Source organism: Klebsiella sp. CN_Kp100 (assembly GCF_040065315.1).
Classification (GTDB): domain Bacteria; phylum Pseudomonadota; class Gammaproteobacteria; order Enterobacterales; family Enterobacteriaceae; genus Klebsiella; species Klebsiella oxytoca.
In genome coordinates this window covers 1-82,029 of record NZ_JBEAIJ010000048.1, presented here as the reverse complement: position 1 = coordinate 82,029, position 82,029 = coordinate 1, and the positions used below count along the sequence as shown (strand labels likewise).

Annotated in this window: 72 protein-coding genes, 1 tRNA gene and 2 pseudogenes; 41 read left to right on the top strand and 34 right to left on the bottom strand. The window is 55.9% G+C overall.

The window, feature by feature from the left end; all coding sequences use genetic code 11:
- Positions 1-443 precede the first annotated feature (443 nt).
- From ABLV12_RS22240 to ABLV12_RS22230, 3 genes are all read right to left on the bottom strand, one after another.
- Positions 444-520: transfer RNA gene (locus ABLV12_RS22240), tRNA-Pro, on the bottom strand.
- Positions 521-597: 77 nt separating this feature from the next.
- Positions 598-2,358 (bottom strand): LPS biosynthesis-modulating metalloenzyme YejM, encoded by a 1,761-nt coding sequence (gene yejM, locus ABLV12_RS22235; RefSeq protein WP_023321342.1) that lies wholly within the window; start codon positions 2,356-2,358, stop codon positions 598-600.
- A gap of 19 nt (positions 2,359-2,377) precedes the next feature.
- Complete coding sequence (locus ABLV12_RS22230) at positions 2,378-2,605, bottom strand: YejL family protein (RefSeq protein WP_004133900.1); 228 nt, start codon at positions 2,603-2,605, stop codon at positions 2,378-2,380.
- Positions 2,606-2,783: 178 nt separating this feature from the next.
- Here ABLV12_RS22230 and yejK point away from each other — a divergent pair, with 178 nt between their 5' ends.
- Positions 2,784-3,791 carry a nucleoid-associated protein YejK gene (yejK, locus tag ABLV12_RS22225; RefSeq protein ID WP_004114145.1) on the top strand — a complete coding sequence of 336 codons (1,008 nt, stop codon included), beginning with the start codon at positions 2,784-2,786 and terminating at the stop codon, positions 3,789-3,791.
- 50 nt (positions 3,792-3,841) lie between these two features.
- On the opposite strand, the gene ABLV12_RS22220 is transcribed toward yejK, so the two are convergent.
- Positions 3,842-4,600 carry a DeoR/GlpR family DNA-binding transcription regulator gene (locus ABLV12_RS22220; protein ID WP_004103958.1) on the bottom strand — a complete coding sequence of 253 codons (759 nt, stop codon included), beginning with the start codon at positions 4,598-4,600 and terminating at the stop codon, positions 3,842-3,844.
- A gap of 80 nt (positions 4,601-4,680) precedes the next feature.
- Here ABLV12_RS22220 and ABLV12_RS22215 point away from each other — a divergent pair, with 80 nt between their 5' ends.
- Positions 4,681-5,274, top strand: a complete 594-nt coding sequence (locus ABLV12_RS22215) for an NUDIX domain-containing protein (protein ID WP_016809562.1) — start codon at positions 4,681-4,683, stop codon at positions 5,272-5,274.
- Between the two features lie 61 nt (positions 5,275-5,335).
- On the opposite strand, the gene rplY is transcribed toward ABLV12_RS22215, so the two are convergent.
- Together rplY and ABLV12_RS22205 are read right to left on the bottom strand one after the other, a co-directional pair.
- The gene (gene rplY / locus ABLV12_RS22210; RefSeq protein ID WP_004114143.1) at positions 5,336-5,620 is read right to left on the bottom strand and encodes a 50S ribosomal protein L25; all 285 of its coding nucleotides are present in this window, start codon (positions 5,618-5,620) and stop codon (positions 5,336-5,338) included.
- Between the two features lie 137 nt (positions 5,621-5,757).
- Positions 5,758-7,515, bottom strand: a complete 1,758-nt coding sequence (locus ABLV12_RS22205; protein WP_004103954.1) for a DEAD/DEAH box helicase — start codon at positions 7,513-7,515, stop codon at positions 5,758-5,760.
- Positions 7,516-7,663: 148 nt separating this feature from the next.
- Between ABLV12_RS22205 and rsuA the strand changes: the two genes are divergently transcribed.
- From rsuA to ABLV12_RS22190, 3 genes are all read left to right on the top strand, one after another.
- On the top strand, positions 7,664-8,383 hold the full coding sequence (gene rsuA / locus ABLV12_RS22200) for a 16S rRNA pseudouridine(516) synthase RsuA (protein WP_004103953.1): 720 nt from the start codon (positions 7,664-7,666) through the stop codon (positions 8,381-8,383).
- Positions 8,380-9,576 (top strand): Bcr/CflA family multidrug efflux MFS transporter, encoded by a 1,197-nt coding sequence (locus ABLV12_RS22195; RefSeq protein ID WP_004103952.1) that lies wholly within the window; start codon positions 8,380-8,382, stop codon positions 9,574-9,576. The genes rsuA and ABLV12_RS22195 overlap by 4 nt, the downstream gene beginning before the upstream one ends.
- 330 nt (positions 9,577-9,906) lie before the next feature.
- Entirely contained in the window at positions 9,907-10,251 is a 345-nt protein-coding gene (locus ABLV12_RS22190; protein WP_004103951.1) for a YejG family protein, read from the top strand.
- Between the two features lie 3 nt (positions 10,252-10,254).
- On the opposite strand, the gene yejF is transcribed toward ABLV12_RS22190, so the two are convergent.
- From yejF to yeiP, 10 genes are all read right to left on the bottom strand, one after another.
- Complete coding sequence (gene yejF / locus ABLV12_RS22185; RefSeq protein ID WP_049591761.1) at positions 10,255-11,844, bottom strand: microcin C ABC transporter ATP-binding protein YejF; 1,590 nt, start codon at positions 11,842-11,844, stop codon at positions 10,255-10,257.
- A 1-nt stretch (position 11,845) separates the two neighbouring features.
- Positions 11,846-12,871 carry a microcin C ABC transporter permease gene (locus tag ABLV12_RS22180; RefSeq protein ID WP_004103948.1) on the bottom strand — a complete coding sequence of 342 codons (1,026 nt, stop codon included), beginning with the start codon at positions 12,869-12,871 and terminating at the stop codon, positions 11,846-11,848.
- Positions 12,871-13,965 carry a microcin C ABC transporter permease YejB gene (locus ABLV12_RS22175; protein ID WP_004103946.1) on the bottom strand — a complete coding sequence of 365 codons (1,095 nt, stop codon included), beginning with the start codon at positions 13,963-13,965 and terminating at the stop codon, positions 12,871-12,873. The genes ABLV12_RS22180 and ABLV12_RS22175 overlap by 1 nt, the downstream gene beginning before the upstream one ends.
- Positions 13,966-13,974: 9 nt before the next feature.
- A complete protein-coding gene (locus ABLV12_RS22170) occupies positions 13,975-15,780 on the bottom strand; it encodes an extracellular solute-binding protein (RefSeq protein WP_064370696.1) in 1,806 nt (601 codons plus the stop codon).
- A gap of 70 nt (positions 15,781-15,850) precedes the next feature.
- Positions 15,851-17,413, bottom strand: coding sequence for a cyclic di-GMP phosphodiesterase (locus ABLV12_RS22165; RefSeq protein WP_004103944.1), 1,563 nt, complete (start codon positions 17,411-17,413; stop codon positions 15,851-15,853).
- A gap of 182 nt (positions 17,414-17,595) precedes the next feature.
- Complete coding sequence (gene mepS, locus ABLV12_RS22160; protein ID WP_004103943.1) at positions 17,596-18,165, bottom strand: bifunctional murein DD-endopeptidase/murein LD-carboxypeptidase; 570 nt, start codon at positions 18,163-18,165, stop codon at positions 17,596-17,598.
- 426 nt (positions 18,166-18,591) lie between these two features.
- The gene (locus ABLV12_RS22155; protein ID WP_162680287.1) at positions 18,592-19,305 is read right to left on the bottom strand and encodes a phosphatase PAP2 family protein; all 714 of its coding nucleotides are present in this window, start codon (positions 19,303-19,305) and stop codon (positions 18,592-18,594) included.
- A 36-nt stretch (positions 19,306-19,341) separates the two neighbouring features.
- Positions 19,342-20,319 (bottom strand): GTP-binding protein, encoded by a 978-nt coding sequence (locus ABLV12_RS22150; RefSeq protein ID WP_154022256.1) that lies wholly within the window; start codon positions 20,317-20,319, stop codon positions 19,342-19,344.
- Between the two features lie 119 nt (positions 20,320-20,438).
- A complete protein-coding gene (locus tag ABLV12_RS22145; RefSeq protein ID WP_004103940.1) occupies positions 20,439-21,905 on the bottom strand; it encodes a fructuronate reductase in 1,467 nt (488 codons plus the stop codon).
- Positions 21,906-22,220: 315 nt separating this feature from the next.
- A complete protein-coding gene (gene yeiP, locus ABLV12_RS22140) occupies positions 22,221-22,793 on the bottom strand; it encodes an elongation factor P-like protein YeiP (RefSeq protein WP_004103935.1) in 573 nt (190 codons plus the stop codon).
- A 146-nt stretch (positions 22,794-22,939) separates the two neighbouring features.
- Between yeiP and ABLV12_RS22135 the strand changes: the two genes are divergently transcribed.
- Positions 22,940-23,191, top strand: a complete 252-nt coding sequence (locus tag ABLV12_RS22135) for a YkgJ family cysteine cluster protein (protein WP_004103933.1) — start codon at positions 22,940-22,942, stop codon at positions 23,189-23,191.
- A gap of 25 nt (positions 23,192-23,216) precedes the next feature.
- Here the strand turns inward: ABLV12_RS22135 and setB are convergent, their stop codons facing one another.
- On the bottom strand, positions 23,217-24,398 hold the full coding sequence (gene setB, locus ABLV12_RS22130; protein ID WP_026056017.1) for a sugar efflux transporter SetB: 1,182 nt from the start codon (positions 24,396-24,398) through the stop codon (positions 23,217-23,219).
- A 330-nt stretch (positions 24,399-24,728) separates the two neighbouring features.
- On the opposite strand from setB, the gene fruB reads away from it, so the two are divergent.
- The 6 genes from fruB (at position 24,729) to ABLV12_RS22100 (ending at position 32,039) form a co-directional block, all read left to right on the top strand.
- Positions 24,729-25,859 carry a fused PTS fructose transporter subunit IIA/HPr protein gene (fruB, locus tag ABLV12_RS22125; protein ID WP_032728557.1) on the top strand — a complete coding sequence of 377 codons (1,131 nt, stop codon included), beginning with the start codon at positions 24,729-24,731 and terminating at the stop codon, positions 25,857-25,859.
- Entirely contained in the window at positions 25,860-26,798 is a 939-nt protein-coding gene (gene fruK / locus ABLV12_RS22120; protein ID WP_004103928.1) for a 1-phosphofructokinase, read from the top strand.
- Between the two features lie 16 nt (positions 26,799-26,814).
- Positions 26,815-28,503 (top strand): PTS fructose transporter subunit IIBC, encoded by a 1,689-nt coding sequence (fruA, locus tag ABLV12_RS22115; protein WP_070555998.1) that lies wholly within the window; start codon positions 26,815-26,817, stop codon positions 28,501-28,503.
- Positions 28,504-28,828: 325 nt separating this feature from the next.
- Positions 28,829-29,764: a pseudouridine kinase gene (locus tag ABLV12_RS22110; protein ID WP_064396462.1), complete on the top strand. Its 936-nt coding sequence runs from the start codon at positions 28,829-28,831 to the stop codon at positions 29,762-29,764.
- Positions 29,757-30,692 (top strand): pseudouridine-5'-phosphate glycosidase, encoded by a 936-nt coding sequence (locus ABLV12_RS22105; protein ID WP_135800459.1) that lies wholly within the window; start codon positions 29,757-29,759, stop codon positions 30,690-30,692. The genes ABLV12_RS22110 and ABLV12_RS22105 overlap by 8 nt, the downstream gene beginning before the upstream one ends.
- 96 nt (positions 30,693-30,788) lie before the next feature.
- Complete coding sequence (locus ABLV12_RS22100) at positions 30,789-32,039, top strand: NupC/NupG family nucleoside CNT transporter (protein ID WP_004103919.1); 1,251 nt, start codon at positions 30,789-30,791, stop codon at positions 32,037-32,039.
- A gap of 34 nt (positions 32,040-32,073) precedes the next feature.
- Here the strand turns inward: ABLV12_RS22100 and ABLV12_RS22095 are convergent, their stop codons facing one another.
- From ABLV12_RS22095 to ABLV12_RS22085, 3 genes are all read right to left on the bottom strand, one after another.
- Complete coding sequence (locus tag ABLV12_RS22095; protein WP_004103916.1) at positions 32,074-33,162, bottom strand: sugar kinase; 1,089 nt, start codon at positions 33,160-33,162, stop codon at positions 32,074-32,076.
- Position 33,163: 1 nt separating this feature from the next.
- Entirely contained in the window at positions 33,164-34,021 is an 858-nt protein-coding gene (nfo, locus tag ABLV12_RS22090) for a deoxyribonuclease IV (protein ID WP_004103914.1), read from the bottom strand.
- 96 nt (positions 34,022-34,117) lie between these two features.
- The gene (locus ABLV12_RS22085) at positions 34,118-35,167 is read right to left on the bottom strand and encodes a YeiH family protein (protein WP_064396321.1); all 1,050 of its coding nucleotides are present in this window, start codon (positions 35,165-35,167) and stop codon (positions 34,118-34,120) included.
- Between the two features lie 172 nt (positions 35,168-35,339).
- Here ABLV12_RS22085 and yieE point away from each other — a divergent pair, with 172 nt between their 5' ends.
- A complete protein-coding gene (gene yieE / locus ABLV12_RS22080; RefSeq protein ID WP_204724293.1) occupies positions 35,340-36,212 on the top strand; it encodes a DNA-binding transcriptional regulator YeiE in 873 nt (290 codons plus the stop codon).
- On the opposite strand, the gene ABLV12_RS22075 is transcribed toward yieE, so the two are convergent.
- On the bottom strand, positions 36,191-36,679 hold the full coding sequence (locus ABLV12_RS22075; RefSeq protein ID WP_016809573.1) for a hypothetical protein: 489 nt from the start codon (positions 36,677-36,679) through the stop codon (positions 36,191-36,193). The genes yieE and ABLV12_RS22075 overlap by 22 nt on opposite strands.
- Positions 36,679-37,161, bottom strand: coding sequence for a hypothetical protein (locus ABLV12_RS22070; protein WP_023321335.1), 483 nt, complete (start codon positions 37,159-37,161; stop codon positions 36,679-36,681). Before ABLV12_RS22070 ends, ABLV12_RS22075 begins: the two co-directional genes overlap by 1 nt.
- A gap of 205 nt (positions 37,162-37,366) precedes the next feature.
- On the opposite strand from ABLV12_RS22070, the gene ABLV12_RS22065 reads away from it, so the two are divergent.
- The 5 genes from ABLV12_RS22065 (at position 37,367) to ABLV12_RS22045 (ending at position 43,102) form a co-directional block, all read left to right on the top strand.
- Positions 37,367-38,836, top strand: coding sequence for an amino acid permease (locus ABLV12_RS22065; RefSeq protein ID WP_004103903.1), 1,470 nt, complete (start codon positions 37,367-37,369; stop codon positions 38,834-38,836).
- Positions 38,837-39,140: 304 nt separating this feature from the next.
- Positions 39,141-41,114, top strand: a complete 1,974-nt coding sequence (gene cirA, locus ABLV12_RS22060) for a catecholate siderophore receptor CirA (protein WP_004114107.1) — start codon at positions 39,141-39,143, stop codon at positions 41,112-41,114.
- 721 nt (positions 41,115-41,835) lie between these two features.
- A complete protein-coding gene (vapB, locus tag ABLV12_RS22055; RefSeq protein WP_064396317.1) occupies positions 41,836-42,066 on the top strand; it encodes a type II toxin-antitoxin system VapB family antitoxin in 231 nt (76 codons plus the stop codon).
- On the top strand, positions 42,063-42,479 hold the full coding sequence (locus ABLV12_RS22050; RefSeq protein ID WP_064396313.1) for a PIN domain-containing protein: 417 nt from the start codon (positions 42,063-42,065) through the stop codon (positions 42,477-42,479). The genes vapB and ABLV12_RS22050 overlap by 4 nt, the downstream gene beginning before the upstream one ends.
- A 128-nt stretch (positions 42,480-42,607) precedes the next feature.
- A complete protein-coding gene (locus tag ABLV12_RS22045; protein WP_064396312.1) occupies positions 42,608-43,102 on the top strand; it encodes an N-acetyltransferase in 495 nt (164 codons plus the stop codon).
- Between the two features lie 179 nt (positions 43,103-43,281).
- Here the strand turns inward: ABLV12_RS22045 and ABLV12_RS22040 are convergent.
- Together ABLV12_RS22040 and fghA are read right to left on the bottom strand one after the other, a co-directional pair.
- Positions 43,282-44,652, bottom strand: a pseudogene (locus ABLV12_RS22040) (IS3 family transposase).
- A gap of 265 nt (positions 44,653-44,917) precedes the next feature.
- Complete coding sequence (fghA, locus tag ABLV12_RS22035; RefSeq protein WP_004103897.1) at positions 44,918-45,754, bottom strand: S-formylglutathione hydrolase; 837 nt, start codon at positions 45,752-45,754, stop codon at positions 44,918-44,920.
- 366 nt (positions 45,755-46,120) lie between these two features.
- Between fghA and folE the strand changes: the two genes are divergently transcribed.
- The 6 genes from folE to mglC all read left to right on the top strand — a co-directional run bounded on the left by folE (position 46,121) and on the right by mglC (position 53,093).
- Positions 46,121-46,789, top strand: a complete 669-nt coding sequence (gene folE, locus ABLV12_RS22030; RefSeq protein WP_004103895.1) for a GTP cyclohydrolase I FolE — start codon at positions 46,121-46,123, stop codon at positions 46,787-46,789.
- A gap of 15 nt (positions 46,790-46,804) precedes the next feature.
- Complete coding sequence (gene yeiB / locus ABLV12_RS22025) at positions 46,805-47,962, top strand: DUF418 domain-containing protein YeiB (protein WP_032728554.1); 1,158 nt, start codon at positions 46,805-46,807, stop codon at positions 47,960-47,962.
- Positions 47,963-48,117: 155 nt separating this feature from the next.
- Positions 48,118-49,140 carry an HTH-type transcriptional regulator GalS gene (galS, locus tag ABLV12_RS22020; protein ID WP_004103891.1) on the top strand — a complete coding sequence of 341 codons (1,023 nt, stop codon included), beginning with the start codon at positions 48,118-48,120 and terminating at the stop codon, positions 49,138-49,140.
- 289 nt (positions 49,141-49,429) lie between these two features.
- The gene (mglB, locus tag ABLV12_RS22015) at positions 49,430-50,428 is read left to right on the top strand and encodes a galactose/glucose ABC transporter substrate-binding protein MglB (protein ID WP_004103888.1); all 999 of its coding nucleotides are present in this window, start codon (positions 49,430-49,432) and stop codon (positions 50,426-50,428) included.
- A gap of 118 nt (positions 50,429-50,546) precedes the next feature.
- Positions 50,547-52,067 (top strand): galactose/methyl galactoside ABC transporter ATP-binding protein MglA, encoded by a 1,521-nt coding sequence (gene mglA, locus ABLV12_RS22010; RefSeq protein ID WP_004103886.1) that lies wholly within the window; start codon positions 50,547-50,549, stop codon positions 52,065-52,067.
- A gap of 15 nt (positions 52,068-52,082) precedes the next feature.
- Positions 52,083-53,093, top strand: a complete 1,011-nt coding sequence (gene mglC / locus ABLV12_RS22005) for a galactose/methyl galactoside ABC transporter permease MglC (protein ID WP_004114089.1) — start codon at positions 52,083-52,085, stop codon at positions 53,091-53,093.
- A 189-nt stretch (positions 53,094-53,282) separates the two neighbouring features.
- Here mglC and sanA read toward each other — a convergent pair whose 3' ends face one another.
- The 5 genes from sanA to ABLV12_RS21980 all read right to left on the bottom strand — a co-directional run bounded on the left by sanA (position 53,283) and on the right by ABLV12_RS21980 (position 57,265).
- The gene (gene sanA, locus ABLV12_RS22000; protein WP_004103884.1) at positions 53,283-53,999 is read right to left on the bottom strand and encodes an outer membrane permeability protein SanA; all 717 of its coding nucleotides are present in this window, start codon (positions 53,997-53,999) and stop codon (positions 53,283-53,285) included.
- A 124-nt stretch (positions 54,000-54,123) separates the two neighbouring features.
- On the bottom strand, positions 54,124-55,008 hold the full coding sequence (gene cdd / locus ABLV12_RS21995; RefSeq protein WP_004103882.1) for a cytidine deaminase: 885 nt from the start codon (positions 55,006-55,008) through the stop codon (positions 54,124-54,126).
- 127 nt (positions 55,009-55,135) lie between these two features.
- On the bottom strand, positions 55,136-55,831 hold the full coding sequence (locus ABLV12_RS21990) for a CidB/LrgB family autolysis modulator (RefSeq protein ID WP_004103877.1): 696 nt from the start codon (positions 55,829-55,831) through the stop codon (positions 55,136-55,138).
- The gene (locus tag ABLV12_RS21985) at positions 55,828-56,226 is read right to left on the bottom strand and encodes a CidA/LrgA family protein (protein ID WP_004103875.1); all 399 of its coding nucleotides are present in this window, start codon (positions 56,224-56,226) and stop codon (positions 55,828-55,830) included. Before ABLV12_RS21985 ends, ABLV12_RS21990 begins: the two co-directional genes overlap by 4 nt.
- 121 nt (positions 56,227-56,347) lie before the next feature.
- Positions 56,348-57,265 (bottom strand): LysR substrate-binding domain-containing protein, encoded by a 918-nt coding sequence (locus ABLV12_RS21980; protein ID WP_004103873.1) that lies wholly within the window; start codon positions 57,263-57,265, stop codon positions 56,348-56,350.
- Between the two features lie 126 nt (positions 57,266-57,391).
- Between ABLV12_RS21980 and ABLV12_RS21975 the strand changes: the two genes are divergently transcribed.
- From ABLV12_RS21975 to ascB, 9 genes and pseudogenes are all read left to right on the top strand, one after another.
- On the top strand, positions 57,392-58,750 hold the full coding sequence (locus tag ABLV12_RS21975) for an aromatic acid/H+ symport family MFS transporter (protein ID WP_023329875.1): 1,359 nt from the start codon (positions 57,392-57,394) through the stop codon (positions 58,748-58,750).
- 11 nt (positions 58,751-58,761) lie between these two features.
- The gene (gtdA, locus tag ABLV12_RS21970; protein WP_004103869.1) at positions 58,762-59,799 is read left to right on the top strand and encodes a gentisate 1,2-dioxygenase; all 1,038 of its coding nucleotides are present in this window, start codon (positions 58,762-58,764) and stop codon (positions 59,797-59,799) included.
- A gap of 23 nt (positions 59,800-59,822) precedes the next feature.
- Positions 59,823-60,521: a fumarylacetoacetate hydrolase family protein gene (locus tag ABLV12_RS21965; RefSeq protein ID WP_064344297.1), complete on the top strand. Its 699-nt coding sequence runs from the start codon at positions 59,823-59,825 to the stop codon at positions 60,519-60,521.
- An 8-nt stretch (positions 60,522-60,529) separates the two neighbouring features.
- On the top strand, positions 60,530-61,174 hold the full coding sequence (maiA, locus tag ABLV12_RS21960) for a maleylacetoacetate isomerase (RefSeq protein WP_016809257.1): 645 nt from the start codon (positions 60,530-60,532) through the stop codon (positions 61,172-61,174).
- Between the two features lie 8 nt (positions 61,175-61,182).
- Positions 61,183-62,376 carry a 3-hydroxybenzoate 6-monooxygenase gene (locus ABLV12_RS21955; protein WP_049591770.1) on the top strand — a complete coding sequence of 398 codons (1,194 nt, stop codon included), beginning with the start codon at positions 61,183-61,185 and terminating at the stop codon, positions 62,374-62,376.
- 169 nt (positions 62,377-62,545) lie between these two features.
- The gene (gene dusC, locus ABLV12_RS21950; protein WP_004114085.1) at positions 62,546-63,484 is read left to right on the top strand and encodes a tRNA dihydrouridine(16) synthase DusC; all 939 of its coding nucleotides are present in this window, start codon (positions 62,546-62,548) and stop codon (positions 63,482-63,484) included.
- 152 nt (positions 63,485-63,636) lie between these two features.
- Positions 63,637-64,470, top strand: coding sequence for a transcriptional antiterminator BglG (bglG, locus tag ABLV12_RS21945; protein WP_004103859.1), 834 nt, complete (start codon positions 63,637-63,639; stop codon positions 64,468-64,470).
- A 53-nt stretch (positions 64,471-64,523) separates the two neighbouring features.
- Positions 64,524-66,495, top strand: a pseudogene (bglF, locus tag ABLV12_RS21940) (PTS beta-glucoside transporter subunit IIABC).
- 17 nt (positions 66,496-66,512) lie between these two features.
- Positions 66,513-67,907: a 6-phospho-beta-glucosidase gene (ascB, locus tag ABLV12_RS21935; protein ID WP_004103857.1), complete on the top strand. Its 1,395-nt coding sequence runs from the start codon at positions 66,513-66,515 to the stop codon at positions 67,905-67,907.
- 63 nt (positions 67,908-67,970) lie between these two features.
- On the opposite strand, the gene ABLV12_RS21930 is transcribed toward ascB, so the two are convergent.
- Positions 67,971-68,705, bottom strand: a complete 735-nt coding sequence (locus tag ABLV12_RS21930; protein ID WP_064396305.1) for a class I SAM-dependent methyltransferase — start codon at positions 68,703-68,705, stop codon at positions 67,971-67,973.
- A gap of 119 nt (positions 68,706-68,824) precedes the next feature.
- Between ABLV12_RS21930 and mdtQ the strand changes: the two genes are divergently transcribed.
- Positions 68,825-70,264: a multidrug resistance outer membrane protein MdtQ gene (gene mdtQ / locus ABLV12_RS21925; protein ID WP_024274489.1), complete on the top strand. Its 1,440-nt coding sequence runs from the start codon at positions 68,825-68,827 to the stop codon at positions 70,262-70,264.
- Positions 70,265-70,368: 104 nt separating this feature from the next.
- On the opposite strand, the gene ABLV12_RS21920 is transcribed toward mdtQ, so the two are convergent.
- On the bottom strand, positions 70,369-70,938 hold the full coding sequence (locus ABLV12_RS21920; protein ID WP_004103851.1) for a DedA family protein: 570 nt from the start codon (positions 70,936-70,938) through the stop codon (positions 70,369-70,371).
- A 155-nt stretch (positions 70,939-71,093) separates the two neighbouring features.
- Here ABLV12_RS21920 and ABLV12_RS21915 point away from each other — a divergent pair, with 155 nt between their 5' ends.
- Positions 71,094-71,681: a Yip1 family protein gene (locus ABLV12_RS21915; RefSeq protein ID WP_004103850.1), complete on the top strand. Its 588-nt coding sequence runs from the start codon at positions 71,094-71,096 to the stop codon at positions 71,679-71,681.
- A 173-nt stretch (positions 71,682-71,854) separates the two neighbouring features.
- A complete protein-coding gene (gene pbpG / locus ABLV12_RS21910; protein WP_004103849.1) occupies positions 71,855-72,802 on the top strand; it encodes a D-alanyl-D-alanine endopeptidase in 948 nt (315 codons plus the stop codon).
- Positions 72,803-72,958: 156 nt separating this feature from the next.
- Here the strand turns inward: pbpG and ABLV12_RS21905 are convergent, their stop codons facing one another.
- On the bottom strand, positions 72,959-73,513 hold the full coding sequence (locus ABLV12_RS21905; protein WP_004103848.1) for a GNAT family N-acetyltransferase: 555 nt from the start codon (positions 73,511-73,513) through the stop codon (positions 72,959-72,961).
- 93 nt (positions 73,514-73,606) lie between these two features.
- On the bottom strand, positions 73,607-75,349 hold the full coding sequence (gene dld / locus ABLV12_RS21900; protein ID WP_032728550.1) for a D-lactate dehydrogenase: 1,743 nt from the start codon (positions 75,347-75,349) through the stop codon (positions 73,607-73,609).
- Between the two features lie 194 nt (positions 75,350-75,543).
- Here dld and bglX point away from each other — a divergent pair, with 194 nt between their 5' ends.
- The 5 genes from bglX (at position 75,544) to ABLV12_RS21875 (ending at position 81,751) form a co-directional block, all read left to right on the top strand.
- The gene (gene bglX, locus ABLV12_RS21895) at positions 75,544-77,841 is read left to right on the top strand and encodes a beta-glucosidase BglX (protein ID WP_064371114.1); all 2,298 of its coding nucleotides are present in this window, start codon (positions 75,544-75,546) and stop codon (positions 77,839-77,841) included.
- A 166-nt stretch (positions 77,842-78,007) separates the two neighbouring features.
- Entirely contained in the window at positions 78,008-78,925 is a 918-nt protein-coding gene (locus ABLV12_RS21890; protein ID WP_004114076.1) for an ABC transporter substrate-binding protein, read from the top strand.
- A 7-nt stretch (positions 78,926-78,932) separates the two neighbouring features.
- Positions 78,933-80,090, top strand: a complete 1,158-nt coding sequence (locus ABLV12_RS21885) for an ABC transporter permease (RefSeq protein ID WP_004103843.1) — start codon at positions 78,933-78,935, stop codon at positions 80,088-80,090.
- Positions 80,083-81,030 carry an ABC transporter ATP-binding protein gene (locus ABLV12_RS21880; protein ID WP_265785282.1) on the top strand — a complete coding sequence of 316 codons (948 nt, stop codon included), beginning with the start codon at positions 80,083-80,085 and terminating at the stop codon, positions 81,028-81,030. Before ABLV12_RS21885 ends, ABLV12_RS21880 begins: the two co-directional genes overlap by 8 nt.
- A complete protein-coding gene (locus ABLV12_RS21875; RefSeq protein ID WP_004103840.1) occupies positions 81,014-81,751 on the top strand; it encodes an ABC transporter permease in 738 nt (245 codons plus the stop codon). Before ABLV12_RS21880 ends, ABLV12_RS21875 begins: the two co-directional genes overlap by 17 nt.
- Here ABLV12_RS21875 and ABLV12_RS21870 read toward each other — a convergent pair.
- Positions 81,726-81,839, bottom strand: a complete 114-nt coding sequence (locus ABLV12_RS21870) for a protein YohO (protein ID WP_004103838.1) — start codon at positions 81,837-81,839, stop codon at positions 81,726-81,728. The genes ABLV12_RS21875 and ABLV12_RS21870 overlap by 26 nt on opposite strands.
- Between the last annotated feature and the right edge of the window lie 190 nt (positions 81,840-82,029).

The following is an 82,029-nucleotide window of genomic DNA, read 5'->3' as shown; positions in this document are numbered from 1 at the left end:
CCGGCGCAGATATTCAGCGCCGGTGTCCCGGCAGCCGGCCGCACGGATGAAGAGGGGTATGACGCGGGGGAGGTGAGTGAATAATGAACCCGGTGGCGGCCACGATCGTAGCGCCTGACGCTGGACAGAAATAAAAAAGAAAGAAGAAGTCATCAGCCAGGTCTGCCGATACTGGACAACGTGCAGCGCATTCTCTCAACTGGCGCGTCACTGCATTTACATCCTGACGGGAAACGGTCGGCTTGATATGTCGAAAATCTTTCAGCAGATGCCCGGAGCGCGATGCCACGAATGTATGTCCGGTAGTAGGAGGCTTGTTCGCTATCTGAAACGGCGGCAGTATCTGTAAGCCTCTGCGCTGAACGAAACACCCCAATTTCACCCCGCTCGAAAAACAGGCATAAAAAAACCAGCCTTAAGAGGCTGGTTTTACTGGGATTATTTGGTCGGCACGAGAGGATTTGAACCTCCGACCCCCGACACCCCATGACGGTGCGCTACCAGGCTGCGCTACGTGCCGATTTGTGGGGAACAATATTACCCGTTCCCCGGGCGAATGCAAGCCGGGAAATGACTGATTGATTTATAAATAATCAATCAGTTAGCGATAAAGCGTTTTTCATCGGTCAGCACCTGCAGCAGCAAGCTGAGCTGCGGTTTTTGATCTTTAATTTTCTCGCCGTCGCTGTTCCATGTTCTGTAGGTACCGTTGTGATTGAGCACGACGGTAACCTTCGGCGTGGTAATGGCCAGCGTATCGCTATTGGCTGCGGTAACCCAGGCGCGGCGGCGGGCGGCGCTAAACAGGTCTTCACCTTGCGAATACTCATTCGCCGGTGTGGAGACGTGAAGTAAGCGCTGCATCAGCGTCGTCATCACGTCTTTATTATCGGTCAGCGTAGCGATCTCCTGGGCCGGGGTGCCAGGCCAATGGATCACCAACGGAACCTGAAGCTCTTCGCGCGACCAGCCAAACGCGTCATGATGTGGGTTCAGCGGCATACCGTGGCCCGCCGTCACGATAACTACCGTGTTGTCCAGCTTGCCCGCTTCGCGCAGCGCATTCAGCACGCGACCAATTTGCGTATCGACCGCGCCAGCGGCGCTGGCGTAGCGCCGGACAAAGTTTTGCTGCTGCCCGTTATCAAGAGTGGTGCCGTTGAGCGCAACCCATGAGAACCAGCGGTTTTCGTCCTGGGCGTAGCGGTCCAGCCAGTTTATCCACTGGTTTGCGGTCTGCTCGTCGCTTTGCGCTTTCGCCGCCGGCAGCGAGAAATCGGACAGCAGCGCCTGGCGGTACAGCGGGCTGCTAAAACCGTCAGAAGAGAACAGGCCCAACTGGTAGCCCTGCTGATTCAGCGACGTAATCAGCGCTGCGGGGATACGCGCTGACAGGACGCCGTCCATATAGCTCGGCGAAATACCATAGAACAGGCCAAACATGCCGCTGTCGGCAGTGTTACCGGAGCTCATATGCTGGGTAAAGTTAACGTTTTCTTTCGCGAAGCCGGTCAGCGCTGGCATGTTTTGCTCAAAGCGCGAGTAGTTAAGATTATCGACGGTAATCAGCAGCACGTTATAACCGGTACCGAGATCGCGGTAACGCAGTTCGCTAAGCGGGTACTGCACCGAAACGGCTTCCGGCGCGCCTTGTTCTACCAGACGGCGCTGATAGTCCTGCGCGTCGAGCAGGCCGTGTTTTTCCAGAAAACGGCGCGCCGTCATTGGATAGGAAAGCGGCAGATTGGCCCGCTGCATGGTTATCGGGCGATAGAAATTGGCATCCGCCCAGATATAGACCAGGTGGCTACTGATAAAAGAAATAAAGAAGAACCACGCAACGGGCCGGGCATAGTGGCGGCGGCGCGTCAGGCTGCGCAGTTTCTGCCAGCTCCAGGTCGCAAAGAGCATTTCCAGAAGGAAGATGATCGGGACGCTGATAAACATCAGCTGCCAGTCGCGTGCCATCTCGTTCTGATCGGGGTTAATGACCAGTTCCCAGACAAAGGGATTAAGATGCAGGTGGAAACGGGTGAATACTTCGCTGTCGATCAACAGCAGCGTCATGCCGATGGTCGCGAGAACCACCGAGATAAAGCGCATTAAGCGCTGAGAGACAACGATAAACGTTAGCGGGAAAAGAATCAGCACATAGCTGGTAAAGACCAGGAAGCTGAAGTGACCAACGAGGCTGACGTACGAAAAAAGGCGCCCGGCAAGCGTCGTTGGCCAGTCGGCGACAAACAGATAGCGACTGCCGAGCGCCATAGCCAACAACATGTTGAAAAGGGCGAACCAGTGTCCCCAGCTGACCATCTGGGAGACTTTTTCTCGGTAGGGCTGACGAAGAGTCACCATATACTGTTGTTCGTTATCCTTAGTGCGCTGGATCGTCGTTGATAGATGACTGCAGCGCCTGGGCAAAAGAACGGGCGATGGCCTGACGCTGCGCCGGCGCGACGCTACTGTTAATCAGGTTAGTCACCATATTGCCCAATACCATCAGTGAAAGGTCAACGGGCGCTTTATGTGTTTCCAGAACGCTCGTCAGCTCGCTGAGCAGCTGTTCGACGTGTTCATCGCTATAGCGGGATAATTGCGGCATAAACTCAAAATCTGTTTGTTCGTGAAAGGGCAACATATTACCGTAGCAGAAGCTTTTTTTCCGCATTTTTTCGCCACGACGCAAAAGCGCGCGGCTTCGCTCGCAAAGAGTCACGCGGCGGTTGCGTCGTCGCCCCGGCGGTGGTTGAATACCGCCCGGTCTAAAAGGAGAGTTTAACATGAGTCTGGATATCGACCAGATTGCCCTGCATCAGTTAATCAAACGTGATGAACAAAATCTGGAACTGGTGCTGCGCGAATCGTTGCTGGAGCCGACGGCGACGGTTGTTGAGATGATGGCTGAGCTGCATCGTGTCTACAGCGCAAAAAATAAAGCCTATGGCCTGTTTACTGAAGAGAGCGAGCTGGCGCAGGCGCTGCGCGGGCAGCGTAAAGGCGAAGAAGAGTTCCTGCCGTTCAGCCGCGCCGCTACCGGGCGCCTGCGTGACGAACTGGCAAAATACCCTTTTGCTGAAGGCGGGATCGTGCTGTTTTGCCAGTATCGCTATCTGGCGGTGGAATACCTGATGGTGGCGGTGCTGAATAACTTAAGCAGCATGCGCGTCAACGAAGAGCTGGATATCAGTTCTACCCATTATCTGGATATCAATCACGCTGACATCGTGGCGCGTATTGATTTAACCGAATGGGAAACCAACCCGGAGTCAACGCGCTATTTGACCTTCCTGAAGGGGCGGGTAGGGCGCAAAGTGGCGGATTTCTTCATGGACTTCCTCGGCGCCAGCGAAGGGCTGAATGCGAAAGCGCAAAATCGCGGCCTGCTGCAGGCGCTGGATGATTTCGCCGCCGATGCGCAGCTGGACAAATCTGAACGTCAGAACGTACGTCAGCAGGTATACAGCTACTGCAACGAACAGCTGCAGGCCGGTGAGGAAATCGAACTGGAATCGCTGTCCAAAGAGCTGGCTGGCGTCAGCGAGAAGACCTTCCAGGAATTTACCGCCGAGCAAGGTTACGAGCTGGAAGAGAGCTTTCCGGCGGATCGCAGCACTTTGCGTCAGTTAACCAAGTTTGCCGGCAGCGGCGGCGGGTTAACCATCAACTTTGACGCTATGCTGCTGGGCGAGCGGGTGTTCTGGGATCCGGCTACGGATACCTTAACCATTAAAGGCACGCCGCCGAATCTGCGCGATCAGCTGCAGCGCCGCACTTCTGGCGGAAATTAAAATGCAAAATCCCGACGCCGAGTCGGGATTTTTTTAGCGTCAGACCCGCCCTACAGCGCGTAGAGGATTTCCACCCCATTCAGGGTTAGCTGTTGTCGCAGCGCCTCGTCGAGAGTCGTATCCACGATCAGCGTACTGACGCCCCCCAGCTCGCCGATAGCAAAGGCCGAAGCGGAGTTCAGCTTTTCTTGCGACGCCATCACCACCGTTTCGGCTGCCCGTGCCGCAAGCGCGCGCTTGATGCCCGCTTCTTCATAATCACCGGTGGTTAATCCCGCCCGCGGGTGCACGCCGGTAACGCCCATGAAAAACAGATCGGCATTGATGCGGGAAATGCTTTCAAGGGCCGCGGCCCCGACGCTGACCACCGAATGCTTAAACAACCGGCCGCCGATCAAAATCACCTCGATAAGCGGTTTCTCCACCAGCGCGACGGCAATTCCCGGGCTATGGGTGACCACGGTACACGCGAGGTTATCGGGCAGCAGGCGCACCATCTCTCCGGTAGTCGTGCCTCCGTCGATAATCACCACCTGACCGGGCTGAATAAGCTCAACCGCGCGCTGGGCAATAGTTAGCTTTGAGGCCATCTGCACGTTCTTTCTTGTTTCAATAGGCGCGATGGCTTCGGATACCGGCAGCGCCCCGCCGTGCACGCGCTGCAGTTTGCCTTCCGCTGCCAGCTCCCGCAGATCCCGGCGAATAGAGTCTTCTGAGACGCTGAAGCGCTGGCTAAGATCGCCTGACATCACCTGTTTTTCCTCAGCGAGGATCTGCAAAATCTGCTGTTTTCTCTGGCTGGCAAGCATCAAAATACCTTCATGAGTGATCTTGTTTGTGCACGATTATGCATGTTATGTTGCTCGCTGTCACCTAAAAGGGGAAAAACATGCACGCTGACGCACCGCGCGTTCGCCATATCCGCGAAACGCTATTATCGGACAACTGGTACACGCTCAAGAAATATACCTTTGAACTACTGCGCCGTGACGGGCGCTGGCAGGAGCAGAGTCGGGAAGCTTACGATCGCGGCAACGGCGCGGTGATCCTGCTCTACAATCGTGAAAAGCAAACGGTAGTGCTGGTCCGTCAGTTTCGCTTTCCGGTATGGATTAACGGTCATGATGGGTTTTTGATCGAAGCCGCCGCAGGACTGCTGGATGACGCTTCTCCGGAAGAACGCATCGTTGCCGAGGCCGAAGAAGAGACCGGTTTTCGCGTCACCCGGATCGAGCCGGTATTTACCGCTTACATGAGTCCCGGTTCGGTGACGGAGAAGCTTTACTTTTTCATCGCTGAATACTCTGCCGACGATCGGCGCAGCGACGGTGGCGGCCTGGCGACGGAGGGAGAAGATATCGAAGTGCTGGAGTGGCCGCTGGAAAAAGCGCTGCAGGCTATTCGCGAAGGAGAAATCGTCGATGCGAAAACGATTATGCTGTTGCAGCATCTCGCGCTGAATGCCTCAACGCTACTCGCCTAATAAACAAAACGCCCCGAACCTTGCGGAGCGGGGCGTTTGCCATACAACTTTCAGCGAGCGATTAAGCGCGAACGAAGTCGATGTGGGTCAGCTTCGGCTTGAACGGGTGACGCTGAACAGCCTGAGCTTTAACTTTCTCTTCTTTGCCATCAACAACGATGGTCAGAACTTCGTTGTAGAACTCTGCATTGGTCTGCATGTTCCACACTTTGTCGTGATCCAGTTCGATTGCTACTGGCGCAGCTTCGCCGCCATAGATGATGGCCGGGAATTTGTTAGCTGCACGCAGGCGGCGGCTCGCACCCTTACCCTGCTCTTTACGTACTTCTGCGTTGATAGTAAACATTGACGTCTCTCTATATATAAATCCTGCTACAGGCGACCCAGCAGCAGGCAGATTATCTGCTTCGCGAATGCAAAAGCGGGCGGCATTATAGCCGCCCTGCGTTTTTGCAGCAACCAAAACCTCAGTCCTGAGGACGATTAGCGCAGTTCGTTGGCCCGGCGGAATCGCCCCTGATAATCAAACACTTTCTCCCGGACCTGCCAGTATTGCCCCTTCATGCGGGCAACGACAAAGTCCGGGTGGCGCAGAAGCGCCTGCTGGGCGAGGATATCGGCAGGCGTTATCCAGCGCAGCGGCACGCCCGGCGTTCGGGTATGCGGTCGGATAAAGAGCTGCTCAAAGGCGGTACGCTGGGCGGGCGTATGCAGGCGGAAGCGCTCACTAACATCCGCGCCATCTTCATCGTAATAGGTGATTTTTAACCAGGCGCCTTTGTCATCCGCACCGTGCTGAAGAACCATACCGCTACAGCGCAGCACCAGCGCATCTTTGAGCTTCAGCGCGGCTTTCAGCATATCATCGGGGTCGACCAGAATGGTATCGCACTCGCGGCAGCGGCGGGCGGCGATATCGTTTTCCGCGTTACACTGCGGGCAGTTTTTAAAGCGAAAACGAAAATCGCACTGTTCACGATGGCCTTCGTCATCCTCAAACCAGCCCTGGCAGCGGCGGCCAAAGTGTTCAATCAGCGTGCCGTCAGCGGTAGTTTTTCCCCAGAAGGTATTGGCGAAACCGCATGCCGGACAAAAAACCTGGACCGGAACGTTGTCGCTTTTTCCTTTCGGCGTTCCCACTTCAGGGGCATAAAGGTCGTGCGGATTGCCGGCGTAATCGAGAATCAGGCAGTCAGTTTTACCCGGCGCCAGGCGCAGGCCACGGCCGACGATCTGTTGGTAAAGGCTCACCGACTCGGTCGGGCGCAGGATGGCGATCAGATCGACATGCGGCGCATCAAAGCCGGTCGTCAACACCGCGACGTTAACCAGATAGCGGTACTGCTGCGCTTTAAACGCTTCGATGATGCGATCGCGCTCCGGCCCCGGCGTTTCACCGGTGATAAGAGCCGCCTCGCCCTGCGGAAGCAACCCGGTCACTTCACGGGCGTGTTCAACGGTGGCGGCGAAAATCATTACCCCTTTGCGCGTTTCGGCGAATTCAACGATTTGGCTGACGATATGCGGCGTGACGCGCTGCTGCTTTTTCAGCTCGTGATTCAGATCGGCTTCGCTGAACAGGCCGTTACTTTGCGCCTGTAAACGGCTGAAGTCGTATTGAACCACCGGCATGTCCAGCCGCTCCGGCGGCGTCAGGTAGCCATTCTTAATCATATAGCGCAGCGGCAGTTCATAAATGCAGTCGCGAAACAGCGCTTTTTCATCACCGCGCACCATGCCGTGATAGTGAAACTGATAAATCCAACCTTTACCCAGGCGAAACGGCGTTGCGGTCAGCCCCAGCAGGCGCAGATGCGGATTGACCTGCTGAAGGTGGCTGATAATCTGCTGATACTGGCTGTCATTATCGTCGCCGATGCGGTGACACTCGTCGACGATCAGCAGCGAGAACTCCCCCTGAAACTGGTCAAGGTTACGGGCTACCGACTGCACGCTGCCAAAGACCACTTTACCGTGGCTCTCTTTCCGTTTAAGGCCCGCGGCGAAAATATCCGCTTCCAGGCCGAGCGCGCAATACTTGGCGTGGTTCTGCGCCACCAGCTCTTTTACGTGCGCCAGCACCAGCACGCGACCGCGCGCCAGGCGTGCGAGTTCAGCAATGACCAGGCTTTTACCTGCGCCTGTTGGCAGGACAATCGCGGCAGGTTCATGATGGCGGCGAAACCAGGCGAGCGTGGCGTCGACCGCCTCTTTTTGGTAGGGACGTAATGTAAATGTCATGAATTTATGGCGGTTAATTAACTCGCGAATAGTATGCCACGAATCTTTTCCCTTGAGTGGTGTTAATAGCCCGTTATACTACCCCATGAAATTCTTCTTTTTCGGGCGCGTTGCCCGCTCCAGCACTTGTACAGGCTAAAAAAATCTCATGCGACTTGATAAGTTTATCGCTCAGCAACTTGGCGTTAGTCGGGCTATTGCCGGGCGTGAAATCCGCGGCAGCCGCGTTACCGTGGACGGCGAAATTGTAAAAGACTCCTCCTTCAAGCTTCAGCCGGAGCATGACGTCGAGTATGACGGCAATACGCTGGTTCAGCAGAACGGCCCGCGCTACTTTATGCTCAACAAGCCGCAGGGTTACGTTTGTTCTACCGACGATCCGGATCATCCGACGGTACTCTATTTCCTCGATGAGCCGGTGGCGCACAAGCTGCATGCTGCCGGTCGTCTGGATATCGACACCACCGGTCTGGTGCTGATGACCGACGATGGTCAGTGGTCGCACCGCATTACGTCTCCGCGCCACCATTGCGAAAAAACCTATCTGGTGACGCTGGAAAATCCGGTTGATGACTCCACTGCCGGGCAGTTTGCTAAAGGCGTTCAGCTGCATAATGAGAAAGAGCTGACCAGGCCTGCGGTTCTGGAAGTGGTGACACCGACCGAAGTCCGCCTGACCATTAGCGAAGGGCGTTACCATCAAGTTAAGCGGATGTTTGCCGCCGTGGGGAATCATGTGGTTGGCCTGCATCGCGAACGCATTGGCGACATTGCGCTGGATGCTTCGCTGGCGCCGGGTGAATATCGTCCGCTGACGGCAGAAGAAGTCGCCAGCGTCGGCGGCCAACATGCGCGGAGTAAAACGTGACGGCAAAGCAGAATTCTTCATTAGGGATTGTGTTTATTCTTGGCCTGCTGGCCATGTTAATGCCGCTGTCGATTGATATGTATCTTCCGGCGCTGCCGGTGATTGCGGCCCAGTTTAATGTGCCGGACGGCAGCGCGCAGATGACGCTCAGTACCTATATTCTGGGCTTTGCGCTGGGCCAGCTTTTATATGGCCCGATGGCGGATAGTCTTGGCCGTAAACCGGTGATACTAGGCGGGACGCTCATTTTTGCCGCGGCGGCGGTGGCCTGCGCGCTGTCGCAGACTATCGATATGCTGATTACCATGCGCTTTTTCCACGGCCTGGCAGCCGCAGCGGCAAGCGTGGTGATTAACGCCCTGATGCGCGATATCTATCCCAAGGAAGAGTTCTCGCGGATGATGTCGTTCGTCATGCTGGTCACCACCGTTGCGCCGCTGGTGGCGCCGATGGTCGGCGGAGCGGTGCTGGTATGGTTTAGCTGGCATGCGATCTTCTGGATCCTCGCGCTGGCGGCCCTGTTAGCGTCGGCGATGATCGCATTTTTCATTAGCGAAACCCTGCCGCCGGAACGGCGACAGAAATTTCATATTCGCACTACGCTTGGCAACTTCGCCACCCTGTTTCGCCATAAGCGCGTGCTGAGTTATATGCTGGCAAGCGGATTTAGCTTTGCCGGGATGTTCTCGTTTCTGAGCGCTGGCCCGTTTGTCTATATCAATATCAACCACGTTTCACCGCAGCACTTTGGCTACTATTTTGCGCTGAACGTGGTTTTCCTGTTTGTCATGACCATGATCAACAGCCGGTTTGTGCGGCGGGTTGGGGCGCTGAATATGTTCCGCGCGGGGCTGTGGATCCAGTTTGCGATGGCGGTATGGATGGTGGTGTGTGCGCTGTTTGACGTCGGCTTCTGGGCGCTGGTGTTTGGCGTGGCGGCTTTCATCGGCTGCGTTTCGATGGTCTCCTCCAACGCGATGGCGGTTATTCTCGATGAGTTTCCGCATATGGCCGGGACGGCCTCCTCGCTGGCTGGGACGTTCCGCTTTGGGATTGGCGCTATTGTCGGCGCGCTGCTGTCGATGGCGACCTTCACCACGGCCTGGCCAATGCTGATTTCCATCGCCTTCTGCGCCAGCAGCTCTATTCTGTTCTACCTCTATGCCAGTCGGCGGCGAAAAGCCGCACGATAAGCGACTTCCAGGGGGCGATATCGCCCCCTTTTTTGATACATATCAACCGAAACCGGCTTCTCTGTTCAGCAATTTGTTTCTTTTATGTAAAATCAAATCGCTCAATTAGTCGCATTATTGCGATAAAAAAGTTGTTTTAGATCACAGAAACGGGTACATATAGCCCGAAGATGTTCACTCTGCACAATTATAAACTTTTATATTACAAACCACTAACACGGCTATGCCGCTGGTGTAAGCGTTTTCGGTGCAGGAACAGGACTAATTGTCAATAATGTGTTAGTATTGTTGTAAAATTATTGTGAAGTATTTTGCTTCCGGGGAAAACACGTGAATACACTGCAACTCTCTATCGTACACCGTCTGCCGCAGAGCTATCGCTGGCTGGCCGGTTTTGCAGGTTCAAGAGTTGAACCGATTCCGCAAAACGGCGCTCAGAGCGAAAATAGCCTTGTGGCGTTGAAATTACTTAGCCCCGATGGCGATAAGGCCTGGCCGGTTATGCATAAACTCAGCCAGGCGCTGAGCGACATCGAAGTCGACAGCTCCGTTGTTGAATGCGAGGGCGAACCGTGCCTGTTTGTTAATCGTCAGGACGAATTCGCGGCAACCTGCCGGCTGAAAAATTTCGGCGTGGCGATTGCAGAACCGTTCTCCGGCAACAACCCATTCTGACCGTCAGCTTAACGCCAGCAGCTGACGGGTATACTCCTGTTGCGGAGCGGTAAACACGCGTTCGCACTCACCCTGCTCGACGACCTCTCCCTGCCGCAGCACCATTACCTGATGACAAAGCGCACGCACGACGCGCAAATCATGGCTGATGAAAATATAGGCCAGCTGATGCTTTTGCTGTAGCGCCTTCAGCAGCGCCAGAATTTGCGCCTGCACGGTTTTATCCAGCGAAGAGGTGGGCTCATCCAGCACGATTAGCTGCGGTTTGACGACCAGCGCCCTGGCGATAGCGATGCGCTGGCGCTGTCCGCCGGAGAAAGCGGCAGGGTAGCGATGCCGGGATTGCGGATCGAGACCGACCTCCTGCATCGCCTGAATCACCGCCTGCTCTCGCTCGGCCGGCGTGAGCGTTGGCTGATGGACGCGCAATCCTTCTTCAATAATTTGCAGAACGTTAAGCCGTGGGTTTAGCGATGAGTTGGGATCCTGAAAGACTACCTGCATGCGTCGACGCAGCGGCAGCATCTGCCGACGGCTGCGCCCCTGAAGCGTCTCGCCGTCAAAGACGATTGCGCCTTCAGAATGAATCAGGCGCAGCAGCGCCAGCCCTGTAGTACTCTTGCCCGATCCGGATTCGCCGACCAGACCCAGCGTTTCTCCCGCGCGCAATTGAAAGCTGAGGGCGTTAACCACGCGATTATGATCGACCACCCGCCGCAGAAGCCCTTTGCGGATCGGAAAGGCGATACTTAAGTTTTCCGCCCGCAGTAATTCTGGCGCATCCGGCGCGAGGGGCACGGGATCGCCCGACGGCTCGCTGTCCAGCAGGCGGCGGGTGTAAGGGTGTTCGGCAGCGGAGAATAGTGCCCGGCAGCCGTTTTGCTCCACGCAGCGGCCGTTCTGCATCACCGCGACGCGATCGGCAAGCTGACGAACGATGCTCAGGTTATGGGTGATAAACAGCAGCCCCATATTTAACTCTTGCTTGAGTTCGCGCAGCAGCGCGAGGATTTGCGCCTGTACCGACACGTCCAGCGCGGTCGTGGGTTCGTCGGCGATGAGCAGCTCCGGACGAGTCAACAGCGCCATGGCGATCATTACCCGCTGGCGTTCGCCGCCGGAGAGCTGGTGCGGGTAGTCGGCCAGACGCCGCGGCGCATTGCGGATCCCAACGCGATCCAGACAGTCGAGGATCTCTCCGCGCGCCGCTTCTTTACGCATCCCGCGATGCAAAGAGAGCACTTCGTAGAGCTGTTTTTCGAGGGTATGCAGCGGATTGAGTGAAACCATCGGCTCCTGAAAAATCATCGCGATGCGGTTGCCGCGCACGCCGCGCAGCGTATGTTCATCGGCGTGTAGCAGCGACTGGCCGTGAAAGCGGATATCCCCTGTGGGGTAGCTGACCGGCGGCGAGGGCAGCAGCCGCAGTATCGACAGCGCGGAAACGCTCTTACCGGAGCCGGATTCGCCCACCAGCGCCAGGGTTTCACCGACCGCAATGCGTAGCGACAGCTCGCTGACCACGGTGGTGGTTTCCCCCTGCTGGCGAAAGGCGATGGAAAGGTTGTCGATATCTAACAGAGGTTGCGTCATGCTACACCGCCTTGCTTGGGTCAAAAGCGTCGCGAACCGCTTCACCGATAAAAATCAATAACGTCAGCAGGAGCGCTACCGACAGAAAGGCGGCGATGCCCAGCCACGGCGCCTGAAGATTATTTTTACCCTGCAACAGCAGCTCGCCCAGCGAAGGAGAGCCCAGCGGCAGGCCGAAGCCGAGGAAGTCCAGCGAGGTCAGAGTCGTAATCGAACTGCACAGAATAAACGGCAGGAAGGTCAGGGTGGCGACCATAGCGTTAGGCAGCATATGGCGCAGAATAATGGCGCGATCGCTAACGCCGAGCGCCTGCGCGGCGCGGATATAATCATAGTTGCGGGTGCGCAGAAACTCGGCGCGGACGACCCCGACCAGCGTCATCCAGCCGAACAGCACGGTGATGGCCAGCAGCCACCAGAAATTGGCCTGCACGACGCTCGAAAGCAGGATAATCAGAAACAGGGTCGGCATCCCCGACCAGACCTCGATAAAGCGCTGTCCCCAGAGATCAATCTTTCCGCCGTAATATCCCTGAACGGCGCCGGCCATCACCCCCAGCACGCTGGAGAAGAAGGTCAGCAGCAGGCCAAAGAGAATGGAAATGCGCGTGCCGTACAGAATACGCGCCAGCACGTCGCCGCCGTTGGCATCGGTGCCCAGCCAGTTCAGCCTTGACGGCGGCGAAGGGAAGGGGGTTTCGGTGGCGAAATTAATGGTCGTTGCGCCGAAGCGAACCGGCGCCCACAGGGCCCAGCCGTTATCGTCCAGCCGTTTTTGCAGCCACGGGTCCTGATAGTCGGCGGCAGTAGCAAAGCGGCCGCCGAAGGTGCTCTCGCTATAGTTTTTTAATAACGGTACGTAGAGACTGCCGCGGTACTGCACCAGCAGCGGTTTATCGTTAGCAATCAGCTCGGCGCACAGGCTGCAGGCGAAAATGACTAAGAATAACCAGAGCGACCAGTAGCCGCGGCGGTTGTGGCGAAAACGCGCCCAGCGGGCCTGATTGACGGGACTGAAAAATGACATTAGCGGCCCTCAAAATCGATACGCGGGTCGACCAGCGTATAGCTGATGTCGCTGATGATATTCAGCAGCAGGCCAATCAGGGTAAAAATATACAGCGTGCCGAACATGACCGGGTAATCACGAGATACCGTGGCTTCATAGCCCAGCAGCCCCAGTCCGTTCAGCGAGAACATCACTTCAATCAGCAGCGAGCCGGTAAAAAACATGCTGATAAAGGTGGCCGGGAAACCGGCGATCACCAGCAGCATCGCGTTGCGAAATACGTGGCCCCACAGGATCTGCTTTTCGCTAACGCCCTTTGCGCGGGCGGTGACGACGTATTGCTTGCGAATTTCGTCGAGAAAGCTGTTTTTGGTGAGCATGGTGAGGGCGGCAAAACCGCCGATCACCGTGGCCAGCACCGGTAGGGTGATATGCCAGAGATAGTCGAGGATTTTTTGATACCACGGCAGGCTGTCGAAGTTGGCTGACACCAGCCCGCGCAGCGGAAAGAGATCGAAATAGCTGCCGCCGGCAAAGATAACGATCAACAAAATGGCGAACAGAAAGGCCGGGATCGCATAACCGATAATAATCAGCGTACTGCTCCAGACGTCAAAATGACTACCGTTGCTGACCGCTTTGCGGATCCCCAGCGGGATCGACACCAGATAGATGATGAGCGTGCTCCACAAGCCCAGCGAGATAGAGACCGGCAGGCTGTCCCCGATCAGCTGCACGACCGATGAGCTGCGAAACAGGCTGTCGCCAAAATCAAAGCGCAGGTAGTCGCCGAGCATTTTAAAATAGCGCTCGTGGAGAGGCTTATCAAAGCCGTAGCGGTGGGTTATCTCGGCGATGACTTCCGGGTCCAGCCCGCGCCCACCTCGATAGTGGCCGTCGCTGATGTTGCTAACGCCGGTACGCGCATGGCTGGCAGCCATCCCGCCGTCTCCGGCTCCGGGCAGACCGCCGCGATCGCCGAACTCTATTGCCGCGATCGCTTGATCGACCGGGCCGCCGGGAGCGATCTGCACAATGAAAAAGTTAATGGTGATAATCGCCCACAGGGTGGGGACGATGAGCAGTAGTCGGCGGAGCAGATATGCACCCATCTTAATTCCTTAACGTCTGTCCGCGGGAAGTCTGGCCGCTTTGTTGGCGTCGTACCACCAGTTTTCGAAACCGGATGAGTAAATCGCGCGAGTCTTCGGGAAGGAGAATTTATCCCAGTAGGCGGTGCGATCCTGCGCCATATACCACATCGGCAGCATGTAATAGTTCCAGGTCAGCACGCGGTCGAGGGCCCGGCCCAGCGGCAGCAGTTTTTCCTTGTTGCCCTGCCAGCGAATGATCTGCGCAATAAGCTGGTCGACGGCCGGGCTTTGAACCCCTGAGGCGTTATAGCTGGAATTAATATATTCCGAATCCCAGGAGATTTGCAGGCCGGTGTCGGGCCAGGGCGACGCGCGCCAGACGTTTGGCATCATGTCGTAATCCCGGCTGCGCTTGCGGTTACTGTACTGGGAGTTATCGACCTGGCGAATGTCCATAACGATGCCGAGCCGCTGAAGATTGTGCTGAAAGGGCAGTACCCAGCGATCGCTGCTGCCGGAGGGGAGCAGCAGCTCAAAGCGTAACGGTTTGCCGCTCTGCGCGTTTACCCGCCGCTGGTTTTTCACTATCCATCCCGCCTGGTTGAGGATGGCATCCGCTTTGAGTAAATTCTCCCGCGCAAAACCATCGCCGCTGGAAACCGGCGGCCGGTAAATCTGCGTGAAGACTTCGGCCGGGATCTCTTTTTTCAGCGGCGTCAGCAGGGCGAGCTCGTCGGCATCAGGATAATCGCGCGCCGCGTATTCGGTATTCTGAAAGAAGCTGTTGGCGCGGCTGTAGGAGTGATAGAACAGCGCCTTATTCATCCATTCAAAATCAAAGGCGAGGGTGATGGCCTCGCGAATCCGGCGGTCGGCAAATATCGGGCGCTGAATATTAAAGGCCAGCCACTGGGTATTTTGCGCCGAGGTATTGGTGTATTCGTCTTTAACGATATAGCCGTGGCTAAAGTTGCGCCCGACGTAGCGGGTCGCCCAGTTTTTGGCGACGTTCTCTTCCCGACGATCGACGGCGCCGGCCTTAAAGGCTTCGAAGGCGACATTGTCATCAAGGTAATAATCGTAGCGTAGCGTATCGAAATTCCAGCGCCCGCGGTTGACCGGTAAATCGGCGGCCCAGTAGTCCTTCACGCGGGAATAGGTGATGTACTGGCCCATGCGCCAGGCGGTAATGCGGTAGGGGCCGCTGGCCAGCGGTGGAGCGGAGAGCGGGTCGCTGAGTTTATGGTTTTTCCAGAATTTTTCCGGCATCACCGGTAGCGTCATCAGGCTAAGCATGTTCTCTTTGCCTGGTTTGGCTAACTCAATGCGAACGGTTAGCGGGGCGATAGCTTTAACGGTAGTGCCTTTATAATAGAGACGAAACTGCGGCACCCCTTCGGTCATAAACTTCTGGAAGGTAAAAGCGACATCGCTGGCGGTGATGGGACTGCCGTCGTGATAGCGGGCGTGTGGATTGAGCGTAATCTCCATCCACGAAAAATCATCGGCATAGCGCGTATGCTCGGCAATCAGCGGGTAGTAACTGCCGGGCTCATCGTCAGAGGTGGTGAACAGCGTATCGTATAGCGCTTCGGTTCGAATACCCGGATTACCGCGCAGGGCGTAGCGGTTGAAATTATCAAAGGTACCGATAGCCGCAAGGGTAATCGCGCCGCCTTTAGGCGCGGCGGGATTCGCATAATCGTAGTGGTCAAAGCCCGCGGCGTACTTCGGTTGGCCGATAATCGCGAACGTATCGCTCGTCAGAATAGTTTGCGCCCGGCTGTGCAGGCTAAATAAGGTCAGCAGTATCAGGCTGATGCGGGCAAACATAACCAGGGTATCGTCCTCCAATGACAGGCCTGAAGTGGCCTGACCTCTGATAGCAAATAATAAAGGACACTTAGCGGGTTGGGAAATATTTCGCCGGCTGCGCGTGGGCGGCGATCAGCGCTTCCAGCGTCAGCGGGCGACTTAACCAGTAGCCCTGCAAAAAGTTTACGCCATGATCGCGCAGCCATTCCGCCTGTTCCTGCGTTTCCACGCCTTCGGCAACGGTAGCGAGCTTCAGGCGGCGGCTTAGAGTGATGACGGCATCGAGCACCGGCGAGGTCACGGTCTCCGTCCCGATAGCCTGTACGAAGCCGCGATCAATCTTCAGGTAATCAAAGCTAAAGCGCTCCAGATAGATGAGCGCGCTATGGCCGGTACCAAAATCATCAATCGCGATTTCAAAACCCTGCTCGTGTAGCCAGTCGAAGTTCTCTAATGAACGATTTTTATCGATCATCGCGCGCTCGGTGATCTCCAGTACCAGCTTAAAGTGGTCGGCTGGCATGGCGGCGGCGAAGTGCTTAAGGTCCTGCTGAAAGCTCTCTGCGTGCAGATGAAGGGGGGAAATATTGATCCCAAGCTTGATCCCTGCGGGCAGGAGCGTCTGCAAAACAGGCGCATCGTGCGCAATCAGTTTTAAGAGGTGGCGAGTAAGCGGAATGATGATCTGCTGGGTTTCCGCAAGATTAATAAAGACGTCAGGGGGGATCTCTCCGGCCACCGGATGTTTCCAGCGCATCAGTACCTCAACGCCGCTGATCTGCAGCGTCTCCGATTTCACCACCGGCTGATAGACCAGGTAAAACTGATCGTTTTTGATCGCCAGCAGCAGCTCCTTTCGCGGGTCTGATTTTATCGTGAGAATGTAATAGCTTAACAGTCCGGCCAGCAGCCCGCACACCACCCCCAGCAGCAGGGCAAACTGCGTATTCTCCGCCAGCCAGCTGTTAGCATAGAGATAGATTTTCAACGGTAAACCCTCAATCTGCGTCTGGCGAATAGGCGGCGAGAGCAGGGTCTGCGGGTCGATAAGCTTGTTGCTGAAGGTCGAGATCGCGGTGTGCTTAATGGACAGCGCCAGGCCGCTGAAATCATTCTGCCGTGAGGAGTAGAGTATATAGGGTGTCAGATTCGCGTTGATCGAGACAAAAACGCCGTCTTTACCGCCGTGCGGGCTACGAACCCACATCGCCAGCGCCGCGCTTTTCGGCATCATGGGCGTACCGGGAAGGATCGCCATATCCACCGCTTGAGTGATATCCAGCTGTGGAATGAGCTGGTTAAAAGGTGTGTTCATTGCACCGGTGGCGGAGGAGCAAAACGCAATACCATTTTTAACCAGCAGGAAAGCGCGTACGTTTGGGCTGAATGCCGCATGGGCGGTTAATCCGGAATCGATATTTTCGCAGGGCTGACTCACCAGCGGCTGTAGTCCCGCAATCGTCTGGTCTAAATCGTGAAAATAGCCCGTCAGATAAGCATGAACATTGTTGATGATAACGTCGAAACGCTCCGCGCGGTTGTGATAGATCACCATAAACTGGATGCTGCCGGCCAGCAGGGCGACGGCTATGCCAACGCATATGCTGGTTAGCCAGATTTTTCGCCGGGGAGAGAGGTGACGGGTAGGCATAGGCTCCAGGCAGTCCGTGTGGTTGATTCGCGCAATGCGCTAACAGAAACATGCTTTTTCTGTCGTCGCTTCAAGAGATAGCCTATTTTACGAAGTTTATTGGCTGGCGAGCAAAAAAAAACACTGCTTCAGCAGTGTTTTGTTTCTTCGTTGGCCAAGGGAATAACCAACGGCAGAAGAGATTACGAGCGGCTCAGAACGCGTCGCGCTTCGTTATAGCGCTTTTTCCAGTACGGCTCATCCATGCTGGAAATCGTCACACCGCTGCTGGTGGAAGCATGAACAAACTGGTTGTTGCCGATGTAGATGCCTACATGACGGCCCGTTGAACCCGCACGGAACAGTACTAAATCACCGGTACGCAGCTGTGAACGGCTAATGGATTTTCCGGAATCCTGCTGCTCAGAAGTCGAACGCGGCAGCTCCAGGCCAAACTGTTCACGAAAAGTACGCTGCACAAAGGCGGAACAATCAATGCCTTTGCGAGTGCTGCCGCCGAGGCGGTAACGCACGCCCTTCCAGCTGGCATATTGATCCATCAAACGGGACTTAACGTCCAGGTTGCGGACCATGGTTTCAAATTCATCCTGAGAGGCTTGCAGTGATGATAAATCGCCACTACCCACAGCAAGCGTCTCAGAATGCATATTTCTGGCGGTACTATTTGAACTACACGCGGAAAGCAGAACCGCAACTGCAATCGCGGGGGCGACCCGCAAGATATATCTCAAAATCGGCTGAGATTTGACCATGCTGTGTGTTATCCCTTGTTGTCCTTAACGACAATGTCGTTATAAAAAATGCCAAACGTGTTAGAGCCTAATTACCTGGTCGCAATGAGACAATTCCGTAAGCATAAAATTGTGGCCTGACGCACAAATTTATTCATTATCTGAATTGATGTTGCTGGAGAGGCAAAACGAGATTGAGGTTACCCGATCGAACGGGGGATGGCGAGCGGTTTTGCGCATTTTCTTATAAGTATTTTTGCGACAAAAAGTGAATCATCGGCAAAGGCCAAAATAGCGGCAGGGATGGGTAAAAAATATGCAATTTACTCATTTTTAACAGGATTAATGTGACAGCAAGATGATAGCGGGTGAGAAAGAGTGAGATGATAAAAAAAGGGACCCAGAACGATCCCTTATGAATGATATTAATTAATTGTAAAGATGACTTTAAATTTTCGTTCTTCCGCCGGGGAGGTAACGTTCAAATAAAGTAATCACTTTATCGCTCAGTGGGGTCATCAACACCCAGGGAGCGCCAATGAGCACGGCCGTTAATGATCCGACGGCAATATCGGTAAACCAGTGCGCGCCGATCATCACCCGCGGGAAAGCGAACACCACAAAGATAACCAGCGCAATAGCGAAGGCGCGACGGCCAAAATAGCGCCACATGAAAGAGGCAAAAATCAGCAGCATCATGCCGTGATCGCCCGGGAAGCTGTCTTTAGACGCATCTTTAGTCGGAAAGGAGATGACATCGCTGACTTTAGTGATATCGGTGAACGAGAGCGAAGGGCTGGCTCGCTTCACCGGCATCAGGTGCTGGGCCAGCTGATTGATAATGACGGCAGCCAGCAGCATCACCAGGCCGATGATAATCACCCGGCGGCGTCCGGCGCTCTGTTCTTTAAACCAGAAGCTCAGCATCAGGCTGCCCATCGCCAGCAGCGAACAGGCGTCAAACGCGCGGTTGTTGATAATCGCCAACAGCCAGGTGTAAGCGGTGTTGACGCCGACCAGGTGGTTAAAGAAATAGAAAATCGCCGCGTCCAGCGGAGCCCAGAAACCATGGTTAACCGGAAGATACCATGAACAGAAAAGCGCTATACCTGCCGCGTTTAACAGCAGGATGAGGGGAATTCGATTTTTAATCATAACTATCGCGTGTTGTGTAAAACGACGGCAACCATAGCCGCCCTAAGTTAAACGAATCTTCAACAAAGAGGCCTGAAGAGCATTCCAGTCCGTTTCTGTATCGGCTATCAGCTCAATACGGCTATCGGGCGGGGCAACGTTTTGCGTCTCAATATGCAGATCGAGCTGCTGGCGATTGATACGAACCAGCCCTTCGGCAATACGCATGACGCCTTTAACTCGTCCAACCGGCGCCAGGCGCGCCCATTCAAGCAGAGCGACGGTATCGAAGACGGTTTCAGCGTCAAAAATCCAGCCGCAGGCGTGATAGCCCTGAGCGCTATTGAGGCTACGACGCCAGCGCTGGTGCGCGGGAAGGCTAAGCGCGGCAAGGCCTTTTTTCTGCCCGTGGTCGTGCGCATGCCCGACCCCTGCGGGTAGCGGCGCCAGATTGCGGCGCGGCAAATCAAGCAGCTCCGGGTCGATATTACCTTGGCTAGCGCTGACGCAGCGACGCTCACCGGAGTACGCCTCACGCCAGGCGACAAAAGCGCGCTGGCTCTCCTCCGTCGAGCGGTCGGCTTTATTGCTGACAATAACGTCAGCGGCAGCCAGCTGGTCGCGAAAGTTTTCGTTGCTCACGACTTTTTCGTCCAGCAGCTGACGCGGATCCAATATGCACAGGGTGGCGCGCAGATCGATCCATGGCGCGTAGACCGGGGCGGTCAGCATATCGAGGATCTGTTTAGGATGGCCTAGTCCGGTGGGTTCTATCAGCAGACGGTCAGGTTTGCCCTGGCGCAGCAGGGTGTTGAGCCCAACCTGCATCGGCAGGCCGTTAACGCAGCACATGCAGCCGCCGGGGATCTCTTTCAGCAGCGCGCCGCTTTCCGCCAGCAGCGCGCCGTCAATGCCCACTTCGCCAAACTCGTTGACCAGTACGGCCCATTTTTCATTTGCGGGCTTATTGGCCAGCAGGTGCAGAATGGAAGTGGTCTTACCGCTGCCGAGAAACCCCGTGATCAAGTTGGTTTTGGTCACTTTTTCTCCAGGATAAATGTAATGTTGTAACAGTTGAGGCTATCCTGACGAAAAAAAGGGGAAAAGAGAAGCGTTAACGCGGACAGAAAGGCGCTCCGTCCGCTTAAAGGCAGAAATTGTTAATCATTCAGCGCGGCGGCGACGGCCTGGCGCGCGCCAAAAGCGGCGAGCTGATGCCACGCGGCGGTGACATCAGCGACGAACTGCGGATTCTGCGGCAGGTCGCGGCCGAAGATCTCCTCAAGCGTAAGCAGCGCCGCTACGCGCTGTCGCTCATCGCTGGTGGCAACGAGGTGGTGGATTTTATCGGCCAGCGGATCGCGAATATCAATGACGGCTCCGGCGTCATCCACGCCGCTAACATAGCGCATCCAGCCAGCGACGCCCAGCGCCAGTAGCGGCCAGCGGCTCTCTTGCGCAAGATGGACGCGAATTCCGTCAAGCATACGTTGCGGCAGCTTCTGGCTACCGTCCATGGCGATTTGCCAGGTGCGGTGCTTCAGCGCCGGGTTGCTGAAACGTTCGATCAGGCTGTCAGCGTATGCCGACAGGTCAACGCCCTGAATGGATAGCGTCGGCGCCTGTTCATCAACCATCAGCCGGTATGCGGCGCTGTGAAAAATCGGATCCTGCATGCAGTCGCTAATATGCGCATGGCCCGCCAGGTAGCCAAGCCAGGCGAGGAACGAGTGGCTACCGTTGAGCATCCGCAGCTTCATCTGCTCCCACGGTAAAACGTCGTCGGTCATCTGAACGCCCGCCGTTTCCCAGTCCGGGCGACCGGCCACGAAGTTATCTTCAATAACCCACTGAATAAAGGGTTCGCAGCTGATGGCGCAGGGATCTTCTACGCCCAACGCAGCGCGAATTTCCGCCAGCGACTCCTCGGTGGCGGCTGGTACGATGCGATCAACCATGGTGCCGGGGAAGCTGACGTGCTCAGCAATCCACTGTGCCAGCTGCGGATCGCGTTTTTCAGCCATGCCCAGCACGGCGTTTTTCACTACATGTCCATTATCAGGGATATTGTCGCAGGAGAGCACGGTAAAGGGTGACAGCCCTCGCTGACGGCGGCGCGCCAGCGCTTCAACCAGTATTCCAGGAACCGATTGCGGCAAAGTCGGGTTTTGCAGATCGTGAATAATACGCGGCTGCGTCATATCCAGCAGGCCGCTGGCGGGGTCGATGCAGTAGCCTTTTTCGGTAATGGTCAGAGAGACAATCGCCACCTGCGGTTCACAAAATTTCTCAATAATAGCGGCGAGCGAATCGAGTTTAGCGTTCAGACATTCATGCACGGCGCCGACAACAATTGGCTGGCTGCCCTCAGCACCTTTTTCCAGCACGGTAAACAGGTGGTTTTGCTGGCGAAGCTGGCTCATCAGCCGATCGCCGCTGAACAGACTAATCTCACAAATCCCCCAGTCTCCGCCGCTGGCGTTAAGCACCCGATCGGTGAGTAGCGCCTGATGCGCGCGATGAAAAGCGCCAAAGCCGAAATGCACAATACGCGAGCGCAGCTGGCTGCGGTCATAATGAGGGAGCTGTACGCCTTCCGGCAGCGTGGCCGTCGCAATGGTAGTCATTCTTAATACACCTGATTAACCGATAATTAACATCTCTAGTGTAAAGTTATATGACAGCAAATTAAATTGGTGAGCCTTGTTTATCCGCTTAGTGTGAGCTTGATCAAGCAATCGAGCACTGTTTAGCGAAGATCCTGCTAACAGGGGCGGGAAATTAGCGATAATTTCGCCGCTATTGGTATGACAACTTTGGGTGGCTTTGTAGGGGATAGCCTGGCGATGATGAAGGGCCAACAGCCGTATGGCGCGCATTAAGAAGCAAAAAGACAGCCATTGACTGTCTTTTGCATTTTGCACTGACTTTAAAGGCTGGATTTAGTCCGCGCGGCCCATGTAGCGGCTCTCTTCGATATGAATACGAATGCGCTCGCCCGCGCTGAGGTATTCCGGCACCTGAACGACCAGGCCGGTGCTGAGGGTAGCCGGTTTGTTGCGGGCGCTGGCGGATGCGCCTTTGATGCCCGGCGCCGTCTCAATAATTTCCAGATCCACGGTCTGCGGCAGTTCCAGCGCCAGCAGTTGGCCGTCCCAGGTCAGAACCTGCATGTCAGGCATGCCGCCTTCCGGCATAAACAGCAGCTCTTCTTCGATTTGCTCTTTGGTGAAGATATACGGGGTGTAATCTTCTTTATCCATAAAGACATATTCATTGCCATCGATATAGGAGAAGTCAACGAAGCGGCGGGTCAGGGTAACGGTATCGACAATGTCGTCGCCTTTGAAGCGCTCTTCCACTTTCAGGCCGGTGCGCACATCGGAGAAACGCATTTTGTACAGCGTCGCTGCGCCGCGGGCGCTCGGTGACTGAATATCAATATTTTTAACAATCAGCAGTTTGCCGTTGTAATTCAGCACCATACCTTTCTTAATTTCATTCGCTCTTGGCATTGCAGTAATCCTGTCACTTAAAGGGTCGAAAATATCGCGTAAAACTACTCGCGCCGGGCCTTTCAGGCAAGCGGAATTCGTGTGTTTTGCTATCTTCGGGTAAAACGTTTAGGCTGGGCCGCAAAAGCCTATCGGAAGAGTCGATTATGGAATGCCGCCCTGAATGCGGAGCTTGCTGTATCGCTCCTTCTATCTCCAGCCCTATCCCGGGTATGCCGCAGGGCAAACCGGCAAATACCCGCTGTATACAGCTTTCGGACAATAACCTGTGCGCGATTTTTGGCTCGCCGTTGAGGCCCAAAGTGTGCGCCAGCCTGAAGCCGGAAGCGGAGATGTGCGCCACAAATCGCGAAGAAGCCATGATCTGGCTTCTTCATCTTGAGCTGAGCACTTCGTGACGTCGGAAGCCCGCACGGACACCCTTTATACGTCTTTAATGCGCCACAGGCAGGCCTGAGTGGCGAGGCCCATCACCAGCGCAATCCAGAATACGGCGTGATAGCTCCAGACTTCCGCAACGACCCCCGCCAGCGAACCGGCAATAATCCAGCCAACGCGGATAGTATTGGTATAGAGGGTCGTGGCCGCACCAGCCTGGCCTGGCATCAGGTCCTGAAAATAGAGCATACCGATACCGGCCAGAATGCCGATAAAAATAGCATTCAGCACCTGCAGGGCCAGCAGCAGTCCCGGGGTGTGTACGGTTAGCATGCCAACATAGAACAGCACCCCGGCAACCGCAGAGATCTGCATCAGGAAACGCTTACCGAAACGTTTGGCGTAGTAACCCGCAATCAGCATGGTCGGGATTTCCAGCCCGGCGGCGGTGCCCATCATTAATCCCGCCAGTTTTTCAGGTAAATGCAGCTCATTAATAATGAACAGCGGCATGTTAATGATGTACAGGCTGTTAATTCCCCACATCAGCGTACAGATGATAAACAGCAGCAGCGCGTCGCGGCGGTTGGTGCGCGGCGCTTCAAGATGTCCCGTCACCACCTTCGGCTCTTTGCGCATGCTGGGGAGAAAAAACCAGACTATCGCGCCGCAGACCACGAAGGCAATCGCCGCGCTGAGGTACATCACCGTAAAGCCGAAACCCATCGCCAGCGCGTAGGCCAGCGGCGGGCCGATGACCCATGCCAGCGACACCTGAGCGCGCAGGATCGAGCTGAACATGACCGCCTCGCGGCCCGTTTTGTCCGCATGTTCGCGGGCGAGGGCAAACATCTGCGGGTTCGCGGTGGAACCAAAGCTGCTGAGGAAAACGCCGACGAAGAGCAAAATAAAGTAGTTACGATTCCACGCGAAGAGCACGCAGGCCAGCACGCCCATCAGGCAGCAGAAGACGATCAGCTGCTTGCGGTCGCCTTTGCGATCTGAGCGCCCGGCGAGAAACTGGCTCACCAGAATGCCGATCACCGCGCTGCCGGTAAAAAAGAAGCCGACCATCGCCGGTCGTACGTGAACTTCGTCAGTCAGGAACAGGCTCAGGGTAGGCGTTTGTAGCGCCCCGGCAATGCCCGTCAGGAAGGCGACGATCAGGAAGGCGGAAGAGGTTAAATCGAACCCGCGTCGTGGCAGGGCGGCGCTACTGTTTTGCATGTCGGCTTTCATCGGTTTCAGGAGTCGCGGAGTTTACGCCGTCAGTCAGATAATGAACAGTACCAGGGCACGAATAAATCAAAAAGACGTTTCAAAATTTTGCTTCAGCAAAATGCTGAAGTTCTGGCGGGTTTGTCATCACCTCGTCAGCAAAAGTGTGCTGTATCTCTAACTTCTGTTATCGGGAGAGTAACTTTTCTTGCGCGCTGACTAATAAAGGTACAGACTTCTTGAAACGTTTCAGCGTCATCGGGAGATTCTCCGGCAGTCAGGTGACGCATTTTTTCTCAAAGTAGCTGAAACGATTCAATTCAGCAGGAGAGGAGAACCATGTTCCAGTTATCTGTGCAGGATATTCATCCCGGTCAGCAGGCCGGTAATAAAGAAGAGGCTATTCGTCAGGTTGCCTCCGCGCTGGTTAGCGCGGGCAATGTGGCTGAAGGGTACATCAACGGGATGCTGGCTCGCGAGCAGCAAACCTCCACTTTCCTTGGCAACGGTATTGCGATTCCGCATGGCACCACCGACACGCGCGATCAGGTGCTGAAAACCGGCGTTCAGGTTTATCAGTTCCCGCAGGGCGTGACCTGGGGCGAAGGGCAGACCGCCTACGTCGCTATCGGTATCGCCGCCAGTTCGGATGAACACCTTGGGCTGCTGCGTCAGCTGACCCATGTGCTGAGCGACGACTCGGTTGCTGAACAGCTAAAGTCCGCCACCACCGCTGAAGAGCTGCGCGCCCTGCTGATGGGTGAAAAGCAGAGCGAAGCGCTGAAGCTGGATAACGAAACGCTGACCCTGGACGTGGTCGCCAGCGATCTGCTGACCCTGCAGGCGCTCAACGCCGCGCGGCTGAAAGAAGCGGGCGCCGTCGATGCTTCCTTTGTTAGCCATGCGATTAATGACAAACCGCTGAACCTCGGCCAGGGCATCTGGCTGAACGACAGTCCGGAAGGCAACCTGCGTAGCGCCATTGCCGTGAGCCGCGCGGCCAACGCCTTTATTCGCGATGAGCAGCCGGTTTCCCTGCTGATCACCGTGGCGATGGCCGATGACCAGCCGACGGCGGTCCTTAATCGCCTGAGCAATTTGCTGCTGGACAAAAAAGCTGACCGTTTGCTGAAGTCCGATGGCGCAACGCTGCTGGCGCTGCTGACCAGCGACGATGCGATTGCTGAAGATGTTCTCAGCGCTGAATACGTTATCCGCAACGAGCACGGGCTGCACGCGCGTCCCGGCACGATGCTGGTGAATACCATTAAACAATTTTCCAGCGACATTACGGTCACTAACCTCGATGGTTCGGGCAAGCCGGCAAACGGCCGCAGCCTGATGAAAGTCGTGGCCCTGGGCGTGAAAAAAGGTCACCGCTTGCGCTTCACCGCGCAGGGTGAAGATGCGCAGCAGGCGCTGGATGCGATTGGCGAAGCGATCGCCGCAGGCCTTGGGGAGGGCGCATAAATGAGCAGACGTGTCGCAACGATTACTTTAAACCCGGCCTATGACCTGGTGGGTTTTACCCCGGAAATTGAACGCGGTGAGGTTAACCTTGTTCGCACGACCGGCTTGCACGCCGCAGGGAAGGGGATCAACGTTGCAAAAGTGCTGAAAGATCTCGGTATCGACGTCACCGTGGGCGGTTTTCTCGGTAAAGATAATCAGGATGGCTTTCAGCAACTGTTCAGTGAGCTGGGCATCGCTAACCGTTTTCAGGTCGTTCAGGGCCGTACCCGTATTAACGTCAAGCTGACAGAAAAAGATGGCGAAGTGACCGACTTCAACTTCTCCGGCTTTGAAGTCACGCCGGGTGACTGGGAGCGTTTTGTTAACGACTCCCTGAGCTGGCTGGGCCAGTTCGATATGGTCTGCGTGAGCGGCAGCTTACCTTCCGGCGTAAGTCCGGAAGCGTTCACCGACTGGATGACCCGCTTGCGCAGCCAGTGCCCGTGCATCATTTTTGACAGCAGCCGCGAAGCGCTGGTTGCCGGTCTTAAAGCGGCGCCGTGGCTGGTTAAACCTAACCGTCGTGAGCTGGAAATCTGGGCGGGTCGCAAGTTACCTGAAATGAAGGATGTGATTGAGGCCGCTCATGCGCTGCGCGAGCAGGGGATTGCCCACGTGGTGATCTCCCTTGGCGAAGAAGGCGCCCTGTGGGTTAACGCCTCCGGCGAGTGGATTGCCAAGCCGCCTTCAGTGGAAGTGGTTAGCACCGTTGGCGCGGGCGATTCAATGGTTGGCGGCCTCATTTACGGACTGCTGATGCGTGAGTCCAGCGAGCATACGCTGCGCCTGGCAACGGCCGTCGCCGCGCTGGCGGTGAGTCAGAGCAATGTCGGTATTACCGATCGTACCCAGTTGGCCGCAATGATGGCGCGCGTCGACTTACAACCCTTTAATTAACAGCAGGAGAGGCATAATGAAAACGCTGCTGATTATTGATGCCGGGCTCGGACAGGCCCGCGCCTATATGGCGAAGACCCTGTTAAGCACCGCGGCGCAAAAAGCGCAACTTGAACTGATTGATAACCCAAACGACGCTGAGCTGGCGATTGTGCTGGGCGCGACGCTGCCAACTGACAGCGCGCTGAACGGCAAAAAGGTTTATCTCGGCGATATTAATCGCGCCGTTGCTCACCCGGAACTATTCCTCGGGGAAGCCAGGAGCCATGCCACGCCATATGCCGCTCCGGCTGCTACAGCTTTACCGGCGGCAACTCATGGTCCGAAACGCATTGTGGCGGTCACTGCCTGCCCGACCGGCGTCGCGCACACCTTTATGGCGGCGGAAGCGATTGAAACCGAAGCCAAAAAACGCGGCTGGTGGGTGAAAGTTGAAACTCGCGGCTCCGTGGGTGCGGGTAATGCCATCACTCCTGAAGAGGTTGAGCAGGCGGATCTGGTGGTTGTCGCGGCTGATATCGAAGTGGATCTGGCGAAATTTGCCGGCAAGCCGATGTATCGCACCACTACCGGTCTGGCGCTGAAGAAAACCGCTCAGGAGCTGGATAAAGCCGTTGTTGAAGCGAAACCATATCAGCCTGCGGGTAAATCCCAGGCCGCGGCAGAAGGCAAAAAAGAGTCCGCGGGCGCCTATCGTCACCTGCTGACTGGCGTATCGTATATGTTGCCGATGGTGGTAGCGGGCGGCCTGTGTATCGCGCTCTCCTTCGCTTTTGGTATCAAAGCCTTTGAAGTAAAAGACACTCTGGCCGCCGCGCTGATGCAAATCGGCGGGGGATCAGCCTTCGCGCTGATGGTACCGGTACTGGCGGGCTTTATTGCCTTCTCCATCGCTGACCGCCCTGGCCTGACGCCAGGTCTTATCGGCGGTATGCTGGCGGTTAGCACCGGATCTGGCTTTATCGGCGGTATTATCGCCGGCTTCCTTGCTGGTTATGTGGCGAAAGCGATCAGTACCAGGCTGAAACTGCCGCAAAGTATGGAAGCGCTGAAACCGATCCTCATCATTCCGCTGGTTTCCAGCCTGATCGTGGGTCTGGCAATGATTTACCTGATTGGTAAACCCGTTGCCGGAATTCTCGAAGGCCTGACCCACTGGCTACAAACTATGGGGACGGCGAACGCGGTTCTGCTCGGTGCAATTCTCGGCGGTATGATGTGTACCGATATGGGCGGCCCGGTGAACAAAGCAGCTTACGCCTTTGGTGTTGGTCTTCTGAGTACCCAAACCTATGCCCCGATGGCGGCCATTATGGCGGCAGGTATGGTTCCACCGCTGGCGCTGGGTCTGGCGACGCTGATTGCGCGTAAAAAGTTTGACAAAGCGCAGCAGGAAGGCGGTAAAGCCGCACTGGTTCTCGGCCTGTGCTTTATCACCGAAGGAGCAATTCCTTTTGCCGCTCGCGATCCGATGCGCGTCCTGCCTTGCTGTATCGTTGGCGGCGCGGTGACCGGTGCGATGTCCATGTGGGTTGGCGCGAAACTGATGGCGCCGCACGGCGGTCTGTTCGTCCTGCTGATCCCTGGCGCGATTACCCCGGTGCTGGGATATCTGATGGCGATTGTGGTCGGTACGCTGGTCGCAGGCCTTTCCTACGCGGTGCTGAAACGTCCTGAAGTTCAGGTGGAAGAAAAAGTCGCCTGATCGACGATGTTACACGCAAAAGGGCAGAGTCTTCTCTGCCCTTTTTTTATGCCGTATCCGCCCTCTGCTTAACCCGCCATATGTGCTCTCCTTCGCATTTTTAAGCTGTTTAAAAACCATACTAGCCAAATTTTGTGATTCTCTTCATGTTCATATGAAATCCCTCTGGCGGACCCCTTTACTTTAAAACCAATCCGCTTAACATAAACATATGTTCACATTCAAACATGTGTTTAATGAGAGGGTACTGAATGGGCGTATGATTATTTACTGATATTCAAACATTCCACTGCCAAAGCGTTTTTGTATGCTGGAGGGTATTTTTATGCCTGAAAATGATTACGTTGTAATTATTGGATCGGCAAATATGGATGTTGCTGGTTATTCCCATGTATCGTTGAACTATGCTGATTCTAACCCCGGAAAAATAAAATACACTCCCGGTGGAGTGGGGCGGAATATTGCGCAGAATATTGCTTTATTGAGTAAACCATCCTGGCTACTGTCGGTTGTCGGAGATGATTTCTATGGCCACTCCCTATTAAAACAAACGGCTCAGTCCGGCGTTCATGTCGATAAATGTCAGATCGTCCACGGCGAGGGGACATCGAGCTATTTATCGCTGCTCGATAATACCGGTGAAATGCTGGTGGCGATTAATGATATGAGTATCACCGAGCATATTACGCCAGCCTTTTTAAGCCAGCACCGGGATTTTATTCGCAGCGCTGCGGTCATCGTCGTTGACTGTAATATCAGCGAATCGGCGCTGGCCTGGTTGATGGAAAATAGCGGCCCGACACCCATTTTTGTTGACCCGGTCTCTGCCTGGAAGTGCGTGAAAATCAGCCAGCATCTGGGGCGTATCCACACTCTGAAACCGAACCGAATTGAAGCTGAAACGCTGAGCGGAATTGCGCTTTCCGGCACTGATGACGTCACGCGCGTTGCCGACTGGTTTCACCAGCGTGGCCTGCGGCGCCTGGTGCTGAGCATGGGGGGGGACGGGGTTTACTTCAGCGAGAAAGACGGCGAGCGCGGCTGGTCGGCGCCGTTAAAAACCCAGGTAGTCAACGTCACCGGCGCCGGTGACGCCATGATGGCCGGTTTGGCCTGCTGCTGGCTCGACGGCTGTTCATTTTCGCAAGCGGTGAAGTTTGCTCAGGGATGCTCTTCTCTGGCGCTCTCATCGGAATTCACCAATAACCCTGAATTATCTTACGCCAACGTAAAAAAGGTAGTGGAGAACGAACATGTCTGAATTAAATATTTCCTCTGAATTATTACAGGTTTCTGCGGAAGTTCAGCAGGCATTAAAGAATAACCAACCCATAGTCGCGCTGGAGTCGACTATTATTTCTCACGGAATGCCGTTTCCAGAAAATGCGCAGACCGCGCTGGAAGTCGAAGAAACGATTCGCCGTCAGGGAGCGATTCCGGCAACAATTGCGATTATTCATGGCGTTATGAAAGTTGGCCTGAGCCGCGAAGAAATTGAATTGCTCGGTCGTGAAGGACATAACGTTACCAAAGTCAGTCGCCGTGATTTACCTTTCGTTGTCGCCGCAGGATTAAATGGCGCGACCACCGTGGCTTCTACCATGATTATTGCCGCCATGGCCGGGATAAAAGTCTTCGCGACCGGCGGTATTGGCGGTGTGCACCGCGGAGCAGAGCATACTTTTGATATTTCCGCCGATTTACAGGAGCTGGCCAATACCAATGTTACCGTAGTTTGTGCCGGCGCAAAATCTATTCTCGACCTTGGATTAACCACAGAATATTTAGAAACGTTTGGCGTTCCGCTTATTGGCTATCAAACTTCGGCGCTCCCGGCATTTTTCTGTCGAACCAGTCCGTTTGACGTCAGTATTCGCCTGAATAGCGCTAAAGAAATCGCTAAAGCGATGGCGGTGAAATGGCAGTCGGGCCTGAACGGGGGGATGGTGGTGGCGAACCCGATACCGGAACAGTTTGCGATGCCGGAAGCGAAAATCAACGCCGCCATCGACCAGGCGGTGAAGGAAGCGGAAGAGCAGGGTGTGGTGGGTAAGGAGAGTACGCCGTTCCTGCTGGCTCGCGTTGCGGAGCTGACCGGCGGGGATAGCCTGAAATCCAATATTCAGCTGGTCTTCAATAATGCCGTGCTGGCCTGCGAGATTGCCAAAGAGTATCAGCAGATCGCCTGACGACAGTAGCGGGCTGTTTGCGGTTGCCCGCCCCGATATCAAATATACCGAAAGCCTGGCCTGACGCCGGGTTTTCCTCCAGGTAAGGATATCATTATGGACATCATGAGAAGTCTTTTGGGGATGGTGGTATTGCTGGCCATCGCCTTTGCGCTGTCAGTAAATAAAAAACGCATCAGTATCAGAACCGTAGGGGCCGCGCTGCTGCTGCAGATCGTGATTGGCGGAGTGATGCTCTATTTCCCGCCGGGCAAGTGGCTGGTGGAACAGGCGGCGCTCGGGGTACATAAAGTCATGTCCTACAGCGACGCCGGAAGCGCGTTTATTTTTGGATCGCTTGTCGGTCCGAAAATGGATGTGCTGTTTGACGGCGCGGGTTTTATCTTCGCCTTCCGCGTGCTGCCCGCCATCATTTTTGTCACCGCGCTGATAAGCCTGCTTTACTACCTCGGCGTGATGGGGCTGCTGATCCGGATTCTCGGCGGTATCTTCCAGAAAGCGCTGAATATCAGCAAGATTGAGTCCTTTGTCGCCGTGACCACCATCTTTCTTGGCCAAAATGAGATCCCGGCGATCGTCAAACCCTTTATCGACCGTCTCAACCGCAATGAGCTGTTTACCGCCATTTGTAGCGGGATGGCGTCGATCGCCGGGTCGATGATGATCGGCTATGCCGGCATGGGCGTACCGATCGATTATCTGCTGGCTGCTTCACTGATGGCTATTCCCGGCGGGATTCTGTTTGCTCGTATGCTGAGCCCGGCAACCGAAGCCTCCCGGGTCACTTTCGATAATCTCTCCTTCACCGAGACGCCGCCGAAAAGCATTATCGAGGCGGCAGCATCCGGGGCGATGACAGGGCTGAAAATTGCCGCCGGGGTGGCAACGGTGGTGATGGCGTTTGTGGCGATCATCGCGTTGCTGAACGGTATTATCGGCGGCATTGGCGGCTGGTTTGGCTACGGTCACGCCACGCTGGAGGGTATTTTCGGTTTCCTGCTCGCGCCTCTGGCGTGGATTATGGGCGTTGACTGGAGCGATGCGACGCTGGCGGGAAGCCTGATTGGCCAAAAGCTGGCGATAAACGAATTCGTCGCCTACCTCAACTTTTCGCCTTATCTGCAAACCGGCGGTACCCTGGACGTGAAAACCGTTGCGATTATCTCGTTTGCGCTGTGCGGTTTCGCCAACTTTGGCTCAATAGGTGTGGTTGTCGGGGCATTTTCGGCTATTTCACCGCAGCGCGCGCCGGAAATTGCTCAGCTTGGGCTGCGCGCTCTGGCGGCGGCCACGCTCTCTAACCTGATGAGCGCCACCATTGCCGGGTTCTTTATCGGTCTGGCATAAAACAGCGCGCGCACCGCGCCTGCGGTGCGCGATGCTATAGGCTGGGAAGTAAATTGAGCGCGTTATCAACGGATAAAGAAGGGTTGTTGATGCTGTCGCTGGCGCGGGTAATGGCGGTGCAGGCCATGGCGAAAGCGACGCTCTCTTTGAAATCGCTGCCGTCAAGATAGCTATAAAGCAGCCCGGCCATCAGCGCATCGTCGGCGCCAAAGCTGTCTATCGTGGTATGGCCCGGTAGCTTCATCTGAAAACGTTCACCGCCGGCTTCGCTACAGAAAACGGAATCGTCTTCCGAGCAAATTACCACGCGCCGCGTTCCCCTTTCGTGCAGCCAGGCTAACGCGCGATCGCGATCGGCCTCGTTTTCAATGGGTTCTCCCCAGAGGATCTGCAGTTCGCGCAGCGTCGGCTTGAGGGTATGGATCTTTCCCAGCCACGGGCGAATGCGGTGCGCTTTAAACTCCGACACGGTATCAACAAATACCGGAATAGCGTTGGCCAGCGTAAATACCCACTCCAGCAACGGCTCCGTTAAATTACAATCGACCAGGATGACGCCGGCATGGGTCAGCAGATCCCGATATTGATTCAGCAGCTGCGGGGTGAGCGACTGTAAGATATGCGTATCGTTAATCGCCAGCACCGTCTCTTCCTGCGGATTGGCGATGGAGAGATAGGTGGCGGTATTGTGACCGTGCAGGCGGATACAGCTTTGCACGTTAACCCCGGCTTGTCGGGTCTGCTCAAGCAACGTTTCGCCGTAAAAGTCGCTGCCGACGGCGGAAATCAGATGCACATCGCGGCCCAGCAGCGCCAGATTATGCGCGATGTTCCGCGCCACTCCGCCGGCGGAGCACTGGATATTGCCCGGGTTGGAGACCGGTTGGGGATAATGAATATCGGCAATGCCGCGGATATCCATATTCACCGCGCCCAGCGAGACGCAATACTCCTGCTCGGTAAGGATGTAGCCTTTGCCCTTGATAGCCCCCTTACGCGTGAGGTCCATAATATGCGCGGCTACGCGGGAGCGGCTAATCTGCAGAATATCGGCAATCTCATGCTGCTGAATCAGCGGATTGCGCCGCAAAATTTTGAGGATCTGCTTTTCCCTGTCGTTCATATCAGACCACGGCCTCTTCCGTCTGCTGCGCCCGCAGCCAGGCGATCTCTTCCGCCCAGATATCAGGATTGATCGTTTCCAGGATCAGCGGGATACCGTCAAAGCGGCTATCCTGCATTATCCAGCGGAAGGCATCGTGGCCGATATTGCCTTCACCCAGGCTGTGGTGGCGGTCAACGCGGCTGCCGAACGTGCTTTTCGCATCGTTCAGATGCATACCGCGCAGATACTGAAAACCGACAATCCGTTCAAAATCAGCGAAGGTTTTTTCACACTCTTCGGCGCTACGCAGGTCGTAGCCGGCGGCGAAGGCGTGGCAGGTATCAATGCACACGCCGACGCGCGATTTATCTTCCACGCCATCGATGATGGCTGCCAGATGTTCAAACTTAAACCCCAGGTTACTGCCCTGGCCGGCGGTGTTTTCAATGACCGCCGTCACGCCTTCGGTTTTGGCCAGCGCGATGTTAATGGACTCGGCAATGCGCGCCAGGCATTCGTCTTCTGGAATTTGCTGCAGATGACTACCCGGATGAAAATTGAGCAGCGTCAGGCCGAGCTGCTGGCAGCGGGAGAGTTCATCAATAAAGGCATCGCGGGATTTTTCCAGCGCGTCCGCAACCGGGTGGCCGAGGTTAATCAGATAGCTGTCGTGCGGCAGAATTTGTCCCGGGCCGAAATGATGCTTCTCGCAGGCGGCTTTAAATTCAGCAATGGTGTCGTCGCTCAAAGGCGCGGCGCGCCACTGGCGCTGGTTTTTGGTAAAGAGGGCAAATGCGGTTGCGCCGATTTCGGCTGCGCGAATGGCGGCATTGGCTACGCCGCCGGAGGCGCTGACGTGCGCTCCAATGTATTTCATAAAAAAACTCCAGTTAAGCCGCTGGGGGGAGGGTAATGATAGCGGCTTAGCCGGAGAGTTACATCATCCTTAATACAACCTGAGTATTGAGGAGGCTCAGGCCATCAGACTGTGGATAGCAAGGTTAATCGCGCCGCCGCCGACAATCAGCCAGACAAAGAGCATCAGCGCCATCAGCAGCGGTTTAGCGCCGGCTTTTTTCAGCGCGCTGACGTGGGTGGTCAGGCCGAGGGCAGCCATCGCCATCGCCAGCAGCACGGTATCCAGGGTCACCAGCATATCAACTACCGCTTTCGGCAGCAGGTGGAAGGAGTTAAATACCGCCACCAGAATAAACAGGATCGCAAACCACGGAATGGTGATTTTGCTTTTCTCGCCGCCGTTTGCCGGGGCTAATTGCTTCACGCGAGCGGCAAGGAACAGCAGGAACGGAGCCAGCATCATCACGCGCAGCATTTTTGCAATCACCGCCGCGTTTTCCGCATCCGGACTTACGGCGTGGCCGGCGGCGACAACCTGGGCAACCTCATGCATCGTCGAACCCATATAGATGCCGTAGGCCTCCGGCGTAAACCAGTGCGCCAGGAAAGGATAAATCGCCGGGTACAGGAAGATAGCAATGGTACCGAAAATCACCACCGTGGCCACGGCGACCGTCACTTTGCTGGCCTCCGCTTTGACGACTGGTTCCGTCGCCAGGACAGCTGCCGCGCCGCAAATGCTGCTACCGGCGCCAATCAGCCAACTGGTATGTTTATCGAGGCCGAAAACCTTTTGCCCAAGAAAACAGGCGATAAAAAAGGTGCTGGAAAGCGTCAGCACATCAATCACGATACCGCTGACGCCAACGTCGGCAATCTGGGCGAACGTCAGGCGAAAGCCGTATAGAATGATGCCGAGGCGCAGCAGGTGCTGTTTGGCAAAGAGTACGCCGCCGTCGCAGGGCAGCCAGATTTTCGGGTAAACCGTGTTACCGATGACCATGCCGAACAAAATGGCCAACGTAAGGGCGCTGAAGCCCGCGCCAGCGATTGCCGGAAAACTACCGGCCCACAGCGCTGCGCCGGTGAGCAGGGCGGTCAGCGCCAGTCCAGGTGCAAAGTGCCGCAATGGGCGATGTTTAGTCGGTAAAGTGAGTGCTGTCATAACCTTCTCCTTTGTCTGGGAAAAGCATACGACGCGCTGGTTTAAATATAAAATTGATTATATATTTATAATTAATCGTAATAAGTGGTAAACGAGCAGTTTCGCGGTTTGAGCACGATGTGTATAAGCCTTAGCCGCGAATGTCGGGTCGTCTATAAAGGCAGGAAAAATCATGCATATTACGCTACGGCAGCTGGAAGTTTTTGCTGAAGTTCTGAAAAGCGGGTCGACGACCCAGGCCTCGCAAATGCTGGCGCTGTCGCAGTCGGCGGTCAGCGCCGCGCTGACCGATCTTGAAGGGCAGTTGGGAGTGCAGCTGTTTGACCGCGTCGGGAAAAGGCTGGTGGTCAACGAACACGGCAGGCTGCTCTATCCGCGGGCGCTGGCGCTGCTGGAGCGGGCGCTGGAGATAGAGCAGCTGTTTCGCGGCGACAACGGCGCGATTCGCGTCTACGCCAGCAGCACCATCGGCAACTATATCTTGCCGGAGATCATTGCGCGCTATCGACGCGACCTGCCGGATTTACCGCTGGAGCTGAGTGTGGGCAATAGCCAGGACGTGATCAACGCGGTGGCCGATCTGCGGGTGGATATCGGGTTGATTGAAGGTCCCTGCCACGCGGCGGATATTATCGCCGAACCCTGGCTGAAAGATGAACTGGTGGTCTTTGCCGCGCCAGATTCACCGCTGCTGGAACGGGAGGTGACGCTGCAACGGCTGGCGGAGGCGCCGTGGATTCTACGCGAGCACGGCTCCGGGACCCGGGAAATTGTCGACTATTTATTATTATCGCATCTACCGGCATTTCATCTTGGAATGGAACTGGGTAATTCGGAAGCCATCAAGCACGCGGTGCGCCATGGTCTGGGCATTAGCTGCCTGTCGCGACGCGTGGTTGCGGAGCAGCTTGAAGTGGGATCGCTGGTGGCGCTGAAGATTCCACTGCCGCGCTTAACCCGCACCCTGTGGCGTATTCATCACCGCCAGAAGCATATTTCCAAGGCATTACAGCGTTTCCTGAGCTATTGCGAGATCGCAACCTGATACGCGAGGTTTTGCACCGGCGCCAGCCCGTGTTGAACGCAAATATCCGCTGTTTTCGCGTAATACCATGTTCCCCATGGATAAGGTTCCCAGCAGCGAATATAGCGGTCAGGGCTAAAAAGGGTGAAATGTAAAACCAGAATCAGCGTATTTGCGGTGAGCAGCAATAGCGGCGTCAGGTAAAGGCAAGACCTGACGATGGGGGTTGCAAAAGGTAGCGGCGCAGCCTGGGGGAAAAAGAGTTTTTTATTTCCCTCTATGCTCAATATCAGCAGCGCAGGCCCCAGGCAGACAAAGTTTGCTTTTAAAATATTCTGCGAACAGAAATCCGGCGCCCGTGGCAGCCTGAGTAGCGTGAAATAGTCGCCTGCCAGGTAAAGAGAGCACAAAGCAAGCAGAGGGCAAATCAGCGAAACGCCGACCCAGACAGGCCAGTCATACTGAGGCGGCGGTTGCACTTTGCGCATCAATTGTTTCCTCGCTCATCGGGCGATGGCCTGATAATGGTGTAGCCAAAATGCTGGCACCAGCGGCTATTCCTGACGTACATATACGTGGTCCCATGGCCGCCTTTGCTGATACACACGCCAAATTGTGGGCTTTTATAGTGCTCAATAGTGACGTATTGCAGGACATAAAGGCTGACAGACCACACCGGCCCCATCGCAATAAAGAACAAAAACAGGAGCGTGGCGTAGCGCTCGCCAGGCGTGCCGCTGGCGGTGCAGGCGGCAATCAGCGCCATCAGCAGTGCCAGACCGAGGAAGAGGATGCCGGAGAAGAGCGAGTCGGCGCTGTCGACAATATAATCCGGACGGAAGTACCACTCTTCAATAATTTTGATGCTTTGATAGAAGCCAATGATAAAAAGAATGAAGCAAAAGCAAGCTGCGTAGACTCCCTCAGCGAGCGACATGGTGCGGCGTTTGCGCTTGTTCTTGCGTTTCATCGTCAGTTCCTTCCGTGGAATTTCGCGGAAGTTTGCCCGATATCCCTCTGGTTTGTGCAATTATTTGTGCTAATGGCGGATTTGTTCTTTACTAATAATCGGCAGTCGATCATGAAGCTCTCTTATAACTTTGCATTTGTATCGGATGGATCACAGACTCTCTGCTACAATCTCGCCTCGTTTTTTGGATGGATAGCATTTTCACATGGTTTCGGATACTAAAACCACAGAAGCGCCCGGTTTACGTCGTGAACTGAAGGCGCGCCACTTGACCATGATCGCTATTGGCGGTTCCATAGGTACAGGTCTTTTTGTTGCCTCTGGCGCAACGATTTCTCAGGCAGGCCCAGGCGGGGCGCTGCTCTCCTATATTCTCATCGGCCTGATGGTTTATTTCCTGATGACCAGCCTCGGCGAGCTGGCGGCGTTTATGCCGGTCTCCGGCTCTTTTGCTACCTATGGGCAAAATTACGTCGAGGAAGGTTTTGGCTTCGCGCTGGGCTGGAACTACTGGTACAACTGGGCGGTGACCATCGCCGTTGACCTCGTTGCCGCTCAGCTGGTGATGACCTACTGGTTCCCGGACGCGCCCGGCTGGATCTGGAGCGCGCTGTTCCTCGGGATCATGTTCCTGCTGAACTGGATTTCGGTAAAAGGCTTTGGCGAGGCGGAATACTGGTTTTCGCTGATCAAAGTCGCCACCGTCATTATCTTCATTATTGTCGGCGTGATGATGATCTTCGGCATCTTCAAAGGCGCACAGCCTGCGGGCTGGAGCAACTGGGTTGTCGACGATGCGCCGTTCGCGGGCGGCTTTGCGGCGATGATTGGCGTGGCGATGATTGTCGGCTTCTCATTTCAGGGAACCGAGCTTATCGGCATCGCGGCCGGCGAATCGGAAAACCCGGAGAAGAACATCCCGCGCGCGGTGCGTCAGGTGTTCTGGCGTATCCTGCTGTTCTATGTGTTCGCCATCCTGATCATCAGTCTGATTATTCCTTATACCGACCCGAGCCTGCTGCGTAACGACGTGAAAGATATTTCCGTCAGTCCGTTTACGCTGGTATTCCAGCACGCAGGGCTGTTGTCAGCGGCGGCGATTATGAACGCGGTTATTCTGACTGCAGTATTGTCGGCGGGTAACTCCGGGATGTATGCGTCCACCCGCATGCTCTATACCCTGGCCTGCGATGGCAAAGCGCCGCGTATTTTCTCTAAGCTGTCAAAAGGCGGCGTGCCGCGTAATGCGCTGTATGCCACCACGGTGATTGCTGCGCTGTGCTTCCTGAGCTCAATGTTCGGTAACCAGACCGTTTACCTGTGGCTGCTGAACACCTCGGGGATGACCGGCTTTATTGCCTGGCTGGGGATTGCCATCAGCCACTATCGCTTCCGTCGTGGCTACGTCATGCAGGGGAACGATCTGAATAACCTGCCGTACCGTTCAGGCTTTTTCCCGCTGGGGCCGATCTTCGCGTTCGTCCTGTGTCTGATCATTACCCTGGGGCAGAACTACGAAGCGTTCCTCAAAGACACCATCGACTGGGGCGGCGTTGCGGCAACCTATATCGGCATTCCGCTGTTCCTGGTCATCTGGTTTGGCTACAAGCTGGCGAAAGGAACGCGCTTTGTGCGCTACAGTGAAATGAAGTTCCCGGATCGCTTCAAAGGCTAAGGTTAGCTTGCTCGGTCAGATAAAACCCTCTCAATGAGAGGGTTTTTTTATGTCTCCAGTTCTTACAAATTGATACAGATCTCCATAATTGTATTGATAATTGTAATCATTATCTTTATCATTTTCGCCAAATTCAGGATGAAGCCAATCCCCGTATCTTGCAGACACTCAAACTGACAAGGGGCGACCAGCCACATCTACTGTAAAAAATTGCGCGCACGCCGCCGTTAGAGCGGTATGCCGACAGTACCTGTGAGCAGCACCTTTTTTGTTTGTTTTGTTGTACACCTCATGGAGATATGGAATGTTCAGGCTAAACCCTTTTGTCCGGGCCGGATTATGTGCGTCCGTCGTATCCTTAGCGTTTCCGGCGCTGGCCGACGTTAATGAAGAAACGCTGGTCGTCACCGCTGCGGCAACTGAACAGAGCGTCAAAGATGCGCCCGCCAGTATTAGCGTTATCACCCAACAGGATCTGCAGCGTAGACCGGTACAAAACCTGAAGGATGTACTGCGGGAAGTGCCGGGCGTGCAGCTCACCAACGAAGGGGATAACCGCAAGGGGGTGAGTATTCGCGGCCTCAGCAGCGGCTATACGCTGATCCTCGTTGATGGCAAACGCGTTAACTCGCGCAACGCCGTTTTCCGCCACAATGATTTTGACCTTAACTGGATCCCGGTTGATGCCATTGAGCGTATCGAAGTCGTGCGCGGGCCGATGTCTTCCCTCTATGGTTCCGACGCCCTCGGCGGCGTAGTGAATATCATCACTAAAAAAGTCGGCCAGCAGTGGACCGGCACCCTCAGCGCGGACACCACCATTCAGGAACACCGCGATCGCGGCGATACGTACAATGGTCAGTTCTTTACCAGCGGCCCGCTGATTGACGGTGTGCTCGGAATGAAGGCCTACGGCAGCCTGGCAAAGCGCGCCAAGGACGATCAGCAGGCTTCCAGCAACGCAGCTGGCGAAACGCCGCGTATTGAAGGCTTCACCAGCCGCGACGGAAATGTCGAATTCGCCTGGACGCCCAATGATAATCAGGACATTACCGCAGGCTACGGTTTTGATCGCCAGGATCGTGATTCCGACTCTCTCGACCGCAACCGCCTTGAACGGCAGAACTACTCCCTGAGCCACAACGGCCGCTGGGATGTCGGCAATAGCGAGCTGAAATTCTACGGCGAGAAAGTGGATAATAAAAATCCCGGACAGGCCGGCACCATCACTTCTGAGAGTAACGCGGTGGATGGCAAATACGTTCTGCCGCTGGGAATGATTAACCAGCTGCTGACCTTCGGCGGCGAATGGCGCCACGATAAGTTGAAGGATCCGGTCAACCTGAGCAGCGGCGGTAAATCCACTTCCGCCAGCCAGTATGCGCTGTTCCTGGAAGATGAATGGCGGATAATCGAACCTCTGGCCTTAACCACCGGCATCCGTATGGACGATCATCAGACCTATGGCGATCACTGGAGCCCGCGTGCTTATCTGGTCTATAACGCTACCGATACCGTGACCGTGAAGGGCGGCTGGGCGACGGCATTTAAAGCGCCATCGCTGCTGCAGCTGAACCCGGACTGGACCACCAACTCCTGCCGCGGTTCGTGCAGCATTATCGGTAACCCGGATCTGAAGCCGGAAACCAGCGAAAGCTTCGAGCTGGGTTTGTACTATCGCGGCGAAGAGGGCTGGCTTGAAGGCGTGGAAGGAAGCGTCACCACCTTCCAGAACAACGTTGACGATATGATCGATATTCTGCGTACCTCCAGCGCCAGCGAAGCGCCGGGCTATCCGAACTTTGTCGGCTGGAAAACGGTGAACGGGAAACGCGTGCCGGTCTTCCGCTACTTCAACGTCAATAAGGCGCGAATCAAAGGGGTAGAAACGGAATTGAAAGTACCGTTTGGCGATGAATGGAAGCTGACGGTGAACTACACCTATAACGATGGTCGCGACCTGAGTAACGGCGGCGATAAACCGCTGCAGACGCTGCCGTTCCATACGGCTAACGGCACACTCGACTGGAAACCGCTGGACGACTGGTCCTTCTACGTCACCGCCAACTATACCGGCGAACAGCGTTCGGTCAGCACGACGGGCAAAACGCCCGGGGGCTACACCATGTTTGATATCGGCGCGGCCTGGAACGTCACCAAAAACGTCAAGCTGCGCTCCGGGGTGCTTAACGTCGGCGATAAGGATCTGAGCCGCGACGACTACAGCTATACAGAAGAAGGTCGCCGCTACTTTATGGCCGTCGATTACCGCTTCTAACCGGGCGATAAAAGAGGGCTGGCAGATTTCCCTGCCAGCCCTCGTTAAAGGCGCTCAGGTGGCTACTTACCGGGGCGAATAATGGCACGAATACTGCCGCAATTATTTCTAATATACCCTAAATAATTCGAGTTGCAGGAAGGCGGCGACGCAGGGAGTCCCCAGGAGCTTACTTAAGTAAGTGACTGGGGCGAGCGAGGAAGCCAACGCACATGCAACTTGAAGTATGACGGGTATACACACGATGAGCAGACACCAGATCGGGACGTTGGGCGCTACCTTCATGGTTTGTTCTCCTTGCCTTTCGGCGGGTAAGAGACTAACCTGATGTTGTCTAAGCATGCAGATAGCCTCGTGGTGTACTGACCCCCAAAAGTTGGACAGAATAATCGAGGTATCTCAGAAAGAGTCCATGGAATACATGGGCTCTTTTTTGTTTCCTGCAAAAGCTAAATAAATCCTTCCACAGCCAAATAATCCATTCAGCTGCTTTTTACTCCATGCGCTTCCCTGATTCTGCAACCACCTGTAATGCACCAGTTAGTTGAGTTAGATCCGGTTCTGGTTATTCAGATCTTAGGTGAAGAAAGAATAATTGAGGTATGTAGAACATTTTGGCATGCGCACTTATATCATGCCTAAAAAGTCACATCTATACATATGCTCAACATCTACCTATACTTAGCATATGCTGAAAAGCCAGTTAATCAGGAGAAATACTATGAGAACCGTATCGATATTTAAAAACGGCAATAATCGTGCTATCCGTCTGCCCCGAGACCTGGATTTTGAGGGAGTGAGCGAACTGGAAATCGTCCGGGAAGGTGACAGCATCATCCTTCGTCCCGTTCGACCAACATGGGGTTCGTTTACTCAGCTCGAAAAAGCCGATTCAGACTTTATGGCCGAGCGTGGTGACATTGTCAGCGATGAAGGACGATTTGACCTGTGATCAAAACCTATATGCTGGACACCAATATTTGCTCATTTATCATGCGTGAGCAACCGGAAGCTGTCATCAAACGGCTAGAACAGGCAGTACTGCGTAATCACCGCATCGTGGTTTCGGCCATCACCTATGCCGAGATGCGTTTCGGTGCGATCGGAAAGAAGGCATCCCCCCGCCACGGCCTGCTTGTCGAAGCTTTCTGCGCCCGCCTCGATGCAATCCTCGCCTGGGACCGCGCCGCGGTGGACGCAACCACGGAGATTAAGGCCGCACTGACTGCGGCCGGGACGCCAATTGGTCCGAACGACACGGCAATTGCCGGGCATGCTATCGCCGCCGGCGCCGTACTGGTGACGAACAACGTGCGAGAGTTTGAGCGTGTGCCTGGACTAATTCTGGAAGACTGGGCTAACTGACGGCAGAAAGGATCTTGAAAACAGTAATGTCCGCTTCGTGCCAAAAGCGGAAGTTTAATATGAACACTCATGCTAGATTACTCAGGTTCTGACACTATATATAAATCTGGCTTAGCAAGGAGTCATCAGTGGAAGCATTTACAGTACGGAGAATAATCGAGAGCGATCTGGACGATTTCAGGAAATTGAGGTTGGAGGCTTTACGGCTTCATCCTGAGGCCTTTGGTGCGTCTTATGAAGAATTCAGCCAGAAGCCACTGCATTTCTTTGCCGAACAACTACGAACCAGTCATGTCTTCGGCGGTTTTGATGTTCATAACACCTTGCAGGGAATGATTGGCGTAAATAGAAGCCCATTACCAAAGCTGAGTCATGTTGCGAATATCTGGGGAATGTATGTTCGCGCCGAGAAGAGAGGTTCCGGGCTTGCAGCCAGACTCATGGATACGGCGCTGGAAGCTGCCAGTTCAGCCAAAACCGTAAAGTTGTCAGTAGTTACAACTAACCGGGCTGCATATGCACTTTATCGTTCCTTCGGGTTCGCAGAGTGGGCGACTGATACCGCTGCGCTATGCGTTAATGGGGAGTTCCATGACGAATTTCTGATGAGACGCGACTCGTAGCGGACTATGTCCGTTGTTCGCTCCTGGCGGACCTGTCCCCCTTAATGCCCGCCGTTATGTAGGCTTGATAACCGTATGGCGTCTTTAGCACCATCTTCAGAAATGTAAAAATCCTGCGTAAGGTGATTACGCCTTATCATTAGTTTCTTTATGGTGCTTACCTAATGAAAATCAGCACGTTAAATTCGCAGCGGGTAGGTCTTCAGGCGATATTCAACCGGGCTTAGCCCGTGAAATTTAAGGCTGATTCGTCGGGTATTGTAATAATGAATGTAATCCTCAAGAACGCCCTTCAGTTCGTCAACATCGTTGAATTTACGGGTGTAAAAGCATTCTGATTTTAACGTCCCGAAAAAGCATTCCGCACAGGCATTATCCAGACAGTTTCCTTTGCGCGACATGCTTTGCAGAACACCAAACTCCCGCAACTGATACTGATACCACCGATGCCGGTATTGCCAGCCCTGATCTGAGTGAAGAACTGGTTTGCTCTTTGCGTCCATTCTGGCGAATGCCTTAATCAACATGTCGTCAATCATCGGCATTGTCGGGCGTTCTGAAATACTGTAGGAAATCACTTCGTTATTGAAGAGATCGATGATGGGAGAAAGATAGAGTTTGCGGCCATTAACGGCGAACTCGGTGACATCTGTGACCCATTTTTCATTGGGCCGGCTGGCTTTGAAGTTTCGTTGCAGGAGGTTGTCAGCAGCACACCCACGTTCGCCACGCCAGGAGGTGTAGCGTTTTACTTTGATTGCGGCTTTAAGGTCGAGAGCATTCATCAGGCGTTGAACCACCTTATGGTTGATTACTCCCCTCTCTCTCCTGAGCGCCAGCGTTACTCGTCGATAGCCATAGCGGCCCTGGTTTTCATCATATATCTCACTGATTCGACGATTTATCTCATCGTATTTTCCCGGAGACCGAAGTGCCTTAAGATGATAGTAAAACGTGCTCCTGGGTATCCGGGTAATATTCAGTAGTTGCTCAAGCGGGTAATGCTGCCTTAGTTCGTCAACAACACGAACCTTATCTCTTACCGAACTAAGGCTTTCAGCTTTTGTAAATAAAGTATCTGTAATTCAAGACGTTTGACTTTCCTTTCCAGTTCATGAATCCGTTGCGCTTTTGATCGTTCCTCTGCGGCTTCAATAAGTTCAGGGTGTTCAGCCATGTAAGATACCCTTTTTGTGCCTACCTTGAGTGAGCGAAGCCCTTCTTCACCCTGCTCTTTGTATACTTTTAGCCATTTGGCGACAGATGACGCACCTGCAACATTGAATTTAGTCGCGGCCTGAGTCTGGGATATCTGGCCTGAAAGCACGGCTTTTACAGCTTCAATGCTGATCTCAGGATCGATGGACACGCCCTTATCTCTGGGCCTTAATCCCTCTTCTCCATAAGCATCATAGGCTGCAACCCAGATTCTCACCTGGGTTCTGGGAACGTTGAAACGAGCTGAAGTTAACCGATAGCCTTCAGTCGCTAGCAAGATAGTGCATAACGACTTCAAGGCGTTCTTCGAGGGTATATTTACGGCCGGGCATAGGACTCTCCAGTTTGAGAGTCCAACTAAATGGGTGCAGTGCATGGGTGATTACATTACCTTCGGGGCTTTCTTCTTTCTGCCTCAGCACAACGGTAAAACTCAATCCTGCCCTGAGGCGAAAGCCTCAAGCGCCGCCAAAAATCATACCCCCGACGACGGAAAATACACTATCTCTCTGTATTTATTAGTTTTTATGACTATTGGATGCTGAGGCATTTTGCGTATCAATGCGCCGGGAAGGGGCTTCACGACGCATTGAAGGATCAGGAGAAGAGGTGCCGGGCATGGAAACGCAGGTGGTCCTCAATAAATGAGGCGATAAAGTAGTAGCTGTGATCGTACCCGGGCTGAATACGTAGCGTTAACGGCCAGCTTTTCTGACGCGCGGTTTCCGCCAGCACCGCCGGCTGCAGCTGTTCGGCGAGGAATGCATCGTTATCGCCCTGGTCGATCAAGGTTGGGATCGCATCTGACTCGCTGCTGGCCTGCATTAACGCGCAGCTGTCCCAGGCCTGCCAGTCTGCTTCATTCGCTCCCAGATAGGCGGTAAAGGCTTTTTTGCCCCAGGGAACCTGGGTCGGGTTAACGATAGGCGCAAAGGCGGATACGCTGACGAAGCGGCCCGGATTTTTCAGCGCCATCACCAGCGCACCGTGGCCGCCCATGGAATGCCCGCTGATGGCGCAGCGATCGCTGAGCGTAAACTCGCGGGCAATCAGCTGCGGCAGCTCGTCGCGAAGGTAATCGTACATGCGGAAATGTGCTGACCACGGCGCCTGGGTGGCATTGAGATAAAAGCCCGCGCCTTTGCCCAGATCGTAAGCGCTATCGTCGGCAACGTTATCACCGCGCGGACTGGTGTCCGGCATCACCAGCGCAATGCCGAGCTCGGCGGCGATGCGCTGAGCGCCCGCTTTGGTGGTGAAGTTTTCATCGTTGCAGGTCAGGCCGGAGAGCCAGTAGACAACCGGCGGCGGCGCGTCTGCGGTCTCGGGGGGGAGAAAGATGCTGAAGGTCATTGCGCAGTTCAGCGTGGCGGAGTCGTGCCGCCAGCGTTGCTGCCGACCTTCAAAACAGCGGTGCTCTTCGAGCAGTTCCATGCAGGGCTCCTTAAGTGTCTCAGGCGTAATTTTCCATAATACAGATATTTCATGCGCTGGTGAGTAACTTTCACTTCCTCCTTTTCGGAACGTATTGCATCATTAATGCAACTTTTAACCAACATGCTGACGTTGTCGTCGCGCCGGAATCGCGCTATCGGCGGCGATTGAGTTGGTTGCGGCAAGGTGAGCAGGGCGTTGCGTGACGCATCGTAGTGCGCTGGTCTGGCAGCGTGGAACGAGAGGTGACGCCAATTTCAACAATTATCGATGCGGCTACTGGATTCTGTGCGTCACCTCACGCACAATGAATACAAACTTTGCCCTCAGAAGAGCAAAGAGCGCCACACCTGCAGGAGAATAAAAATGTCATCACTGAGTAAAGAAGCCATACTCGTTCATGAAGCGCTGGTCGCTCGTGGGCTGGAGACGCCGCTGCGTCCGCCAGTACAAGAAATTGATAATGAAACTCGCAAGCGTCTGATCGCCGGACACATGACCGAGATTATGCAGCTGTTAAACCTTGATCTAAGTGATGACAGCCTGATGGAGACTCCGCATCGCATCGCCAAAATGTACGTCGATGAGATTTTCTCCGGCCTGGACTACGCCCGGTTCCCTAAAATCACCGTCATCGAAAACAAGATGCAGGTTGATGAAATGGTCACCGTGCGTGATATCACCCTGACCAGCACCTGCGAACACCACTTTGTTACGATTGATGGTAAAGCGACGGTGGCCTATATCCCGAAAGATTCGGTGATTGGTCTGTCTAAAATCAACCGTATCGTGCAGTTCTTCTCCCAGCGCCCGCAGGTGCAGGAGCGACTGACGCAGCAGATCCTTACCGCGCTGCAGACCCTGCTGGGAACCAGCAACGTCGCGGTTTCCATCGATGCGGTTCACTACTGCGTAAAAGCGCGCGGTATTCGCGATGCAACCAGCGCCACCACCACCACATCGCTGGGCGGCCTGTTTAAATCCAGCCAGAATACTCGCCAGGAGTTCCTGCGCGCCGTACGTCACCACAACTAAAACGGAGCAGGGTACATGGAGAGAAATGTCACGCTGGACTTCGTCCGCGGCGTCGCCATCCTCGGTATCCTGCTACTGAATATCAGCGCCTTCGGTTTACCGAAGGCCGCCTACCTTAACCCGGCGTGGTCCGGGAGCATCTCCGATAGCGACGCCTGGACCTGGGCGATTCTCGATCTGCTGGCGCAGGTCAAATTCCTGACCCTGTTCGCCCTGTTGTTTGGCGCCGGGCTTCAGCTTCTGCTGCCGCGCGGCAAGCGCTGGATCCAGTCGCGCCTGACGCTGCTGGCGCTGCTGGGCTTTATCCACGGTCTCTTTTTCTGGGACGGCGATATTTTGCTGGCCTATGCGCTGGTAGGACTGGTGGGCTGGCGGATGATACGCGATGCTCACGATGTTAAATCGCTATTTAATACCGGCGTGGTGCTGTATGTCATCGGCGTGGCGGTACTGCTATTGCTGGGATTAATCTCCGGCAATTCGCCTAATCGTTCGTGGGTGCCGGACGCGGCGAATTTACAGTACGAACATTACTGGAAGCTGAAAGGCGGCTTTGAAGCGGTGAGTAATCGTGCGGATATGCTGTCGGATAACCTGCTGGCGCTGGGCGCGCAATACGGCTGGCAGCTGGCCGGGATGATGCTGATGGGGGCCGCGCTGATGCGCAGCGGCTGGCTGAAAGGGCAGTTCAGTCTTCGCCACTACCGGCGCACCGGCGCGCTGCTCATCGCTGGCGGCATGGCGGTTAATTTACCCTCTATTTTCGCCCAGTGGCATCTCGGTTGGGATCCTCGCTGGTGCGCATTTCTGCTACAGGCGCCGCGCGAGCTGGGCGCGCCGCTGCAGACTATCGGCTACGCGGCGCTGGCCTGGGGCTTCTGGCCGCAGCTGGCGAAATTTCGTCTGGTGGGGGCCATTGCCTGCGTCGGGCGCACGGCGTTGAGCAACTATCTGCTGCAAACCCTGATTTGCACCACTCTGTTTTACCGCTTCGGCCTGTTTATGAAGTACGACCGCCTACAGCTGCTGTCCTTCGTACCGGCCGTGTGGGCGATTAATCTTCTCTTTTCGTGGCTTTGGCTACGTCATTTCCGTCAGGGTCCCGTTGAGTGGCTATGGCGTCAATTAACCCTGCGTGCGTCGGGGACATCATTAAAAGATACATCCAGATAACGATCTGGATCACAATCATTAACAAAATGGATGTAACCGTTTCCATCCCTGTGACTTCACTCACGTAGCGTGCGGCGCGTCGCTGCCAGAATAGCCACCTTGCTGAACACAGGAGGTGAGTGTGACGTACTGCAATTCCCTAAAGGTCGGTGAGCATGATCACCATTCGTGATGTCGCCCGTCAGGCGGGGGTTTCCGTGGCTACGGTTTCGCGCGTGCTGAATAACAGCGCGCTGGTGAGCCCGGATACGCGAGAAGCGGTAATGAAGGCGGTAACGCTGCTGGGCTATCGGCCCAACGCCAACGCGCAGGCGCTGGCGACCCAGGTCAGCGATACCATCGGCGTGGTCGTGATGGACGTGTCGGACGCCTTTTTTGGCGCGCTGGTCAAAGCGGTAGATACCGTCGCCCAGCAGCATCAAAAATATGTGCTTATCGGCAATAGCTATCATGAAGCGGAAAAAGAGCGTAACGCCATTGAAGTACTGATTCGCCAGCGCTGTTCGGCGCTGATCGTTCACTCCAAAGCGTTGAGCGATGCGGAGCTGGGGGATTTTATGGAGCACATGCCGGGAATGGTGCTGATTAACCGCATCGTGCCGGGATACGCCCACCGCTGCGTCGGGCTGGATAACGTCAGCGGCGCGCTGATGGCGACCCGCATGCTGCTCAATCATGGCCACCAGCGCATCGGCTACCTCTCTTCTAATCACGGTATTGAAGATGATGATTTACGTCGGGAAGGGTGGAGCAGGGCGTTACATGAGCAAGGCATTATCGCTCCCGACGGCTGGATAGGCTCAGGTTCGCCGGATATGCAGGGCGGGGAAGCGGCGATGGTAGAGCTGCTGGGGCGTAACCTCGGCCTGACCGCGATCTTTGCCTATAACGACAGCATGGCGGCCGGGGCGCTAACGACGCTTAAAGATAACGGTATTGCCGTGCCGCAGCACCTTTCACTGATTGGTTTTGATGATATTCCCATTTCGCGCTACACCGACCCGCAGTTGACCACGGTGCGCTACCCGATCATGTCGATGGCAAAACTGGCGACAGAGCTGGCGCTGCAGGGGGCTGCCGGGAAGCTGGATCGCGAAGCCAGCCACTGCTTTATGCCGACGCTGGTGCGTCGACATTCGGTAGCGCAGAGGCAAATTGTGGGGCCGATCACTAACTAATTATCTGGCTGATGTAACCGCTTTCAATATGTGAGTGATTTCACAGTTTGTTAACATTAAGCTGACTATGATTGCTGCGTTTACAAGTCTGAACATACTATGTCACGGTGATTAATCACTTTTACAGCAGTAATCGGCGGTTAAACGATTAATTAAGCCGTTTTTCAGGAGCGTTACCCTACACGGAAGACAGAATTAAAGTCGTGAATGTCGCTGTGCGGTAACATCAATGTAACACTCGCCAGCCGTTTTCACTCCAAAGACCCTGCATAATAAAACCGGAGATTCCATGAATAAGAAGGTGTTAACCCTGTCTGCTGTAATGGCTAGCATGTTATTCGGCGCCGCCGCTCACGCCGCAGATACGCGTATCGGCGTGACGATTTATAAATACGACGACAACTTTATGTCGGTGGTGCGTAAGGCAATCGAAAAAGACGGTAAATCAGCGCCGGATGTTCAGCTGCTGATGAATGACTCGCAGAACGACCAGTCCAAACAGAACGATCAGATTGACGTCCTGCTGGCAAAAGGGGTGAAGGCGCTGGCGATTAACCTGGTTGACCCCGCAGCGGCGGGTACGGTAATCGATAAAGCCCGTGGCCAGAATGTGCCGGTGGTATTCTTTAACAAAGAACCTTCCCGCAAGGCGCTGGATAGCTACGATAAAGCATACTACGTCGGGACTGATTCTAAAGAGTCCGGCGTAATTCAGGGCGATCTGATTGCCAAGCACTGGAAAGCGAACCCGAACTGGGACCTGAATAAAGATGGCCAGATTCAGTTTGTCCTGCTGAAAGGCGAGCCGGGCCATCCGGATGCCGAAGCGCGCACCACCTACGTGATTAAAGAGCTGAATGATAAAGGGCTGAAAACCCAGCAGCTGGCGTTAGATACCGCCATGTGGGATACCGCGCAGGCGAAGGATAAGATGGATGCCTGGCTCTCCGGCCCGAACGCGAACAAAATTGAAGTCGTTATCGCCAATAACGACGCGATGGCCATGGGCGCGGTAGAAGCGCTGAAAGCGCACAATAAGAGCAGCATCCCGGTATTCGGCGTCGATGCTCTGCCTGAAGCCTTAGCGCTGGTGAAATCCGGCGCCATGGCGGGAACCGTACTGAACGATGCTAACAACCAGGCGAAAGCGACCTTCGATCTGGCGAAAAACCTCGCCGATGGTAAAGAACCGGCTGCCGGTACTAACTGGAAAATTGATAATAAGATTGTCCGCGTACCGTACGTGGGCGTTGATAAAGATAATCTGAGCGAGTTTATCGGTAAGTAACAGCTTAATAAGCCGCGGGCGTACGCGCTGTACGCCCGATTATTCCTGATACCGAATCCGTCCCGGCCCGTCGTTAATTCGACGGCTGGGGTATGCATGCACGCAGCCAGGTATAACTATGGTCAGCAATAATAGCGAACGGTCAGGCGAATATTTGTTGGAAATGACCAACATCAACAAATCGTTTCCTGGCGTCAAGGCTCTCGATAATGTGAACCTCAAGGTTCGTCCCCACTCTATTCATGCATTAATGGGGGAGAACGGTGCGGGCAAATCAACATTATTAAAATGCCTTTTTGGGATCTATCAAAAAGATTCCGGCAGTATTCTTTTTCAGGGACAAGAGATCGATTTCCATTCGGCAAAAGAAGCCCTGGAAAACGGTATTTCAATGGTTCATCAGGAATTAAACCTGGTATTGCAACGTTCGGTGATGGACAACATGTGGCTGGGGCGCTATCCCACCAAAGGTATGTTTGTCGATCAGGACAAAATGTATGGTGATACCAAAGCGATTTTTGACGAGCTGGATATTGATATCGACCCACGCGCTCGCGTCGGGACGCTATCGGTATCGCAAATGCAGATGATTGAAATTGCGAAGGCATTTTCCTATAACGCCAAAATTGTGATTATGGATGAGCCGACGTCTTCGTTAACCGAAAAAGAGGTCAATCATCTGTTTACCATTATCCGCAAGCTGAAAGAGCGCGGCTGCGGCATTGTCTACATTTCCCACAAAATGGAAGAGATCTTCCAGCTATGCGATGAAATTACCGTTCTGCGCGACGGCCAGTGGATCGCCACCCAGCCGCTGGAAGGGCTGGATATGGATAAGATTATCGCGATGATGGTGGGCCGTTCCCTCACTCAGCGCTTCCCGACCCGGGAAAATAAGCCGGGCGAGATAATTCTTGAGGTGCGTAATTTAACCTCGCTGCGTCAGCCGTCAATCCGCGATGTCTCGTTCGACCTGCACAAAGGCGAAATCCTCGGTATCGCCGGGCTGGTAGGGGCGAAACGTACCGATATCGTCGAGACGTTATTTGGTATTCGCGAGAAGTCCGGCGGGACAATCAAGCTGCACGGTAAGAAGATTAATAACCATAACGCCAATGAAGCCATCAACCATGGTTTTGCGCTGGTGACCGAAGAGCGTCGCTCGACGGGGATTTATGCGTATCTGGATATCGGTTTTAACTCGCTGATCTCCAATATTAAGAAGTACAAAAATAAGGTCGGCTTGCTGGATAATTCACGCATGAAAAGCGATACCCAATGGGTCATCGATTCAATGCGCGTGAAAACTCCGGGGCAGCATACGCAAATTGGTTCGTTATCCGGTGGTAACCAGCAAAAAGTGATTATTGGTCGCTGGCTATTAACTCAGCCGGAAATTCTGATGCTCGATGAACCGACGCGCGGCATTGACGTTGGCGCCAAGTTCGAAATTTATCAGCTGATCGCCGAACTGGCCAAAAAAGATAAAGGCATCATTATTATCTCCTCCGAGATGCCGGAGCTGCTGGGTATTACCGACCGTATTCTGGTGATGAGCAATGGTCTTGTTGCCGGAATTGTTGAGACTAAAACTACCACGCAAAACGAAATTCTCCGTCTTGCGTCGTTGCACCTTTAAGATCAGGGGCTTCTCATGAGTGCGTTAAATAAAAAGAGTTTTCTCACCTGGTTGAAAGAGGGTGGGATTTACGTCGTTCTTTTAGTATTGCTGGCCATCATTATTTTCCAGGATCCGACTTTCTTAAGTTTGCTGAATTTAAGTAATATTCTGACCCAGTCCTCGGTGCGTATTATCATCGCGCTCGGTGTTGCCGGGCTTATCGTCACTCAGGGGACCGACCTTTCGGCCGGGCGTCAGGTCGGCCTGGCGGCGGTTATCGCCGCCACGATGCTACAGGCGGTGGACAACGCCAACAAAGTGTTCCCGGACATGGCCACGATGCCGATTCCGCTGGTTATCCTGCTGGTTTGTGCGATCGGCGCGGTGATTGGGCTTATCAACGGTATTATTATTGCCTACCTGAACGTGACGCCATTTATCACCACCCTCGGTACGATGATCATCGTTTACGGTATTAACTCGCTGTATTACGACTTCGTTGGCGCGTCGCCGATTTCCGGCTTTGATAGTCACTTTTCGCAATTTGCCCAAGGGTTCGTAGCGCTGGGCTCGTTCCGTCTGTCGTATATCACTTTCTACGCGCTGATTGCCGTTTTCTTCGTGTGGATCCTGTGGAACAAGACCCGCTTTGGTAAAAACATCTTTGCTATCGGCGGCAACCCGGAAGCAGCGAAGGTCTCCGGGGTGAACGTCGCGCTGAACCTGCTGATGATTTACGCGCTCTCCGGCGTGTTCTACGCGTTCGGCGGGCTGCTGGAGGCGGGGCGCATCGGGTCGGCGACCAACAACCTCGGCTTTATGTATGAACTGGATGCGATTGCCGCGTGCGTGGTCGGCGGAGTCTCGTTCAGCGGCGGCGTCGGCACCGTGTTCGGCGTGGTAACCGGGGTGATTATCTTCACCGTCATTAACTACGGTCTGACCTATATCGGCGTCAACCCGTACTGGCAGTACATTATCAAAGGGGCCATTATTATTTTCGCCGTGGCGCTGGATTCACTGAAGTACGCACGTAAGAAATAAGAGTAGTGAATGAAGGCAGGCGTCAGTTCAGGCGTCTGCCTTTTGCTTTTTCGGAATGATAATTTGCCGCCTTCCTGCAACCTGAATCAGGTAGGGTATATATCCTCAGTATCCCGATATTCACTCGCGTAATCAGAAAAGTATTCCCGCTCGGTAAGACGCCAGTTTTCACGTTCGCTTATGGCGGCTTCACTTCTCTTTTTTCTGCAGATCCATCAGCTGCTGCGGCGTGACCGCCGGGTAGGACTGGGCGCCGTCCGGGACTTCCTGCAGCGCGGGGATCGGGATGAGCGGACCCAGGAATCGCGGTTCGCGTTTAAAAATATAGAGATCGGCCAGCGCGCCGAAACGAGCGCCAAACTCGCGCAGGCGCACGCTCCACATATCCTTCGGCGACGGCACCGCGTAGCACTGCGCCTGAATACCCATATGCAGGGCAATAAACAGCGCCCGCTCGCAGTGGAAGCGTTGGGTAATGATAATAAAATCATTCGTGTCGAAGACTTTACGGGTGCGAACAATCGAATCAAGGGTACGGAAACCCGCATAGTCCAGCACGATATCCGCCGGATCGACGCCAGCTTTAATTAAATCGCGGCGCATGGTCATCGGTTCGTTATAGCTCTGCAGCGCGTTATCGCCGCTGAGCAGCAGATAGTTCACCTTACCGCTGTTGTAGGCGTTCAGCGCGCCCTGAATTCGGTAGCGATAATATTGGTTGATGACGCCGGTACGATAGTACTTAGCGGTGCCGAGTACCACGCCGACCTGACGATAGGGCAGGTCCTGTAGCTCATCGTAGATATAAGGAGAGGTCTTCCAGCTCATCCAGCGGTCAAGCCCCAGCACGGTTAACAGCAGCAAGCCGAACAGGACTAACAGGCTGTATAACGCACGCTTTAACATGAACCGGGCTCAATAGTGGACGAGGGAAGCTTCAGGCTACTTTACCCGCCGGGCAAGCGCAAGAAACCATCGTTTAATTGCGGGGATTTTCAACAATGCGGGCCGTTTGGCCCGCAGAATGTGACTAACCTAACAGGACACGATCGATGTTATGACAGCCCAGCGCCTTCAGCGTCGCGGCGGTTGCGTCCCACTGGATGAGCGCCGCGTCGGCCTTCTCGGCAAGAACAGCGCGCTGGATATCCGGGTAATCGTAACCATTGAGGCTCAGCAGATTCAGCGCGCCCTGCAGCGGCGGCAGCGTCGGGTTATAGGCGGCGTTTTCTGCATAGCTACCGGTGAAAATAGTCCCGTCTTTCAGCTCCAGCGCGACGCCGGAGGGCGAATGGCTGTACGGCATATGGCAGCGGTTGGCTGCCTGAATCGCCGCCTGGGCCAGCGCATCGCCGCTGAGCGGGAAGCCGTGGTTCTGTTCATCCATCAGCAGGGTTTTGATATTCAGATCTTTCGGGCCGAAAGCGTCCGGTAAATAGTGCTGCAGCGAATGGGCTTCGCGGCCCGGAAGATGGATGCGCAGCGCCAGTCCGCTGTTCAGTTCGTTCATAAACTGACGACAGTGGCCGCAGGGGGTGTAGTTCACGGTAATCGCCAGCAGGGATTTTTCGCCGCGCAGCCAGGCATGGCTGATGGCGCTTTGCTCAGCGTGCACGGTCTGCTGCATGGTGGCGCCGAGGAATTCCATATTGCCGCCGAAGTACCAGGTACCGCTGATGCCGCGGGCAATGGCGCCGACGTTAAAGTGGGAGAGGTCGGTACGCGCACAGGCCGCCGCCAGCGGCAGCAGAGCAAAGGCCAGCGCGTCTTCGTCCAGCCCCGTCGCGCTTTGCAGCGCAGCGACCTGATCTGCATTGAGCAGGGCCGGAAAATGCGGGTCGGCCAGCATCGGGGCGATGGCCGCTTGCAGGTCCGCCGCCAGTTGGGGAAGAACAGCTTGAAAACGTGGGTGCATGGCGTTGCCTCATAACAATGTAATGGGAATCTAGTGTACGGGTGCTTATAGCCGACATATGTGATTAACATCTCATTGTTAATGTAATTCTATCTCGTTGCATTTTAAATTGTGATTCAAATCACAACTATCCGGCTATTGCCAGGATCAGCGGAAACAAAAACGGGGCAACCAGCGAGGTAATAATCCCGCAAAGTACCAGCGCCAGCGAACTGAACGCGCCCTCCTGATAGTCGAGTTCAGCGCAACGGGCGGTACCCAGTGCGTGTGAGGCGGTACCCATCGATAAGCCGCGCGAAGCTTTGGTACGAATGCGCATCACATTCAACAGCGTATGGCCGAAGACCGCGCCGAGAATGCCGACAAAAATAACGCATACCGCGCTGATCGCCGGAATGCCGCCAATGCTGCTGCTCACCGCCATCGCAATCGGGGTCGTGACCGATTTCGGCAAAATAGAGGCGGCAATCTGCGGCGTTGCGCCCATCAGTAAGGCAACGGTGGTACCGGTGACCATCGCCACCACGCTGCCGATAAAGCAGATAGTGATGATTGATTTCCAGCGAGCGCGGATTTGGTGTAGCTGCTCATATAAAGGAAAGGCCAGCGCAACCACCGCCGGCTGCAGCAGATCGTTAAGAATTTTGCTGCCCTGAAAATAGCGCTCGTAGGAGATGCCGGTGATCAACAAAAAGGGGATCAGCACCACCATGGCCACCAGTAACGGATTAAGCAGCGGAAACTTGAATCGCGCCGCCAGCATGCGGGCGAGGAAAAAGACGATAAGGGTTAGCGGCAGCGACCACCAGATTTCATGGATCATTTTTCACTTCCTTTTTGACCAACCACTTTGCGCTCGCCGTGAACCAGGTGTGAGCTCCAGCTGACTACTAAAAAAACCACCAGCGTGCTTATCGCGCAGGAAACCACTACCGGGCCAAACTGCGCGCGGAGTAAATCCCAATACTGCATAACGCCCACGCCGATAGGCACAAATAGCAGCGCCATATAGCGAATCAGGATATTGCAGCCGGGGTTAACCCACTGCGGCGGCAGGATCTGCAGCGCCAGGAGAAAGAACAAAATCAGCATGCCAATAATACTGCCGGGAATGGCGATCGGCAGGAGTGAAGAGAGAAAAATGCCCGCATACAAGCAGGCGTAGATCAGCACGAAAGCGCGCACATACTGCCAGACAATAATCAGTGATTTACTCATGGTAATAACCCTTGATGAACCGCATTCATCATACAATTAAAGCCAAAAATGTGCTACCGATCACATCATGAATTCTACGCATACCTGCAATAGAGACGGGGAACAGCAAAACGGACGGCTATCAGTGTGTCGATTGCAGCGACAGACAGTGCAGAAATCGGCTCAACGCCAGCGACGGCGCTTCACTTTTTCGCCAGAAAACCCCAACGCTACCTTTTTGTTCAATGCGCGGCAAATTAAGAATCGCCAGCTGGTGCTGGGCCGCATAGCGCTGCGCCAGGCGCAGTGAGAGTATCGACACCATATCGCTACTCTGTAACAGGTTGCTGGTGACGTTCATCGAGGCGGACTCAATGGTGTTCTCCGGCAGCATGACGCCGTTATCCACCAGCGCGTTGTCGATGCTCAGGCGAATCGGTGTGCCGGTGGGCCAGACAATCCAGCGCCACGGAGAGAGGTCAGCCCAGCTTAACTGCGATTTTTGCGCCAGAGGATGATCGGGGCGGGCGACAAAGCAGACCGGCTCGGTGTAGAGCACCCGGTAGCTCAGCGGCAGCTCCAGCGCCCGCCCGCCGACTCGCCCGACCACGACATCAATCACCCCGGCGAGTAGATCGTTAAGCAGCGGCGTCATGACTTTCTCTTCGATATTAAGATGCAGGGTCGGCATCTCTTTAAGCAGTTCGAGGATCGCCTGCGAAACGCAGTCGGTGGCCACCGGTGAACAGCCGATCATCAGACTCCCCACCTGTCCGCCCTGTTTGAAACGCTCGATTTCATACTGCGAACGCGACATATCGTTAATCAGCCGCTGGGCGTGTTGAAGCAGCAGCTTTCCGCCTTCTGTCGGGCGCAGGCCTTTGCTGTGACGTTCAAACAGGGGCATGCCGACTTCATCTTCAAACTGGCTCAGCCATTTGGAGAGCGCCGGCTGAGTAATATTCATCATTTTAGCCACTTGTGTGAGGTTGCCTTGTTCCCCCAGCGCGACCAGCATCTGTAAATGGTGCAGCTTCAGTTTCTGCGTCCAGCCTGCCATCAGCGATAACCTCCAGGTTATGTCTATGCCCGAAATACCATTGTACATTTCATTGCTTGGGTTACAAACTCGCAACATAAAAGAAATAAATACAACATCTTCCCCTACCTGCACTGAGGCATAACGATGACTCAACGACTCGAACTACAGAAACTGCTTAATGCCGCGCCGGTCGGCGCCCGGCAATGGCGTGTAATTATCTGCTGTTTCCTGGTGGTCATGCTCGACGGTTTCGATACTGCGGCAATTGGTTTTATCGCCCCGGATATTCGTCACCACTGGCAATTAACCGCAGGCGATCTCGCGCCGTTATTTGGCGCAGGATTGCTGGGCTTAACCGCCGGGGCGCTGCTATGCGGTCCGCTCTCCGACCGCTTTGGCCGTAAACGGGTCATCGAGTTCTGCGTCGCGCTATTCGGCCTGTTTAGCCTGCTTTCCGCGTTTTCCCCTGACCTGGAGACGCTGGTGATCCTGCGCTTCCTGACGGGGCTGGGATTGGGCGGCGCGATGCCTAACACCATTACGATGACTTCGGAATATCTGCCTGCCCGGCGGCGCGGGGCGCTGGTGACCCTGATGTTCTGTGGATTCACCCTCGGCTCGGCGTTCGGCGGCGTGGTCAGCGCGCAGCTGGTGCCGCTGATTGGCTGGCCCGGTATCCTGGTGCTGGGGGGCGTGCTACCGCTGATGCTGGCGGCGGCGCTAATCCCGCTGCTTCCCGAATCTCCGCGCTGGCAGATCCGTCGTCAGCTGCCACAAGCGATGATTGCCAAAACCGTTGGCGCGATAACCGGCGAACGCTATACCGATACCCATTTCTGGCTTGATGAGCCTGCCGCCGGCGCGAAAGGCAGCATCCGCCAGCTATTTGCCGGGCGTCAGCTGCCCATCACCTTGATGTTGTGGGTCGTGTTCTTTATGAGCCTGCTGATTATCTATCTCCTCTCCAGCTGGATGCCGACGCTGCTTAACCATCGTGGAATTGATTTACAGCATGCTTCCTGGGTGACTGCGGCCTTCCAGATTGGCGGGACCTTTGGCGCACTGCTGCTCGGTGTGCTGATGGACCGTTTCAACCCTTTCCGGGTGCTGGCGCTGAGTTACGCCCTGGGGGCGGTCTGTATCGTCATGATTGGCCTGAGCGAGAACGGTCTGTGGCTGATGGCGCTGGCGATTTTCGGCACCGGTATCGGCATCAGCGGCTCGCAGGTAGGGCTAAATGCTCTGACCGCGACGCTGTATCCCACCCAAAGCCGCGCGACCGGCGTGAGCTGGTCAAACGCGATTGGCCGCTGCGGAGCCATTGTTGGTTCGCTCTCCGGCGGCGTGATGATGGCGATGAATTTCTCTTTTGACACCCTGTTTTTTGTTATCGCAGTACCGGCTGTGGTTAGCGCCGTGATGCTTGTCCTGCTGACGCTTGCCGTTCGCAACCCAACATCTGTACCTGCCGCGCTGCCTTCTGCGGGCATCGTGAATAAATAAGGAGAATGCTCATGTCCCAATCTTCCATGGAAATCAACAACGATCGTCAGAACTACTATCAGCATATTTCCGGGCAAAACCTGACGCCGCTTTGGGAATCGCTGCACCATCTGGTCCCGAAAACGCCGAACCCTACCTGTGCGCCGGCTTACTGGAACTATCAGGAGATTCGTCCGCTGCTGCTGAAAAGCGGCGAGCTGATTGGCGCGAAAGAGGCGATACGCCGCGTACTGGTGCTGGAGAACCCGGCGCTGCGCGGACAGTCATCGATTACTTCATCGCTGTATGCCGGTTTACAGCTGATCATGCCCGGAGAAGTGGCGCCGAGCCACCGTCATAACCAGTCGGCGCTGCGCTTTGTGGTTGAAGGTGAAGGGGCATTTACCGCCGTCGATGGCGAACGCACGCAAATGCGGGCCGGTGACTTTATTCTGACGCCGCAGTGGCGCTGGCACGACCACGGCAACCAGGGCAATGAGCCGGTTGTCTGGGTGGATGGCCTCGATCTGCCGCTGGTGAACTATCTGGGCTGCGGTTTCGCGGAAGACTATCCGGAGGATCAGCAGCCGGTGACCCGCAAAGAGGGGGATTATCTGCCGCGCTACGCCGCCAATATGCTGCCGCTGCGCCATCAGGTCGGTAACTCTTCGCCCATCTTTAACTATCGCTACGACCGCAGCCGCGAAGCGCTGCACGATCTGACGCGTATGGGGGATGCCGACGAGTGGGACGGCTATAAGATGCGTTACGTCAACCCGGTCACCGGCGGCTACCCGATGCCATCGATGGGCGCCTTTCTCCAGCTGCTGCCGAAAGGGTTTACCTCGCGAGCGGCAAAAACCACCGATAGCACCATCTATCACGTGGTAGAGGGCAGCGGCCAGGTGACTATCGGCGAGCAGACATTTTCTTTCCAGGCAAAGGATATCTTCGTGGTGCCCACCTGGCACGCCGTCTCTTTTATCTCCGCCGAAGATACCGTGTTATTCAGCTTTTCGGACCGTCCCGTGCAGGAAGCGCTCGGCCTGTTCCGCGAAGCGCGTTATTAAAAAATACGAATAAGGACTCCATCATGACTCAATACGTTTTTGCTCCCCAGGCCCCAATTAGCGTTCCGGTTGTCGGCAGCGATGAGCAGTTTCCGGTACGCCGCGTTTACTGCGTGGGCCGCAACTACGCCGCTCACGCGCGTGAAATGGGCTTTGATCCGGATCGCGAACCACCGTTTTTCTTCTGCAAGCCTGCCGATGCGGTGGTGCCCGTCGCTGCGGGAGAGACGCGGAACCTGCCGTATCCCGCGCAAACCGACAACTATCACTATGAAATTGAGCTGGTGGTGGCGATTGGCAAACGGGGAAGCGATATCCCGCTGGAGCAGGCCCATGAGTATATCTGGGGCTATGCCACCGGTCTGGATATGACCCGCCGCGATCGCCAGATGGAGATGCGCCAGATGGGCCGTCCCTGGGAAATCGGCAAAGCCTTCGATCTCTCCGCGCCGATAGCGCCGCTGCACAAAGCGGATACGGTTGACGTCAACGAGGCGGGAATTTGGCTGCAGGTGAATGGGGAAGATCATCAGCGCAGCGATATTCGCCACCTGATCTGGTCGGTTAATGAAACTATCAGCTATCTTTCCGGCTTCTTTGAGCTGCAGCCCGGTGACCTGATTTTTACCGGGACTCCAGAAGGCGTTGGCGCGGTGGTGAAAGGCGATGTTATCACCGGCAACGTAGATGGACTGACGCCAATCGCCGTGCGCGTGGTGTGAGGTGAATGATGAAGCTGTACAGTTTTTTTAATAGCTCTGCCTCTTACCGCGTGCGCATCGCGCTGGCGCTGAAAGGCATCGACTACCAGAGCGTGGGCGTCAATATCCGCATCGGCCAGCAGAATGCGCTGGAGTACCGGCGGCTGAACCCGGTCGGCCTGGTGCCGACGCTCATTACCGACGAAGGTGAATCTCTCGGCCAGTCGCTGGCGATAGCGGACTGGCTGGATCGGCACTATCCGCAGCCGCTGCTGCTGCCTGAGGAAGACAGCGCGCGCATGCGGGTGCTGGAGATCGTATACGCCATCGCCTGCGATATTCATCCCATTAATAACATGCGCGTTTTACGCTACCTTGGCGACGAGCTTAAGGTGAGCGAAGAGGAGAAAAAACGCTGGTATGCGCACTGGATCCAGCAGGGGTTCAGCGCCGTTGAACAGCTATTGCGCCACGCGAAATCCGGCGATTTTTGCGTGGGCGATGCCCCCACCCTGGCGGACTGCTGTCTGGTGCCGCAGTGGGCCAACGCGCTGAGGATGGGCTGCGATCTCAGCCACTATCCACGCTGCCAGGCGGTTTATGACGCCTGTACCCGGCTGCCGGCGTTTATCGCCGCCGCGCCGGAAAACCAACAAGATAAGATCCCGGCTTAGGAGGCAACATGGCAAAAGTGATGCGAGCAATCATTGTCGGCGGCGGTATTGGCGGGGCAGCCACGGCGCTTTCGCTGGCGCGCCAGGGTATCAAGGTGATGCTGCTGGAAAAGGCGCATGAAATCGGCGAAATTGGCGCCGGGATCCAGCTTGGCCCAAACGCGTTCTCGGCGCTGGACAGCCTCGGCGTCGGCGAAGTCGCCCGTCAGCGGGCGGTCTTTACCGACCATATCACCATGATGGATGCGATAAACGGCGAAGAGGTCGTGCACATTGAGACAGGACAGGCGTTCCGCGACCATTTTGGCGGGCCGTATGCGGTGATCCACCGGGTGGATATCCACGCCACCGTCTGGGAGGCGGCGCTGACCCATCCGGCCGTCGAGTATCGTACTTCGACGCAGGTAGTGGATATCCGCCAGACCGCCGATGACGTGACGGTGTTTGATGATAAAGGCAACAGCTGGACGGCGGATATTCTGATCGGCTGCGACGGCGGTAAATCGGTGGTGCGCCAAAGCCTGCTGGGCGATTCGCCGCGGGTAACCGGCCACGTGGTCTATCGCGCGGTCGTCGATGCCGCCGATATGCCGGACGATTTACGCATCAATGCGCCGGTGCTGTGGGCGGGTCCGCACTGCCACCTGGTGCATTATCCGCTGCGCGGCGGTAAGCAGTACAACCTGGTGGTGACCTTCCATAGTCGGCAGCAGGAAGAGTGGGGCGTGCGCGACGGCAGTAAAGAAGAGGTGCTCTCCTACTTTAAAGGTATCCACCCGCGTCCCCGGCAGATGCTCGATAAACCGACCTCCTGGCGCCGCTGGTCCACCGCCGATCGCGAGCCGGTAGAAAAATGGGGCAACGATCGTATTACGCTGGTCGGCGATGCCGCGCATCCGGTGGCGCAGTATATGGCGCAGGGGGCCTGTATGGCGCTGGAAGATGCGGTGACCCTGGGTAAAGCGCTGGCCCAGTGCGACGGCGACGCCGCCCGCGCTTTCGCGCTGTATGAATCGGTGCGTATTCCGCGTACCGCGCGGATCGTCTGGTCGACGCGTGAAATGGGGCGGGTCTATCACGCTGCCGGGGTTGAGCGCCAGGTGCGCAATCTGCTGTGGAAAGGCAAAACCCAGAGCGAGTTTTATCGCGGCATTGAGTGGCTGTACGGCTGGAAAGAGGATAACTGCCTGCAACCACGTTAAGCGGCCGTGCATTTCCCGGCCCGCAGACAGAGGCGACTTTGTCGCCCGGCTAAGCGCAGCGCAAGCCGGGAAGCAGCAGCGCCGCCGGTAAAACCGATATTCACCCCTTTCAACCCGCATCCAGAGGCGCTACCATAGCGCCTCTTTTTTTCGGGCAATGATAAACAATATGCGTGTACTACTGGCGCCGATGGAAGGCGTGCTCGATTCGCTGGTGCGCGAGCTGCTGACCGAAGTCAATGATTACGATCTCTGCATCACCGAGTTCTTGCGCGTGGTGGATCAGCTCCTGCCGGTAAAATCGTTCTACAAACTGTGCCCGGAACTGCATAACAACAGCCTGACGCCCTCCGGCACCCGCGTGCGCGTGCAGCTGCTCGGGCAGTATCCGCAGTGGCTGGCGGAAAACGCCGCTCGCGCGGTCGAACTCGGTTCCTGGGGGGTTGACCTGAACTGCGGCTGCCCGTCAAAGCTGGTGAACGGCAGCGGCGGCGGGGCAACGCTGCTCAAAGATCCCGAGCTTATCTATCGCGGCGCGAAAGCGATGCGCGAAGCGGTTCCCGACGAACTACCGGTCACGGTAAAAGTTCGGCTTGGCTGGGACAGCGGCGAACGGCGATTTGAAATAGCCGATGCGGTCCAGCAGGCGGGGGCCAGCGAGCTGGTGGTTCACGGCCGCACCAAAGAGGATGGCTATAAAGCGGAGCGCATTGACTGGCAGGCTATTGGCGAAATCCGTCAGCGCCTGACTATCCCGGTGGTGGCCAACGGTGAAATCTGGGACTGGCAAAGCGCTCAGGATTGCCTGGCCGCGACTGGCTGCGACTCGGTAATGATTGGCCGCGGCGCGCTGAACGTGCCGAACTTAAGCCGGGTAATAAAATATAACGAACCGCGTATGCCCTGGCCCCAGGTCGTCGGGCTGCTGCAAAAATATACCCGTCTGGAAAAGCAGGGCGATACCGGCCTTTATCACGTCGCGCGTATCAAACAGTGGTTGAGCTATTTGCGTAAAGAATACCTCGAAGCTTCTGATCTGTTCAGCGCGGTGCGCACTCTACAGGATTCAACCAGTATTGCGCGCACGATTAACGACTGGCGTAGCTAAACTATCTGACCTGCATCACATTTTTTTGCTTGTCCCATTGAGATTACCCGGCGGACAGTGAAATACTCACTACCGATTGTTACTGCTCCGGCAGGCAAAACCTGATTTCCTGGCATCTGTCGGGGTCAGGTTTTTTTGTTTTTGGGGTTCATATGCAAATCGCCAAAGTACTTAATAATAATGTAGTGGTGGTTGTCGATGAGCAGCAGCGCGAACAGGTGGTCATGGGCCGAGGACTTGCCTTTCAAAAACGCGTTGGTGACTCTCTTGATGAAAGTAAAATTGAAAAAGTCTTCGCGCTGCAGAGCGATGAACTGATTGGCCGTTTAGGCGAATTACTCAGTCAGATACCGTTAGAAGTGATGACCACCTGCGATCGGATTATCGATCTGGCGCGCGGTCGTCTCGGTAAGTTACAGGACAGCTTGTACATTACCCTGACCGATCACTGCCACTTTGCGATCGAGCGGCAGAAGAAAGGCCTCGCCATTCGTAATGTGCTGCTGTGGGAAATAAAACGGCTGTATCCTAAGGAGTTTGAGTTAGGGCAGGAAGCGCGGGCGATTATCGCCAAACGGCTTGGCGTTGAACTGGCCGAAGATGAGGCGGGTTTTATTGCCCTGCATCTGGTGACGGCGCAGCTCAACAGCGAAATGCCGGAGGTGATGCACGTTACCCGGGTCATGCAGGAGATTCTGCAGCTGGTGAAATATCAGCTGACCCTTAACTACGACGAAGAGTCGCTGAGCTACCAGCGTTTCGTTACGCATCTTAAGTTTTTCGCCCAGCGTATGCTGACGCGAACGGTGGTCGAAGATGATGATGTGACGCTGCACAGCGCGGTAAAGGATAACTACCCAAAAGCGTGGAAGTGTGCGGAAACCGTCGCCCGGCACCTGCAAAAGAGCTACCAGCGGCCGCTGACGACGGAAGAAATTATGTTTCTCGCCATTCATATTGAACGGGTGAGAAAAGAGGGACGCTAAGCGCCGATCGGGCCTGGCGCCAGGCTCCCACTCTACAACTGGATTGTTACTGCATTATGCAGGCAAAACCTGAGCGCAACGCTTACACGGCGTTGTTCTCGGGTTTTTTTATTTTTAATACTCAGTTAACGATGCCTGCGGGCAGCGGAAGTAAGGAAAAACAGCATGGAATATAAAGCACTCGCGCAGGATATTCTTAGCCGGGTAGGCGGCAAAGAGAATATTGTGAGTCTGGTTCACTGCGCAACGCGGCTGCGTTTTAAGCTTAAAGATAGCAAGAAGGCGGATGCCGAAGGACTGAAGGCGAATCCTGGCGTCATCATGGTGGTGGAAAGCGGCGGCCAGTTTCAGGTGGTCATCGGTAACCACGTACATGATGTCTGGCTGGCGGTGCGCAGCGAAGCCGGCCTGACGGACGACAGTGAGCCGGTTGCGGTGAAGGGCGAAAAAGTGTCGATTATCGGCCAGATTATCGACGTGGTTTCCGGTATTTTCACCCCGTTTATCGGCGTCCTGGCGGCCTCGGGGATCCTCAAAGGACTGCTGGCGCTGGCTGTCGTTTGCGGCTGGTTAACGACGCAACAGGCGACCTATAAAATCTGGTTTGCCGCCAGCGATGCGCTGTTCTTCTTTTTCCCGTTATTTCTCGGCTACACCGCCGGCAAGAAATTTGGCGGTAACGCCTTTATTACGATGGTGATCGGCGGCGCGTTAACTCATCCGCTGATGATTCAATCTTTCGAAGCCAGTATGGCGCCTGACGCCGCGGCGGAATATTTCCTTGGCATTCCGGTGACCTTTATCAATTACAGCTCGTCGGTCATCCCGATTATCCTCGCCTCGTGGGTGAGCTGCTGGATTGAGCGGCGGAGCAACGCAATACTGCCCTCGTCGATGAAGAACTTCTTTACCCCGGCGATTTGCCTGGCCGTGGTTGTCCCGCTCACGTTTCTGATTATCGGCCCGGTTGCGACCTGGCTGAGCCAGCAGCTGGCCAATGGCTATCTGCTTATCTATCAGGTTGCGCCCTGGCTTGCCGGGGCGGCGATGGGCGCGCTGTGGCAGGTGTGCGTCATCTTCGGTTTACACTGGGGCCTGATACCGTTGATGATTAACAACCTTACCGTGCTTGGCCATGATTCGATGATGCCGATGCTGTTGCCGGCGGTAATGGGTCAGGTTGGCGCCGCGCTGGGGATTTTCCTGCGCACTCGCGATGCCCGGCAAAAAGTGCTGGCGGGCTCGGCGGTATCCGCCGGGATCTTCGGCGTGACCGAGCCGGCGATTTATGGGCTGAATTTGCCGCTCCGCCGTCCCTTTATCTTCGGCTGCGTCGCTGGCGCTATCGGCGGCGCGATTGTCGGCTTCAGCGACAGCCACGTTTATTCTTTCGGTTTCGGTAACATTTTCACCCTGGCGCAGATGATCCCGCCGCAGGGCATTGACGCCACGGTGTGGGGCGGCGCGCTGGGAACGATTAGCGCATTAATCATCGCCTGCGTGCTCACGTTAGTCGCCGGGCTGCCGCGCAGCGCCGCCGAACAGGCGGCCGTTGTCGTGGCACCGGCCTCGGAAAACGATATTCTGGCGCCGATGACCGGCAGCGTGCTGGCGCTCGATCAGGTTCCAGATAGCACCTTCGCCAGCGGTTTACTTGGCCAGGGTGTGGCGATTATCCCTTCAGTAGGCAAAGTTATTGCGCCGTTCTCGGGGGAAGTCGCCTCGATTTTCCAGACGAAACATGCTATCGGCCTGCTGAGCGATAGCGGAATTGAACTGCTTATCCATGTGGGTATCGACACCGTCAAGCTCGATGGCGCGCCGTTCACCGCCCATGTTAAAGAGGGCGACAAAATTAAAGCGGGCGATCTGCTGCTGGAGTTTGACCGTCAGGCGATTCTGAACGCCGGTTACGATCTGGCGACGCCCATTATTATCAGCAACAGCGACGATTACCGTGCTCTCGACATTGTTTCCGCCAGCGCGGTGGATGCCGGTCAGCCGCTGTTGTCCGTAAGCCGTTAATCACAGGAGAGAGATGAATGAAGACATTCCCACAGGCGTTTTTATGGGGCGGCGCGACCGCGGCAAACCAGGTCGAAGGCGCTTATCTGGAAGAGGGGAAAGGATTAACCACTTCTGACGTCCAACCGCGCGGCGTATTTGGCGATGTGGTAGAACGCGTACCTGGCGATAGCGGCATAAAAGACGTCGCCATCGATTTCTATCATCGTTACCCGGAAGATATCAGCCTCTTTGCCGAAATGGGTTTTAACTGCCTGCGCGTATCGATTGCCTGGGCGCGTATTTTCCCTGAGGGCGACGAAACGCAGCCCAACGAAGCCGGACTGGCCTTTTACGACAAGTTGTTTGACGAAATGGCGAAGCACAATATCACTCCGCTGGTGACGCTGTCGCACTATGAGATGCCGTGGGCGCTGGTGAAAAACTACGGCGGCTGGGGCAATCGCAAAGTGATTGGCTTCTTCGAACGCTATGCCCGCACGGTGTTTGAGCGCTACAAGACGAAGGTCAAGCTGTGGCTGACCTTCAATGAAATCAATATGTCCCTGCACGCGCCGATGACCGGCGTTGGTCTGCCGGCTGACAGCAGCAAAGCGGACGTTTACCAGGCCATTCACCATCAGCTGGTGGCGAGCGCGCTGGCGGTTAAAGCCTGCCATGACATCGTGCCTGAGGGAAAAATCGGCAATATGCTGCTCGGCGGCCTGATGTATCCGCTGAGCTGCAAACCGGACGATATTTTTGAAACGCTGCAGCAGAACCGCAGCTGGCAGTTCTTTGGCGATGTCCAGTGCCGCGGCGCTTATCCGGGCTATATGCTGCGCTATTTCCGCGACAACGGCATTAGCCTTGAGATCACCGATGCCGATCGCGAAGCCCTGAAAGAGACCGTCGATTTTATCTCTTTTAGCTACTATATGACCGGCTGCGTGACCGCCGACGAAGAGCTGAACAAAAAATCGCGCGGCAATATTCTCAGCATGGTGCCAAACCCGCATCTGGCAAGTTCGGAGTGGGGCTGGCAGATTGACCCGCTCGGTCTGCGCACGCTGCTGAACGTGCTGTGGGATCGCTATCAGAAGCCGCTGTTTATCGTGGAAAACGGTCTCGGCGCGAAAGATAAAGTGGAAGCTGACGGCAGCATCAACGACGATTACCGGATCAGCTACCTTAACGACCATCTGGTGCAGGTTCGTGAGGCAATTGAGGACGGCGTTGAGGTGATGGGCTACACCAGCTGGGGACCTATCGACCTGGTGAGTGCTTCGAAAGCGGAGATGTCCAAACGCTATGGCTTTATCTACGTCGATCGCGATGATGAAGGCAACGGCACCCTGGCGCGCAGCCGCAAGAAGAGCTTCTGGTGGTATAAAGAGGTGATTGCCACTAACGGCGGCAGCTTAAAAGAGTAATGCCCTGAGCACGAAAGTAACATCATCCATATGGCCCGGATAACCTCCGGGCCATTTTGCGTATTACGCCGGCTTGCGCGCGCGCAGCAGAAAAATCATCGGCCGCTCTTTTTCTTCATCCAGCGCTGGCTGGGCGGCAATCTGCTCCGCCGTTGGCCCCCATTCATCCAGATGCTCGATGATAAAACCGGCGGCCACCAGCAGGTTTATCCAGGTGGACAGCTTGCGGTGCTGCTTCTTCACCCCGTCGGCAAACCAGTTGCTGATACGTTCGCCCTCCTGCTGGTAGTGGCTCACCGGCCAGCGCTTCTGTCCGTTCTCATCTTCCAGCCAGCTCTGCTGCGGCGGGGCGGTATAGATGGGATGCTCGGCGGAGAACAGCAGCGTACCGCCGGGCGTCAGCGCCTGGTAAACGGTAGCGAACAGCGGCGCCACGTCGGGCAGATAGTGTAGCGCCAGCGAGCTATAGACCAGCTCGCAGCTATTTGCGGGCAGGGTCAGGTTCTCCAGGTTTTCACAGCGGTAGTGGATACCTTCGCCGCGGGTCATTTCGCGGGCGCGCTCCAGCATCCGGCTGGAGAGATCCAGTCCCTCGACCTGCGCGGCGCCCCGATCGCGGGCCCAGCGGCAAAACCAACCGTAGCCGCAGCCAAGATCGACGACGCGTAAACCGGATAACGGCGGAAGCATTTGCTGTATGGTTGGCCACTCAGGCGCGCCTTCCAGCCCCTTAACTGAACGGTCGAGGGTGGCGTATCCGGCAAAAAAAGCGGGATCGTCATAGATGTTCTGACTCATTTTCACTCCATGAGAAGTTTATTTTTAGCCTGCTAATAGTTACGGCACACGCTTTACTAAACGGCTATGATGCAATTAGCTTAATATACCCGACCTTATTTAATCATCTGACCGATTTCATGAACCTGACTTTGAGCAAACGCGCGTTGGCTGGCCTGCCACTGGCCATCGCGCTGGCGGGCTGCGCGCCATCGCACGATATTGGCAATCCGCTCCAGCAGCAAACCCCGGCATCCCACGTATCAATGGAACTGCCCGCCGCCGTGAAAAACGGCTGGCCGCAAAGCAACTGGTGGCAGGATTATCATGACCCTCAGCTCAATAGCCTGATTCAGCGTGCCTTAGCCAATGCGCCGGACATGCAGATTGCCGGGCAGCGCATCAAACTGGCGGAAGCGCAGGCGCGGATGTCGCAATCCACCCTGGGACCGAATCTGGATTTTTCCGCCGATATTGAACGGCAGAAAATGTCTTCCGAGGGGCTGATGGGACCGTTTGCCACCGATACCGACGGCAATACCGGGCCGTGGTACACCAACGGTACCTTCGGGCTGACCGCCGGATGGGACCTGGATCTGTGGGGTAAAAACCGCGCGCTGTTACAAGCGCGAATCGGTGAAGTCAAAGCTCAGGTCGCTGAAGAAGCCCAGACCCGTGAACTGCTGGCCAGCAGCGTCGCCCGCCTTTACTGGCAGTGGCAGACCGAGGCGGCCATTAAAAACGTGCTGACGCAGATGAAACGCGAACAGAATAACGTCGTTACCGTGGATACTGCGCTGTATCAACGCGGGATCACCAACTCGGCCGAAGGGGCGGAGAACGACATTAACGTCAGTAAAACCGATCAGCAGCTTGCCGACGTTGCCGGCAGTATGAAAGAGATTGAAGCGCGGCTGATGGCGCTGACCAACAATCAGAGCCAGGCGCTGAATCTGCATCCGGCGGATTTGCCTGCCGTCAGCGCGCAAATGCCCAATGAGCTGGGCTATGAGCTGCTGGCGCGACGTCCTGATCTGCAGGTCGCCCACTGGTATATCGAAGCTTCCTTAAGCGAAATTGATGCCGCGAAAGCCGCGTTTTATCCGGATATCAACCTGATGGCCTTCCTGCAACAGGATGCTCTGCATCTCAGCGATCTGTTCCGCCACTCTGCCCAGCAGATGGGCGTCACTGCCGGGCTGACCCTGCCGATCTTTGATAGCGGTCGGCTGAACGCGAATCTGGATATCGCCAGCGCGCAAAATGGCCTGTCGATAGCGAAGTACAACAAAGCGGTGGTCGATGCGGTTAATCAGGTGGCGAAAACCGCCAGCCAGGTTGAGACGCTGATGGCGAAAAATCAGCAGCAGCAGCAGGTTGAAAAGGATGCTCAGCGGATGGTCGCTCTGGCTCAGGCGCGGATGAATGCCGGGATTATTTCCGGTTCGCGCGTCAGCCTGGCGAAGCTGCCCGCTTTGCAGGAGCGCATTACCGCTCTGCGTCTGCGCGGCCAGTGGCTTGATGCCAGCATCCAGCTAACCTCCGCGCTGGGCGGCGGGTATCATCAGGCGGCGAAGTAGTTCGGTTTCCCCGTCTTGCGCTGCGCTTAGCCGGGCTGCAGATCGCATGGTCTGTGGATCTGTCGCCCGGATAAGGCGTTGATGCCGCCATCCGGGCACTCTCATCACTCTTTCTTCTTTGCCTCGCGGCGCTTTAGCCACCAGTGCGCCGCAACCACCAGCACCACCGCCAGAATCAGCCAGATCCAGTGTTTCAAATGCGCGTCCAGATGGTGCAGCCACGGGCCTATCGCTTCGCCGCCGAGATAGCCGAGCGTGGTAAAAATTAACGCCCAGATAATCGCGCCGAGAATATTCAGCGGCAGAAACACCTTCGGTGGCAGTCGACTGGCGCCAATCAGCAGCGGGCCGATAACCCGGAAGCCGTACATAAAGCGGGTGCCGATGACAAACAGGTAGGGGCGACGCTGGATCATGCGCTGGGCTTTCTGGATCCGCTTCTTCTGCCGGGAAAACCGGCGCAGGATGCGTCCGCCAAAGCGTCTGCCGAGCAAATAAAGCAATTGATCGCCAATCATTCCCCCGAGGGCGACCGAGATAACCACCAGCCAGAACTTCAATAATCCCTGATGTGCCGCCACGCCGCCGAGCAGCGTGATGGTTTCGCCTTCCGCCATGCTGCCAATGACCAGCGCCGCGTAGCCGTACTGGGTAATCAGGTTATTGATATCCATATAAAGATAAACTCCATAAAACGTCAGTCCTTTAATCATACACCCTGATGATAAAAATGCCGGGGAAGCGCATTTTTCTTGCTGTACACAAAATAATCTACAAGGTGAATTATACTTGGATTAGTGCTGTACCACGCCGTGACAAGGGGGACGCTATGAACCATGTCTGGGGGCTCTTCTCGCATCCTAATCAAGAGATGAGCGTTATTAAAAGCGAAAACGAAACCGTTTCGCATCACTACACGCATCATGTGCTGGTTATGGCAGCGGTTCCGGTTATCTGCGCCTTTATCGGCACCACGCAGCTGGGCTGGAACTTCGGCGACGGCACGGTGATAAAACTGTCGCTGATGACCGGCCTGGCGCTGGCGGTGCTGTTTTATGCCGTGATGCTCGCCGGGGTCGCGGTGATGGGGCGGGTTATCTGGTGGATGGCACGAAGCTATCCGCAGCGGCCTTCCCTTAAACGCTGTATGGTTTTCGCCGGCTATGTCGCCACGCCGCTATTCCTGAGCGGGATCGTGGCGCTCTATCCGCTGGTGTGGCTGTGCGCGCTGGTGGGAACCGTCGCGCTGCTCTATACCGGCTATCTGCTGTATCTCGGGATCCCGACTTTCCTTGGCATCAATAAAGAAGAGGGGCTAAGTTTCGCCAGCTCGACCCTGGCGATTGGCGTGCTGGTGCTGGAAGTGCTGCTCGCCATCACCGTGATCCTCTGGGGCTACGGCTATCGACTCTTCTGATTAACTCATTGCCGGCATAAATAGTTTTTTATGTCGGCAATGCAGCATTTGTTCACGATTCTTATTAGCCAGCGCGCGTTCTGAAAGGGTATGATGATTTTTGCCAGCGGTGTTATCCCCAGCGCCGCGGCGTACGTTCATAACGTGCAAAAATACTTTTCAGAATGTTCACGATGACCAAATTTCGAGTTTCTTTGCTCAGCCTGACGTTGCTGCTGGCTGTGCCTTTTGCGCCCCAGGCGATGGCTAAATCCCCCGCGGCGGTGTCCGCTTCCCAGCCGGATATTGCGTCCGGCAGCGCGATGATCGTCGACCTTGCCAGCAAAAAGATCATCTATGCCAGCCAGCCGGATCTGGTTCGTCCGATGGCGTCGATCACCAAGGTGATGACCGCGATGGTGGTGCTGGATGCCCATCTGCCGCTTGATGAGATGCTGACCGTTGATATCAGCCAGACGCCTGAAATGAAAGGGATCTATTCACGCGTTCGCCTGAACAGCCAAATCAGCCGCCGCAATATGCTGCTGCTGGCGCTCATGTCGTCGGAAAACCGCGCCGCCGCCAGCCTGGCGCACCATTATCCCGGCGGCTATAACGCCTTTATTCGCGCGATGAACGCCAAAGCGCAGGCGCTGGGAATGACCCGCACCCGTTACGTTGAGCCCACTGGCCTGTCGATTCATAACGTTTCCACCGCGCGCGATCTGACTAAGCTGCTGATCGCCAGCGAGCAGTATCCGCTGATTGGCCAGCTGAGCACCACGAAGGAAGATATGGCGACTTTCGCCCATCCCGCCTACACGCTGCCGTTCCGTAACACCAATCATCTGGTCTATCGTGATAACTGGAATATTCAGCTGACCAAAACCGGTTTTACTAATGCTGCGGGCCACTGCCTGATTATGCGTACGGTGATTAATCAGCGCCCGGTAGCGCTGGTGGTGATGGATGCTTTTGGCAAATATACCCACTTTGCCGATGCCAGCCGTCTGAGAACGTGGATTGAAACCGGGAAGGTGATGCCGGTTCCGGCTTCCGCGCTCAGCTATAAAAAACAGCGCGAAGCGCAGATGGCCGATGCGATGCTGAAAGGCGGCGCGCAGACCGCGCAGAACGATTAACCCCCATTTCCCCGGATTACGGCGTAAACGCCTTATCCGGGCTACAGAACCGCGCTGAACCGTAGCCTGGCTAAGCGCAGCGCGAGCCGGGGGATTTTCCCGGAGGCGGCGCTGGCGCGCCTGTCCGTGCTACCGCTTACCCGCGACCCCGAGGGGTTACTCCGGCAGCGTCCAGTCGCCATCGCCGAGCGGGCGCTGCATAATCAAGGTGTCGCGCCAGTCGCCCATCTTATAACCAACGCTGCGCAGCTGGCCCGCCACGCTAAAACCGAACTTTTTATGAATTGCAATCGACGCGGCGTTACTGTGGCCGTCGCCGATAATGGCCAACATCTGTCGCCACGGTCCCTGTTCGCATTTCTCTATTAACCGGGAGAGCAGCGCGCTGCCGATGCCGCGTCCGCCCATTCCCGCCTCCACGTAAATGGACTCTTCGAGAGTGTAGCGGTAGGCCGGGCGAGGGCGATAAAACGTGGCGTAGCAGTAGCCGACGATGGTTCCGCGCCACAGGGCAACCAGCCACGGCAGCCCGCTATCGCGCACGGTTTTAATACGCTTGCGCATCTCGTCGACGGTCGGCGGGATCTCTTCAAAAGAGGCGCGTCCATTGAGCACGTGCCAGACGTACAGCGCGGCGATGGCGTGGGCGTCATCGGGCAGCGCCTCGCGGATCTCTAAGTCAGCGTCGTGTAATTTATCCACTGCGGACATGTTGGGTTCCTTAAGCGGGTTTGCCGGAGAGGAGATTTCTCCGGCGTGCAGCGTAATACAGAAGCCCCGCGGCTGAACAGCCCCTCGTGGGGATTATTGCGGGTCGGTAGTGCTTGCCGCGTTATCCGGCGTTTCTCCCCAGTATTTTTGCTTGCTGGTTTTGCCGATCCCCGGGTTCATACTGTTGGTTGGATCGTTCTCACGATAGAAACGTTTTAAGCTTTCCGGCGCCTCATAGAGATGGCCGACGTTATGCTCGGCGGGATACTGAGCGCCGCGCTCCTTCAGCAGCACCAGCATTTTCTCCTTCAGTTCGTGGGCATCGACGCCTTTTTTCACGATGTAATCCTGATGGAAAACGTGACACATAAAGTGACCGTAATAGAGCTTATGCACCAGTTGGCTGTCAATATCAGCGGGAAGATGCTCAAACCATTCGGTATCGTTACGGCGCAGGGCGATATCCAGCGCCAGAATATCTTCCACCTCATCGGCGTGAACCGCTTGATAGCGGATCGCCGCACCCGCAGCGGCAAAGCGGTGCAGGAAGGCTTTGCTGCCTTCTTCCGCGGTGCAGACGAAGAAATCCCCTTCGGCATTCTGGAAATACTCTCCAAGCCATGCCTGGGCTTCTTCGATGCCATCGCCCGCCATTTTCAGCAGCAGATGGTGTTCATATTTATCGCGCCAGGTTTTCATTCGCTCCGGCAGGTGCGCCGGGAAGACGTGACCCAGCTTCTGCATAAAGCGGTCGGTGAAGTGCGGCTTAAACAGAGAGACTTTCTCCAGCATCGCGTCGGTGCGGCCCTTCATGGTAAAGAAGAACGGCATTTTATCGGTGCCGAGCTTGTCGATCATCAGGAAGGTATCTTTCCCGTACTGCTCGGCGATGTCGTAAATATCGCGGTGCATGTACTCGCCCGCAACCGGCAGATGGCTGAATTCGGCGAGAATATGGCGGCGAATTTCGGTCAGCACTTCCGGCTGGTTGGTGCCGATGTAGAACACCTGCTGGCGTTTTTCCGCCGGGAAAGTATCGAGGCGCACGGCGAACACCGCCAGCTTGCCGGCGCAACCCGAGGATTCAAACAGGCGGTCCGGGTCGGCGTTGTAGCGCGCCGGGGTATCGGCATTCACGTCGCGCACGCGGGTGACGTAATCATGATCGTGAGCGTGGCGGCCATCGTGGCGGACATCTTCATCTTTAACCCGCTCGTCGTCGAGGCGGCTGAGGATCTGCTCCGGCGTGGTGCCGAGGTCGATGCCGAGGTGGTTCACCAGCGTCAGCTTGCCGTTTTCATCAATTTGCGCGTACAGCGACATTTCGGTATACGCCGGGCCACGCTGTACCAGCGAGCCGCCGGAGTTGTTGCAGATCCCGCCGACCACCGATGCCCCGATGCAGGATGAGCCAATGACGGAGTGCGGTTCGCGACCCAGCGGCTTCAGCGCTTTTTCCAGCGAATAGAGCGTTGTGCCGGGATAAGCCAGTACCTGTTCGCCTTTATCCAGCAGGTGCAGTTTATCCAGGCGCAGGGTGCTGATAATGACGATGTCGCGATCGTAATCATTGCCGTTCGGCGTTGAGCCTTCGGTCAGGCCGGTATTTGCCGCCTGCATCAGAATGATTTTATCGGCGTTGACGCAGGCGTTCAGCACGCGCCACAGCTCCAGCAGCGTGCCGGGAAAGACCACCGCCAGCGCTTCCCCCTGGCCGGAGCGGAAGCCTTTGCGATAGCGCTGGGTTTTGGCCGGGTCGGTCAACAGATGGGAGGTGCCAACCAGGCGAGCGAGTTCAGCCAGAAAAGCGTTGTTATGAGTTGTTGCAGATGACATGTTCCACTCCTTGTGGCGGTACAAAATTATCAAAAATAAGAATAGCCCTTTGTATGACAATTTGATGCATCAATGTTTCGAAAAATCAGAGAACAACGCGCGCTTTCTTCAGGCGTCTCGTTTATGTTTATGGCAGACTTCGATTTTTGCTATCTTTTCGCCGATCTGGCCGACTGGAACAATGAGGGATAAAAATGAAATGGCTTTGTACTGTAGGCGTCGCTGTGAGCCTGGCGCTGCAACCCGCGCTGGCGGATGAATTGTTCGGCAATCATCCCTTAACGCCGCAGGCGCGGGATGCGTTTGTGACCGAACTGCTGACGAAAATGACGGTGGACGAAAAAATCGGTCAGCTGCGCTTGATTAGCGTCGGTCCGGATAACCCGAAAGAAGCCATCCGCGAAATGATAAAAGAGGGGCAGGTAGGGGCGATTTTTAACACCGTGACCCGCCATGATATCCGCGCTATGCAGGATCAGGTGATGGCGCTCAGCCGCCTGAAAATCCCGCTGTTTTTCGCTTTTGACGTGCTGCACGGCCAGCGCACGGTATTTCCGATATCTCTTGGCCTGGCTTCCTCTTTCAACCTCGATGCGGTGAATACCGTCGGGCGGATTTCAGCTTACGAAGCGGCCGACGATGGCCTGAACATGACCTGGGCGCCGATGGTCGACGTCTCCCGCGACCCGCGCTGGGGCCGCGCCTCGGAAGGCTTTGGCGAAGACACTTATCTCACCACCATCATGGGGGAAGAGATGGTGAAATCCATGCAGGGCAAAAGCCCGGCGGACCGCTACTCGGTGATGACCAGCGTTAAGCACTTTGCCGCCTACGGCGCGGTCGAAGGCGGCAAAGAGTACAACACCGTCGATATGAGCCCGCAGCGCCTGTTTAACGACTATATGCCGCCGTATAAAGCGGGGCTGGACGCAGGCAGCGGCGCGGTAATGGTCGCGCTCAACTCGCTTAACGGTACTCCGGCAACCTCGGATTCCTGGCTGCTGAAGGACGTGCTGCGCGACCAGTGGGGCTTCAAAGGCATCACCGTGTCCGACCATGGGGCCATAAAGGAGTTGATCAAACACGGCGTGGCCGCGGACCCGGAAGACGCGGTGCGCGTGGCGCTGAAGTCCGGCATCAACATGAGCATGAGCGATGAATACTACAGTAAGTATCTGCCCGGGCTGGTGAAGTCCGGCAAGGTGACGATGGCGGAGCTCGATGACGCAACCCGCCACGTGCTGAACGTCAAATACGATATGGGGCTGTTTAACGATCCCTATAGCCACCTGGGGCCGAAAGATTCCGATCCGCAGGATACCAACGCCGAAAGCCGTCTGCATCGTAAAGAAGCGCGTGACGTGGCGCGCGAAAGCCTGGTGTTGCTGAAAAACCGTCTCGACACGCTGCCGCTGAAAAAATCGGGCACTATCGCGGTAATCGGCGCGCTGGCCGACAGCAAGCGCGACATGATGGGCAGCTGGTCAGCGGCGGGCGTGGCCGATCAGTCGGTCACCGTGCTGGCCGGAATGCAAAAGGCGCTGGGCGATCAGGGCAAAATCATCTATGCCAAAGGCGCCAACGTCACTGATGATAAAGGTATCGTCGACTTCCTTAATCTGTACGAGAAAGCGGTGCAGGTTGATCCGCGCTCGCCGCAGGAGATGATTGATGAAGCGGTGGCGGCGGCGAAGCAGTCCGACGTGGTGGTTGCCGTGGTGGGTGAAGCGCAGGGTATGGCGCATGAAGCCTCCAGCCGCACCGACATCACCCTGCCGCAGAGCCAGCGCGCCCTCATTAGCGCGCTGAAAGCGACCGGTAAACCGCTGGTGCTGGTGCTGATGAACGGCCGTCCGCTGGCGCTGGTGAAAGAGGATCAGCAGGCCGATGCGATACTCGAAACCTGGTTCGCCGGTACCGAAGGCGGCAACGCCATTGCCGACGTGCTGTTCGGCGACTACAACCCGTCGGGCAAACTGCCGATGTCCTTCCCGCGTTCGGTCGGGCAGATCCCAACCTACTACAGCCATCTCAATACCGGTCGCCCGTACAATGCAGATAAGCCGAACAAGTACACCTCGCGCTACTTTGACGAGGCCAACGGCCCGCTCTATCCCTTTGGCTACGGCCTGAGCTATACCACCTTTAGCGTTTCCGATGTGAAAATGTCGGCGCCGACCCTGCAGCGCGACGGCAGCGTAACCGCCAGCGTGCAGGTGACCAATACCGGCAAGCGTGAAGGGGCGACGGTGATTCAGCTTTATCTGCAGGACGTCACCGCTTCCCTGAGCCGGCCGGTGAAAATGCTGCGCGGCTTTAAGAAGGTGACCCTCAAGCCGGGTGAGACGCAAACCGTCAGCTTCCCGATTGACATTGAGGCGCTGAAGTTCTGGAACCAGCAGATGAAGTACGACGCCGAGCCGGGCAAATTCAACGTCTTTATCGGCGTCGATTCCGCCCGCGTGAAGCAGGGCGAGTTCGAACTGCTGTAATTGCGCTTTGTCGCCCGGGTAAGGCTGTAGCCGCCGCACGGGAACACGCATTCCTTATCCCAAAGGCCAATTTATCGGCCTTTTCTTTTTCCGCTCCGCCCCAAATGAACTACGCTTTTGGCTTAAGCTCCTGTTAATGGAGCGCAAATTAAAGAGGGACGCGAGAATGATAAAGGCAAGTATGTGGTCCGGCACGCTGGCGCTGGCGGCCCTGATAAGTCTGCCGCTGCAGGCGGCGGAGCCGGTTAAAGTCGGCTCAAAAATCGATACCGAAGGGGCGCTGCTCGGCAATATTATTTTGCAGGTGCTGGAAAGCCACGGAGTGAAAACCGTCAATAAAATCCAGCTCGGCACCACGCCGGTGGTGCGCGGAGCGATAACCGCCGGTGAACTGGATATCTATCCGGAATATACCGGTAACGGCGCCTTCTTCTTTAAAGCGGAGAACGACCCGGCGTGGAAAAACGCGCAGCAGGGCTACGAGAAAGTCAAAAAGCTGGACGCGGAAAAGAATAAGCTCGTGTGGCTTACCCCGGCTCCGGCCAACAATACCTGGACCATCGCCGTTCGTCAGGATCTGGCGGAAAAAAATAACCTCGCCTCGTTAAGCGACCTTGCCGGCTATCTGCAAAAGGGCGGTGACTTTAAGCTGGCCGCTTCGGCGGAATTTATTGAACGGCCGGACGCGCTGCCGGCATTTGAAAAAGCCTACGACTTTACGCTCAAACAGAACCAGCTGCTGTCGCTGGCGGGCGGCGATACGGCGGTCACCATTAAAGCGGCGGCGCAGCAGACCTCCGGCGTAAATGCGGCGATGGCCTACGGCACCGATGGCCCGGTCGCCGCGCTGGGCCTGCAAACCCTGAGCGACCCGAAGGGCGTGCAGCCAATTTACGCCCCGGCCCCGGTCGTGCGTGAAGCAGTGCTGAAAGAATACCCGCAGATAGCCGACTGGCTACAGCCGGTCTTTGCCAGCCTGGATGAAAAGACCCTGCAAAAGCTGAACGCCAGTATTGCGGTAGAGGGCCTGGATGCGAAGAAAGTCGCCGCCGACTATCTGCAACAAAAAGGGCTGCTGAAGTAGAGTTCGCGTGACGATTCGTTGCTGTAACCGCGTTGCGCTGCTGCTGGCATTATTACTGCTGCTGGCGATGGCGCTGCCGTTTATCAATTATGCGCCTAACCGGCTGTTATCCGGCGAGGGCCGTTGGCTATGGCAGGTCTGGCCATGGCTGGCGGGCGTGCAGGCGGGGGCGGCGCTGTTCATCGCGCTGCTGTGCTGGCGGCCGGGGCGCTTCCCGCTGCTGGTCATCTTCCTGCTGGCGGATCTGCTGCTGCCTGCGCTGCTTTGGGGGGCCGGCGGGGCGGCGGTGCAGCTGGCGCAGAACGGTTCGTCGCTGGCCCGTACCTCGCCGGGCAGCGGCCTGTGGCTGGCGCTGGCGCTCTGTCTGCTTATCGCCAGCGATGCCGTTCGCCGTCTGACTTCCCGTGCCCTGTGGCGCTGGTTGCTCAATGCGCAAATCTGGCTGCTGCCCGCGCTGCTGCTGGGACTGGGGAGCCTCGATGAACTCTCTCTGCTGAAAGAGTATTTCAATCGCCGGGAAGTGTTTGACGATGCGCTGTCGCAGCATGTGACTCTGCTGCTCGGTACCCTGCTGCCGGGGCTGCTGATTGGGCTGCCCATTGGCGTTTGGCTCTGGCGCTTCCCACGCTGGCAATCGCCGGTTTTTGCGGTTCTCAATGTGATTCAGACCGTTCCCTCCGTGGCGCTGTTCGGCCTGCTTATTGCGCCGCTGGCGGGGCTGGCGCGCCAGTTTCCTTCGCTTGCCCAGCTCGGCGTTTCCGGAACCGGCATTACGCCTGCGCTGATTGCGCTGGTGCTGTATGCGCTGTTGCCGCTGGTACGCGGGGTGACGGTCGGCCTACAGCAGGTTCCGCGTGAAGCGCTGGAGAGCGCGGTGGCGATGGGGATGAGCGGCGGACAGCGGTTTCGTCAGGTACAGCTACCGCTGGCATTGCCCGTATTGTTGCGCAGCCTGCGGGTGGTTAGCGTACAAACCGTCGGTATGGCGGTCGTCGCAGCGCTGATTGGCGCAGGCGGCTTTGGCGCGCTGGTTTTCCAGGGCCTACTCAGCAGCGCGCTGGATCTGGTGCTGCTTGGGGTGATCCCGACCATCGCGCTGGCGGTGGTGGTGGATGCGCTATTCGCGCTGTGGGGCGCATTACTCAAAGGAGAGGTCCGTGATTGAGTTCGACGGCGTCAATAAAGCCTTTGCCGGACAGCCTGCGGTGAAAAACCTCAATCTGCATCTGCGCGAGGGGGCATTTTCGGTGCTGATTGGCACCTCAGGTTCGGGGAAATCGACCACGCTGAAGATGATCAATCGCCTGGTGGAGCATGATAGCGGGACGATCCGTTTCGCCGGGCAGGATATCCGCCAGCAGCCGGTGCTCGAACTGCGCCGCAGAATGGGCTACGCCATCCAGTCCATCGGCCTGTTTCCCCACTGGACGGTGGCGCAAAACATTGCCACCGTTCCGCAGTTGCAAAAGTGGTCGCGGCAAAAAACGCAGGCGCGGGTTGATGAATTGATGGCCTTGCTGGGGCTCGAGCCGGTGCTGCGCGAACGTTATCCCCATCAGCTTTCCGGCGGCCAGCAGCAGCGCGTCGGCGTGGCGCGCGCGCTGGCGGCGAATCCGCAGGTGTTGCTCATGGACGAACCCTTTGGCGCGCTCGATCCGGTGACGCGGGAAGCTCTGCAACAGGAGATGATCCGCATTCATCGTCTGCTGGGACGCACGATTGTGCTGGTGACCCACGATATCGATGAGGCGCTGCGGCTGGCGGATCATCTGGTGTTGATGGACGGCGGCGAAGTAGTGCAGCAGGGCCAGCCGCTGCAGATGCTGCTGGAGCCAAAAAATGCCTTTGTGCAGACCTTCTTTGGCCGCAGCGAACTGGGCGTGCGCCTGCTGTCGCTGCGCGGCGTGAGTGATTATCTGCGCCGCGATGAGCGCCTGGCGGGAGATGCGTTAAACGTGGCGATGACCCTGCGCGAGGCGCTATCGCAGTTTATTGCTCATCGCTGCGAGGTATTGCCGGTAGTGGATGAGCGGGGAGAGTCCTGCGGGACGTTGCATTTTGCCGACCTGCTGCGCGAGGAGGCCCGGCGTGAAGGTGCTACGTGATCCGCTGCTGTGGCTGAGCGCAATGTTTGTCGCGCTGCTGCTGGCGTTGCCCTACAGCGCGCCGCTATTCAGCGCGCTGTTTCCCGAGCTGCCGCGCCCGGTTTATCAGCAGGAGAGTTTTATTTCGCTGACCCTGGCGCACTGTTGGCTGGTGGCACTCTCCAGCCTCGCGGCTACGGTGGTGGGCGTCGGGGCAGGGATTGCGGTCACCCGGCCTTCCGGCCATGAGTTTCGCCCCCTGGTAGAGACGATCGCCGCGATGGGACAGACGTTTCCACCGGTTGCGGTGCTGGCGATTGCGGTTCCGGTGATGGGATTCGGCTGGCAGCCCGCGCTGATCGCGCTGGCGCTGTACGGCATATTGCCGGTTTTACAGGGTACGCTGGCGGGATTGGGGGCGGTACCGTCCGGCGTATTATCTATCGCTCAGGGGATGGGAATGACCGGCTGGCAGAGATTGATAAAGGTGGAGCTGCCGCTGGCGGCGCCGGTGATGCTCGCTGGCATTCGTACCTCGACCATCGTGAATATGGGGACGGCGACCATTGCGTCAACCGTCGGCGCGAATACGCTCGGCACGCCGATTGTTATCGGCCTGAGCGGATTTAATACCGCTTATGTCATTCAGGGGGCGCTGCTGGTGGCGCTGGCAGCAATTATCGTCGATCGCGGCTTTGAACGGCTGACCCGGCTAATCAGCCGACACCGCCGCGAACAATAAATGAATAGCCAGCCAGCATCACGCCGCCGATGCCGCTGATGGCCATAAATAAGAACAGAGTAATAACCGCAATTTTCGCTGGCTTCATAATAGGCTCCTGATGTTAACGCAAGGATTATACGGTGAAGCGCGGGTGTTAATGAAACATTAATTGCGGTTTAGCTACGACAGCCCCCCGGCTTGCGCTGCGCTTAGCCGGGCTACCGGGCCACAGATTGCCGGTAACCCGTAGCCCGATGTGATGGACACCTCCCCCTTACGGCATCAAAGTGCCAGAC

Bases quoted from the DNA above. Each gene is read 5' to 3' on its own strand.
- yejM (WP_023321342.1), bottom strand. From the start codon at position 2,358: ATGGTGACTCTTCGTCAGCCCTACCGAGAAAAAGTCTCCCAGATGGTC.
- ABLV12_RS22230 (WP_004133900.1), bottom strand. From the start codon at position 2,605: ATGCCGCAATTATCCCGCTATAGCGATGAACACGTCGAACAGCTGCTC.
- yejK (WP_004114145.1), top strand. From the start codon at position 2,784: ATGAGTCTGGATATCGACCAGATTGCCCTGCATCAGTTAATCAAACGT.
- ABLV12_RS22220 (WP_004103958.1), bottom strand. From the start codon at position 4,600: ATGCTTGCCAGCCAGAGAAAACAGCAGATTTTGCAGATCCTCGCTGAG.
- ABLV12_RS22215 (WP_016809562.1), top strand. From the start codon at position 4,681: ATGCACGCTGACGCACCGCGCGTTCGCCATATCCGCGAAACGCTATTA.
- rplY (WP_004114143.1), bottom strand. From the start codon at position 5,620: ATGTTTACTATCAACGCAGAAGTACGTAAAGAGCAGGGTAAGGGTGCG.
- ABLV12_RS22205 (WP_004103954.1), bottom strand. From the start codon at position 7,515: ATGACATTTACATTACGTCCCTACCAAAAAGAGGCGGTCGACGCCACG.
- rsuA (WP_004103953.1), top strand. From the start codon at position 7,664: ATGCGACTTGATAAGTTTATCGCTCAGCAACTTGGCGTTAGTCGGGCT.
- yejF (WP_049591761.1), bottom strand. From the start codon at position 11,844: ATGACGCAACCTCTGTTAGATATCGACAACCTTTCCATCGCCTTTCGC.
- ABLV12_RS22180 (WP_004103948.1), bottom strand. From the start codon at position 12,871: ATGTCATTTTTCAGTCCCGTCAATCAGGCCCGCTGGGCGCGTTTTCGC.
- ABLV12_RS22175 (WP_004103946.1), bottom strand. From the start codon at position 13,965: ATGGGTGCATATCTGCTCCGCCGACTACTGCTCATCGTCCCCACCCTG.
- ABLV12_RS22170 (WP_064370696.1), bottom strand. From the start codon at position 15,780: ATGTTTGCCCGCATCAGCCTGATACTGCTGACCTTATTTAGCCTGCAC.
- ABLV12_RS22165 (WP_004103944.1), bottom strand. From the start codon at position 17,413: ATGCCTACCCGTCACCTCTCTCCCCGGCGAAAAATCTGGCTAACCAGC.
- mepS (WP_004103943.1), bottom strand. From the start codon at position 18,165: ATGGTCAAATCTCAGCCGATTTTGAGATATATCTTGCGGGTCGCCCCC.
- ABLV12_RS22145 (WP_004103940.1), bottom strand. From the start codon at position 21,905: ATGACTACCATTGCGACGGCCACGCTGCCGGAAGGCGTACAGCTCCCT.
- yeiP (WP_004103935.1), bottom strand. From the start codon at position 22,793: ATGCCAAGAGCGAATGAAATTAAGAAAGGTATGGTGCTGAATTACAAC.
- ABLV12_RS22135 (WP_004103933.1), top strand. From the start codon at position 22,940: ATGGAATGCCGCCCTGAATGCGGAGCTTGCTGTATCGCTCCTTCTATC.
- setB (WP_026056017.1), bottom strand. From the start codon at position 24,398: ATGCAAAACAGTAGCGCCGCCCTGCCACGACGCGGGTTCGATTTAACC.
- fruB (WP_032728557.1), top strand. From the start codon at position 24,729: ATGTTCCAGTTATCTGTGCAGGATATTCATCCCGGTCAGCAGGCCGGT.
- fruK (WP_004103928.1), top strand. From the start codon at position 25,860: ATGAGCAGACGTGTCGCAACGATTACTTTAAACCCGGCCTATGACCTG.
- fruA (WP_070555998.1), top strand. From the start codon at position 26,815: ATGAAAACGCTGCTGATTATTGATGCCGGGCTCGGACAGGCCCGCGCC.
- ABLV12_RS22110 (WP_064396462.1), top strand. From the start codon at position 28,829: ATGCCTGAAAATGATTACGTTGTAATTATTGGATCGGCAAATATGGAT.
- ABLV12_RS22105 (WP_135800459.1), top strand. From the start codon at position 29,757: ATGTCTGAATTAAATATTTCCTCTGAATTATTACAGGTTTCTGCGGAA.
- ABLV12_RS22100 (WP_004103919.1), top strand. From the start codon at position 30,789: ATGGACATCATGAGAAGTCTTTTGGGGATGGTGGTATTGCTGGCCATC.
- ABLV12_RS22095 (WP_004103916.1), bottom strand. From the start codon at position 33,162: ATGAACGACAGGGAAAAGCAGATCCTCAAAATTTTGCGGCGCAATCCG.
- nfo (WP_004103914.1), bottom strand. From the start codon at position 34,021: ATGAAATACATTGGAGCGCACGTCAGCGCCTCCGGCGGCGTAGCCAAT.
- ABLV12_RS22085 (WP_064396321.1), bottom strand. From the start codon at position 35,167: ATGACAGCACTCACTTTACCGACTAAACATCGCCCATTGCGGCACTTT.
- yieE (WP_204724293.1), top strand. From the start codon at position 35,340: ATGCATATTACGCTACGGCAGCTGGAAGTTTTTGCTGAAGTTCTGAAA.
- ABLV12_RS22075 (WP_016809573.1), bottom strand. From the start codon at position 36,679: ATGCGCAAAGTGCAACCGCCGCCTCAGTATGACTGGCCTGTCTGGGTC.
- ABLV12_RS22070 (WP_023321335.1), bottom strand. From the start codon at position 37,161: ATGAAACGCAAGAACAAGCGCAAACGCCGCACCATGTCGCTCGCTGAG.
- ABLV12_RS22065 (WP_004103903.1), top strand. From the start codon at position 37,367: ATGGTTTCGGATACTAAAACCACAGAAGCGCCCGGTTTACGTCGTGAA.
- cirA (WP_004114107.1), top strand. From the start codon at position 39,141: ATGTTCAGGCTAAACCCTTTTGTCCGGGCCGGATTATGTGCGTCCGTC.
- vapB (WP_064396317.1), top strand. From the start codon at position 41,836: ATGAGAACCGTATCGATATTTAAAAACGGCAATAATCGTGCTATCCGT.
- fghA (WP_004103897.1), bottom strand. From the start codon at position 45,754: ATGGAACTGCTCGAAGAGCACCGCTGTTTTGAAGGTCGGCAGCAACGC.
- folE (WP_004103895.1), top strand. From the start codon at position 46,121: ATGTCATCACTGAGTAAAGAAGCCATACTCGTTCATGAAGCGCTGGTC.
- yeiB (WP_032728554.1), top strand. From the start codon at position 46,805: ATGGAGAGAAATGTCACGCTGGACTTCGTCCGCGGCGTCGCCATCCTC.
- galS (WP_004103891.1), top strand. From the start codon at position 48,118: ATGATCACCATTCGTGATGTCGCCCGTCAGGCGGGGGTTTCCGTGGCT.
- mglB (WP_004103888.1), top strand. From the start codon at position 49,430: ATGAATAAGAAGGTGTTAACCCTGTCTGCTGTAATGGCTAGCATGTTA.
- mglA (WP_004103886.1), top strand. From the start codon at position 50,547: ATGGTCAGCAATAATAGCGAACGGTCAGGCGAATATTTGTTGGAAATG.
- mglC (WP_004114089.1), top strand. From the start codon at position 52,083: ATGAGTGCGTTAAATAAAAAGAGTTTTCTCACCTGGTTGAAAGAGGGT.
- sanA (WP_004103884.1), bottom strand. From the start codon at position 53,999: ATGTTAAAGCGTGCGTTATACAGCCTGTTAGTCCTGTTCGGCTTGCTG.
- cdd (WP_004103882.1), bottom strand. From the start codon at position 55,008: ATGCACCCACGTTTTCAAGCTGTTCTTCCCCAACTGGCGGCGGACCTG.
- ABLV12_RS21990 (WP_004103877.1), bottom strand. From the start codon at position 55,831: ATGATCCATGAAATCTGGTGGTCGCTGCCGCTAACCCTTATCGTCTTT.
- ABLV12_RS21985 (WP_004103875.1), bottom strand. From the start codon at position 56,226: ATGAGTAAATCACTGATTATTGTCTGGCAGTATGTGCGCGCTTTCGTG.
- ABLV12_RS21980 (WP_004103873.1), bottom strand. From the start codon at position 57,265: ATGGCAGGCTGGACGCAGAAACTGAAGCTGCACCATTTACAGATGCTG.
- ABLV12_RS21975 (WP_023329875.1), top strand. From the start codon at position 57,392: ATGACTCAACGACTCGAACTACAGAAACTGCTTAATGCCGCGCCGGTC.
- gtdA (WP_004103869.1), top strand. From the start codon at position 58,762: ATGTCCCAATCTTCCATGGAAATCAACAACGATCGTCAGAACTACTAT.
- ABLV12_RS21965 (WP_064344297.1), top strand. From the start codon at position 59,823: ATGACTCAATACGTTTTTGCTCCCCAGGCCCCAATTAGCGTTCCGGTT.
- maiA (WP_016809257.1), top strand. From the start codon at position 60,530: ATGAAGCTGTACAGTTTTTTTAATAGCTCTGCCTCTTACCGCGTGCGC.
- ABLV12_RS21955 (WP_049591770.1), top strand. From the start codon at position 61,183: ATGGCAAAAGTGATGCGAGCAATCATTGTCGGCGGCGGTATTGGCGGG.
- dusC (WP_004114085.1), top strand. From the start codon at position 62,546: ATGCGTGTACTACTGGCGCCGATGGAAGGCGTGCTCGATTCGCTGGTG.
- bglG (WP_004103859.1), top strand. From the start codon at position 63,637: ATGCAAATCGCCAAAGTACTTAATAATAATGTAGTGGTGGTTGTCGAT.
- ascB (WP_004103857.1), top strand. From the start codon at position 66,513: ATGAAGACATTCCCACAGGCGTTTTTATGGGGCGGCGCGACCGCGGCA.
- ABLV12_RS21930 (WP_064396305.1), bottom strand. From the start codon at position 68,705: ATGAGTCAGAACATCTATGACGATCCCGCTTTTTTTGCCGGATACGCC.
- mdtQ (WP_024274489.1), top strand. From the start codon at position 68,825: ATGAACCTGACTTTGAGCAAACGCGCGTTGGCTGGCCTGCCACTGGCC.
- ABLV12_RS21920 (WP_004103851.1), bottom strand. From the start codon at position 70,938: ATGGATATCAATAACCTGATTACCCAGTACGGCTACGCGGCGCTGGTC.
- ABLV12_RS21915 (WP_004103850.1), top strand. From the start codon at position 71,094: ATGAACCATGTCTGGGGGCTCTTCTCGCATCCTAATCAAGAGATGAGC.
- pbpG (WP_004103849.1), top strand. From the start codon at position 71,855: ATGACCAAATTTCGAGTTTCTTTGCTCAGCCTGACGTTGCTGCTGGCT.
- ABLV12_RS21905 (WP_004103848.1), bottom strand. From the start codon at position 73,513: ATGTCCGCAGTGGATAAATTACACGACGCTGACTTAGAGATCCGCGAG.
- dld (WP_032728550.1), bottom strand. From the start codon at position 75,349: ATGTCATCTGCAACAACTCATAACAACGCTTTTCTGGCTGAACTCGCT.
- bglX (WP_064371114.1), top strand. From the start codon at position 75,544: ATGAAATGGCTTTGTACTGTAGGCGTCGCTGTGAGCCTGGCGCTGCAA.
- ABLV12_RS21890 (WP_004114076.1), top strand. From the start codon at position 78,008: ATGATAAAGGCAAGTATGTGGTCCGGCACGCTGGCGCTGGCGGCCCTG.
- ABLV12_RS21870 (WP_004103838.1), bottom strand. From the start codon at position 81,839: ATGAAGCCAGCGAAAATTGCGGTTATTACTCTGTTCTTATTTATGGCC.